Source organism: Cryobacterium soli (genome assembly GCF_003611035.1).
GTDB lineage: Bacteria > Actinomycetota > Actinomycetes > Actinomycetales > Microbacteriaceae > Cryobacterium > Cryobacterium soli.
The window spans coordinates 3,875,578-3,986,089 of the sequence record NZ_CP030033.1; the positions used below are offsets into that span (position 1 = coordinate 3,875,578).

At 69.9% G+C, this 110,512-nt stretch carries 106 protein-coding genes and 1 pseudogene (2 of these 107 running past the window's edge); 55 read left to right on the forward strand and 52 right to left on the reverse strand.

Annotation, left to right across the window (positions count from 1 at the left end; genetic code table 11):
- The 3 genes from DOE79_RS18010 to DOE79_RS18020 all read left to right on the forward strand — a co-directional run.
- Nucleotides 1-293, forward strand: the final stretch of a protein-coding gene (locus DOE79_RS18010; protein ID WP_120339670.1) for an NADPH:quinone reductase. It extends 742 nt beyond the left edge of the window; only the last 293 of its 1,035 coding nucleotides appear in the window; its start codon lies beyond the left edge, outside the window; its stop codon occupies nt 291-293.
- Nucleotides 294-592: 299 nt separating this feature from the next.
- Nucleotides 593-2,788: a hypothetical protein gene (locus DOE79_RS18015; RefSeq protein ID WP_220094259.1), complete on the forward strand. Its 2,196-nt coding sequence runs from the start codon at nt 593-595 to the stop codon at nt 2,786-2,788.
- A gap of 242 nt (nt 2,789-3,030) precedes the next feature.
- The gene (locus DOE79_RS18020; protein ID WP_120339671.1) at nt 3,031-3,441 is read left to right on the forward strand and encodes a DUF2256 and DUF3253 domain-containing protein; all 411 of its coding nucleotides are present in this window, start codon (nt 3,031-3,033) and stop codon (nt 3,439-3,441) included.
- A 214-nt stretch (nt 3,442-3,655) separates the two neighbouring features.
- Here DOE79_RS18020 and DOE79_RS18025 read toward each other — a convergent pair whose 3' ends face one another.
- On the reverse strand, nt 3,656-4,957 hold the full coding sequence (locus DOE79_RS18025; RefSeq protein WP_120339672.1) for a DUF6880 family protein: 1,302 nt from the start codon (nt 4,955-4,957) through the stop codon (nt 3,656-3,658).
- 60 nt (nt 4,958-5,017) lie between these two features.
- Here DOE79_RS18025 and DOE79_RS18030 point away from each other — a divergent pair, with 60 nt between their 5' ends.
- The 4 genes from DOE79_RS18030 to DOE79_RS18045 all read left to right on the forward strand — a co-directional run bounded on the left by DOE79_RS18030 (nt 5,018) and on the right by DOE79_RS18045 (nt 8,977).
- Nucleotides 5,018-5,470, forward strand: a complete 453-nt coding sequence (locus tag DOE79_RS18030) for a helix-turn-helix domain-containing protein (RefSeq protein WP_120339673.1) — start codon at nt 5,018-5,020, stop codon at nt 5,468-5,470.
- Between the two features lie 28 nt (nt 5,471-5,498).
- Nucleotides 5,499-5,837, forward strand: coding sequence for a HepT-like ribonuclease domain-containing protein (locus DOE79_RS18035; protein WP_120339674.1), 339 nt, complete (start codon nt 5,499-5,501; stop codon nt 5,835-5,837).
- A gap of 125 nt (nt 5,838-5,962) precedes the next feature.
- Nucleotides 5,963-7,435 carry a peptide MFS transporter gene (locus DOE79_RS18040; protein WP_120339675.1) on the forward strand — a complete coding sequence of 491 codons (1,473 nt, stop codon included), beginning with the start codon at nt 5,963-5,965 and terminating at the stop codon, nt 7,433-7,435.
- Nucleotides 7,436-7,504: 69 nt separating this feature from the next.
- Nucleotides 7,505-8,977 carry a peptide MFS transporter gene (locus DOE79_RS18045; protein ID WP_120339676.1) on the forward strand — a complete coding sequence of 491 codons (1,473 nt, stop codon included), beginning with the start codon at nt 7,505-7,507 and terminating at the stop codon, nt 8,975-8,977.
- 12 nt (nt 8,978-8,989) lie between these two features.
- On the opposite strand, the pseudogene DOE79_RS20975 reads toward DOE79_RS18045, so the two are convergent.
- A pseudogene (locus DOE79_RS20975) lies at nt 8,990-9,118 on the reverse strand (IS110 family transposase); the annotation flags it as partial.
- Nucleotides 9,119-9,649: 531 nt separating this feature from the next.
- On the opposite strand from DOE79_RS20975, the gene putP reads away from it, so the two are divergent.
- Entirely contained in the window at nt 9,650-11,155 is a 1,506-nt protein-coding gene (gene putP, locus DOE79_RS18050; RefSeq protein ID WP_120339677.1) for a sodium/proline symporter PutP, read from the forward strand.
- Nucleotides 11,156-11,308: 153 nt separating this feature from the next.
- On the opposite strand, the gene DOE79_RS18055 is transcribed toward putP, so the two are convergent.
- Nucleotides 11,309-11,893, reverse strand: coding sequence for an NADPH-dependent FMN reductase (locus DOE79_RS18055; RefSeq protein WP_120339678.1), 585 nt, complete (start codon nt 11,891-11,893; stop codon nt 11,309-11,311).
- A gap of 135 nt (nt 11,894-12,028) precedes the next feature.
- Between DOE79_RS18055 and DOE79_RS18060 the strand changes: the two genes are divergently transcribed.
- Nucleotides 12,029-12,430, forward strand: coding sequence for a winged helix-turn-helix transcriptional regulator (locus DOE79_RS18060; protein WP_120339679.1), 402 nt, complete (start codon nt 12,029-12,031; stop codon nt 12,428-12,430).
- Nucleotides 12,431-12,512: 82 nt separating this feature from the next.
- Entirely contained in the window at nt 12,513-12,662 is a 150-nt protein-coding gene (locus tag DOE79_RS20680) for a hypothetical protein (protein WP_162942833.1), read from the forward strand.
- 43 nt (nt 12,663-12,705) lie between these two features.
- Here the strand turns inward: DOE79_RS20680 and DOE79_RS18065 are convergent, their stop codons facing one another.
- Together DOE79_RS18065 and DOE79_RS18070 are read right to left on the reverse strand one after the other, a co-directional pair.
- Nucleotides 12,706-13,179 (reverse strand): DUF1294 domain-containing protein, encoded by a 474-nt coding sequence (locus DOE79_RS18065; protein WP_120339680.1) that lies wholly within the window; start codon nt 13,177-13,179, stop codon nt 12,706-12,708.
- A 32-nt stretch (nt 13,180-13,211) separates the two neighbouring features.
- On the reverse strand, nt 13,212-16,439 hold the full coding sequence (locus DOE79_RS18070) for an EAL domain-containing protein (RefSeq protein ID WP_162942834.1): 3,228 nt from the start codon (nt 16,437-16,439) through the stop codon (nt 13,212-13,214).
- A 256-nt stretch (nt 16,440-16,695) separates the two neighbouring features.
- On the opposite strand from DOE79_RS18070, the gene DOE79_RS18075 reads away from it, so the two are divergent.
- Together DOE79_RS18075 and DOE79_RS18080 are read left to right on the forward strand one after the other, a co-directional pair.
- The gene (locus DOE79_RS18075) at nt 16,696-18,876 is read left to right on the forward strand and encodes an elongation factor G-like protein EF-G2 (protein ID WP_120339682.1); all 2,181 of its coding nucleotides are present in this window, start codon (nt 16,696-16,698) and stop codon (nt 18,874-18,876) included.
- Between the two features lie 392 nt (nt 18,877-19,268).
- Nucleotides 19,269-19,835 (forward strand): SOUL family heme-binding protein, encoded by a 567-nt coding sequence (locus DOE79_RS18080; RefSeq protein ID WP_120339683.1) that lies wholly within the window; start codon nt 19,269-19,271, stop codon nt 19,833-19,835.
- 15 nt (nt 19,836-19,850) lie between these two features.
- On the opposite strand, the gene DOE79_RS18085 is transcribed toward DOE79_RS18080, so the two are convergent.
- Together DOE79_RS18085 and map are read right to left on the reverse strand one after the other, a co-directional pair.
- Complete coding sequence (locus tag DOE79_RS18085; protein WP_120339684.1) at nt 19,851-20,039, reverse strand: hypothetical protein; 189 nt, start codon at nt 20,037-20,039, stop codon at nt 19,851-19,853.
- A gap of 167 nt (nt 20,040-20,206) precedes the next feature.
- Nucleotides 20,207-20,977: a type I methionyl aminopeptidase gene (gene map / locus DOE79_RS18090; protein WP_120339685.1), complete on the reverse strand. Its 771-nt coding sequence runs from the start codon at nt 20,975-20,977 to the stop codon at nt 20,207-20,209.
- A gap of 64 nt (nt 20,978-21,041) precedes the next feature.
- Between map and DOE79_RS18095 the strand changes: the two genes are divergently transcribed.
- Nucleotides 21,042-21,341 (forward strand): helix-turn-helix transcriptional regulator, encoded by a 300-nt coding sequence (locus DOE79_RS18095; protein WP_120339686.1) that lies wholly within the window; start codon nt 21,042-21,044, stop codon nt 21,339-21,341.
- A 47-nt stretch (nt 21,342-21,388) separates the two neighbouring features.
- Here DOE79_RS18095 and DOE79_RS18100 read toward each other — a convergent pair whose 3' ends face one another.
- From DOE79_RS18100 to DOE79_RS18115, 4 genes are all read right to left on the reverse strand, one after another.
- Nucleotides 21,389-22,150: an ABC transporter permease gene (locus tag DOE79_RS18100; RefSeq protein WP_120339687.1), complete on the reverse strand. Its 762-nt coding sequence runs from the start codon at nt 22,148-22,150 to the stop codon at nt 21,389-21,391.
- Complete coding sequence (locus DOE79_RS18105) at nt 22,147-22,941, reverse strand: ABC transporter ATP-binding protein (RefSeq protein ID WP_120339688.1); 795 nt, start codon at nt 22,939-22,941, stop codon at nt 22,147-22,149. Before DOE79_RS18105 ends, DOE79_RS18100 begins: the two co-directional genes overlap by 4 nt.
- Before the next feature lie 65 nt (nt 22,942-23,006).
- On the reverse strand, nt 23,007-23,852 hold the full coding sequence (locus DOE79_RS18110; RefSeq protein WP_120339689.1) for a DUF4097 family beta strand repeat-containing protein: 846 nt from the start codon (nt 23,850-23,852) through the stop codon (nt 23,007-23,009).
- A gap of 86 nt (nt 23,853-23,938) precedes the next feature.
- The gene (locus DOE79_RS18115) at nt 23,939-24,427 is read right to left on the reverse strand and encodes a type II toxin-antitoxin system HicB family antitoxin (protein ID WP_120339690.1); all 489 of its coding nucleotides are present in this window, start codon (nt 24,425-24,427) and stop codon (nt 23,939-23,941) included.
- Nucleotides 24,428-24,708: 281 nt separating this feature from the next.
- On the opposite strand from DOE79_RS18115, the gene DOE79_RS18120 reads away from it, so the two are divergent.
- Both DOE79_RS18120 and DOE79_RS18125 read left to right on the forward strand, forming a co-directional pair.
- Nucleotides 24,709-25,086 (forward strand): VOC family protein, encoded by a 378-nt coding sequence (locus DOE79_RS18120; RefSeq protein ID WP_120339691.1) that lies wholly within the window; start codon nt 24,709-24,711, stop codon nt 25,084-25,086.
- Nucleotides 25,087-25,313: 227 nt separating this feature from the next.
- The gene (locus tag DOE79_RS18125) at nt 25,314-25,781 is read left to right on the forward strand and encodes an NUDIX hydrolase (RefSeq protein ID WP_120339692.1); all 468 of its coding nucleotides are present in this window, start codon (nt 25,314-25,316) and stop codon (nt 25,779-25,781) included.
- Nucleotides 25,782-25,887: 106 nt separating this feature from the next.
- Here DOE79_RS18125 and DOE79_RS18130 read toward each other — a convergent pair whose 3' ends face one another.
- The 7 genes from DOE79_RS18130 to DOE79_RS18160 all read right to left on the reverse strand — a co-directional run bounded on the left by DOE79_RS18130 (nt 25,888) and on the right by DOE79_RS18160 (nt 32,478).
- A complete protein-coding gene (locus DOE79_RS18130) occupies nt 25,888-26,175 on the reverse strand; it encodes a hypothetical protein (RefSeq protein WP_120339693.1) in 288 nt (95 codons plus the stop codon).
- 59 nt (nt 26,176-26,234) lie between these two features.
- A complete protein-coding gene (locus tag DOE79_RS18135; protein ID WP_120339694.1) occupies nt 26,235-26,441 on the reverse strand; it encodes a hypothetical protein in 207 nt (68 codons plus the stop codon).
- Between the two features lie 214 nt (nt 26,442-26,655).
- Complete coding sequence (locus DOE79_RS18140; protein WP_120339695.1) at nt 26,656-26,850, reverse strand: hypothetical protein; 195 nt, start codon at nt 26,848-26,850, stop codon at nt 26,656-26,658.
- Nucleotides 26,851-27,069: 219 nt separating this feature from the next.
- Nucleotides 27,070-29,148 carry a glycogen debranching N-terminal domain-containing protein gene (locus DOE79_RS18145; protein ID WP_120339696.1) on the reverse strand — a complete coding sequence of 693 codons (2,079 nt, stop codon included), beginning with the start codon at nt 29,146-29,148 and terminating at the stop codon, nt 27,070-27,072.
- Between the two features lie 64 nt (nt 29,149-29,212).
- Nucleotides 29,213-30,121, reverse strand: a complete 909-nt coding sequence (locus DOE79_RS18150) for a carbohydrate ABC transporter permease (protein WP_120339697.1) — start codon at nt 30,119-30,121, stop codon at nt 29,213-29,215.
- Complete coding sequence (locus DOE79_RS18155) at nt 30,118-31,212, reverse strand: carbohydrate ABC transporter permease (protein WP_120339698.1); 1,095 nt, start codon at nt 31,210-31,212, stop codon at nt 30,118-30,120. The genes DOE79_RS18150 and DOE79_RS18155 overlap by 4 nt, the downstream gene beginning before the upstream one ends.
- A 6-nt stretch (nt 31,213-31,218) precedes the next feature.
- Complete coding sequence (locus DOE79_RS18160; RefSeq protein WP_120339699.1) at nt 31,219-32,478, reverse strand: sugar ABC transporter substrate-binding protein; 1,260 nt, start codon at nt 32,476-32,478, stop codon at nt 31,219-31,221.
- A 215-nt stretch (nt 32,479-32,693) separates the two neighbouring features.
- Between DOE79_RS18160 and DOE79_RS18165 the strand changes: the two genes are divergently transcribed.
- Nucleotides 32,694-33,749 carry a LacI family DNA-binding transcriptional regulator gene (locus DOE79_RS18165; protein ID WP_120339700.1) on the forward strand — a complete coding sequence of 352 codons (1,056 nt, stop codon included), beginning with the start codon at nt 32,694-32,696 and terminating at the stop codon, nt 33,747-33,749.
- A 193-nt stretch (nt 33,750-33,942) separates the two neighbouring features.
- On the opposite strand, the gene DOE79_RS18170 is transcribed toward DOE79_RS18165, so the two are convergent.
- Nucleotides 33,943-34,806 (reverse strand): NAD(P)H-binding protein, encoded by an 864-nt coding sequence (locus DOE79_RS18170; protein WP_120339701.1) that lies wholly within the window; start codon nt 34,804-34,806, stop codon nt 33,943-33,945.
- 87 nt (nt 34,807-34,893) lie between these two features.
- Between DOE79_RS18170 and DOE79_RS18175 the strand changes: the two genes are divergently transcribed.
- Nucleotides 34,894-35,613 carry a TetR/AcrR family transcriptional regulator gene (locus DOE79_RS18175; RefSeq protein ID WP_120339702.1) on the forward strand — a complete coding sequence of 240 codons (720 nt, stop codon included), beginning with the start codon at nt 34,894-34,896 and terminating at the stop codon, nt 35,611-35,613.
- Here DOE79_RS18175 and DOE79_RS18180 read toward each other — a convergent pair.
- Nucleotides 35,610-36,569, reverse strand: a complete 960-nt coding sequence (locus DOE79_RS18180; protein WP_120339703.1) for a proline dehydrogenase family protein — start codon at nt 36,567-36,569, stop codon at nt 35,610-35,612. The two genes, DOE79_RS18175 and DOE79_RS18180, sit on opposite strands and share 4 nt — an antisense overlap.
- A gap of 113 nt (nt 36,570-36,682) precedes the next feature.
- Between DOE79_RS18180 and DOE79_RS18185 the strand changes: the two genes are divergently transcribed.
- On the forward strand, nt 36,683-37,372 hold the full coding sequence (locus tag DOE79_RS18185) for an alpha/beta hydrolase (RefSeq protein ID WP_162942835.1): 690 nt from the start codon (nt 36,683-36,685) through the stop codon (nt 37,370-37,372).
- Nucleotides 37,373-37,405: 33 nt separating this feature from the next.
- On the opposite strand, the gene DOE79_RS20685 is transcribed toward DOE79_RS18185, so the two are convergent.
- From DOE79_RS20685 to DOE79_RS18195, 3 genes are all read right to left on the reverse strand, one after another.
- On the reverse strand, nt 37,406-37,579 hold the full coding sequence (locus DOE79_RS20685) for a hypothetical protein (protein ID WP_162942836.1): 174 nt from the start codon (nt 37,577-37,579) through the stop codon (nt 37,406-37,408).
- A 242-nt stretch (nt 37,580-37,821) separates the two neighbouring features.
- Complete coding sequence (locus tag DOE79_RS18190; protein ID WP_120339704.1) at nt 37,822-38,574, reverse strand: TetR/AcrR family transcriptional regulator; 753 nt, start codon at nt 38,572-38,574, stop codon at nt 37,822-37,824.
- Nucleotides 38,571-39,836, reverse strand: a complete 1,266-nt coding sequence (locus DOE79_RS18195; RefSeq protein WP_120339705.1) for a metal-dependent hydrolase family protein — start codon at nt 39,834-39,836, stop codon at nt 38,571-38,573. Before DOE79_RS18195 ends, DOE79_RS18190 begins: the two co-directional genes overlap by 4 nt.
- A 148-nt stretch (nt 39,837-39,984) precedes the next feature.
- Here DOE79_RS18195 and DOE79_RS18200 point away from each other — a divergent pair, with 148 nt between their 5' ends.
- From DOE79_RS18200 to DOE79_RS18240, 9 genes are all read left to right on the forward strand, one after another.
- Nucleotides 39,985-41,601 (forward strand): ABC transporter substrate-binding protein, encoded by a 1,617-nt coding sequence (locus DOE79_RS18200; protein ID WP_120339706.1) that lies wholly within the window; start codon nt 39,985-39,987, stop codon nt 41,599-41,601.
- A 79-nt stretch (nt 41,602-41,680) separates the two neighbouring features.
- Nucleotides 41,681-43,465 (forward strand): ATP-binding cassette domain-containing protein, encoded by a 1,785-nt coding sequence (locus DOE79_RS18205; protein ID WP_181445833.1) that lies wholly within the window; start codon nt 41,681-41,683, stop codon nt 43,463-43,465.
- Nucleotides 43,462-44,343 (forward strand): ABC transporter permease, encoded by an 882-nt coding sequence (locus DOE79_RS18210; protein ID WP_120339708.1) that lies wholly within the window; start codon nt 43,462-43,464, stop codon nt 44,341-44,343. Before DOE79_RS18205 ends, DOE79_RS18210 begins: the two co-directional genes overlap by 4 nt.
- 52 nt (nt 44,344-44,395) lie before the next feature.
- Nucleotides 44,396-45,394 (forward strand): ABC transporter permease, encoded by a 999-nt coding sequence (locus tag DOE79_RS18215; protein WP_120339709.1) that lies wholly within the window; start codon nt 44,396-44,398, stop codon nt 45,392-45,394.
- 121 nt (nt 45,395-45,515) lie between these two features.
- A complete protein-coding gene (locus DOE79_RS18220) occupies nt 45,516-46,172 on the forward strand; it encodes a cysteine hydrolase family protein (RefSeq protein WP_120339710.1) in 657 nt (218 codons plus the stop codon).
- Nucleotides 46,169-47,047 carry an urea amidolyase associated protein UAAP1 gene (locus DOE79_RS18225; RefSeq protein WP_245977006.1) on the forward strand — a complete coding sequence of 293 codons (879 nt, stop codon included), beginning with the start codon at nt 46,169-46,171 and terminating at the stop codon, nt 47,045-47,047. The genes DOE79_RS18220 and DOE79_RS18225 overlap by 4 nt, the downstream gene beginning before the upstream one ends.
- Nucleotides 47,047-47,754, forward strand: coding sequence for an urea amidolyase associated protein UAAP2 (locus DOE79_RS18230; protein ID WP_120339711.1), 708 nt, complete (start codon nt 47,047-47,049; stop codon nt 47,752-47,754). The genes DOE79_RS18225 and DOE79_RS18230 overlap by 1 nt, the downstream gene beginning before the upstream one ends.
- Nucleotides 47,751-49,676, forward strand: a complete 1,926-nt coding sequence (locus DOE79_RS18235; protein ID WP_120339712.1) for an allophanate hydrolase — start codon at nt 47,751-47,753, stop codon at nt 49,674-49,676. The genes DOE79_RS18230 and DOE79_RS18235 overlap by 4 nt, the downstream gene beginning before the upstream one ends.
- A complete protein-coding gene (locus tag DOE79_RS18240; RefSeq protein WP_162942838.1) occupies nt 49,669-50,952 on the forward strand; it encodes an MFS transporter in 1,284 nt (427 codons plus the stop codon). The genes DOE79_RS18235 and DOE79_RS18240 overlap by 8 nt, the downstream gene beginning before the upstream one ends.
- A 79-nt stretch (nt 50,953-51,031) precedes the next feature.
- Here the strand turns inward: DOE79_RS18240 and DOE79_RS20690 are convergent, their stop codons facing one another.
- Nucleotides 51,032-51,613, reverse strand: a complete 582-nt coding sequence (locus DOE79_RS20690; RefSeq protein ID WP_162942839.1) for a hypothetical protein — start codon at nt 51,611-51,613, stop codon at nt 51,032-51,034.
- A 73-nt stretch (nt 51,614-51,686) separates the two neighbouring features.
- Nucleotides 51,687-55,016 (reverse strand): sensor domain-containing protein, encoded by a 3,330-nt coding sequence (locus tag DOE79_RS18250; RefSeq protein ID WP_120339715.1) that lies wholly within the window; start codon nt 55,014-55,016, stop codon nt 51,687-51,689.
- A gap of 319 nt (nt 55,017-55,335) precedes the next feature.
- On the opposite strand from DOE79_RS18250, the gene DOE79_RS18255 reads away from it, so the two are divergent.
- The gene (locus tag DOE79_RS18255) at nt 55,336-56,040 is read left to right on the forward strand and encodes a hemerythrin domain-containing protein (RefSeq protein ID WP_120339716.1); all 705 of its coding nucleotides are present in this window, start codon (nt 55,336-55,338) and stop codon (nt 56,038-56,040) included.
- 48 nt (nt 56,041-56,088) lie between these two features.
- On the opposite strand, the gene DOE79_RS18260 is transcribed toward DOE79_RS18255, so the two are convergent.
- Nucleotides 56,089-56,328, reverse strand: a complete 240-nt coding sequence (locus DOE79_RS18260) for a hypothetical protein (protein ID WP_120339717.1) — start codon at nt 56,326-56,328, stop codon at nt 56,089-56,091.
- A gap of 324 nt (nt 56,329-56,652) precedes the next feature.
- On the opposite strand from DOE79_RS18260, the gene DOE79_RS18265 reads away from it, so the two are divergent.
- The 3 genes from DOE79_RS18265 to DOE79_RS18275 all read left to right on the forward strand — a co-directional run bounded on the left by DOE79_RS18265 (nt 56,653) and on the right by DOE79_RS18275 (nt 59,461).
- Nucleotides 56,653-57,126, forward strand: a complete 474-nt coding sequence (locus tag DOE79_RS18265) for a hypothetical protein (RefSeq protein WP_120339718.1) — start codon at nt 56,653-56,655, stop codon at nt 57,124-57,126.
- A gap of 15 nt (nt 57,127-57,141) precedes the next feature.
- Nucleotides 57,142-58,491: a wax ester/triacylglycerol synthase domain-containing protein gene (locus DOE79_RS18270; protein WP_120339719.1), complete on the forward strand. Its 1,350-nt coding sequence runs from the start codon at nt 57,142-57,144 to the stop codon at nt 58,489-58,491.
- 184 nt (nt 58,492-58,675) lie between these two features.
- The gene (locus tag DOE79_RS18275) at nt 58,676-59,461 is read left to right on the forward strand and encodes an acetoin reductase (RefSeq protein ID WP_120339720.1); all 786 of its coding nucleotides are present in this window, start codon (nt 58,676-58,678) and stop codon (nt 59,459-59,461) included.
- Nucleotides 59,462-59,513: 52 nt separating this feature from the next.
- On the opposite strand, the gene DOE79_RS18280 is transcribed toward DOE79_RS18275, so the two are convergent.
- Complete coding sequence (locus DOE79_RS18280; protein WP_120339721.1) at nt 59,514-59,786, reverse strand: glutaredoxin domain-containing protein; 273 nt, start codon at nt 59,784-59,786, stop codon at nt 59,514-59,516.
- A gap of 111 nt (nt 59,787-59,897) precedes the next feature.
- The gene (locus tag DOE79_RS18285; protein ID WP_120339722.1) at nt 59,898-61,160 is read right to left on the reverse strand and encodes an MFS transporter; all 1,263 of its coding nucleotides are present in this window, start codon (nt 61,158-61,160) and stop codon (nt 59,898-59,900) included.
- A 202-nt stretch (nt 61,161-61,362) separates the two neighbouring features.
- Here DOE79_RS18285 and DOE79_RS18290 point away from each other — a divergent pair, with 202 nt between their 5' ends.
- Nucleotides 61,363-62,016, forward strand: a complete 654-nt coding sequence (locus DOE79_RS18290; RefSeq protein WP_245977007.1) for a hypothetical protein — start codon at nt 61,363-61,365, stop codon at nt 62,014-62,016.
- Nucleotides 62,013-63,617: an FAD-dependent monooxygenase gene (locus DOE79_RS18295; RefSeq protein ID WP_162942840.1), complete on the forward strand. Its 1,605-nt coding sequence runs from the start codon at nt 62,013-62,015 to the stop codon at nt 63,615-63,617. Before DOE79_RS18290 ends, DOE79_RS18295 begins: the two co-directional genes overlap by 4 nt.
- A 13-nt stretch (nt 63,618-63,630) precedes the next feature.
- On the opposite strand, the gene DOE79_RS18300 is transcribed toward DOE79_RS18295, so the two are convergent.
- Both DOE79_RS18300 and DOE79_RS18305 read right to left on the reverse strand, forming a co-directional pair.
- A complete protein-coding gene (locus DOE79_RS18300; protein ID WP_162942841.1) occupies nt 63,631-64,068 on the reverse strand; it encodes a nitroreductase/quinone reductase family protein in 438 nt (145 codons plus the stop codon).
- A 375-nt stretch (nt 64,069-64,443) separates the two neighbouring features.
- Nucleotides 64,444-64,944 carry a nuclear transport factor 2 family protein gene (locus DOE79_RS18305; protein ID WP_120339725.1) on the reverse strand — a complete coding sequence of 167 codons (501 nt, stop codon included), beginning with the start codon at nt 64,942-64,944 and terminating at the stop codon, nt 64,444-64,446.
- A gap of 117 nt (nt 64,945-65,061) precedes the next feature.
- On the opposite strand from DOE79_RS18305, the gene DOE79_RS18310 reads away from it, so the two are divergent.
- Nucleotides 65,062-65,571, forward strand: a complete 510-nt coding sequence (locus tag DOE79_RS18310) for a MarR family winged helix-turn-helix transcriptional regulator (protein ID WP_220094260.1) — start codon at nt 65,062-65,064, stop codon at nt 65,569-65,571.
- 467 nt (nt 65,572-66,038) lie between these two features.
- Here the strand turns inward: DOE79_RS18310 and DOE79_RS18315 are convergent, their stop codons facing one another.
- A complete protein-coding gene (locus DOE79_RS18315; protein WP_120339727.1) occupies nt 66,039-66,581 on the reverse strand; it encodes a winged helix-turn-helix transcriptional regulator in 543 nt (180 codons plus the stop codon).
- Between the two features lie 175 nt (nt 66,582-66,756).
- Here DOE79_RS18315 and DOE79_RS18320 point away from each other — a divergent pair, with 175 nt between their 5' ends.
- The gene (locus DOE79_RS18320) at nt 66,757-67,530 is read left to right on the forward strand and encodes a phosphatase PAP2 family protein (protein WP_120339728.1); all 774 of its coding nucleotides are present in this window, start codon (nt 66,757-66,759) and stop codon (nt 67,528-67,530) included.
- A 99-nt stretch (nt 67,531-67,629) separates the two neighbouring features.
- On the opposite strand, the gene DOE79_RS18325 is transcribed toward DOE79_RS18320, so the two are convergent.
- The gene (locus DOE79_RS18325) at nt 67,630-68,034 is read right to left on the reverse strand and encodes a DUF1801 domain-containing protein (protein WP_162942843.1); all 405 of its coding nucleotides are present in this window, start codon (nt 68,032-68,034) and stop codon (nt 67,630-67,632) included.
- Nucleotides 68,035-68,167: 133 nt separating this feature from the next.
- On the opposite strand from DOE79_RS18325, the gene DOE79_RS18330 reads away from it, so the two are divergent.
- The 4 genes from DOE79_RS18330 to DOE79_RS20700 all read left to right on the forward strand — a co-directional run bounded on the left by DOE79_RS18330 (nt 68,168) and on the right by DOE79_RS20700 (nt 71,978).
- The gene (locus DOE79_RS18330; RefSeq protein ID WP_120339730.1) at nt 68,168-68,371 is read left to right on the forward strand and encodes a hypothetical protein; all 204 of its coding nucleotides are present in this window, start codon (nt 68,168-68,170) and stop codon (nt 68,369-68,371) included.
- A gap of 31 nt (nt 68,372-68,402) precedes the next feature.
- Nucleotides 68,403-69,380 carry an aldo/keto reductase gene (locus DOE79_RS18335; protein WP_120339731.1) on the forward strand — a complete coding sequence of 326 codons (978 nt, stop codon included), beginning with the start codon at nt 68,403-68,405 and terminating at the stop codon, nt 69,378-69,380.
- 97 nt (nt 69,381-69,477) lie between these two features.
- Nucleotides 69,478-69,882: a DUF7715 family protein gene (locus DOE79_RS20695; protein WP_162942844.1), complete on the forward strand. Its 405-nt coding sequence runs from the start codon at nt 69,478-69,480 to the stop codon at nt 69,880-69,882.
- Nucleotides 69,879-71,978 carry a DUF2207 family protein gene (locus tag DOE79_RS20700; RefSeq protein ID WP_162942845.1) on the forward strand — a complete coding sequence of 700 codons (2,100 nt, stop codon included), beginning with the start codon at nt 69,879-69,881 and terminating at the stop codon, nt 71,976-71,978. The genes DOE79_RS20695 and DOE79_RS20700 overlap by 4 nt, the downstream gene beginning before the upstream one ends.
- Here DOE79_RS20700 and DOE79_RS18345 read toward each other — a convergent pair.
- Together DOE79_RS18345 and DOE79_RS18350 are read right to left on the reverse strand one after the other, a co-directional pair.
- Nucleotides 71,975-72,484 (reverse strand): GNAT family N-acetyltransferase, encoded by a 510-nt coding sequence (locus tag DOE79_RS18345; protein ID WP_120339732.1) that lies wholly within the window; start codon nt 72,482-72,484, stop codon nt 71,975-71,977. The genes DOE79_RS20700 and DOE79_RS18345 overlap by 4 nt on opposite strands.
- 57 nt (nt 72,485-72,541) lie before the next feature.
- The gene (locus tag DOE79_RS18350) at nt 72,542-73,276 is read right to left on the reverse strand and encodes an HAD family hydrolase (RefSeq protein WP_162942846.1); all 735 of its coding nucleotides are present in this window, start codon (nt 73,274-73,276) and stop codon (nt 72,542-72,544) included.
- Between the two features lie 356 nt (nt 73,277-73,632).
- Here DOE79_RS18350 and DOE79_RS18360 point away from each other — a divergent pair, with 356 nt between their 5' ends.
- Together DOE79_RS18360 and DOE79_RS18365 are read left to right on the forward strand one after the other, a co-directional pair.
- Complete coding sequence (locus tag DOE79_RS18360) at nt 73,633-74,046, forward strand: DUF7715 family protein (protein WP_120339735.1); 414 nt, start codon at nt 73,633-73,635, stop codon at nt 74,044-74,046.
- A gap of 517 nt (nt 74,047-74,563) precedes the next feature.
- Nucleotides 74,564-75,583 (forward strand): LLM class flavin-dependent oxidoreductase, encoded by a 1,020-nt coding sequence (locus DOE79_RS18365; RefSeq protein ID WP_120339736.1) that lies wholly within the window; start codon nt 74,564-74,566, stop codon nt 75,581-75,583.
- Nucleotides 75,584-75,628: 45 nt separating this feature from the next.
- On the opposite strand, the gene DOE79_RS18370 is transcribed toward DOE79_RS18365, so the two are convergent.
- Nucleotides 75,629-75,925, reverse strand: a complete 297-nt coding sequence (locus tag DOE79_RS18370) for a hypothetical protein (protein WP_120339737.1) — start codon at nt 75,923-75,925, stop codon at nt 75,629-75,631.
- A gap of 413 nt (nt 75,926-76,338) precedes the next feature.
- On the opposite strand from DOE79_RS18370, the gene DOE79_RS18375 reads away from it, so the two are divergent.
- Nucleotides 76,339-78,165, forward strand: coding sequence for a GGDEF domain-containing protein (locus tag DOE79_RS18375; RefSeq protein WP_120339738.1), 1,827 nt, complete (start codon nt 76,339-76,341; stop codon nt 78,163-78,165).
- 9 nt (nt 78,166-78,174) lie between these two features.
- Here DOE79_RS18375 and DOE79_RS18380 read toward each other — a convergent pair whose 3' ends face one another.
- Complete coding sequence (locus DOE79_RS18380) at nt 78,175-79,152, reverse strand: NAD(P)H-quinone oxidoreductase (RefSeq protein ID WP_120339739.1); 978 nt, start codon at nt 79,150-79,152, stop codon at nt 78,175-78,177.
- Nucleotides 79,153-79,258: 106 nt separating this feature from the next.
- Complete coding sequence (locus DOE79_RS18385; protein ID WP_120339740.1) at nt 79,259-79,507, reverse strand: hypothetical protein; 249 nt, start codon at nt 79,505-79,507, stop codon at nt 79,259-79,261.
- 296 nt (nt 79,508-79,803) lie between these two features.
- On the opposite strand from DOE79_RS18385, the gene DOE79_RS18390 reads away from it, so the two are divergent.
- On the forward strand, nt 79,804-80,661 hold the full coding sequence (locus tag DOE79_RS18390) for an aggregation-promoting factor C-terminal-like domain-containing protein (RefSeq protein WP_245977008.1): 858 nt from the start codon (nt 79,804-79,806) through the stop codon (nt 80,659-80,661).
- A 28-nt stretch (nt 80,662-80,689) separates the two neighbouring features.
- Here DOE79_RS18390 and DOE79_RS18395 read toward each other — a convergent pair whose 3' ends face one another.
- On the reverse strand, nt 80,690-81,022 hold the full coding sequence (locus DOE79_RS18395) for a DUF4190 domain-containing protein (RefSeq protein WP_120339741.1): 333 nt from the start codon (nt 81,020-81,022) through the stop codon (nt 80,690-80,692).
- A gap of 39 nt (nt 81,023-81,061) precedes the next feature.
- Nucleotides 81,062-81,805, reverse strand: coding sequence for an META domain-containing protein (locus DOE79_RS18400; protein ID WP_120339742.1), 744 nt, complete (start codon nt 81,803-81,805; stop codon nt 81,062-81,064).
- A gap of 191 nt (nt 81,806-81,996) precedes the next feature.
- On the opposite strand from DOE79_RS18400, the gene cls reads away from it, so the two are divergent.
- The 3 genes from cls (at nt 81,997) to DOE79_RS18415 (ending at nt 84,748) form a co-directional block, all read left to right on the forward strand.
- Nucleotides 81,997-83,451, forward strand: coding sequence for a cardiolipin synthase (gene cls, locus DOE79_RS18405; protein WP_120339743.1), 1,455 nt, complete (start codon nt 81,997-81,999; stop codon nt 83,449-83,451).
- Between the two features lie 19 nt (nt 83,452-83,470).
- Entirely contained in the window at nt 83,471-84,157 is a 687-nt protein-coding gene (locus tag DOE79_RS18410; protein WP_120339744.1) for a GAP family protein, read from the forward strand.
- A gap of 87 nt (nt 84,158-84,244) precedes the next feature.
- Nucleotides 84,245-84,748 (forward strand): cupin domain-containing protein, encoded by a 504-nt coding sequence (locus tag DOE79_RS18415; protein WP_120339745.1) that lies wholly within the window; start codon nt 84,245-84,247, stop codon nt 84,746-84,748.
- Between the two features lie 25 nt (nt 84,749-84,773).
- Here DOE79_RS18415 and DOE79_RS18420 read toward each other — a convergent pair whose 3' ends face one another.
- Complete coding sequence (locus DOE79_RS18420; RefSeq protein WP_120339746.1) at nt 84,774-85,229, reverse strand: cytochrome c oxidase subunit 4; 456 nt, start codon at nt 85,227-85,229, stop codon at nt 84,774-84,776.
- 338 nt (nt 85,230-85,567) lie between these two features.
- On the opposite strand from DOE79_RS18420, the gene DOE79_RS18425 reads away from it, so the two are divergent.
- On the forward strand, nt 85,568-86,344 hold the full coding sequence (locus DOE79_RS18425; protein WP_162942847.1) for a DarT ssDNA thymidine ADP-ribosyltransferase family protein: 777 nt from the start codon (nt 85,568-85,570) through the stop codon (nt 86,342-86,344).
- Between the two features lie 106 nt (nt 86,345-86,450).
- Here DOE79_RS18425 and DOE79_RS18430 read toward each other — a convergent pair whose 3' ends face one another.
- The 3 genes from DOE79_RS18430 to DOE79_RS18440 form a co-directional block, all read right to left on the reverse strand.
- Nucleotides 86,451-87,005: an MOSC domain-containing protein gene (locus DOE79_RS18430; protein ID WP_120339748.1), complete on the reverse strand. Its 555-nt coding sequence runs from the start codon at nt 87,003-87,005 to the stop codon at nt 86,451-86,453.
- A 43-nt stretch (nt 87,006-87,048) separates the two neighbouring features.
- Nucleotides 87,049-87,849: a DUF4097 family beta strand repeat-containing protein gene (locus DOE79_RS18435; protein ID WP_120339749.1), complete on the reverse strand. Its 801-nt coding sequence runs from the start codon at nt 87,847-87,849 to the stop codon at nt 87,049-87,051.
- 146 nt (nt 87,850-87,995) lie between these two features.
- On the reverse strand, nt 87,996-88,220 hold the full coding sequence (locus tag DOE79_RS18440) for a hypothetical protein (protein ID WP_120339750.1): 225 nt from the start codon (nt 88,218-88,220) through the stop codon (nt 87,996-87,998).
- 194 nt (nt 88,221-88,414) lie between these two features.
- On the opposite strand from DOE79_RS18440, the gene DOE79_RS18445 reads away from it, so the two are divergent.
- Nucleotides 88,415-89,155 carry an endonuclease/exonuclease/phosphatase family protein gene (locus DOE79_RS18445; RefSeq protein ID WP_120339751.1) on the forward strand — a complete coding sequence of 247 codons (741 nt, stop codon included), beginning with the start codon at nt 88,415-88,417 and terminating at the stop codon, nt 89,153-89,155.
- An 8-nt stretch (nt 89,156-89,163) separates the two neighbouring features.
- Here the strand turns inward: DOE79_RS18445 and DOE79_RS18450 are convergent, their stop codons facing one another.
- Nucleotides 89,164-89,454: a GNAT family N-acetyltransferase gene (locus tag DOE79_RS18450; protein WP_120339752.1), complete on the reverse strand. Its 291-nt coding sequence runs from the start codon at nt 89,452-89,454 to the stop codon at nt 89,164-89,166.
- A 106-nt stretch (nt 89,455-89,560) separates the two neighbouring features.
- Here DOE79_RS18450 and DOE79_RS18455 point away from each other — a divergent pair, with 106 nt between their 5' ends.
- Complete coding sequence (locus tag DOE79_RS18455; protein ID WP_120339753.1) at nt 89,561-93,013, forward strand: TM0106 family RecB-like putative nuclease; 3,453 nt, start codon at nt 89,561-89,563, stop codon at nt 93,011-93,013.
- An 18-nt stretch (nt 93,014-93,031) separates the two neighbouring features.
- Here DOE79_RS18455 and DOE79_RS18460 read toward each other — a convergent pair whose 3' ends face one another.
- Nucleotides 93,032-93,391: an A1S_2505 family phage non-structural protein gene (locus tag DOE79_RS18460; protein ID WP_120339754.1), complete on the reverse strand. Its 360-nt coding sequence runs from the start codon at nt 93,389-93,391 to the stop codon at nt 93,032-93,034.
- A gap of 2 nt (nt 93,392-93,393) precedes the next feature.
- On the reverse strand, nt 93,394-93,900 hold the full coding sequence (locus DOE79_RS18465; RefSeq protein WP_120339755.1) for a MarR family winged helix-turn-helix transcriptional regulator: 507 nt from the start codon (nt 93,898-93,900) through the stop codon (nt 93,394-93,396).
- 111 nt (nt 93,901-94,011) lie between these two features.
- Between DOE79_RS18465 and DOE79_RS18470 the strand changes: the two genes are divergently transcribed.
- Nucleotides 94,012-94,644 (forward strand): NADPH-dependent F420 reductase, encoded by a 633-nt coding sequence (locus DOE79_RS18470; RefSeq protein WP_120339756.1) that lies wholly within the window; start codon nt 94,012-94,014, stop codon nt 94,642-94,644.
- A 34-nt stretch (nt 94,645-94,678) separates the two neighbouring features.
- On the opposite strand, the gene DOE79_RS18475 is transcribed toward DOE79_RS18470, so the two are convergent.
- From DOE79_RS18475 to DOE79_RS18490, 4 genes are all read right to left on the reverse strand, one after another.
- Nucleotides 94,679-97,723 (reverse strand): DEAD/DEAH box helicase, encoded by a 3,045-nt coding sequence (locus DOE79_RS18475; RefSeq protein WP_120339757.1) that lies wholly within the window; start codon nt 97,721-97,723, stop codon nt 94,679-94,681.
- A gap of 79 nt (nt 97,724-97,802) precedes the next feature.
- Complete coding sequence (locus DOE79_RS18480) at nt 97,803-98,258, reverse strand: GyrI-like domain-containing protein (protein ID WP_120339758.1); 456 nt, start codon at nt 98,256-98,258, stop codon at nt 97,803-97,805.
- A 58-nt stretch (nt 98,259-98,316) separates the two neighbouring features.
- Nucleotides 98,317-100,611, reverse strand: a complete 2,295-nt coding sequence (locus DOE79_RS18485; RefSeq protein ID WP_120339759.1) for a putative bifunctional diguanylate cyclase/phosphodiesterase — start codon at nt 100,609-100,611, stop codon at nt 98,317-98,319.
- Between the two features lie 158 nt (nt 100,612-100,769).
- A complete protein-coding gene (locus DOE79_RS18490; protein WP_120339760.1) occupies nt 100,770-102,959 on the reverse strand; it encodes a S9 family peptidase in 2,190 nt (729 codons plus the stop codon).
- A 159-nt stretch (nt 102,960-103,118) separates the two neighbouring features.
- Here DOE79_RS18490 and DOE79_RS18495 point away from each other — a divergent pair, with 159 nt between their 5' ends.
- From DOE79_RS18495 to DOE79_RS18505, 3 genes are all read left to right on the forward strand, one after another.
- Nucleotides 103,119-104,303 (forward strand): hypothetical protein, encoded by a 1,185-nt coding sequence (locus DOE79_RS18495; protein WP_162942848.1) that lies wholly within the window; start codon nt 103,119-103,121, stop codon nt 104,301-104,303.
- A gap of 184 nt (nt 104,304-104,487) precedes the next feature.
- Nucleotides 104,488-106,236, forward strand: coding sequence for an HNH endonuclease signature motif containing protein (locus tag DOE79_RS18500; protein WP_120339762.1), 1,749 nt, complete (start codon nt 104,488-104,490; stop codon nt 106,234-106,236).
- Nucleotides 106,237-106,398: 162 nt separating this feature from the next.
- Nucleotides 106,399-107,196, forward strand: a complete 798-nt coding sequence (locus DOE79_RS18505) for an HAD-IA family hydrolase (protein ID WP_220094261.1) — start codon at nt 106,399-106,401, stop codon at nt 107,194-107,196.
- A gap of 1 nt (nt 107,197) precedes the next feature.
- Here DOE79_RS18505 and DOE79_RS18510 read toward each other — a convergent pair whose 3' ends face one another.
- Entirely contained in the window at nt 107,198-107,779 is a 582-nt protein-coding gene (locus DOE79_RS18510; protein WP_120339763.1) for a DUF2510 domain-containing protein, read from the reverse strand.
- Between the two features lie 72 nt (nt 107,780-107,851).
- Between DOE79_RS18510 and DOE79_RS18515 the strand changes: the two genes are divergently transcribed.
- The gene (locus DOE79_RS18515; RefSeq protein WP_120339764.1) at nt 107,852-109,528 is read left to right on the forward strand and encodes a CYTH and CHAD domain-containing protein; all 1,677 of its coding nucleotides are present in this window, start codon (nt 107,852-107,854) and stop codon (nt 109,526-109,528) included.
- Between the two features lie 10 nt (nt 109,529-109,538).
- Here the strand turns inward: DOE79_RS18515 and DOE79_RS18520 are convergent, their stop codons facing one another.
- The gene (locus DOE79_RS18520) at nt 109,539-109,997 is read right to left on the reverse strand and encodes a MarR family winged helix-turn-helix transcriptional regulator (protein ID WP_245977009.1); all 459 of its coding nucleotides are present in this window, start codon (nt 109,995-109,997) and stop codon (nt 109,539-109,541) included.
- Nucleotides 109,998-110,086: 89 nt separating this feature from the next.
- On the opposite strand from DOE79_RS18520, the gene DOE79_RS18525 reads away from it, so the two are divergent.
- A protein-coding gene (locus DOE79_RS18525) for a tryptophan-rich sensory protein (RefSeq protein ID WP_120339765.1) crosses the window boundary here: on the forward strand, nt 110,087-110,512 show its 5' portion. 384 nt of this gene lie beyond the right edge of the window; only the first 426 of its 810 coding nucleotides appear in the window; its start codon is at nt 110,087-110,089; its stop codon lies beyond the right edge, outside the window.

The following is a 110,512-nucleotide window of genomic DNA, read 5'->3' on the forward strand; positions in this document are numbered from 1 at the left end:
CGATCGCGGTCTACGCCAACAACGGCGGCGACGAGATGACCCTCGACGTGCGCAAACACTTCAGTCTCAACGTGCGCTACCAGTTCGTGCTGCTCTACACCGTGGGTATCGACGAGATCCGGGCCGCGGCCGAGGACATCAACGCGGCCCTGGCCGATGGTGCGCTCGCCGTGGGGGAGTCGGCCGGGCTGCCGCTGCATCGCACCGACCTCGAGCACACGGCGGATGCGCATGCTCTGGTGGAGAGCGGTGTGGTGGGCAAGGTGCTGATCGACGTGTCGTCCGCCCAGTAGGGCCACCAACGCCGGCCGTGTGCGCCGTCACTGCAGCTCGAGTGGGCGACCGCTACCGCTAGAGCGGGCGCGGTCGCCGCTACGAGGTGCGGTGAGCTGCTGCGGAGAGTCCTGCGCGCCCTCACCGCACCTTGTCTGGCTGGATGAGCCACCTATACGGGGCTCATCCAGCCGCCCGGGGTGCAGTGAGTGCGTCCGGGCACGCTGAGCGCATCGGCGACGGCTGTACCCCGCCAGAACCCGGTCCAAGAATGAGCATTCCTCTTGACTCCCCGAACCTTAACCGGTTTAGTTGAGGCATGACGAACAACGATGTCCGATCAAGTCCCTGTCCATCCACTCACTCGCGGGCGGGGCGGCTCGCCCTGGCCGCGACCCTGTCGGTCGCCCTGGTGGGCACCGGCGCGCTGGGGTTGGCCCCCGCGTCGGCGGTCACCAGCACCGCGAGCACGCCCGCGTCGGCGGTGCCGGCGGCCGACGCATCCGCCCCGCTCACCAATCTCAGCCACCTCAATTTTCTGCTCGATGAGGTACCGCTGCCGGTGCTCGACGGGCACACTACCTACCAGGCCGCGGAGAAGCCGGTGGTGGAAGCGCCCTGGACCTACGCGGACAAGAACGATGACGGCTCGTACACGCCGATCGGTGGCGGCGACCTCGACCCGGCCACCGGGTACTACACGCAGGGCGCGTTCAATGCCGACGACACCTCCCGTGCGGCGGTGGTCTATCTGCGGCACTGGCAGCAGACCGGTGATACCTCGAGCCGCGACCACGCGTTCCAGACGCTGCGCTCACTCGCCTACCTGCAGACCACCGACGGACCCAACGCCGGCAACGTGGTGCTCTGGCAGCAGGTCGACGGCACGCTCAACCCGAGCGCCGAGCCGGTGGAACTGCCCGACCCGAGCGACTCGGACGAGTCCTACTGGCTGGCCCGCACGGTGTGGGCGCTCGGTGAGGGCTACGCCGCGTTCGCCGACGAAGACCCGGAATTCGCCGCGTTCCTCGAGGAGCGCCTGAACCTCAGCTTGGCCGCCGTGAACCGCGGCTCGCTCGGCGACTACCCCGCCTACGACATCGCCGACGGCGATGAGGTGCCGGCCTGGCTGATCGCCGACGGGGCGGATGCGTCCGCCGAGGCCGTGCTCGGCCTCGCCGCGTACCTGCAGGCCGGCCCGACAGGACCCACCGCTGACACGGCTAGCACCGCGCTGGCTCAGCTCAGCGAGGGCATCTCGGCGATGTCCACGGTCGAGGGTGCCAGCGGCGACTGGCCGTTCGGCGCGATCATGCCCTGGACGCACTCGCCCAGCCTGTGGCACGCCTGGGGCGGGATGGCCCCGGCGGCTGTCGCCGTCGCATCCGAGGTTCTCGACGACCCGGCCCTGCTCACGGCCGCGGTGCAGGACACCGCCCAGTTCACCCCGCAGCTGCTCGCCGCGGGTGGGCCGGACAACGCGTGGTCGCCGACTCCGGGTGAGGCGCAGATCGCCTATGGCGTCGACTCCCGGCTGCAGAGCCTGGTGGCCACCGCCGACGCGGCCGACGCCCCCGGGCTGCTCAACGTGGCGGCGATCACCGCCGGCTGGTACTTCGGCGCCAACCGCAGCGGCCTGCCCGCCTACGACCCGGCCACCGGTACGGCGATCGACGGCATCGAACGCGACGGCCGGGTGAACACCAACTCCGGCGCCGAGTCGACCATCCACGCGCTGTTGTCGATGATCACCCTCGACGCGCACCCCGACCTCAAGGCAGCGGCCCTGGGCGTCACCAGCACCGTGGCCACCCACGGCCTGAGCGTGGTCGAGGCTGAGTCCGGCGCTCTGACCGGTGGAACGGTCGTCACGCCGGAGTCCTCGTGGACCGGCGAGGCCAACTGGTCCGGCGGTGCGTACGTCGACCTGGCCGCGGGTGGCACGCTCCGCATCACTGTGCCGGCCGATGACCAGGCTCGCCGGGTGCATCCGATTGTGAACCAGGTCGTCGACCCGTCCGGGACCACCACTTGGACCAGCGACACCGGCAAGCCGGGCAAGGGCCCGGGCAAGCACGACACCGGTAAGCCCGGCCATGGCACGCTCACGCTCGGCGCCACCGCCAACGGCGGCGCCGGCGAGCAGGGCGTCACCGAGGCGCCCGGCCAGCTGCTGCCGCTGCCGCTGACGAACACCCTGCCGGGCAAGGCGACCCAGGTCGTCGGCACGACGGATGCCGCGGCGCAGGTCGACGCGCTGCTCATCCAGCCCCTGATCTCCACGGTGGCGGTGACCGGGCCCGCCGGTGACTCGACGCTCTTCGTGAGCGCCGATACGGCCGACGCGCAGCGCCGCATCGACGTGCCGCGCGGGCAGCAGCTCGTGCAGCAGGCGTTCGACGCCACCGGCCAGCCGGTCGCGGATTCGCACAAGGGCAAGGGCGATGCCCGCAGCGGCAAGGTGTTCATCGCCGCTGGCGGGTTCACCCAGGTGTGGTTCGAGGCCAAGAAGTAGTAACGCCACGACGAGGTGCCCCGGTCGCGCGGTTCGCGCATCCGGGGCATTTCCGTGGTCTCGGCACTCCGGCGCGGCGCTCGGGCTTGGCATGGCGATGCGCGGGTCAGGCGCCGCTTCGCCGGTGGCGCGCCGCCGGCGAAGGGGCGCCTTGCCCGCGGAACGCCCGAAACGTTCGGTTGGAGCTCCCTCTGCGGAACGACAACCCCACGACGTCGGCCCAGTCACGCAAGATAGAAGGCATGGCTCACCGTCAACACGCATCCGCCTCATCTGGCCCCGACGGCGACCGGGCCGATAAGACCTGCGCCTCGTGCGGCCGGCGCATCGAGTGGCGCGCCAAATGGGCCAAGAACTGGGCGGCCGTGAAGTACTGCTCCGACACTTGCCGCGCCCACCGGGTGGACGACACCGACCGGCGGCTCGAAGAGACCATCACGACCCTGCTCGACAAGCGGGCAGCGGATGCCACGATCTGCCCGTCCGACGCCGCCCGAGCGATCGGCGGAGAGGAGTGGCGCGACCTGATGGAGCCGGCCCGCCGCGCCGCCCGCCGAATGGTCGCCCGAGGTGACCTGCAGATCACCCAGGGCGGCTCGGTCGTCGACCCCTCGACAGCCAAGGGCCCGATCCGGTTGCGCCGGCCACGCTAGGGCGCATCCGGCTACGGCCACGTGGGCCTGACCAAACTTGACGGGCTGCGGTTGCGACGCGCGGGTCAGGCGCCCCTGCGCGCGTGGCGTGCCAGGCGCGCAGGGGCGCGTTGCCCGCGCACCGCTGGAACCGGGTGCCGTGCCCGCGCACCGCGTGAACCGCGAGCTCTGACCGCGCGCCGCTAGAACAGCGCGCCGCTAGAACAGCGCGCGGCTAGAACCCTGCGCGGTCGAACGCCTGGAGCAGCGTCGGCCGGCGACTGTTCTCGTCGCGCAGCTCCACCATGAGCAACGCGAACCGGTGCGCGTCATTCGTCGCCTTGAGGGCTCGGCGCAGTTGCCGCAACCGGCCGACCGCGGACTTGTAGTTCTGGGGTTTGGACACAGCGAGGTCGGACTGAATGAGTTGGATCAGTACCGGAACGACGGCGGCCGGGTCGGCTTTCTCCCGCGCGGCCACCAACTCGGTCCAGAGCCCCACATCGGTGGTGAGCCGCTCGCCCGCCTCCCAGGCGCGCTCGGTGAGGTCCAGCTCTAGCAGGGTGCCGATCAATTCGCGCGGATGCTGCGTCTCAAGCCGCTCGAACACGGCCTCGGCGAACGAGTCCCAGGTTACGGCGCTGTTCGGGGCGCCCGCGGCCTGGGCGAGAGCCAGGGCGTTCTTCGCGGACGGCCGACGATCAAAGAGCATTTGTCGGGCAGCCAGTTCTGCGTCGTGCGCGCGGTACTCGTGCAGAAGCTCGGCCCAATAGTGGCCGGCACGCTCGGCCTGCCAGCTCTCCTCGAGCAGGGCGGCGCGTTCGGCGTATGCGATCGCCTGGTCGATGGCGCCGATTTCCATCAGAGCTTGGGCCAGATCATGCAGGAGATACGACCGGGTGAGGTCGCCGAAGCTGGCGATGACTTTCTCGGGATCACCGCTCGCCACGGCCACCCGTTGCCGGTAGCTGGCGATCAACCGGCGCTTCGAGTCGTAGGCGTCGGTGGGTGGCGGGAGCTCCGCTTCCAGCGCGTCCAGGCGTTCGCTGAGCACGGCGAGGCCGGGCTCACCCAGCGCGTCCCGGTACTGGGCGATATCGGGTTCAAAGAAGCCCTGGGCGCCGCCGAAGCGGAAATCGATGAGCCATTCGGCGAGCACCGCGGGCTTGGGCGGTGTCGCCTTGCACAGCTCGGCGTGGAGGTGAAGAAGAGCGCCGACCACACCCTGGATCTCACCGTTGGAGTCATCGGCGTGGAGCAGCAACTTCACGACAATGGCGATGGCCTTCTCCGTCGTGGGGATGAGCGCGGCGCTACCGAAGTTCCCTGCTGCGGCGCGGAGTTCGTGCACCCCAGCGTAGGCGTCGTCGACGTACTCCGAGACGGCGTTCCACCGGATGAGTTCCCGCCGGGTGCGAAACATCGCCAGGATGCGGGTGCGGGCCTTGGCGAGGGTCTCGGCGGATGCGTCGGTGCGGGAGCCGTTGGATGGCACCGGGGGCGCATCCGCGAACCGGTCGCTGTCTGGTGGGCACATGGCGACAAGTCTTGCAGCTAGCCCCGCCCCGCGCTCATAGCCCGGAGCTATAATCTCGTCATGAGTTCGTCAGGCAGCATTCTCGACGCGCGGGCGCGAGCCGGTCTCTCGCAGAGTCAGCTGGCTCGGCGTGCCGGTGTTCCGCAGCCCAATCTCTCCGCCTACGAGACGGGTCGGGTGCAGCCACGGCCCGAGACCCTCGCCCGCATTCTCGCCGCGACCGCAGAGCGACCGTCGGTCGTGCTGGGGCGCAAGCGGGATCGTGTGCTTGAGCTGGCCCGCCACCGCAAGGCGGTCACGGTGCGAGTCTTCGGCAGCATCGCCCGCGGAACGGATGCGGTCGGCAGCGACGTCGACCTACTTGTCACCTTTGCCCCCGATGCCTCCCTCCTCGATGCGGCGGGGCTTGTGCTCGACCTCGAGAACCTTCTGGGAGTGCACGTCGACGTCATGAGCGACCGGGCAGAGGGCGCCATCCGGGACCGGGCCGTGGCCGAGGCCGTGCCGTTGTGAGCGTCCGGAGGCAGGGGAGCGACACCGAATGACTCACGAATTCGACCGTACGGATGCGCTGCTGGCGGACATTCGGGATCTTATCCGCCACGCCAACCTGATCACCGCTCGGGGCCGGGACGCGTTCTTCGACCGCGGCGACCGCACCCAACAGCTGGCCGCAAAGGCAATTGTGATCGATCTGCAGACCGCCGTCGACCGGTTGCCAGAGGGGTACCGGGACTTGCACCCCGAGGTGGCCTGGACCGAGTTGCGCGCCATGCGCAACTACCTTGCGCATGACTACGCGAACACGGATTACCAGATCGTGTGGAACGCCCTCGTCGCGGACTTTCCCAGGCTGCTGGTGCAACTGGGCATCGCGTAAAGAAGCGGCTCTGGGCCCCCTCGGGACGTGCGTGCATGTCGCGCCCCGACCGGCGAGATGGTTGGGCTTTCGAGAGCGAGGAGATAGAGGTCGTGCTCCGCACGCCTCAGGCGTACCGTGGAGACATGGCTAAGATCGCCGAGCCTGGGGTAGAGATCGCACAGGACGACCACCGATTCTTCGGTCAGCCGCGGGCGCTGGCCAGCATCTTCGGTGTCGAGATGTGGGAGCGCTTCTCCTTCTACGGGATGCAGGGCATCCTGCTGCTCTACCTGTACTACTCGGCCGAAGAGGGCGGCCTGGGTATCCCGCAGGCCACGGCGGCGGGCATCGTGGGCGCGTACGGGGGAGCGGTATACCTCTCCACGATTCTGGGCGCGTGGATCGCCGACCGGCTGGCCGGGTCCGAGCGGGTGCTCTTCTATAGCGCGGTGGTCATCATGTGCGGGCACATCGCCCTGGCACTGATCCCGGATGTCGCGGGCGTCGTGGTGGGCCTCATCCTGGTGGCGTTCGGCAGCGGCGGTCTCAAGGCCAATGCCACCTCCGTGGTGGGCACGCTGTACCGGAAGGAAGATCCGCGGCGCGACGCCGGGTTCTCGCTGTTCTACCTCGGCATCAACCTCGGCGCGTTCTTCGGCCCGCTGCTCACCGGGCTGCTGCAGACCACCCTCGGCTTCCACTACGGCTTCGGCCTGGCCGCCGTCGGCATGGCGATCGGCCTCACCCAGTACTCCTTCGGCCGCAAACGGCTGCCCGCCGTGGCCCGCGAGGTGCCCGACCCGCTGCCGCGCCGCCGGTACCTGCCCTACTCCGCCATCGCGGCCGGCGGCATCCTGCTCATCGTGGTGCTCGTGGCCACCGGGGTGATCACCGCGTCGAACCTGGTGACCATAGTGATCGGGGTGACGATCGTGGCCTCCGTCACGTACTTCGTCGTGATCCTAAGCAACCGCCACATCTCCACAGTGGAGCGGCACCGGGTGTACGCGTTCATCCCGCTGTTCATCGCGAGTGCGGCGTTCTGGTCGCTGTACCAGCAGCAGTTCACCGTGGTAACGATCTACTCGGACGAGCGGCTGAACCGCAACCTGTTCGGCTGGGAGATGCCGGTGCCGTGGGTGCAGTCGATCAACCCCGTCTTCATCATCGTGCTGTCGGGCGTGTTCGCCGCGCTCTGGACCCGTTGGGGTGCGAAGCAGCCGTCCACACCGGTGAAGTTCGCGTTCGGCACGGGCATCATGGGCGTGGCGTTCCTCCTGTTCCTCCCGTTCGCCGGGGGAGCGGCCAATTCCACCCCGTTGCTCGCGCTGATCGGCATCCTGCTGGTCTTCACGATCGCCGAGCTGCTGCTCTCACCCGTGGGGCTGTCCGTGTCGACCAAGCTCGCGCCCGAGCTGTTCAAGACGCAGATGGTGGCGTTGTTCTTCCTCTCCGTGGCCCTCGGCACCGCGGTCTCCGGGGTGCTGGCCGAGTGGTACGCCACCGCACCCGAGCAGCTGTACTTCGGGGTTCTGGGCGGCATCGCCATCGTGCTGGGCGTCATCCTGGCCCTGTTCACCCGGCCGATCCTGCGACTGATGAGCGGGGTTCGGTAGACGCGATCGGGCGTCTCGGCGGTGGGCGAGTGCAATTCGAAGGGAGCCCAGCGGAGTAACGTCGAAACAATGACAAAGATCGCGGTGCCTGATCCGGGCAAAATCCAGGACGACCACCGCTTCTTCGGACAACCTCGGGCGTTGGCCAGCATCTTCGGCGTGGAGATGTGGGAGCGCTTCTCCTTCTACGGGATGCAGGGCATCCTGCTGTTGTACTTGTACTACTCGGCAGCGGATGGCGGCCTGGACATCCCGCAGACCACCGCGGCGGGCATCGTCGGCGCGTACGGCGGCGCGGTGTACCTCTCCACCATCCTGGGCGCCTGGGTCGCCGACCGCCTGGCCGGCTCCGAGCGGGTGCTCTACGCCAGCGCGGTGATCATCATGATCGGGCACATCGCCCTCGCGCTGATCCCCGGCGTCGCCGGGGTTGTGGTCGGCCTGATCCTCATCGCGCTCGGCAGCGGTGGCCTCAAGGCCAACGCCACCTCCGTGGTCGGCTCGCTGTACCGCAAGGACGATCCCCGGCGCGACGCCGGCTTCTCGCTGTTCTACCTCGGTATCAACCTGGGCGCTTTCTTCGGCCCGATCCTCACCGGGCTGCTGCAGTCCACCATCGGCTTCCACTTCGGATTCGGCCTCGCCGCCGTCGGCATGGCCATCGGCCTCGTGCAGTACTCGTTCGGGCGCAAGGGGTTGCCCGACTCGTCCCGCGAGGTGCCCGACCCGCTGCCGCGCAGCGAGTACCGGCGTTACCTGCTGATCGCCGCCGCGGCCATCGTGCTCATCGTGGTGCTGGTACTCACCGGGGTCATCACCGCATCGAACCTGGTGACCATCGTCATCGGCGTGACGATCGTGGCATCCGTGGCCTACTTCATCGTGATTCTCCGCAACCGGCAGATCTCCACGGTGGAACGCAAGCGCGTCTACGCGTTCATCCCCCTGTTCATCGCCAGTGTGGCGTTCTGGTCGCTCTACCAGCAGCAGTTCACGGTTGTGACGATCTACTCCGACGTGCGCCTGGACCGGGGACTCTTCGGCTGGGAGATGCCGGTGTCCTGGGTGCAGTCGATCAACCCGATCTTCATCATCGTGCTGTCGGGCGTGTTCGCCATGCTCTGGACCAAGTGGGGCGCCAAGCAGCCCTCCACCCCGGTGAAGTTCGCGTTCGGCACCGCGATCATGGGCCTCGCCTTCCTGGCGTTCCTGCCGTTCGCCGGGGGAGCGGCGAACTCGACGCCGCTGCTGGCGATGGTGGCGATTCTGCTGGTCTTCACCGTGGCCGAGCTGCTGCTCTCGCCGGTGGGGCTGTCGGTGTCCACCAAGCTGGCGCCCGAGCTCTTCAAGACCCAGATGGTGGCGCTGTTCTTCCTCTCCGTGGCCCTCGGCAGCGCCATCTCCGGCCTCCTGGCCCAGTGGTATGCCGTCGCCCCAGAGCAGCTGTACTTCGGCGTGCTCGGCGGCATCGCCATCGTGCTCGGGCTGGTCCTGGCGGTCTTCGCCAAGCCGATCCTGCGGCTGATGGACGGGGTGCGGTAGCGCGCATAAATTCGTTGTGGACCCCCACGTTGTCACCGTGGTGGTGAACCGTCCCGGCCTGCCCTCCGGCACTCGAACACAGACCTTCGCGTCGCGCTTGGACACATCGATTCCCGCGGCCCGGTCGTGAACAACATCCATGATTCAACTCCTCACCGTTCAACCCAATATTCGGATCTGTCACGGGGAGGACAGGGGCAAAAAACGGAATCTAACACTCGTGCTCGTAGCAACAATCCACGGTTCCCGTGGGAGTCCTCCACACCACGCTCCTGCGCAGGCTCACAAAACAGCACCAAGTTAAGATCGGCGTCGCCGTGACAGACACCGACATCATCCGCCACATCGCCCCCGCAAGCCAGACTCACAAACGCGACCACAGACGTATTTTCTGTACCCACAGTGCCCCAAGGGGGTCCACCGCTCCTGCATTTTGCAGGCCGGGCCGGGCGGATGCCGCGCGATTCCGGGCATCCGCTGCTCGCGATCTGAAAATTGCAAGAGTTATGCCCTGACCGGGGCTGTGAGCGGGATCGGCCGGGTGCCGGAGGCCGTCGGCGGGGCTGTGAGACTTCACAGGAAACCCCAACTGTGCCAGACTGGGCGACCTCTCGTCCCCCATTTGGGGGCATAGCTGTGCCCGAGTGCCGGGAATCCGACCTTAAGGACTCAATGACTGATCAGACTTTTCAGCTTGCCGCGATTGTTTTGTACTTCGCCGGGATGCTCGCCATCGGCTACTTCGCCTTCCGGCAGACCAAGGATCTCGACGACTACATGCTCGCCGGCCGCGGCCTCAAACCCGGCACCGCGGCGCTGAGCGCCGGCGCCTCCGACATGTCCGGCTGGCTCCTGCTGGGGCTGCCCGGCGCCATCTACGTGTCCGGCCTCGTGGAGGCCTGGATCGCCATCGGCCTGACCATCGGCGCCTGGCTGAACTGGAAGTTCGTGGCCCCGCGCCTGCGCTCGTACACCCACGTGTCGAACAACTCCATCACCCTGCCCAGCTTCTTCGAGAACCGGCTCAAGGACTCGTCGCGGCTGCTGCGCGTGGTCTCCGGCCTGATCATCCTGGTGTTCTTCACGTTCTACGTCTCCTCCGGCATGGTCGCCGGTGGGGTGTTCTTCGAGAACTCCTTCGGCTCCACCTTCCTCGTCGGCATGCTCATCGTCGCCGGCGTCACCCTGCTCTACACACTCTTCGGCGGCTTCCTCGGCGCCACCCTCACCGATGTCGCCCAGGGCCTGCTCATGCTCGCCGCGCTCATCGTGGTGCCCGTGGTCGCCCTCACCAAGACCGGCGGCCTCGGCGCCACCATCGACTCGATCCGCGAGGTCAACCCCGACCTGCTCTCACTCACCGCCGGCGGCTCCGTACTCGGTGTCATCTCCGCCGCCGCGTGGGGCCTGGGCTACGTGGGCCAGCCGCACATCCTCGTGCGCTTCATGGCGCTGCGCAGCCCGCAGGACGCCAAGGCCGGCCGCCGCATCGGCATCGGCTGGATGATCCTCACCGCGCTCGGCGCCGTCGCCACCGCGCTGATCGGCATCGCGTACTTCCAGCAGAACCCCGACGTCACCCTGAACAACCCGGAGACCGTCTTCCTGCTGCTCTCGCAGATCCTCTTCCACCCGTTCGTTGCCGGACTGGTGCTCGCCGCGGTGCTCGCCGCGATCATGAGCACCATCTCGTCGCAGCTGATCGTCTGCTCTTCGGCGCTGGTGGAGGACCTCTACAAGATCGTGGGTAAGAAGGATGCGAGCCCCAAGCAGATGGTGATGCTCGGCCGCCTCGGCGTGCTGCTCGTGGCCCTCGTCGCCGGGCTGATCGCGCTCAACCGCGACGCGACCATCCTCGAGCTCGTCGGCTTCGCCTGGGCTGGCTTCGGCGCGGCCTTCGGCCCCGTCGTACTGCTCTCGCTGTACTGGAAGAAGCTCTCCACCTGGGGCGCACTGGCCGGCATGGTCACCGGTGCGGTCGTCGTGTTCATCTGGGGCAACTCGCCGCTCAGCGCCACAATGTACGAGATCGTGCCCGGCTTCGCCGCCAGCCTGCTCGTGGCCGTGGTGGTCTCGCTGTTCACCTACAAGCCGTCCACGGAGATCGAGACCGAGTTCGACGCCGCCGCGGCGCAGGCCCGGCAGGACTACACCGAGCCCGAGAAGGCCGCCGTCTAGTCCGGCTCGTGCGGGCGTACCCCGGCCCGGCCGGGGTCCGCGCTGCACGCACGGGTCGGGGCCCGTGGGCGGGATACGCGGGCAGGCCGCCGCTGCGCCGGTGGCACGCCACCTGCTCAGCGGCGCCCGACCCGCGCGCCCTGGAAACGCGGGCTACGCGGCAGCCTGATCCTGGTCATCCGTGGCGCGCAGCGGCTCGAGCGCCTTCGACCAGGCGACGACCTGGTCGAGCATGGTGTCGACCTGGGGAAGCAGGTAGTCGCTCGGCTTGAAGACCGAGTAGTTCTCGAACTCCGTGGCCAGGGAAATGGCGACCTGGCCGCGCACGGTGGCCAGCTGCAGCTCGGAGGCGACGAGCCGCAGGTGCTCGACGGCCCGGGCCCCGCCGACGCCACCGTAGCTCACGAACGCGGCAGCCTTGTTGTTCCACTCGGTGTAGAGGTAGTCGAGCGCGTTCTTCAGCACTCCGGAGGTGGAGTGGTTGTACTCGGGAGTGACGAAGACGTAACCGTCGAACTCGGCGATCTTGGCCGACCAGGCCTTGGTGTGGTCGTTCGAGTAGACGCCCATCGCCGGCGACCCCGGTTCGTCGAAGTGCGGCAGCGGGAAATCGGCGAGGTCGACGAGCTCGAATTTGGCGTCGCTGCGGCGTGCAGCGATGCCCTGCACCCACTTGGCGACGGCCTCACCGTTGCGTCCGGGGCGAGTGCTGCCGAGAATGATGGCGATCTTGGTCACGGGTTCTTCTCCTTGGGAACTAATTGTGCGTAATGCACGTTGGCAGTACTGGGAAGCGGTTCCGACGCCGTTTTAGTCCCGCACCTGGTCGCGCACTTTGAGGTGCGTGACGCACACGAAGGGAAGAAACCCGGGATGACAGCGCTGCCCGCTGAAACCGATTTCACGCTCGACCCTGATTCGGATGCCCTGTGCCGGGAACCGAGTTCCCGCGCCCTGGTGCGCGATGTCTTCTCCCTGACCAGCGACAAGTGGTCGATGAGCGTCATCCGCGCCCTCAACGCGGGGCCGGTGCGGTTCACCCATCTCATGGTCGACATTCCGGGCATCTCCCATCGGATGCTCACGCGTACGCTGCGCGCGCTGGAACGCGACGGTCTGGTCTCGCGGACGAGCTATCCCGAGTCTCCGCCGCGGGTGGAGTACGAGCTCACCACGCTGGGTACCACCCTGAGCGAACCCGTGCGGGCGTTCATCGACTGGACGCAGCGGCACCGGTCCGAGATCGAAGCGAGCCGCGCCCGGTTCGACAGCTGAGCGCATCCGGCCGGCTCGTACCGGGCCGGTCTTCGGCGCGCCGGAATTTCGGCTTCGGCCGCTCCAACGGTAGATTTGCGCGATGACCAGCGCATTGGGACTTCTTATCTACCTGCTCATCGTCGCGCTCGCCGCGTTCGCCTTGTTCTGGGTGATCAGGCTCGGTGTGCGCTACGGTCTGCGGGATCACGCCAAGTGGATGCAAACCGGGGCAGCCCGCCCGCCCGAGTAACCACGACGCAGCCGGCGATCGCCGGGCGCCGAGGCCGCCGAGGTCAGAGCACCGAGCGCTTGGTCCACTCCACGAACAGGGCGAACGCCGGCGTCGCGAACACCGCGAACACCATGAGGTTCACGACCACGCTGCCCCAGAACGCCCGCCGGAAGCTGACCTTCTGGGTCTTGTGGCGCAGGGTCTGCTGGGCGACGATGGCGCCCGGCCAGCCGCCCACGATGCCCAAGCCGAGCAACGTCCGCTCCGGCACCCGCCGCCGGTCGGCCCGGGCGGCGGATTTGTCGGCCGCATACACGACGAAGCAGACGACGCTGGTGACGAGGTACAGCCCGGCCACCCAGAGCGGGATCGGCCAGAGCGCGTTGACCACGAGGTAGCCGATCACGAAGAGCAGGATCGGCAGGTAGGGGGTGACGCCCGCTCTGCGGCGTGGCACCGGCCGGCGACCCGGGGTGGGCATCCGCCCAGAGGGGTGCGCCCGAGCGGAGTGGTCGCGCTGGGTCCGGGAAGGCATGGCTCGATCGTAACCGTTGCCGGCCGCGGTACTCAGCCGGGCCAGGGGGCTGGGCGGCCGAAGAGATATCCCTGCCCATGCTGCCAACCCTGGCGAGTAAGGGCAGCCGCCTGAATCTCGGTTTCCACGCCCTCTGCGACACCGGTGAGCCCGAGATGGGTGACCAGGCCCGCCAGCCCGGTGGCGAGGGTGTCGGCGCTGTCCTCACTGCCGTCGAGACCGGAGACGAAGCTGGCGTCGAGTTTGAGGCCCGTCACCGGAAGGTCGCGCAAGAGCGCAATCGAGGAGAACCCGGTGCCGAAGTCGTCCACATGCAGCCCAGCGCCGAGGTCGCGGAGGGCGATGAGACTGTCGACGGTGTGCGCCCCCAGGGAGAGCACGGCTGTCTCGGTGATCTCCACGATGAGCCGGGAAGGTTCCACCGTGTGCCGGGTGAGGGTCGCCAGGAATCGCTCGGCCCAGTCGTCGCAGACCAGTTCCACCGCCGACACGTTGATGCTCACGGGAGGTGCTTCCGGGTGGCGGGCCAGCATCCCACACACCTGTTCGAGAACGGATGCGCCGATGCCCACGATCAGGCCGCTGTCCTCGGCGGTCGGCATGAACGCGGCGGGGGAGAGCAGGTCGCGTTGTGGATGCTGCCAGCGCACGAGGGCCTCGTACCCCACGACGCTGCGGTCCGCCAGCGCCACGATCGGTTGGTAGTGCACCACGAACTCGCCGTGCAGAAGTCCGGTTCGGATCTCATCCTCCACGGTCAGCCGGGTCATGGCCTGCGAGTGCATGGTGGCGTCGAACAACCGCCACCGGGCCCGGCCCTCGCGCTTGGCGTGGAACAGGGCGGAGTCGGTGTCGCGCAGCAGACTGGCGGAGCTGGACTCCGCGGTCGACAGGGCGATGCCGATCGACACGGTCGGGATGATGCGGTGCCCGTGCACGCGCAGTTCGGTGCCGACTGCGGCGGCGATGCGCTGGGCCATCCGCTCGATCTCGGCGGTGTCGTTCACCGAGGGAACCACGACCACGAACTCGTCGCCGCCGAACCGGGCGACCCTGTCGGTGGGGCGCATAGCGGTTTGCAGGCGCCGGGCGATCTCGGCGAGCACCTCGTCGCCGGCCTCGTGGCCGAGGGAATCGTTGACGAGCTTGAAGTTGTCGAGGTCGATGAAGAGCACTCCGACCGTGCCCGGGTCGAGCCGGGCGGCCGCGAGGTCGGCTTCCAGCTGGGAGAGAATCCACTCCCGGTTGCGCATGCCGGTGAGCCGGTCGTTGAACGCCAGGAACAGCAGCTCCTCGCGCGCCAGATGCTCCGCCGTGACATCCTCCAGTTGCACCACCAGGAGCGTCGGCGGGGCATCCGTGCTGCGGATCAGGGAGGCCGTGCGCCTGGCCCAGATGATGGCGCCGTCAGCCCGCACCAGCCGTACTTCCAGGACCTGTCCTGGCGTATCTGAGATCGTCACCGAGCGCGCCTGGATCAAGGATGCTTCGTCGTCGGGGTGCACCAGGTCGTGGGTGAACCGGCCCAGCAGCCACGCCTCGTCACGCTGCACCATCCGGCACATCGCCTCGTTGACCAGTTGGATGCGCCCACTGAAGTCGCAGATGATGACACCGTTGGCCGCCGACACGAGCACGCTGCGGAACATCTGTTCGGACCGTTCGAGGGCCTGCGCCGCGAGGGTCTCCTCATGGACATCGCGCACCGCAATGACCCGGCCGGTGAGGGTGCCGTCGTCGTCCAGGACGTCGCGGGTGCGGGCCGAGATCCAGCGGTACTGCCCATTGCGGTGCTGAACGCGAAACGGGGGCAGCCTCTGCACGCCCCGACCGGGGGCGTCGTGACCATCCGGAGTGCCCATGGCGTCCAACTCGATCAGGTCGTCAGGATGCACGAACTCGCTCGCGGCTCGCATCACCACCTGCTCGGGAGTCCAGCCCAGTGCTTCCTCCAGCGACGGCGACGCCCAGATCTGCTGATCGTGCGGGTCGACCATGATCACGATGTCGGACGCGTTCTCGGCTAGCAGCCGATAGCGCTGCTCGGAATCGCGCACCGCCCGATCGGCGAGGTGCCGGCTGGTCACGTCCCGCCAGACCATTGAGACTCCGTCGCCCAGCGGGGCCCCACGGAAGTCGTACCAGCGGTCGGCCCCGCCCTCCCGCGGCGACGCGTAGTGGAACCCGTCGATGGTGCGCGGCTCGCCTGTGTCCAGCACCCCGGTGCACAGCTCGGCGAGGGAACGCGAGATCGCCGCCGGCATGGGATTGAGCAGTGACCCGCCCAGAATCTGCTCCCGTGACATCCGGTGGAACCGGCAGGCAGCCGGATTGGCTTCCGTGATGATGAAGTCCAGGATGCCGCCCTGCGCGTCCCGCAGGGCCTCGACGAGAACGTACGGATCGGCCAGGCTGTCCAGCGACGCGCGCAGCCGGGCGCGTTCGGCCTCGGCGGTGCGCTCAGCGTCGACGAGCGAGTCGATGCTGGTGAAGCCGTGCACGCCCCCGGTCACGGCACCGGAGTGCGTCAGCAGCGGCCGGGAGGAATGGAAGAACCACCGGTAGGAGCCCTCGTGTGAACGGAACCGGCAGCGGCCCGCGGAGCCCTTCCCTGCCGCCAGGAGGGCGGTGGCGGCCAGGCCCTGCCAGGGTTCGGCCGGATCGGAGAACTCGGCCCCTGGCCGCCCGATCAGGGACTCGGGTGTCCAGCCGGTCGCCGCAATCACCGAAGCTGAGGCCCACAGCACGGTTCCGTCGGGGGAAGTGCGAAGCACGAAGTCGGTGACGCTGTCGGACAGGGCACGGTAGCCGGCGAAGACGAGCCGGGTTGCTGCACGCCCCCGGTCGGTTTCGGTGACATCAGCGAACACGGCGATCACTGCGAGGGCGGCGCCGGGGGCGTCGATGGCAAGGCGCGCCGACACGTTGAGCCACATGAGATATTCGGGCCCGTCCCCCTCGCCGGGCAGCGAGATGCCCAGCAAGGTGTCGGTCGTCGGCCGCCCGGAGGCCAGGGTCAGTAGCGCCGGTTCTCGCTCGGGCGACATGGGCACACCCCATTCGTCGATCGGCGCCCACCGCTGGTCGCCGGGCAGACGCCCGAGCAACTGGTCCCAACTCAGGTGCAGCAGCCGGGCCGCATCCGCGTTGGACCCGATGACTGCGCCGTCGGACGCGCGGTGCACCGCGATCGCGGTGCCGACCGGCACCGTAGGCAGCTGGGCGAGCAGCGCGTCAGGGACCGTGCCGAGCCATCGCATGTGGTTGCCCTGGTCCGGCGAAGCCGCGGTCCCCGTTGTCATCACGCCCTCTCGCGCGAACCCAACGTTTCGCTGATTTGAGGTCAATACTGGCACAATCTTCCCGGCTCGCGTGCCGTGTATGGGGGGCATTGCGCCGCTCGTTCGGAAGCCGAGGCGCGGCCTGGGCCGCTGCCCTTGCCGACTGGGCCGGACTGGGTATCAATCGGTTGTGACGGTGCGGTTGGCGCCGGGACGACGAGGTCGGGAGCTGCACATGGTGGGAAAAGGCACACAGGATGCGTCGAAGGGTCGCGGCGGCGCGGAACAACGCCGGGCCTCCGCGTCGGGTGCACCCGCGAGCGACCCGGCGAAGATCCGCAACGTGGCCCTGGTGGGCCGGTCGGGGGCCGGCAAGACCCTGCTCACCGAAGCGCTGCTCATGGCCACGGGCGCCATCACCCGGCTGGGCTCGATCGAAGCCGGCAGCACGGTGAGCGACTCGGACCCGTCCGAGGTGCACCAGCAACGCTCGGTGGCCCTGTCGGTCGTGCCGCTGACGGTGGGCGACGTGAAGGTGAACCTGCTCGACACCCCGGGTTACGCCGACTTCATCGGCGAGATGCGGGCGGGGTTGCGGGCGGCGGATGCGGCGCTGTTCGTGGTCTCCGCCGTGGACGGTGTCGACGCGGCCACCACGGCGCTCTGGTTGGAGTGTGAGCGGATCGGGATGCCGCGGGCCGTCGTGATAAGCCGGGTCGACCATCCGCGGGCCGGGTACGATGCGGTGCTCGCGGCCTGCCGGGAGAGCTTCGGCGCCGGGGTGCTGCCCGTGTATGTGCCGGTGTGGCGCGGCGGCGCCATCACCGGGCTGCTGGGGTTGCTGACCGGCACGGTGTCGGAGGCCGGGGCCGCCCTGCGCCCGGCGACGGAGGCTGAACTCCTCGACTCGGAACCGGCGCGGTCGACCCTGATCGAGGGCATCATTGCCGAGAGCGAAGACGAGACCTTGCTCGACCGGTACCTCGGCGGCGCCGAAATCGCCCTGGACACCCTCACCGCCGACCTGGAGATCGCGGTGGCCCGCGGCTCGTTCTATCCGGTGTTGGCGACCTCCGCCGAGACCGGGATGGGCTTGGCCGAACTGCTGGACCTGCTCACCGGCGCGTTCCCCTCGCCGCTCGAGCGGGCGCTGCCGTCGGTGACCGACCTGGCCGGTCGGCCGGTGACGACGCTCAGCTGCGACCCCGCCGGGCCGCTGGTGGGCGAGGTGGTGCGCACCACCATCGACTCGTTCCTCGGCCGGGTCTGCCTCGTGCGGCTCTTCTCCGGCACCCTGCGGGAGGACAGCATCGTGCACATCGGCGGGCACGGGCTCGCCGACCGGGGCCATCAGGACCACGACAGCGACGAACGCGTCACCCACCTGCAGTCCCCGCTTGGCGCGACCCTGCGGCCGGTGCCGTTTAGCGTGGCGGGGGACATCTGCGCGCTGACCCGGCTCGCCGACGCCGAGACCGGAGACACCGTCTCCGACCGGGACAACCCCCTGCTGGTGGCAGCGTGGGAGATGCCGGAGCCGCTGATGCCCGTGGCCGTGCAAGGTGAGGCGCACAGCGACGACGATGCGCTGGCCAAGAATCTCGGCAAGGTCGCCGCCGTCGACCCCACCCTGCGCGTGGAGCGGAACGCCGAAACCCATCAGCTGGTGCTCTGGTGCATGGGCGAGGCACACGCAGAGGTGGTGCTCGACCGGCTGCGTGCGCAGGGCGTGCACGTGCAGACCGTGGACGTGATCACGCCGCTGCGCGAGACCTTCGCCACGCCGGTCGCCGCCCGCGGCCGGTACGTGAAGCAGTCCGGCGGACACGGTCAGTTCGGCATCTGCGACATCGAGGTGGAGCCGCTCGAGCGCGGCGCCGGCTTCGAGTTCGTGAACAGGGTGGTCGGCGGGGTGGTGCCTGGCCACTACATCGAGTCGGTGGAGAAGGGCGTGCGCGCGCAGATGGCCCGGGGCGTCGCGGCGGGGTTCCCCGTGGTCGACATCCGGGTGAACCTGGTGGGCGGCAAGGCGCACAGCGTGGACTCGTCGGATGCGGCGTTCCAGTCCGCCGGCGCCCTCGCGTTGCGGGAGGCTGCCGCGGCGGGCCGGATCCAGCTGTTGGAGCCCGTCTCGATGGTCACGATCACCGTGCCTGACGCCTTCGTGGGCCCGGTGATGACCGACCTCTCCACGCGCCGCGGTCACATGACCGGCACCACCTCGGTGGCCGAGGAACGCACGAACACGGGCGCCGACGAGCGCACCGAGATCAACGCCGAGATCCCGGATGCTGAACTGCTCCGCTACGCCATCGAGCTGCGGGCCCTCACCGCGGGAAGCGGCACCTTCCGGCGCCGCTACCTGCGCCACGAACCGGTGCCGGCCAAGGTGGCGTCGGCGGCGGTACACGCCTGACCGGGCATCCGCGCCGGGGGAGAGCGCAGGCATCCGCGCCGGAGCCGGCAGGCCCTCGCGCCGGGTTGCGCGGGAGCGGCGCCGCTGCGCGGGTGGCGTGCCCGGGGCGGAGCGGCGCGTGGCCCGCGCGTCGGGTTGCGCGGGAGCGGCGCCGCTGCGCGGGTGGCGTGCCCGGGGCGGAGCGGCGCGTGGCCCGCATGTCGGTTTGCGCGGGAGCCGCGCCGTTACGCGGGTGTGGCGCCGTTGCGCGGGTGAGTTGGCCGGGCCGCGCGTTGCGCTGGGGTGGCGCCGCTGCGCGGGTGGCGTGCCCGGGGCGGAGCGGCGCGTTGCCCGCGCAACGCGCGCGGGACCCTCTCGGGCAGGATTCACGCCGCGCGGAGTACCGTTGAGAGATGACCGAGCAGCAGCCCTATGACGTGGTGCGGAGCTACGACGACTTTGAGGTGCGCCGCTACCCCGAGCACGTTCTGGCCGAAGTCGTAGTGGACGGCGCGTTCGAGGATGCCGGCAACCGCGCCTTCCGGTACCTGTTCAACTACATCAGCGGCGAGAACGTCTTCCGGGCCAAGGTCGCGATGACCGCCCCGGTGGTGCAAGATGCGGCGTCGACGAAGATCGCGATGACGGCTCCCGTCGTGCAACAGCCCGGCGGCACCGCCGATGGCAGCCACCGGGTCGCGTTCGTGCTGCCCGCCGGGCTCACCGAGGCCACCGCCCCGCGCCCGACCAGCCCGCAGGTGCACCTGCGCACCGTGCCCGAGAGTCTCGTGGCCGCCATCCGCTACCGGGGGCGCTGGACCGAAGACGGCTATCGCACGCACCTGGAGGAGCTGCGAACTGCCGTCGGCGCCGCCGGGCTCACCGCGACGGGCACGCCGCGGTTCGCCCGGTTCGACCCGCCCTTCAAGCCTGCGTTCCTGCGGCGCAACGAGGTGCTGCTCGACGTCGTCGCCGGCTAAACACCCGCACGGGTCTCAGCGGAGCGGGGCGGAATCCGGTCTGGCCCAGACGACGACGAGCGCCGTGGCGAGCGGGCCGAGCAGGAGTCCGAGCACGAACCAGATCCAGCGCCTGCGTCCCTTCATCTCGGCCAGGCCGGCGGTGACGATCGCGAGAGCGAGCCACCAGCCACTGTTCTCGTATACGACGGTTGTGTTGTCCATCCCGGCAGGTTAGTGGCACCCCATCCGGCACCCCAGCGGGCGCGCCGCGAGCACAGCTCCTGCAGAATCCGCCCCGAACCCGGTCAGCCGGCAATTCCGGCGGCCAGTTCCGACGAAATGCAGGAGCTATGAAAGGGGACGGCGGCGGGGGAGTGCTGCCGGGAAGGTCAGCGGGCCAGGGTGAGGATCTCGGCGCCGTCGTCGGTGATCGCGATGGTGTGCTCGCTGTGGGCCGTGCGGCAGCCGGTGGCGCTGCGGAGGGTCCAGCCGTCGGCATCCGTCACGAGCTTGTCGGTGTCGACCATCACCCAGGGCTCGAGGGCCAGCAGCAGCCCGGGGCGCAACGTGTAGCCGCGGCCGGGGCGGCCGGTGTTGGACACGTGCGGGTCCTGGTGCATCGTTGAGCCGATGCCGTGACCGCCGAACTCGACGTTGACGGGGTAGCCGGCGGCGTCGAGCACCGTGCCGATGGCGTGCGAGATGTCGCCGATGCGGGCGCCGGGCCCGGCGGCGGCGATGCCGGCCTGCAGGGCGCGCTCGGTTGCGTCGATCAGTGCGACGCTCTCCGGCGGCCGGGTGTCACCCACGATGAAGCTGATGGCCGAGTCGGCGGCGATGCCACCCAGCAGCACGGCGAGGTCGAGCGACACCAGGTCGCCGTCGGCCAGGGCGTAGTCGTGCGGCAGGCCGTGCAGCACGGCCTCGTTGACGGAGGTGCAGATGTAGTGGCCGAACGGCCCACGGCCGAACGACGGCGCGTAGTCGACGTAGCAGGACTCGGCACCGGCCTCGAGGATCATGGCCTGAGCCCACCGGTCGATGTCGAGCAGGTTGGTGCCCACGGCGCTGCGGCTCTTCATGGTCTGCAGGATGGTGGCGACCAGCGCGCCGGTTTCGCGCGCTCGGGCCACCTCGGTGGGGTTCAGGATCTCGATCATGCCGCGCCTCTCGTCTGGAACCAATAACTATACCGGTCTAAGTATCCCGGTTAGACTGGGCGGCATGGTCAGGTTGCCGCTCACAGTCGCTGAAGTCGAGCGTGGAGCGCGCCTCGGCGCCCTGCTGCGCCGGGCCAGGGGAGCGCGCTCGATGCTCGACATCGCCCTGGATGCCGGCGTCTCGCCGGAGACCTTGCGCAAGATCGAGTCGGGCCGCGTCGCCACCCCCGCGTTCCCGACCATCGCGGCGATCGCCCAGGTCGTGGGCCTCTCCCTCGACGCCGTGTGGGCCGAGATCTCCGAGCCCGAGCGCGATAATGAGCCTGTCGGAGGCCGCGCGCCCCGGGAGCGCCTGGCCTCGTAGGCTTCGGCGCGAGCCGCACCCCCGGATGCCCGCGGTCGCCGGGTCGCTCAGCTCACCTTGCGCCGGTAGACCCGCATCGCGAACCCGTACGCAAGCACCAGGATGCCCACGCACCAGGCCAGCGCCACCCAGATGTCGCTGCCGACCGGCTCCCCGGCGAACAGCTGCTGGATCGTGTTGACGATCGCCGTGACCGGCTGATTCTCGGCGAACACCCGCACCGGCCCCGGCATGGTGTCGGTGGGTACGAACGCCGAACTGATGAACGGCAGGAAGATCAGCGGGTAGGAGAACCCGGCCGCGCCATCCACTGTTTTAGCGGAGAGGCCCGCGATGACCGCGACCCAGGTGAGCGCCAGGGTGAACAAGGCCAGGATGCCGGCCACGGCGAGCCAGGCCAGCGGGCCCGCCGAGGTGCGGAAACCCATGGCCAGGCCGACCGCCACGATGATGACGACCGAGATCCCGTTGGCCACCAGCGAGGTGAGCACATGTGCCCACAGCACCGAGGACCGGTTGATCGGCATGGAGTGGAAGCGTTCGAAGATGCCGCTCTGCAGATCGGTGAACAGCCGTACGGCCGTGTAGGCGATGCCGGACGCGATCGCGATCAGCATGATCCCGGGCAGCAGGTAGGTGACGTAGTTGCCGGTGCCCGTGTTGATGGCGCCGCCGAGCACGTAGACGAAGAGCAACAGGATGGCGATCGGTGTGATCGCCGTCGTGATGATCGTGTCGGCGCTGCGGGTAATGTGGCGGAGCGACCGGCCCAGCAGGCTGCTCGTGTCGGCGATGAAGTGGGTGCTCATGATGGGTCCTTTCCGGGCTCGTGGGGAGTGGTGCCCACCAGCGCGAAGAAGATCTCCTCGAGGGTGGGCTGTCGTTCGATGTACTCGACCTTCGCGGGCGGCAGCAGCCGCTTGAGCTCGGCGAGGGTGCCGTTCGCGATGATGCGCCCCTCGTGCAGGATCGCGATGCGGTCGGCGAGTTGTTCGGCCTCTTCGAGGTGCTGCGTGGTGAGCAGCACCGTGGTGCCCTGCGCCGCGAGGTCTCGCACCACCTGCCACACCTCTTGGCGGGCCTCCGGGTCGAGTCCGGTGGTCGGTTCGTCGAGGAAGATCACCTCGGGGTGCCCGATCAGGCTCATGGCGATGTCCAGCCGCCGGCGCATACCGCCCGAGTAGGCCGACACCCGGCGGGTGGCCGCGTCGGCGAGGTCGAAACGCGCCAGCAGCGCATCCGCCACCTGGCCGGGGTTCGCGAGGTGGCGCAGCTTGGCCATCAGTACGAGGTTCTCCTTGCCAGAGAGGATCTCGTCGACCGCGGCGAATTGCCCGGTGAGACTGATCGACTCGCGAACCTTCAGTGGCGCGGAGGCGACGTCGAACCCGTTCACGGCGGCGGTGCCGGCATCGAACCGGAGCAGGGTCGACAGGATGCGCAACAGGGTGGTCTTGCCGGCGCCGTTGGAGCCGAGCAGGGCGAAGATGCTGCCCGGGGCGACGTCGAAGCTGACGCCGCGCAGCACGTGCAGCTCCTTGTAGGACTTCTCGATGTCCTGCACCCGGATCGCCGGGTGCCGGGTGAGAGTGTCGCTCATGATGTTGTTCCCTTCTGTGGGTGGTGGTGGTGGTCTTCTCGAGGTGCCGGATCGGTGGGCGGCCGTCAGTGGGCGTGCCGCACGGTGATGTCGCCGTACTGGGTGCGTGCCCGCACCGCGACGGTGGGCTCGGACTCCGCGGGCGCGCGGTCGGCCTCGAGCTGGTTGCGCACCCGGCCGTCCTTCGACGCGAGATCGAGCCAGGCGGCCACGCCGGGCCGCACACCGATGGTGACCTGGCCGTAGCCGCTCTCCACCTGGACGGATCCGCCCGAGACCTCGTTCAGCCGGATGCTGCCGTAGGCGGTCTTCGCGGTCACCGAGGCCAGCGCCCGGGCGATCTCGAGGTCACCGTAGGAGAGCTTGGCGTCCAGGTCGCCGCCGGACTGGCCGATCTCGATGCTGCCGTGCGAGGCCTTGAGGAGCGCGTCGCCGGCCACGCTGCCGACCCGGATCTGCCCGTGATCGGCCGTGATCTCCGCGCCGCCCCCGATGCCGTTGACGGTGATGGTGCCGTGCCCGGCGCGCAGCCAGAGGTCGCCCGTGCCGTCGACGTCCACCGCGCCCATCGAGCACTTGATGCGGGTGGCGCCGAGCCGGCCGGTGGTGTGCACGCCGCCCACCGCGATTTCCGCGGTGAGCCGTGACCCCGACGGCAGCTCCACTCGCACGTCGACGGACTCGGTGGGGCCGATCCAGCTGAGCCGGGGCCGCGGGCCGGTCACGGTGAGCCTTTGCCCGTCGAAGTCGACCCGGGTCTCGTCGGCGCCGCGACGGTCGACGGCCTTGGCCGGGTTGCTCGGCGACACGGTCACGACGGTCTCGGTGCGGTCGCCGGCGACGATCTCGAGGTCGCCGACCTGCAGGTTGACGGCCAGGTCGATCGGGCTAGTGGTGGGGAAGCTGGGCATGCTGACGCCTGCCTTTCGTGGGCATTGTGGGTATGACGGACCGGCCCCGCGGGTGCGCGGAGCTGGTGGTACGGCGGGGCCTGGGCTTAGCGCGCCCAGCCTGCGAAGTTGTCGCCGGTGCGCAGGGTGCGCTGCGCGGAGCGTCGTTGTTTGGGCTGCACCGCCGCCGCGATGGCGCGCACCAACCAGGTGTTGACCGACAGGCCGTCGGCCAGGGCCGCCTCGTCGACCCGCGCCTTGAGGGCGTCGGGCAGGCGCAGCGTCGTGCGTGAGGTGCTCACATCGTCCAGGTCGACGGATGCGGCGGAGCCGTCGTCACCCTCCGGCTCGGCCGTGGGCGCTGTCACAACGAATTCCACCTCGCGCCCGCGCAGCCGCAGGTCCACCGACCCGGGGGCGAGGTCACGGGTGATCTCGCCGGCCGCGGCCGACAGCACGTCGAGCAGCACCAGCCGAGCGGCCGCGTCGAGCCCCGCGGCAAGCCGTTCGGCCGCCGCGCGGGTGTCGTCGCTGCCGGTCTCCGCGACCTCGAGAAGCTGCCGCTGAAGGTCGGTGACGTACGGTGCGAGTTCCATGACTTCAGTGTGACACCACTGTGGTGTCACCGCAAGGATTTATGGTGTCAATTTCGGAGAGAGTGGTGTCAGTATGCCCATGGGGCGTTGCAGACATCCGCGGTCCGACCCCAGATGTGCGGCCCACGGGTGGACGTCGCACGATAAAAAGGACTTCGCGAGGTTGTGAGGACGAAATGGCCGCGGGCATCCTTTTAATCTCACTTTTGCCTTTTTGGCTTAGCGCACGGGTGCTCGGGGCTAACCGGTCGGGTGTCTGAGCTGCCTGTTAGCGTCGGGGCATGACGACCCATCGGATCAGCCTCGGTGCCATCAACCTGGAAGCCGACGACCCGGCCCTGCTCGCCGGATTCTGGGCATCCGTGACCGGGGCTACGCCGTCGCCGGGAGGCGCGAGCTCGTACCTGCCGCAGGCCGGGCCGGACGGGTTCGCGATGTTCTTCCAGCCGCGCACCGCACCGCGGCCGCCGCACCAGACGACCCACCTCGACCTCACGGTGCCGTGGGGGTCCCGGGCACGCGAGGTCGAGCGCCTCATCGGCCTCGGGGCCGCCTTCAAGTGGGATGTGCTCAAGGAGTTCGCCCACGTGCAGTGGACCACGCTCGCCGACCCCGAGGGCAACCTCTTCTGCGTGGCCGAGCACCCGCCGCAGGCCTGATCGCTCTCCGCGGCCGCGCTGATGCACGGTTAGAAGGACTTCGCGAGTTTCTGAGGACCTTCCGGCCGCGGGGGTCCTCTTGAACTCACTATTGCCTCTCTTTAGGCACCGCCAGGGCCTGTGCCGCGAACGCGTGGAGCGCGGGGTGACACTAGGAGTATGGACGTAGCGAAGCGCTGGAGTGCGCGGGCAGGCACGGTGGCGGCCCTGGTACGGGGAGGAGCGCAATGACCGTGTTCAGTGCGGGCATCCTGTTGTATCGGGTGACGGATGCCGGGGAGCTGCAAGTGTGGATCGCGCACATGGGTGGCCCATTCTGGGCGCGCAAGGATGCCGCAGCGTGGTCGATCCCCAAGGGGGAGTACGAGCCGGGGGAAGATCCGTTCACGGTGGCCAGGCGTGAGTTCGAGGAGGAGATCGGCGTTCCCGCTCCGGCCGCGGACTACGCGCAGCTGGGGGTGTTCCGGCAGCCCTCGGGGAAGGTGGTGACGGTGTTCGCCGCCCGTACCGACCTCGCCGTGGAGAAGGTGACGAGCAACACCTTCGACCTCGAGTGGCCCAGGGGATCGGGCACGATCAAGCAGTTCCCCGAGATCGACGATGCCCGCTGGGTGAGTATTCCGCAGGCGCGGGAGAAGCTGGTGAAGGGGCAGGTGGCGGTGCTCGGGGCGCTCGCCGAGTTGCTCGGACACTGAGCGCACACCGAACCTGAGCGCACAGAAAAACCGGGTGGCAGCATCCGTGTGTAGTGAATGAGGCCACCCGGTTCGGTGACGGGCCGTGGTGGCGGCCCTGGGCCGGCTAGCGGCGGCGCGAGACGATCGTGCCGACGATCGCGAGGGCGACCGACGCGATGGTGAGCACCAGGGCCGGGTTGCGCTTGTAGGCCGCGGTGATCTTGTCGAGCGTCTCGTGCGCCGTCGCGATGACGGTGTCGGCGGTCTTGTCGAGGTCGAGGTCGCTGACGGCCGACTTGACGGTGGAGACGGTGTCGTCGATGGCGTGGCGGGCCTGCTCGGCGAGGTCGGTGGCCTTGTCGGCGGCGTCCTCGGCGAGGTGCTGGGCCTGCTGGGCGGTGTTGTCAGTCATGGGTGTCCTTTCGGGCGAGGGGTCGGGATCGGGCGGTTCAGGGCGACGCGGCGAACGGCTTAGCGGTGAACGGCCTTGGTGATCTTCTTCGCGTTGCGGCTGGCCAGCTTGTGGGTGCGGGCGCGAGCCTTCTTCACGGTCGGGTCGTTCCATGCCTTCTTGGCGTTCCGACGGATCTGCTTGTAGCGGCCGCGGCCTGCCTTGGCTCCGATGAAGTACGCGGCGAAGGCGATGGCGGCGGTGAAGAGGAGGCGTAGAGCGGTCATGGTGGCCTGCTTTCTGGGTGCGGTGGACGCGGACGTGTCAACGCAAGCGTGTGGCGAGGACGGGCGTGATCGCCGCAGTGCCGCAGTGATTGGCCCGCCCTCACTACTGAGAGGGGCGCAGCGGCCGAATCGTCACGGAATTGCCTGACATTCGGTGCACACGCGCAGGTACGGGCGTCGTGGGCACCGTCGGGACGCTTAGTGCGGTGCAGACCTAGGTGTGCGAGCGCTTTCGGACGACCACCATGATGCTCGTAACCAGCCCGACCAGGATGAGGGCGAGGCTCAGGAGCCAGAACAAGGCCGCGACACCCGAGAACACCGGGATCTGACCGAGGAGCAGAACGGCCGACGCGAGAAGTGCGGCGATGGCGGGCACGGTGCGCAATGTCAGGTGGACCCGGTTCATGTGGCTCCTCTGCTGTTGAGAGTCACCTTACAGCCCGGCTGGCGGGCGCGTGGCCGGTTCAGAGGAGGTGTCCGTGGCGGTGTGCGCACAACCCCTGCAATTCTGCCGGCGCCACGGTCGCGGGCCCGGAATTCCGGGTCACCGCAGCGCATCCGTTGCCGGGCTCTGGAGAATTGCAGGAGTTATGCATCGCCTCCCCGTGGAGGACGGTGGCGGGGGCTAGCCGACCCGCACAGTGGCGTCGGGGCGGTGCAGGGTGACCTCGCCGACCACGGCCGGGGTGATCGGGGTGGAGAGCACCTCGCCGGTGGCCGGGTCGGGGGCCAGGCCGAGCACGGTGCCGAGCACCGCCACCGCGGCGGCGGCGGACCAGGCCTGCGGGCGGCAGGCGGCCGGATAAGCCCCAGCGGCGGTGACAGCGGATGCGGCGTCGCCGGAGTGCAGCTCGGGCATCCGGTAGTCGAAGGACTCGGCGGCGGCGAGGAGCCCGCTGATCAGCGCGCCCGCCTCGGCGCCGAAGCCGTCGCGGCCGAGGCCGGCGATCGCGATGGCGGTGTCGTGGGTCCACACCGAGCCGCCGTGGTAGCTCACCGGCCAGTAGCCGGCCGAGTCGGTGGACATGGTGCGCAGGCCGTACCCGGAGTTGAGCTCGGGGGAGACCAGCCGGGCGGCGACGAGGGCGGCTTCCTCGGCGGAGAGCAGGCCGGTGCCGAGCAGGTGGCCGATATTGCTGGTCACGGTGTCGACCGGGCGCTTGAACGCATCCAGTGCCACGGCCGGGTAGCGGCCCTCGGCCGAGTCGATCCAGAAGGATTCCCGGAACCGGGCCTTGAGGTTCTCCGCCCACGCGCGCCAGGTGTCGCCGCCGGGCCGGCCGAACGCGTCGAGCAGGGCGGCGCCGCCGATCGCGGCCTGGTAGGCGTAGGCCTGCACCTCGCAGAGCGCGATGGGGCCGTCGGCGAGGCTGCCGTCACGCCACTGGATCGAGTCGCCGGAGTCCTTCCAGCCCTGGTTGGCCAGGCCGTGGCCGGTGCTGTCGACGTACTCCAGGAACCCGTCGCCGTCGCTGTCGCCGAAGTCACGCATCCAGGCCAGGGCCGCCTCGAGGTGCGGCAGCAGGGCCTCGACCTCGGCGTCGGCCATGCCCCAACGGTGGGCGTCGGCGAGCAGGCAGATCCACAGCGGGGTGGCGTCGACGGTGCCGTAGTACAGCGGCGGCAGTGAGACGTCTTCGCCGGGGATGGTGAACGCGGCCGGGCGCAGTTCGTGCATGATCTTGCCGGGCTGCTCGGCGGTCTCGTCGTTGACCTCGGTGCCCTGCAGCTCGGCGAGGATGCGCAGCGTGGAGGCGGCCAGCTCGGTGCCCAGCGGCAGCAGGAACCGGGCGGCCCAGATCGAGTCGCGGCCGAACAGGGTGAAGAACCACGGGGCGCCGGCGGCCAGGAACGGTTCCTCCGGGCGGGCGGTGGTGGCCATCCGCAGGCCGGAGAGGTCCTCCAACGCCTTCTGCACCCAGCGGCCCAGCCGGGCGTCGCCGGACTGCACCGACACGCCCGCCCACTCGGGCAGCCCGGGGGCCGCCTGCACGACGGTGGCGGAGTGGTCGATGTCGACGGTCCAGGTGACGGTGACGCTGCCGCGAGCCGGCACGGTGACCGCCCAGTTGGCGCCGAGTTCGGTGGGCCCGGGGGCGCCGACCGGGTCGGCCGAGTGCCGGCCGAGCGCCGCGGCATCCGTGCCCAGCACGCCGTCGCCGCTCACCTGCACGAGCGCCGCCACGGTGGGCGTGGTCAGGCGGAGGCCCGCATCCGTGGTCTGCACCTCGACCACCGGGGTCTCGGGCAGCTCGGCCGCCGGGAACGCGGCCCGGTCGGCCGCGCTGGCCAGACCGGCCTTGACGGTCTGCATATCGGCGAAGTCCGCCGACAGCCGCACGGCCACGGTGGTGTCGATCGGTTCGGCCAGCCCGGACTCGATGGTGACCTGCTCGGTGAGCCGGCCGGCGGTGACCGTGCGGGTGACGTGCAGTCGCAGCCGCGGGTCGGCGGTACGGTCGTCGAGGTGCCGGAGCAGCGCGGTGAACGTCATCTCACCGGCACCGCGGGCGGCCGAGCCGATCGGCTCACCGGCGGCGCCGCCGACCGACACGGTCCACCCGGAGAGGATGCGGGTGTCGGCGTGATAGAGGCCGTGGATCGGCAGGCTCGTGCGCCCGTCGGTGCCGGACCACGCCTGGGTGGGCGCGGCCAGAACGATGGCGGAATCGTGGAGCAGGGGCTGGACGGGGTGGGAAAGCATGAGTGAGGTACGACTCCAGTGGTGTTGTGGTGCGGATCCGGGGAAACGAAGTGGGGAGGAGCGGCTACTCCTTCACGGCCCCGTCGGTGGTGTTCATGATGCGTTTCTGGAAGATGAAGAACATCACCGCCACCGGGATGGTCATGATCGCCGCCGCGGCCAGCTTGAGCGGGTACTGCGTGCCCTGGCTCAGCTGCCCGGAGGCCAGCGACGCGACGCCCTTGGTGAGCGTGGTGAGTTCGGGCGATTGGGTGGCCACGATGAAGTGCGACAGCTCGTTCCAGGAGCCCTGGAACGACAGGATGATGATGGTCACCAGCGCCGGCCGGGCCATCGGCAGCACGATCGACCAGAACACCCGGAAGGTGCCGGCGCCGTCGATGCGGGCCTGCTCCTCGACGCTGGCGGGGATGGACTCAAAGAAGTTCTTCATGATGAACACGCCCGCGGCATCGGTGAGCAGCGGCACGATCATGGCCACGTAGGTGTCGTAGATGCCCAGCTGGTTGATCACCAGGAACTTGGGGATCAGCAGCACCACACCGGGCACGCTCATCACGGCGATGAGCAGCGCGAAGATCACGTTGCGGCCCCGGAAGTGCAGCCGGGCCAACGCATACCCGGCCAGGGAGTTGAAGAACACCCGGCCGAGGGTGACGAAGACCGTGACGATGGCGGAGTTCTGGAACCAGACCGGGAAGTCCGAGTTGAGGAACAACTTCTCGTACGCGGCCGACGACCAGGTGGCCGGAATCAGCGACATCGGATTGCTCGCGGCTTCGGCATCCGTCTTGAACGACGTGGCGACCTGCACCAGGAACGGGGCGATGTAGATGATCGCGAGCACGATCAGGATGGCGTAGAGCAGCGACCGGCCGGCGACGGCGGAGGTGGGCAGCTGCGGCCGGCTCAGGGTGCGCAGCCGCTGGGAGGGGGAGCTGGGCTTCACTCGGGCGCGTGCGGTGGTGCTCATTTGGAACCTCCGTCAGTGGGGGTCTGCACGTACAGGCGCATCCGGCGGGCGGAGACGGCGCGTTCGGCCAGCAGCCAGCGCTGGAAGAGGGTGAAGACCACGATGATCACGAACAGGATGAACGCGATGGCGGCGCCCTGGCCCCACGCCTGGTTGGTGAACGCGGTTTGGTAGGAGAGGTAGGCCGGGGTGAGCGTGGTCTTGCCCGGACCACCCTGGGTGCCCGTGTAGATCTGGTCGAACACCTGCCAGGCGCCGATCAGGCCCAGGGTGAGCACGGTGAACAGCGTCGGACGCAACTGGGGGAGGGTGACCCGCCAGAAGCGCTGCCAGCCGTTGGCACCGTCCATCATGGCCGCTTCCACGACGTCGCCGCTGAGGTTCTGCAGCGCCGCGATGAAGAGCAGCATGAACGTGCCGCTGGTGGTGAACACGGCCATCAGGATGAACGCGCTCATGGCCACGGATGGCCCGGCGAGCCACTCCCAGAAGGAGATGCCGAGAAAGGAGTTGCCGGTGAGAGCCGCCGGGCCCGTCTGCACGCCGAAGACCCGGAGGATGTTGTGCAGCACGCCGCTGGGGTCGTTGAACCAGTTAGGCCCGTTCACGCCGATGAAGGAGAGCAGCTTGTTCACCGCGCCGGTGGAGCTGAACAGGAACAGCCAGAGCACGGTGATGGCGACCGAGCTGGTGACCGACGGGAAATAGAACGCGGTGCGGAAGAACCCGCGACCGCGCAGGATCGCCCGGTTCACCAGCACGGCCAGGAACAACGAGAGCATGGTCTGGATCGGCACGACCAGGAGCACGTACCAGGCGTTGTTACGCAGGGCCGTGCCGAAGTCCTGCTCGGCCAGACCGCCGCCGCCCAGCAGGGCGGAGTAGTTGTCCATGCCCACGAACGACACCGTGCCGGCGAAGGGGCTGCCGCGGCCGTTCCAGTCGGAGAAGCTCACCCAGAGGGCCATCAGCACCGGGATGACCAGGAACATGCCGAGGAGGATGATCATCGGGGCGGTGAACAGCCACCCCGAGGCGGCCTCGCCGCCCCGGATTCCGGAGCGGCGAGACGTGCGAGCAGGTGTCGTCATGGCGAACTACTTCAGCAGTGCTTCGAGGTTCTTCTGCGTGGAGTCGAGGATGGTCTGCGCATCCCCGGTCTTGAGCGACTCGAGCTGTGCGTTGAGGTCACTCACGACATCCGCTGAACCCTGCAGGTTGGGCACGCCCTTGGCGTAGTCGGCCCCGGCAAGGAAGGGCACCAGGGTGGGGTTGGCGCTCTTCCACTCCTCGGCGGCGGACTGGATGGACGGCATCGGGCCGAACTCCTCGGAGAAGGTCAGCTGGGCGTCCTTGCTGGTGAGCTGTTCGACGAGGTCGAGCGCGGCGGCCTGGTTGGGGCTGTCGGCGGCGATGCCCCAGCAGTTGGTGAACTGCAGGGTGCCCTTGCCCTCCGGGCCCGCGGGGAGCTCGGCGACCGTGTAGTTCACGTCGGGGAAGTCGTTCGTCATGGCCCCGGTGATCCAATTGCCCTCGATGGTCATGGCGGACAGCTGCTTACCGAACGCCTCGCCGCCCCAGCCCGCGCCGAGCTCGGTGGCGTACTTCATCACGCCGTCTTTGAGCAGGGTCTGCGCGTACTCGAGTCCTTCGACGCTCTCCGGGCTGTTCGCGGTGGCCTCGGTGCTGTCCTCGTTCATCAGGTTGCCGCCGGCCTGGGCCATGAAGGCGCCGAGACGGGCGTATTCGCCGCCGATGCCCAGGCCCACCTGGGTGTCGGTGGTGAGGGTCTTGGCCACGGTGGCGAGTTCATCCCAGGTGGTGGGGATGTCGGCATCCGTGAGGCCGGCCGCCGCCCAGAGGTCGGTGTTGATGATCAGCTGCAGGGTGGAGAAGTCCTTCGGGGCGCAGTAGAACTCGCCGTCGTAGGTGAAGGAGCTGACCAGGCTCGGATAGAAGTCGTCCTTGTTGGCCAGGTCGTCGCCGTAGGGGAGCAGCGAGCCGTTCGACGCGTAGCCGGCGAGGGCATCCGTGGAAAGGTAGAAGACGTCGGCCGGCTTCTGCGCGGCGAAGCCCTGGGCGAGCTGCTGGTTGAGGTCGCTGGCGACACTGACCTTCGCCTCGGTGCCCGAGTCCTTGGACCAGGCGGCGACGGCCTCGTTGACTGCGGCGGTCTCGGCGTCGCCGCTCGAGCCGATCAAAACCGTGAGGCCCTTCGAGGAATCGCTGGTGAGTTCGCCGTCGGTGGAGCCGGCGCTGTCGCCGAAACCCGACCCGGAACCACATGCGCTGAGAGTGAGGGCGCCGACCACGGTGAGGCCTGCGCCGATCAACCAGCGGGAGTTGCGTCGTTGCATCTTGATGCTCCTTCTGTCGCGCTACGGTGCGCGCTTGCTTGTGTAGTGGTCACAGTAGCTGAATTAATTTGATCGATCAAATGTTTTCTTGGATCGATCAAATAATGGGTATTTTGTGGGAGCAAACGCGGTACTCTGTGGGAGATCGGTGTTGGATCGATCCATTGGCGGGCACCTAAGTGCCGGCCGATGCGGGACTCGGGGGAGGAGCGGCCATGACTACGTTTCCGACCGTGACGGATGTCGCGCTGGCCGCCGGCGTCTCCCGCCAGACCGTCTCGAACGTGATGAACTCGCCCGACATCGTGCGCGCCGACACCCGGGAGCGGGTGCAGGCCGCGATCGCCGAGCTGGGCTACCGCCCGCACGCGTCGGCGAGGCGGCTCCGCACCCGGCGGAGCTCCACCATCGGCATCCGGCTCGACCCCATGATCGACGGCATCTCCGGCTCGGTGCTCGACAGCTTCCTGCACGCCCTCACCGAGCAGGCGGACCGGCAGGGCCTGCGGGTGCTGTTGTTCACCGCGACCGGCCCCGAGGACGAGATCACCCAGCTCAAACGCCTCAACGACGGCGCTGATGTGGACGGCTTCGTGCTCACCTCGACGTTCGCCGGCGACCCCCGCACGACCTGGCTGCTCGAGAACGGGATCTCGTTCGTGACCTTCGGCCGCCCGTGGGGCGTGGACGACATGGACGACCCGCAGCATCTCTGGGTGGACGTGGACGGCTGGACCGGCCTGCACGAGGCCACCCGCGCGCAGCAGGATGCCGGTGCCCGCCGCATCGGGTACATCGGCTGGCCGAGCCCGTCCGGCACGGGCGACGACCGCCGGCGCGGCTGGCGCGACGCGATGCTCGAGCGCGGCGACGTCACCGAGGACGAACTGGCCCAGCTCGAGGTGGTCACCGTGGACGGCGTGGCCGAGGGAACCGCGGCCATGCAGGAGTTGCGCCGCACCGCCGGGCGGCTCGACGCGGTGCTCTGCGCGAGCGACTCCCTCGCCCTGGGTGCCATGATCGCCAACCCCGAGCGGGTTCCGGTCACCGGCTACGACAACACACCCGTCGCCGCGGCGATCGGGCTCTCCAGCGTCGATCAGTCCGTGGACGAGGTGGCCGCCGGGGTGCTCGAGTTGCTGACGGGCGAGTTCGGCGGCAAGGTGCACGGCGCCCCGGAGTCGGTGGAGCCTCGGCACCGCATGGTGAAGCCTCGGCTGGTGGTGCGCGAGTTCGCCGCCATCCCCATGGAGGCCCCGGCGCCGGCCTGAGCGGCGTGAGTTGCCCGAGCGCGGGTGCGGCGCCGCTTCGCGGGTGGCGCGCATCAAGCGCAGCGGCGCCTGGCCCGCGCGTGTCCGAGGGTGGATGTGGTGCGCGGGTGCGGCGCCGCTTCGCGGTGGCGCGCCCCGCGGCCCTTGCGAGCGGCCCGATGTGTGCCGTCCCCCGGCGGAGCGGCGAGCAGCCTCAGCGGTCGGCGAGGAGCTGCCGCAGCGTGTGCTCGACCGGGGTTGTGGCGTGCCCGATGACGGTCTCCAAGGTGGGGTCGGTGACGGCGAACTCACCGCGCCGGGCGGCCTGGAACATGCCCAGGGAGAAGTCCGCCACCATGGGCGGCAGCCCGCGCTCAATCGCCGAGGCCCGCCACTCGTCGTCGCTCACGGTGACACGGGTGACGGTCTGACCGGTGAGGGTGCTCAGGATGCCCGCCACCTGCCCGAGGTCGAGGGCGACCGACGCGGTGAGCGGGGCGGAGATGCCGTCAAGAGTGCCGCCGTCGGTGAGCGCGATCGCGGCCGCCTCGGCGAGGTCCTGGTGGGCGGTCCACGACACCGGACCGTCTTCGGGCACCACGATGCGGCCCGTGCTCAGCGCGCTGTCCAGGTGGATGCCGAGCGCAGTGGCGTAGAACCCGTTGCGCAGCGCGGTGAACGGCACGCCCTGCCCGGCCAGATGGGTCTGGGTGGCGGCGTGCACGAGCTGCGGAGGAAAAAGCGAGTCGGGCGCGGCTGCCTGGTGGCTCGTGTAGAGCACCCGCCCCGCCCCGGCCGCCTTCGCCGCGTCGATGGCGACCCGGTTGGCGTCGAACGCGCCGCCGCCGCGGATGGCCGCCGAGATCACGAGCACCTGGTCCGCGCCCTCGAAGGCGTGCGCGAGCGACCCGGGGTCGGTGAAGTCCCCGGCACGCACCCGCACGCCGCGGTCGGACAGCCCGCGGGCCTTGGCCGGGTCCCGCACGCTGACCCCAACGGAGGCGGCCGGCACCCGCTCCAGGAGGCGGTCGACGATTTGGGCTCCGAGGTGCCCGGTGGCACCGGTGACGATTATCATTGATTCGCTCCATTCGTTTCCAGTGATTCTCGCTCGAGGTTAGCACCGAAGTTCCGTTGGAAACAATTACGCGATATCGTTGACCTCATGACCGAACTTGCCGCAGCATCCGTCAGCGACGATCAGCGCACCCGCATCGTCGAGGTGGCCGCCCGGCTGCTGCGCGAACGGGGTGCCGCCGGGCTCACCACCCGCGGGGTGGCGGATGCCGCGGATGTGCAGCCGCCGGCCATCTACAGGCTGTTCGGCGACAAGGACGGCCTGATCGAGGCGGTCGCCGAGCACGTCATGGCCGAACACGTCGCCGCGAAGTCGACGGTGGGCGACCCCGGCGATCCTGTGGCCGCCCTGCGGTCGGGCTGGCAGCTGCAGATCGACTTCGGGCTGGCGAACCCCGATCTGGGCGCCCTGCTGACCGCGCCGGGGCGGGCGGGGCGATCACCCGCCATCGAGGCCGGCATCAAGGTGCTGCGCGCGCGAGTGCGGGCGCTCGCCGAAGCCGGGCTGCTCCGGGTGAGCGAGCGGCGCGCGGTCGATCTGATTCACGCTGCCGGCGCCGGGGTCGTTCTGGCGCTCCTGGAGGCTGCGCCGGAGGAGCGCGATCCCGGGCTGTCCGATGCTCTGCTCGACGCCGTGTTGCAGCAGATCCTCGAGCTCCACTCGGACGGGAGCCAGGGCGTCAGCTCCAGCGCGGCGATCGCCGTCACCTTCGCCGCGCACATTCCCGCCCTGCCGGCGCTCACCTCGGCCGAGCGGAGTCTGCTCACGGAGTGGGTGGGCCGGTCGATCGACGCCGCGGAGCGCTAAGGAACGATCGGCGCCCGAAGGTCGGCGAGCGCCGTGATCGCCCGCTCGGGGTGTTCAGCGATTCGGTTGAGGACGTAGAGCCACCACTCGCCACCGAAAATCGCGTACTCCCGCGTCCGGTACCCCTCGTCGTGCAGGGTGTCCAAGAGGGCGGGCGCAAGGCCGCGCAGCATCTCGAACTCGACGCCGGCACGCAGCAGCCGGCTGCCGTAACGCTCTTTCAGCAGGTCGATCAGCTCGGGATCATGGGTGGCGAACGACACCGCATGATCGGCATCGAGGATGCGCCCGGCCAGGGTCAGATAGCTCTCGAGGAGCGCGGCCTGCCCGCGCCGGATGGCGACCTCGTCGCTTTCGAGAAAAGCGCCCTTGACCAGACGGATGGGACCGGGGTGGCGGAGGAGCCGGTCGAGGTCGTGGGGACTGCGGTGCAGGCGCGCCTGGAGGGTGATGCCGACGTGGGGGAAGTACGACGCCACCGCGTCGTACAGATCGAGCACCAGATCGGTGCGGTCCGAGCCCTCGGCGGAGATCATGAGCGCCGAGCCCGACGCCCGGGTGGCCGCGGCCAGCTCCCGCGCGTGGGCGAGGCCCAGGTCGTAACTCACGGTCGAGCCGATGTGGGAGAGGTCGAAGGACACCGTGGTCGGAACCGGAAAATCGGTCAGCGCGGCCGCGAGGTTCAGGAAGACGTCAGTCTCCGCTCGGGCGATGTCGGCATCTCGCACGCTCTCGCCCGCGTATTCGATGCTGCCCAGATGACCGCGGGCGGCCGCCCCGGTGACCGCGGCGAGCGCCTCGTCGATGGTCTCGCCGGCGGTGTACCGACTCGCGACCTGGCGGGCGAGTGGGGACAGCGCGGGGTTCGCCATGACGCGTGCCTTCAGGTCTTCGTCCAGTGCCCACGCCCGGAGGGTGTCGGCGGCTCGTTCGTACTCGGTTTCGTTCGTGGGCATGGGACAGAACTGTATTGCATCCAGGCCCCTCACATCACGTCCGGGGCGGGACCGGCCGTCCATTACTATCGACGATAGATATTTGCGCCCATCGGGCCGGTTGGGAGCACCACGTGTCAGGTACCGTTCTTCTCGTCCACGGGGCAAACCACCGGGGTTCAAGCTGGCGTGCGCTGCAGGGCGCACTGGCCGGGCGCGGCATCCACTCGGTGACGGTCGACCTGCCCAGCGCGTCGCCCGCGCTGGCTGATCTGCATGCCGATGCTCAGGTCATCCGCGGGGCGGTGGCCCGGCACAGCGCCACCGTCGTGGTCTGTCACTCCTACGGCGGGATGCCCACCACCGAGGCGTTGGTGGGCAACACCAGCGTGGAGCGCATCGTGTACCTCACGGCCTGGATGCCGCGCCCGGGCATGTCGCTGCTCGACCTCTCCGGCAACGGGGGCGACGACCCTGAGGGCGAGGATCTCTGGCAGGTGTCGGCCGACGGCGCCACCATCGGCGCGCCGGACCCGACGACCCTGTTCTACAACCGCTGCACGCCGGATGTGGCGGAGGCCGCCATGCGTGATCTCACCCCGCAGTCGTTCGCCTCGTTCACGCAGGGGGTGACTGGCGCGGCGTGGCACACCATCCCCGCCACCTACATAGTCTGCGAAGACGACAACGCCATCGCGCCGGACCTGCAGCGGGCGATGGCCGCGCAGGCCGACGAGGTGTTCGTGCTCGACAGCGACCACTCGCCGTTCCTGTCGTACCCGGAGCGCACGGCAGCGCTGGTCGCCACTCTCGTCGATCACTGAGCCGAGCCCCTCGGCGGCCGCCGAGCCCAGTGGTTACCCGGCAAGCTTGAGCCGGCGGATGCGTCGCACCTGGCCGGCGGGAGGTGGTGCGCGGGTGCGGCGCCGCTTGGCGGGTGGCGCGCCGAGGGCGCAGCGGCGTGTGACCAGCGCTTCGCCGACCGCGGGCGTGGCGCCGTTTCGCGGGTGGGGCGTGCGGTTGGCGGGCATCCCGCGTGGCGGCCTGCGGCCCGCGCTTCGCCGTTCGCGGGGGCGGCGCCCATTCGCGGGTGGCGCGCCGAGAGCGCAGCGGCGTGTGACCAGCGCGTCGCCGTGAGTCAGGCGTGCACGGGGCCGTGCCGGGGCCGAGAACGGGTATGGAGCTCCCGCCGGGTCAGGCCGGCTCCCGCCGGGTCAGGCCGACTCCCGCCGGGTCAGGCCGACTCCCGCCGGGTCAGGCCGGCTCCCCTCGGTCACGCCGGGTAGGCCGCGATGGCGCGCTGGGCGATGTCGAAGATGGTCGGGAAGGACGATTCGGGCACTCGCACCAGGCGCAGGCAGCCGCGGGCGATCGAGTCCGCGTAGGCGTGTCGGGCCGCGCCGCCGCCCCAGTCGCGCTGCACGAGGATGCTCTCGACCAGGCCGAAGACCAGGTGCAGGTCGTCGGTCACGGCCTGCGGGTCGGTGCCGGCAGCCGCGGCGGCCGTGGCGAAGCGGAGGTAGTGCTCCTGCAGGGCGGCCTGCATGGTGTCGCCGCGCTCGGCCTTGGCGTCGGGCAGACGGTAGAGCACGTGCAGGTTCCAGCGGTCCTGCAGGATCACGTCGAGGTCGTACTTCGCCAGCGCGTAGAGCTTGGTGGGCGCGTCGAGCGGCTGGGTGTCGAGCCACTCGGCGAAGTGCACCGCCGGCTCGACGGTTCCGGTGAGCAGGGCGCCCAGGATGCTGCCCTTGTCGGCGAAGTGGTAGTACAGCGAGGCCTGGCGGATGCCCACCACCGACGCGATCTGCCGGGTGGTGGTGTCGGTGTAGCCCTGCTCGGTGAACAGCGTGGCGGCGGCCTCGAGGATCTCGTCGCGGGTGCTCAGGCCCGCGCGCTGCTTGCCCTCGGCGCGGGGGCGGCCGGCGGTGCGCTTGGGCGTGGTCGGCGCATCCGTCTGGGCATCCGTCGGGGAGGTCGCCGTGGTGCCAGAGGTGCCACTCGCGTCGGTGTCGGGTGTCGAGGTCATGCGCTCTGGGGCTCCGTGCTCTCGAGGGGGAGGGTGGACGAGTGGATGCGGCCGGACTGCACGATCAGCCGCATCGCGCCGGGTTCGGCCAGGGCGTTGAGCTGGGCAAGCGGATCGACCAGAGTTGCCACCAGATCGGCCCTTTTACCCGGCTCGATGGTGCCGACTTCGTCCAGTATGCCGCTCATGCGGGCGGCGGACGACGTGCCGGCCAGGATCGCCTGCATCGGGGTGAGGCCGAACTCCACGAGCAGGGCTAGTTCGCGCAGATTGGCGCCGTGCTCCACGATGCCGGCGTCGGTGCCGAGCGCCACATTCACGCCGGCACGGATGGCGGCGCCGACCCGTTCACGGGCGTTCTGCACCGTGCGGCGACGTTTGGCCACGGTCCAAGGGGCTGCGGTGGGGGAGACCGGGCGGGTGAGCGTGGACAGGGTGGGTACCAGGAAGGTGCCCTGCTCGCCCATCAGCTCGATGGTGGCGTCGTCGATGAGGTAGCCGTGCTCGATGCTGCGCACGCCCGCGCGCACGGCCGCGGCGATGCCCGCGGTGCCGATGGAGTGCGCGGCGACGCCGATGTGGCCGTGCCGGGCGGCCTCCTCCACGACGGCACGGAGCTCGGCCTCGCTCAGGCCGCCGCCCTCCGGGTTGCTGCGTGGGCTGCCCATGCCGCCCGTGGCGGCCACCTTGATCCAGTCGGCGCCCTCGCGGATCACCTCGCGGGTGAGCCGCACGAAGTCGGCGGGGGAGTCGCCCACCACTCCGGCGCCGGGGCCGGTGTCCAGCGGGGTGCCGCCCACCGTGCGCCAGTCGCCGTGCCCGCCGCTGACGCTGAGGATGCGGATGGCCAGTTGCAGCGCCGGCCCGACGATGACGCCGTCGGCGAGGGCATCGCGAAAGCCGGAGTCCGCGCCGGCCAGGTCTCGGGCGCTGGTGACTCCGGCGTCGAGCGTGGCGCGCAGGGCCGGCACCGCCCGCAGGGTCTTGGCGCTCTCCGGTTCGGTGATGCTCGTGAGGGTGTCGGTGGCGGGGGAGGTGCTCACGTGCACGTGGCAGTCGAAGAAGCCCGGCAGCACGGTGTGGCCGGTGCCGTCGAGAACCGTGAGGGCATCCCGGTTGATCACCTGAGGCAGCGGCAGGGAGCCGGTGGGGGAGATCGACGCGAAGACCCCGTCGGTGACGAGCACATCGAGGGCGGGCCGCGGGGCGCCGCCGAGGCCGTCGATCACGGTGACATTGCGCAGCAGCAGGCTCGGGGTCATGGCCCCAGTCTACCGAATACCTATCGCTGATCGAATTTACGTGATCGAAACATGCGGCAATCAGGCCGAAACAGGGTCGGGATAGTTTTTGTCAGCGATAGATATTTAGGTTCCCCCTGGCCCACCCTGTTCCGAGAGGTTCGACCCGATGTCCCCAACTCCCCTCCACCGCCCCGTGCGGTCCGCCTTCTCCCGCCCCCGCACATCCGTTCTGCTCACCGGCCTCGCCGCCGTCACCGCGATCGCGCTCGCCGGCTGCTCCAGCTCCAGCTCGACCGACAGCTTCGGCTCCGACGCATCCGACAGCCTCACCGTCGTGATCACCCAGACCTACACCACCCCGCCCGACCCCGACACGAACTACGACGGCCCGGGCCTGAACATCATCGAGAGCACCTACGAGGGGCTCGTCGCCTACCAGGACGGCTCGGACACCGCCGAGATCGTGCCCGAACTCGCCACCGACTGGACTCTCTCCGACGACGGCCTCACCTACACCTTCACCCTGCGCGAGGGCGTCACCTTCCACGACGGCACCGAATTCACCGCCGAGGCCGTGGTGGCTTCGTTCGAGCGTCGCACCGCCGTCGACGGCGGCCCGGCCTACATGGTCGGCGACGTCACGGCCGTCACCCCGGTCGACGACTACACGGTCGACGTGACCCTCGCCGCACCGAACTCGGCGTTCGTGGACTACCTCGCCTCGCCGTTCGGCCTCAAGATGGTCAGCCCCACCGTGCTCACCGAGGAGGCCGGCGACGACTTCGCGCAGACCTACCTCACCACGCACGACGCCGGCACCGGCCCCTACGAACTGACGGATGTCGAAACCGGCGTCTCATACACGCTCACCGCCGCCGACGACTATTGGGGCGACACCCCCGAGTTCAGCACCGTGAACATCGAGATCAGCGACAACGCCTCGGCCGCCCAGCTGCGCCTGGAGCGCGGCGAGATCGACGCGATCCTCGGCAACCTGAACAAGACCACCTTCGCGTCGCTGGCGAGCAACGACGAGCTCGACGCGTCGACGTTCCCCAACTTCACCACCCAGATGGTCTACGTGAACCCGGCCTCCGCCATCTTCACCACGCTGGAGGACCGCACCGCACTGTTCGCGGGCCTCGACACCGAGACCATCATCGACGCGTCGATGGGCGAGCTCGAGGTGCCCACCAGTCAGCTGTTCCCGGCCGGCATGCTCGACGCCGCAGCGGATGACCAGGGTGTCACCTATGACCCCGCGGCCCTGCAGGGCATCGTGGATTCCGGGATCGCCGCAGGAAAGACCATCCGCATCGGCTACCCGGCGTCGAGCTCCGACGCCGCGGCCGTGGCCCAGGAGATGGGCGCCACGCTCAGCTCCGCCGGCCTGCCCGCCGAGGCCGTGTCGCTCGGCAGCGGATCGGTGTACTCCCTGACCGACGACCTGGCCGCAGCCCCCGACCTGGTGATCATGGCCGCGTTCCCCGACGCCGGCCACGTGGACGCCTGGGCCCGCATCATCTACACGCCCACCGGTGGCCTCGACGTGCTGGGCGCCGAGGTGCCCGGCCTGAACGACGACCTCGACGCGGCCCTGGCCACGGAGGGCAACGACGCGTACGCCGCCATCGCCCAGAAGATCATCGCGGCCAAGTACTGGTTCTCGATCGGCTCGCTGCAGACCACGACCATCGCCCGCACCGGTCTGACCGGCCTGGACGACGCCCGCAACCTGCTCGAGTACAACGTGCTGCACTTCGCAGCGCTCGGCAACGAGTAGTAGCACCCACCCGGCCGGCGGCGGCTCTCCCGAGCCCCGCCGGCCACCCCTCTCCAGCCCCCGAACCCCCGAGGCGAACATGACCTTCCCCACTGCACAGACCGGAGCGGCCCAGCCCGGCACAGCACAGCCCGGCTCCGGCGCCGACGCGTCCGACGCATCCTCCCCCGTCGCCCGCGTTCGCGACCTGCGCATCACCCTGCACCGTGAGGGCGCGGCCATCGAGGCCGTGCGCGGCGTGAGCTTCGACGTGATGCCCGGCGAGATCCTCGGCCTGGTCGGCGAATCCGGCTCCGGCAAGAGCGTGCTGGGCCTGAGCATGATGGGGCTGCTGCCCGACTACGCCAAGCCGAAGGTCACCGGCTCGATCCAGATTCAGGGCACCGACATCGTGGGCACCACCGCCGAAGCCGACCGGCTCGTGCGCAAGGAACACATCGGCGCCGTCTTCCAGGACCCGATGACGTCCCTGGATCCCACCATGACCATCGGGCACCAGCTCGCCGAGGTCGCCCGCGACAAGGCCCATGTGCTCGCGCTGCTGGCGGATGTGGGCATCCCCGACCCGGCCACCCGGCTCGGCGCCTACCCGCACCAGCTCAGTGGGGGCCTCCGCCAACGGGTGATGATCGCCCTCGCCCTGGCCCGCAACCCGTCGCTGATCATCGCCGACGAACCCACCACGGCGCTCGACGTGACGGTGCAGGCGCAGATCCTCGACCTGCTGCTCACCCTGCGCGACGAACACGGCTGCAGCGTCATCTTCGTCACCCACGACCTCGGCGTGGCCGCGCAGATCAGCGACCGCATCGCCGTGATGTACCGCGGCGAGATCGTCGAATCCGGCACGGTCACCAGCGTGCTCGGCACGCCCCAGCACGACTACACCAAGGGTCTGTTGGCCTCCCGCATCGACCTGAACACCCCCACCGACCGGCCCATCGTGAGCGCCCACGGCGCCGGCGCGGCCGACCACCTGCCCGATCGCTGGCCCGCCGTGATCCCCGGCGGCCCGGCCGTGACCATCACGGATGTGCGCCGCAGCTTCGTCAGCGGCCCGCTCTGGAAGCGCCGCAGCCTCGACGCCGTCCGAGGCGTCAGCCTCACCATCGCGCAGGGTGAGTCGGTCGCACTCGTGGGGGAGAGCGGCTGCGGCAAGTCCACCCTGCTGCGCATGGTCGCAGGCCTCGACACCCCCACCTCCGGCACCGTCACCGTAGCCGGCACGACCCGCCCGCAGATGGTGTTCCAGGACGCAGGGTCCTCGCTCACCCCGTGGCTGAGCGTGGGCGAACTGCTCCGCGAACGCCTCACCGCCACCACCCCGGGCCTCACCCGCACCCAGGTGCGCGACCGCATCGAGGAGGCCCTTGAGCGCGTGGGCCTGCCCGCCGACGTGGCCCGGGTGCGCGGCGACAGCCTCTCCGGCGGCCAGCGCCAGCGCGTGGCCATCGCCCGCGCCGTGATCGTGCCGCCCGCCGTGCTGCTCTGCGACGAACCCACCAGCGCCCTGGACGTGTCCCTGGCCGCCACCGTGCTCAACCTGCTCGGTCGGCTGCGCCGGGAACTGAACATGTCGCTGCTCTTCGTCACCCACGACCTCGCCGCCGCCCGCGTCATCTCCGACCGCATCGCCGTGATGAACCGCGGCGAGATCGTGGAGCTCGGCGCCGCGTCCGAGGTGTGCGCCAACCCGATCAAGCCGTACACCCGGTCGCTGCTCGCGGCGATTCCCGGCCAGCACCTGCGAGTGGCGCCGCAACGGCCGCCCACCAGCACCATCCCCACGGTCACGACTGCCGACACCTTCGACATCGACCTGGATCTCGACCTCGACCTCGACCTCGGAGAGGCCCGCGCATGAGCGTTTTCGCCCCCACGCCCACCCGAGCCCTGCCCGGCCGTGGCGCCCGCAAGTTCCAGCGGGTCACCGCGCTGCGGCACCGCTCCACGATCGTGAACCTCATCGGCCTCACCGGCCTGGTGCTGCTGGTGCTCCTGGCCCTGCTCGCCCCGGTGCTCGCGCCCTACAGCCCGATCCTGCGCGCCGGTACCCCATTCCAGCCGCCGCTCAGCCCCGGCTTCCTGCTCGGCACGGATGCCCTCGGCTACGACATCTTCTCCCGTCTGCTCTTCGGCCTGCGCGCCAGCATCACCGCCGCGGCCATCGTGATCGCCTCCGGCGTGATCATCGGCGGCCTCGTCGGTGTCGTCGCCGGCGCCCTCGGCGGCTGGGCGGACGGCCTGCTCATGCGGGTCACCGACCTGTTCCTCGCCCTGCCGGGCATCCTCATCGCCATGGTCGTGGCTGCGGCCCTCGGCGCCAGCTTCACCAGCTCGCTGATCGGCGTGGCCGTGGTGTGGTGGCCGATGTACGCCCGGCTGGTGCGCGGCGAGGTGCGCTCCTGGGCGGCCCGGCCGCACCTGGAGGCCGCGACCCTGGCCGGCGTGGGCTGGAGCCGCCGAGTGGCCCGGCACCTGCTGCCCGGCGTCACCTCCACAGTGGTGATCGCGGCGAGCCTGGACGTGGGCGGCCTCGTGGTGGCCATGTCGGGCCTGTCCTTCATCGGCCTCTCCTCGCCGGCCCCGGCGCCCGAGCTCGGCGCCATGGCCGCCCAGGGCATGCAGTACCTGCTGCAGTTCTGGTGGGTGCCCGTGGTGCCGGGACTTGCCGTGATGCTGCTGGCCCTCTGCGCCAACCTCGCCGGCGACGGCATCCGCGACCTGCTGGCCCGCCGATGACCCCCGCATCCGCCCCCGCCCTTCACTCACCAACTTCAGAACGGATGCCGACATGCTGATGTTCATCCTTAAGCGCATCGTCGCCATGGCCGGCGTGCTCCTGGCCCTCACCGTGGCCCTGTTCACCCTGCAGGAGCTCAGCGGGGTCGACCCGGCCAAGGCCTACGTGGGCGCCAACGCCTCGGCCGAGGCCCTCGAACGGGCCCGCGAACGCCTGGGCCTCGACCAGAGCGCCATCGTGCGGTACTTCGACTACCTCGGCGGCCTGCTGCACGGCGACCTGCAGAACTCGCTGCGCACCCGCACCCCGGTCGCCGACGGCCTGGCCGCGGCGTTCCCGGCCACGCTCGAACTGGCGCTGTGGACCCTGGGCTTCGCGCTCATTCTCGGCGCGTTCTTCGCCCTGCTCACCGTGGTGCGCTGGAAGGGCGCCGCCGTGGTGCGGTTCGTGCTGCTCTCCGGAGCCGCAGCGCCCACCTTCCTGCTCGCCATGGTGGGGCTGCTCGTGTTCTACGGGTCGCTCGGCCTTATCCCCGCCGGCGGCCGGTCCAGCTTCAGCGGCGGCTCATCCAGCCCCACCGGCCTGCTCGTGCTCGACGCGCTGCTGGCCGGGCGCATGGACGTGGCCGGCGACGCAGTGTGGCATCTGCTCTTGCCCGCCGCCTGCGCTGCGATCAGCCCGGCGGTGGCCATCGGCCGGGTGCTCGTGGACGGCCTCAAGGTCAACCTCGGCTCCGACCACGCCCGCACCGCCCGCTCGGCCGGCATGAAGGAGTCCGCCGTGCTCGTACGGCACGCGCTGCGCAACTCCCTCGGCGCCACCCTCTCGATGATCGGCATCCAGACCGGGCTGCTGCTCGGCGGGCTCGTGGTGGTGGAGAAGATCACCGGCTGGCCGGGCCTCGGCAGCTACCTGGAGAAGTCGGTCAACGTGAGCGACTTCCCCGGCATCGCCGGCGTCGCCCTGCTGCTCGGCATCACCTACGTGCTGCTGAACACCATCGTCGACGTGCTGCAGGTCGTGGCCGACCGGCGTATCTCCCTCACCTGACCCGCGGATGCGGCCGGCCGGGTCGCATCCGCCCCCAACCTTCACCCCCGACCGGCGCTGCTGCCGGCTTGTTCGAACTGCCCCGGCGGGCCCTGCGCCCGCCACCACGAAAGGAACCACCATGACTGCCGCCGAGACTCTAGACATCGTCGGAAACACCGTGCTCATCGTCGTCGACATCCAGGGCGGCGAGATTCCCCGCGAGGACTCCCGCACCGAGATCCCCTACATGGGCGGCCGCACCGAACGGGCCCCGCGGGTGCGTGAAGTGATCCGGCACTGCCGGGAGAAGGGCATCCCGGTGGTGTTCATCCAGGAGGTGCACAAGCCGTCGCTCGTCGACATCGGCCGTGAGCTCGACGGCTCCGAGGGCCCGCACTGCCTCGAGGGCTGGGAAGAGACCGAGCTGGCCCCGGGCATCGACCCGCGCCCCGAGGAATTCCTGATCAAGAAGCGCCGCTACTCCGCGTTCTTCGGCACCGAGCTGGAGATCGTGCTCAAGGGCTACAAGGCCGAGACCCTGCTGCTCGTCGGCGGCCTCACCGACGTCTGCGTGCACTACACCGCGGTGGATGCGCACCAGCACGACTACCGCTTCCGGGTGCTCACCGACTGCGTCGGCGGCTCCACCCAGCAGGCGCACGACAACGCCCTGCAGGCCATGCACTACCTGCAGCGCGACGCCCTTGTCACCGCCGCGCAGACCAACGCCTGGCTGGCCACCCTGCCCACCCCGGAGCCGGTGAACCCCGTGCACGAACTGGTGCGCAACGCGTGAGCGAGACCACTGAGCTGACCTCTGCTACCGCGGCAACGGCAGTCTCGGCGTCGACGGCCTCACCCGCCGGCGCCCGGGCGCACGCCCGAGCGCAGGGCGGCACGCGGGTCACGACCATGCCCACCGTTCCGGCCGCCACGGCCGGCGGCTGGCCCGCCGGGCTCGCCGAGGACGACCGCTTCGTCGCCGAGACGGTTGCGGGCGGCAACTACACGACCCTCGCCGTGCAACGCGGCACGATCGTGGAGTTCACCGACCTCGACGGCGACGCCTGCGCGCACCTGGCGATCTTCAACCAGGCGCAACTCGACGAACGCCTCAACGTCGCCGACACCGTGAAGATCCAGTGGCAGGCCTACCTCGGCGAGGGTGCCATGCTGCTCTCCGACCGCGGCCGGGTGCTCGCCACCATCGTGTCGGACAACTCCGGCACCCACGACACCTTCGCGGGCACCTCCACCCGCGCGGTGAACGAGGCCCGCTACGGCGACGGCTCCGCGCACAGCGGCACCCCCGCCGGCCGCGAACTGTTGATCCTCGGCGCCGCCAAGCACGGCCTCACCCCGCGCGACCTGCCGCCTACCGTCGCCCTGTTCCAGGGCGTGCGGGTGGCGGAGGACGGCGCGCTGGTGTTCACCGGCTCCACCGGCCCCGGCGCCGTCGTGCGGCTGCGATTCGAGCTGCCCGCCGTGCTGCTCGTGGCCAATGTGCCCTCCCCGGTGGACCCGCGACCGGAGTACACCAGCACGCCGGTGCGCATCCGGGCCTGGCGTGGCGAGGCCGCGAACCTCCAGTCGCCCGAGGCCACCGCAACCCCCGAGGCCGCCCGCGCCTTCGGCAACACCATTGACTACGCCAGAACGAGAGGACTGTGATGGGCCGCACCGACAGCACGCAGACCGGCAGCGACAGCAGCACCGGCCCGGTCGCCGGCACGACGCCGGCCGCCGTGCCCGAGCGGCTCGCCGGCCGCGAGATCGTGCTCGACGAGGTCGTGGGCCGCCGCGGCCCGTGGTCCCACGTCGTGGCCGCCGGCGACGAGCTCACCATCGTCGACCTCGAGGGCAACCAGGCCGTCGACTTCCTGCTCTACGACTCCGCAGACACCGCCGTGCGTTACAGCGCGCCCGACACCATCAGCGCCCAGGGCAACGTCTACCTCAGCCAGGGGTCGGTGCTGCGCGCCAACACCGGCGACGCCCTGATGACCCTCGTGCACGACGAGGTCGGCCGGCACGACACCATCGGCGGCGCCTGCAGCAAGGAGTCCAACTCCCTGCGGTACGGCCACCACACCGTGCACCAGCACGCCTGCGTCGAGAACTTCCTCGCCGAGGGCGCCCTGTGGGGACTGGGCAAACGCGACCTGGTCAGCAACATCAACTTCTACATGAACGTGCCCGTCGAGGCGGATGGCGCGCTCGGCATCGTCGACGGCCTCTCGGCCCCCGGGCTCTCGCTCACACTTCGCGCCGAACGTGACGTGCTCGTGCTGGTGTCGAACTGCCCGCAGATCAACAACCCCTGCAACGGGTTCAACCCCACCCCGGTGCGGATGCTCGTGACCCGGGCCGCCCGATGACCCCGGCCGACCTCCCCACGCCCGGCACGCCGACCGGTCGCGTCGCCGAGGTCTACGCGGCGATCGCCGCCGCGGACCGGCCCGAGGTGTGGATCACCCTTCGCGCCGAGGCCGAGGTGCAGGCCGAGGTCGACGAGGTGCTCGCCCGGGCCGCCATCGCGTGGGAACCGCTGCCCCTGGCCGGGCTGCTGTTCGCCGTGAAGGACAACATCGACGTGGCGGGCCTGCCCACCACAGCGGCCTGCCCCGGCTTCGCCTACCCCGCCAAAGAGGACGCCACGGCCGTGGCCCGGCTGCGCGCCGCCGGCGCCGTGGTGCTCGGCAAGACCAACCTCGACCAGTTCGCCACCGGCCTGGTCGGCACCCGCAGCCCCTACGGCGCGGTGCGGAGCGTCCTGCGGCCCGACCGTATCTCCGGCGGCTCGTCCTCCGGGTCGGCTGTGGCCGTGGCCCTCGGCCTGGTGGACTTCGCCCTCGGCACCGACACCGCCGGCTCTGGCCGGGTGCCCGCCGCCCTGCAGGGGCTCGTCGGGGTCAAGGGCACCGTGGGTCTGGTGCCCACCACGGGCGTCGTACCGGCCTGCCGCAGCCTCGACTGCGTCACCGCGTTCGCCCGCGACCTCGACACCGCCGAGTCGGTGCTGAGGGTGATGGCCGGACCGGATGGCCGTGACGCCCTCGCGGCCCTGCCGCCGGAATCCGCCCCGCTCGCCGCCCCGGCGGCCCCCGTGATCGCCGTGCCCCGCCCCGACGACCTCACCGCGCTCGCGCCGCTCTGGCGGAGCGCCTTCGACGCCCACCTGGCCCGGTTGCGTGACGCCGGCGTCACCCTGGTAGAGATGGACATCTCCCCGTTCCTCGAGGCCGCCGCGTTGCTGTACAACGGCGCCTTCGTGGCCGAGCGTTACGCCGCCGTCGGTGCGGCGATCGATTCAGCACCTGCGGGGCTCGACCCTGTCGTTGCCGGCATCGTCACCGCCGCCGGGCACCTGCCCGCGCACCGGTACGCGGCCGACCTGGTGCGCTTGGCCGAGCTGAAGCTCGCCGGGGAACTCGCCTTCGCCGGCGCCGACGCCATGCTGCTGCCCACCACCACGCACCACCCCACCCTGGCCGAGGTGGCGGCGGAGCCCATCGCCGTGAACTCCCGGCTAGGCACCTTCACCAACTTCGCCAATCTGTTCGGCTACCCCGCGTACGCGGTGCCGATCGATGCGGGCGCGGCAGACGAGAACGTGGGCGTGCAGGTGCTCGCCCGCCCCTTCGCCGACGCCGTCGCCCGTGACGTGGCCGCCCTGCTGCTGCGTGTCGAATCGCGAGACGTCGTTTCGCGAGAGCGGTCAAACGGTCACCTGGGCACTCGCGAAGCAACCATTTCACCGCTTTCGCGGGATGGGGTTTTGCGAGAGCGGTCTAACGGTCACCTGGGTGCTCGCGAAGCAACCATTTCACCGCTTTCGCGGGAGGTGATCTCGCGGGAGGACGTGGGGGAGCGGAGGGTCGCGGGAAGCCAGCTGCGCTTGGACCTCGATGGGGGAGTGCACCTGCTCGTGGTGGGTGCGCACCTGTCCGGGCTGCCGCTGCACGACCGGATGCGTCGGCACGGCGCACTGTTCGCCGACGACGTGCGCACCGCGCCCGGCTACACCCTCGTGGCCCTCGGCGACCCGCTGAACCGGCCCGGCATGATCCGCACGCCCGACTCCGACTCCAGCGTGCTCGGCGAACTGTGGCGGGTACCCGAGACCGCCCTCTCGGCACTGCTGCTCGAGGCCGCGGCCCCGCTCGGCCTCGGCCGGGTCACCCTGGCCGACGGCCGCGAGGTGGTGGGCTACCTCTGTGAGGCCACCGCCGCTGCGGGCAAGCCCGTGGTCGCGGACGGCGACTGGCGTGCACACGTGAACGGAGCCGATCGTGCCTGACGTCGGGCGGGTGGGGTCACCCCGCACCGACGCGCTGCCGGTGCCCGGACTCGAGCCCGTGTCGTCCACCGTCTCGGCGGCAGCCGGCGGCGCGTCCGTGCCGCGGCTCAGCCCTCGCACCAGGCCCCGGCTCTGGCCGCTGGCGCTGGGCACGTTCGCGATCGGGTTCGGCTCGAACATCGTGACGGGGCTGCTGCCCACCATGTCCGCCGACCTGGGCGTGACCGTGCCGGAGATCGGCCGGCTCGTGAGCGTGTACGGCTTCACCTACGCCGTGACCACGCCACTCGTGGCGCTGGCCGGCAACAGGCTGCCCCGGCGGCTGCTGATGCTCACCGCACTGGCGCTGTTCGCGTTGGCCTGCGTGGGCACCGCGTTCGCCGAGGACTACGACACCGTGGCGCTGCTGCGAGGCCTGGCCGCGTTCGCCGCCGGCGGCTTCACGCCCACGGCCACGGTGCTGGCGTCCCGGCTAGCGGCTCCGGGGGAGCGCGGCCGGGCCCTGGCGACGGTGTTCGGTGGTCTCACCACGGCGACCGTCGTGGCCGCACCGGTGGGCAATCTGCTCGGCCCAACGCTCGGATACCGCGGCGTCTACGCGCTCACCGCGGGCCTGGCGGTGCTGGCCTTCGTGGCGGTGCTCACCCTCGTGCCGAGGCCGTCGCGCGAGTCGCTCGAGGCCGCGGTCGTTGCCCGGCCCGGCCGGGGCTGGCCGTCACCGATCGTGCTCGTGGTGCTGCTGGTCTCGATGCTCGAGACCGCTGCCGCGCTCATGGTGCAGACCTACGCATCCCCGTTGCTCACGGCGATGTCGGGCGTGGACGGCATCGGCCTCAGCGTGCTGCTGCTCTGCTACGGTGCGGCCGGGGTGCTCGGCAACATCGTGGGTGGCCGGCTGGCCGACCGTTGGGGTGCCTCGCGCACCCTCTGGCTGAGCTTCGCCGTGTGCGGGGCTGCGCTGGTCCTGCTCCCGATTGCGAGCCGGTCGATCGTGGGCGCCGGCCTGGTGTTCGCTGTGTGGGGGTTCGCCGCCTGGGCGGCAAACTCGCCGCTGCAGGGGATCCTACTCGGCCTGGCCGGACGCCACGGGCAGCTCGTCGTGGCGCTGAACTCCTCGGTGATCGCGCTGGGCACGGGCCTGGGCGCCCTGGCCGGTGGCGCCATCATCGCCGGCGGCGGCATGCTCGTGATCGCATATTGGGGCGCGGGAGTCATGGCCGTGGTGGTAGCCCTGGTGCTCGCGGTGTCGGCGCGCGGGCGGGTGGCCGCGTTCTGAAACCGCCCGAGCCGCGCACCGTCCCGGCGGCGCCCGGCCCGCGTGTGCCCCGCCCATAGCCCGCCCGGCGCCTGGGGGCTCAGTCCCGAAGCGCCGTCACCGAGCCCAAGAACTCGGGGTAGCTCGCGTAGTAGGTGATGCCGTCGCTGTGGGCCACCACGGGCAGGTAGTTCGGGTCGTGGTCGGACGGCGCCTGCAACACGCCCTCGACGGGAACATCCGTGTGAGTCCAGCCATCGTCGATCAGTCGTTGTTCCTCACTGGCCCAGGTGTCGTCATTCTGGCTGGCTTGGGCGTACCAGACGCGCACATCGCCGCCGCTTCGCGTCCAGTAGCAGCCGAATCCCGCGTCCAGAACCGACTGCATTGTGTCGTCCAACACATAGATGTCCGGGTTCAGGGCGAGACCGTCCTCCTCCAACGACGCGTATTCCTCGTCGGTCAGCACGGTGTCGCAGCTGTCTGTGACAGCGGATGCCTCCGGCTCCGGCTCCGGCGAAGACGCGGTCGCGGTCGCGGTCGGCGTCGGCGTCCGCATGGCGGTGGGCACCGGGGTCGCGGTTGAGCTTGCCGTCGGCGACGGTTGAGCACCGTTTCCGGCCGCGCATCCGGTCAGCACGACGACAAGGGCCACACACGCGGGGACTACGGATCGTCTCATGCCACCAACCTAACGACTGGCGAGGCCGCCGACGCGCTCTTGCCTCGCGCATCGCACAGCCCGAGCGGGCGGCCTACCCCGCCGGAGAGGTCCAGGGGGCAGGCCCACCGAAGAGGTAACCCTGACCGTGTTGCCAGCCCTGGTCGCGCAGCGTCGCGGCCTCTTCTTCGGTTTCGATGCCCTCCGCCACCCCGGTGAGACCGAGGTGCGCCACCAGACCGGCCAGCCCCGCGGCGAGGGCCTCGGCACCGCCGCCCTGGCTGCCGGAGCTGAGGGCGTCTTCAGCCGCATGTCCGGCGCCGAGGCCGTGGCCGAGACCGGCGACAAAGCTGGCGTCGAGCTTGAGCCCGGTCACCGGCAGGTCGCGCAGCAGCGAGATCGACGAGAAGCCGGTGCCGAAGTCGTCGACGTGCAGGCCCACGCCGAGCGCCCGTACGGCGCTCAGCCCGCCGACGGTGTGGGCACCGAGCGAGAGCACCGCGGTTTCGGTGACCTCCACGATGAGCCGCCCCGGGTCCACGCCGTGCAGGGTCATCGCCGCGACGAAGGTCTCGGCCCAGTCGTCACGGCTCAGTTCGACGGCCGAGACATTGACGCTGATCGTGCCGGTGGCATCCGGCTGGGCCGCGAGCACGGCACAGGCCTGGTCGAGCACGGCCCGACCGATTCCCACGATCAGGCCGGACTCCTCGGCGACGGCGAGGAAGTCCACCGGCCCCAGGAGCCCCCGATGCGGATGCTGCCAGCGCACGAGAGCTTCGTGCCCCACCACGCTGCCGTCGGACAGGTCCACGACGGGCTGGTAGTGCACGACGAAGTCCCCGGCCTGCAGGGAGCTCCGGATCTCGTCTTCGATGGTGAGCCGGGTCATGGCCTGGGAGTGCATGGTCTCGTCGAAGAACTGCCAGCGCGCCCGCCCCTTGCGCTTGGCGCGGAACAGAGCGGAATCGGTGTCCCGCAGCAGGCTCGCGGCGGTCGAGTCCGGTGTGGACAGGGCGATGCCCATCGACACGGTCGGCACGATCCGGTGCCCGTGGATGGTCAGTTCGGTACCGAGGGCGTCCGCGATGCGCTCGGCCACCTGCTCGATCTCCGCCGCGTCAGTCACCTGAGGCACGACGACCACGAACTCGTCGCCGCCGAAACGCCCCACCCGGTCCTGGGCGCGCAGGGCCCCCATGATGCGCTCGGCGATCACGGTGAGCACCTCGTCTCCGGCCACATGGCCGAGCGAGTCGTTGACGAGCTTGAAGTTGTCCAGGTCGATGAACAGCACCCCGACGACGCCGGCAGACCGGTGGGCGTCTGCGAGGTCGAGCTCGAGGGTGTTGAGGATCCAGGCCCGGTTGTGCATGCCGGTCAGCCTGTCGTTGAAGGCCTGGAACAGCAGCTCCTGCCGGGCGTCGTGCTCCGCCGTGACATCCTCCAGCTGGATGAGCAGCCGCTCGGCCGCACCCGCCGCCGTGCGGATCAGCGACGACGACCGGCGTGCCCAGATAGTCACCCCGTCCGCGCGGGTGAGGCGCACCTCCATCACCGACGGCCCGTGTCCGGCCAGCGTGTCCTGTCGCGCCTGCTGTAGGACGGCCCGGTCCTCCGGGTGCACCAGATCGCCCGTGGACAGCCCGTGCAGCGACGCCTCGTCGCGTTGCAGCATCCGGCACAGTGCGGCATTGACCACCTGGATGCGCCCGCTCGAGTCGCAGAGGACCATGCCCGTCGACGACGAGGTGAGCACCGCGCGGAACAGCTCCTCGGACGCCTCCAGCGCACGCAGCGCCACGGTCTCCCGGTGTACGTCGCGCACCGACACGATGCGGCCGATCATCTCGCCGCTGTCGTCGAAGACGTCACGGATGCCCGCGGAGACCCAGCGGTAGTCGCCGCTCTTGTGCCGGATCCGGAAGGGCGCAAGCACCAGGGAACCGTCACCGGGTTGGTCCCGTCCCACGAGAACGTCGGCACTGTCATCGGGGTGCACATGTTCCATCGAGGGATGCAGCACGAGTTCGGCCGAATGCCAGCCCCAGGCATCCTCGGAGGACGGCGACACCCAGGCGATCCGGTCGTCGGGGCTGACCATCAGCACCACATCGGAGGCGTTCTCGGCGAGCATCCGATACCGCTGCTCGGAGTCCAGCACCGACTGGTTGTCCAGGTGACGACTGGTCACGTCGCGGAGCAGGATCGAGACTCCGGCACCCACCGGGGAGATCCTGAAGTCGTACCACCGTCTCTGCCCGGAGCCCTCGGAGGGCGCGTCATCAAGGTCTTGCGGCACCCCGCTGTCGAGTACCTCGGCGCAGATGCGGGCCAGGCGCTGGGAGATTCCGCGCAGGGAAGGGTCGAACAGGGCGTGGCCGATGACGAGGTCCCGAGGCTCGTTGAGGAACGAGCAGGCGGCAGGGTTGACCTCGGTGACCGTGAAGTGCAGCACGGCACCCCGCTCATCGCGGACGGCCTCCAGAACCACGTACGGGTCGGCCAGACTGTCCAGCGCAGCCCGCAGAAGACCCCGCTCGGCATTCGCGAGGGTTTCCGCTTCGACAAGGGAGTCGATGCTGGTGAAGCCGTGCACGCCGCCGCTGACCGTTCCGTCGTGCGCCAGGATGGGGCCGGACGATCTGAAGAACCACCGGTAGGCGCCATCCGCGCAACGAACCCGGCAGCGGGCGGAGTACCGCTCACCGGACCGGAGCTGCCGGGCTGTCTCGCCGACCATGGGCAGGTCGTCCGGGTGCCAGAAATCCAGCGCCGACTGCCCGGCCACGGCGTCCAGCAGCCACCCCGTTGCCGCGGTGACCGACGGCGACGCCCACTGCACGATGCCGTCGACGGTGGTTCGCAGGACGAAGTCGGTGACGTTGTTGGCCAGGTCCCGATAACCGGCCAGAACCCGCACGGTCGCGGCGCGAGCCCGGGGGCTGTCGGTCTGGTCGTCGAACAGGGAGATCGCGGCCATCGGCTCGCCCGCCTCGTCGTGGATCGGGTAGGAGCTCAGGCTCACCCAGGCGAGGCTGGCGGATGTGCCGCCGACGGCCGGCAGGGACAGGCCGACAAGCAATCCGTCAGTGCACCGGCCCGTGCGGAGGGTCGCGGCCGTCGGCTGGTTCTCCGCGGAGATCGGCGTGCCCCACTCGTCGATGGGGTTCCAGCGCGGGTCGCCCGGCTTGTTCGCGATGAGCTCGGCCCAGGACGCGCGCAGGATCCGGCACGCCTCGAGGTTGCCACCGATGATCTGTCCGTCAACGTCCCGCACGACCACGCCGACGCCGGGGTCGCGAGGTGGGAGCCGGTCGGCGAGGCCGTCGGGAGCGGTGCCGACCCAGCGGATGTCGGTGAGCGGGGTGGCGTCGTCCGGATTCTCGCCGGATGAACCATCCGCGGCCACTGCCAGTGTCATGCTGCCCCCGCCTGTGAGCCGGACGGGCCGCTCTATTGCGCTAATTCTGGCATAAAACCGCACTCGAGGGCACCCGTTGTGGGGGCAGTGCGAGTGCCGTCGCCGCCCCGGCGTTCGGGGATGACGCAGACTTCTGCACTGGAATTGCCGAGGGCGCGCCTGCTCGCCCGTGCGGCCCTGGCCAGCTGGGCCTGACTCCCGACATGCGGGGAGCGCGCACCCCGCGGCTCTCCGGCGTTCTCGGCGGCACCTGACCCCTTGATGAGTGACAGGCGCGCGGATACGGTTTCAGCGTGCACGTCCGACGAAGGAGGTTCCCATGCCCGCCACAGCGCTGCCGTCCAGCGGTGATACTCCCGACAACGAGGCCGGCGCCGGCGCCGTGAAGACGTGCGACGCCCGCGGCATGGCGGAGATCCACCGACTGTTCCGGGCCGGCTTCGGTGAGTCGCCCGGGCTCGTCGGCGGCGTCGCCGACGGCGATTCCGGCCGGGCCGACACCGTCGGCGACTACCTGGCGATGCTCTCGACCGCGCTGCACGCCCATCACGAGGGCGAAGACACCATGCTCTGGGGCCGCCTTGAACGTCGTGCGCCGTCGTGCGCGGCTCACGTCGCACGGATGAAGCAGCAGCACGCCGAGATGCTCGTGCACCTCGGTGAGCTCGACGCACGCCTGCCGGCCTGGCGGGGGAGCGGCAGCGCGACGGATGCCGCATCTGTCACGGCCGCCCTCGCCGGAATCAACGCCGCCCTGGCCGTGCACCTGCCCGACGAGGAGACGAACATCGTGCCCGTGATGGAGACCGTCATCACGCCGCGCGAGGTCGACGCGCTCGCCGAGCACGGGCGCAAAGCCACGCCCAAGGGCAAGATGTTCATCCAGTTGGGCACGATCCTCGCCGCGCAACCGGATGGCGGAACCGACTGGCAGCACGAGCACCTGCCCGCTCCGGTGCGGCTGCTCTGGCGGCTGATCGGCCGGCCGCGGTACGAGCGGTATCGCGCGGAACTGGTGCGCTGACCCAGGCGCCGGGCTGCGCGCTGAGCCGCCGCGGCAGCCCAGCGCGGGCTACGGCAGGGGCATGTTCTGCACGGCCGGCCAAAGCAGCGACACGAACAGTACGACCACCACCACTACGAGCACCGCGAGGCCGAGGATCACGGCATAGGTGAGCACCACCGCCAGCAACTGCAACCCCATCACGCCGGCGGGTGGACTGGCCACGTCGTGCTCATTGTCGAAGATCGCCAGGCCGTCGACGAGGCCGGCCTCCTCCGCCGCGGTCGTGCTCTGCTCTGGTGTGCTCATCTGTACCCCCGGGGGAAGACTACCGGTGCCTGATCATGGCGGGCCGGCCGGCCGGGCTCACGCGGCCGGGTGGTCGTCGAGAGCGGCGCGGGTGTTGGTGCGCGAGGACTGGGTGACGGTGGTCATGGCGCATACGGTACCCCGGCCGCAGGTGCGGTTCAACGGGCATCCGTGGTGCGGCGGAGGTGAGCTGGCCGGCAGGGTCGGGGTGAGCGATGACGGCGCACGGGGCTTTCGGGCAGCGGATGCGCGGGCGTACCGTGGATGGCACAGGCGGTGGCGGTTACACCCAGCGTCGGGGGCCGTCACCGATCGGGAGCTCAGATGGCCGTCAGGGATGCGTTCAGCACAGCGGAGTGGCGCACGGTCGGCGCCGCGCCGTTCCTGGTCGGCCTGTACCTGGTCGGGGCGTCGCAAAGCTCTCCGATGGGGATCGTCACCGAGATGCTGGCCGCGGAGAAGGCGGTCACCCTCGAGGCGTCCCAGCCCGACGGGCTGCCCATCGTGAAGGAGATCGAGGCCGACCTCGTGGCGGAGGTGCTGACGAGGGATTTCGGCCTGATCGACGGCGCCGAGGAGACCCAGGCCCGGGTGCTCGGCGAGCTGACCCTGGCGCTGGCACTCGTGAAGACCCAGGCACCGGGCCTGGATTCCGCGTTCCGGGCCTGGCTCTTCCGGGTCGCCGAGCATGTGGCGCGGGCGTCGGCCGAGGGACAGCCGGGTGGCCGGCGGCTCATCGGAGACCACGAACTCGACGCGCTGCACACCCTGGCCGGCCTGCTCGGGGTGCCCCGGTAGGTATACCGTCGAGGCGTGCGCACGCCGCCATCGATCGACCGGGTGAGCGCCGACGACCTCATGTCGCTGGTCGCCGAACACGGATCCACGCCTATGCAGGTCGGCGCGGTGCTGCTGCTCGACACGACGCCCGGCCTGGACCCCACCCGGCTGGTCACTGAGCTGGGCCGCCGGGTCGCCGGCATACCGCGGCTGCGCCAACGGCTCGAGACGGTGCCGGTGGGATGCGGCCGGCCGATCTGGGTGGACGACCCCGGTTTCGACATGTCCCGGCACGTGCGGGTGAGAGTGCTGGGCGACCCGCTGGCCGAGCAGGAGGTGCTCGACATTGCCGCGACCCTGCTGGGCACGCCCCTGCCGCGCAGCCGGCCGCTCTGGACGGCCACCCTGGTGGTCACCCCGGCCGGCACCGAGGCCGCCCTCATCGTGGTGTTCCATCACGTGCTCGCTGACGGCATCGGCGGCCTCGCGGTGCTGGCCGGCCTGGTCGACGGCGCCCCCGGGCCGACGGTGCCGACCGCACCATTTCCCCGGCCGCGTCCGTCGCCCCGGCAGATCGCCGCGGACATGCTGCGGCTGCGCCTGCGCGCTCTCCGCCGGTTGCCGCAGGACCTGCTGCGCCTGGCGGCGGCGGCCGGCCAGCTGCGGCTCGTGGGCGGCAGCCGCCTGCCGAGCACCTCCCTCAACGTGCCGACGGGACCCCGTCGCCGGTTCCTCGAGATCAGGGTCGACCTGCCGCAGATTCTGAGTGCGGCCCGGGCCCGCCAGGCCACCGTGAACGATGTGTTGCTCGTGGCTATCGCCGGCGCCCTGCACACCCTTCTCCTGAGCCGCGGCGAACGCGTCGACGAGGTCGTGGTGTCGGTGCCGTTCTCGGCCCGGCTGCAGGCCAGCGCCGGGCAGCTCGGCAACGCGAGCGGCGTCATCCCGCTGCGCATCCCCGCCGTGGGCGACCCCGATGAGCGGCTGCGCCGGGTGGCGGCGCTCACCCGCACCGCCAAGCGCACCGCGCGCGGCGCATCCACAGCCCTGATCGGCCCGCTCTTCCGGCTGCTGGCCCGGCTGGGGCTCTACCGACGGTTCATCGACGGCCAACGGCTCATCCACACCTTCACGAGCAACGTGCGCGGGCCGGCCGAGCCGCTCACCCTCGTGGGCTGCCCGATCACCGCACTGCTGCCGCTGAGCGCGGCGACGGGCAATGTCACCGTCGCGTTCGCTGCGCTCTCCTACGCGGGCACTCTGGTGATCACGATTGTCGCCGACCCGGATGCCTGCCCCGACCTGCAGGCGCTCCGGGAGGCGCTCGTGACCGAACTCGCCGCACTGGGCCTCACCGCCATAGGAGGGGTCAGACCGGCCTGACTCGATGGGTATCACACCGGCCTGACCGGCTGCTCACTGCGATACGCCCCTAGCGAAATCCCTGTTGATAGCGTGTTTATCTCGGGACAACGCAGGCGAGGGCCACAAGCTCACACGCCTCGCACCCGCCAAGGAGGACACCCATCACGGTGTCCACCGCACTGACAGGAATAGGGGAATCACCATGACCGTCACCAACAAAGTCGCACTCGTCACCGGAGCCGGCCAGGGCATCGGACGCGGCATCGCTCTGAGGCTCGCCCAGGACGGCTTCGATATCGCCGTGGCCGACCTCGCGGTGCAGGCCGAGAAGGCCGCGGGCGTCATCACAGAGATCGAGGCGTTGGGCCGCGCTGCGGTGTTCGTCAGCGTGGATGTCTCCCAGCGCGACGACGTCTTCGCCGCCGTCGACGCCGCGGCACAGCGCCTGGGCGGGTTCGACGTGATCGTCAACAACGCCGGCATCGCCCAAGTCACTCCGTTGTCGGAGATCACCGAAGACGAGCTCGACTCGATCTTCCGGATCAACGTGAACAGCGTGATCTGGGGCATCCAGGCCGCCGTGGCCAAGTTCGACGAGCTGGGACACCCCGGCAAGATCATCAACGCGGCGTCGATCGCGTCCATCCAGGGATTCCCGATCCTCGGTGCGTACTCGGCGTCCAAGTTCGCCGTGCGCGGCATCACCCAGGTCGCCGCACAAGAGCTGGCGCCGAAGAAGATCACCGTCAACGCCTACGCGCCCGGAATCGTCGGTACGGGGATGTGGGACCTCATCGATGAGAAGCTCAGCGCGATCAATGGCAAGCCCCGTGGACAGAACCTCAAGGAGAACGTCGACGGCATCGCCCTCGGGCGTATCGAAACCCCGGAAGACGTGGCCAAGGTGGTGTCATTCTTCGCCGGGCCCGACTCCGATTACGTCACCGGGCAGGTGCTGCTGGTCGACGGCGGCATGCTCTATAACTGAGTCGCGTCTCTTCAGCCGGGCGGTTCCCTTCGCGGGAGCCGCCCGCTTGTGCCTAGATCGTGCCGAGCGCGAGGAGTTTGGCGCGCACATCCGCGTCGCTGGGCTCGACCATGTGGCTGTTGTCGGCGAACACGAGCACAGGAATCTGGGTGCGGCCGCTGATGGCGCGGGCCCGGTCGGCGCCGTCCTCGACGGTCTCCAGGTCCACGTAGTCGTAGGCCACGCCCAGGCCGTCGAGTAGCTTCTTGGAGCGGCGGCAGTCCTTGCACCACTCGGCGCCGAACATGGTCAAGTCAGCGGCGGCGGGCGTTGCGGGTGTGGTCATGGGTCGAGCTTACGGGCGGGCCGGCTTAGAGAACCCTGGGCACCCCGGACTGCGCCGGCCGTCGCCGGCCGGGCGCTCCCGGCGATCAACCGGAGCGAAAGTGCGAAACGCTCAGCTCGCTGAGGTGAGTTCCGGTTCGTCGGAGGGCGTCACATCCGCCGCGCCCGGCCGCACGCGGGTGGCCAGCACCGGTGCGAACAACACCACGAGAAGCCCCGCCAGCGGAACCACGAGGAGCCCGTAGCGCAGCGTGGTGAGGTCGGCGATGGCGCCCACGATGGGCGGCGACACCAGGAAGCCGAGCCGCAGCAGCCACGCGACGATGGTGAGCCCGGTGCCGGCGCGGAAGCCGGGCAACTCGTCGGCCGCGTGCATGGCCGCGGGGATCAGCGTGGCCACGCCCAGCCCGGCGAGGCCGAAGCCCACGATGGTGCCCGGGATGGACGGGAACGCGAGGGCGCTGCCCATGCCGAGAAAGACGATGGCGCCGCCGGCGCGGGCCACGGCGCGCTGGCCGAACCTGTCGACCAGAGAGTCGCCGAGCATCCGGCCGATGAACTGCATGCCCTGCAGTGCGATGAAGCCCAGTCCGGCCACCAGAGCGGATGTCTCGAGCGTGTCGGTGAGGTAGATGGCCGACCACGAGGCCCCGGCGTCTTCCACGACGGCGCCCGACGCGGCGATCACCACGAGGGCCCCGAGCACCAGCCACTTGCCCAACCGGGCGGGGGAGCGGGTGGGTACCGTGGTGGCGATCGGCGCGGCGGCCTCGGGTTCAAGCGGCTCTGGGCCGGCCAGCAGGAACCGGTAGGTGTAGAGCGCGAACAGGCTGAACGTGACCGCCGAGACCACGAGGTGGGTGCCGCGCGGAACGTCGAGCTGGGCCGCCGCGGCGCCGAGCAGACCGCCCGTGACGGCGCCGATGCTCCACACCGCGTGGAAGGAGTTGAGGATGCTCCTCTTGTACAGCCGCTGCACGCGCAGTCCGTGCGAGTTCTGGGCCACGTCGGTGATGGAGTCCATGGCGCCGGCGAGGAAGATGCCGGCCGCCAGCGCGATCCAGCTCGGCGCGATACCCGCCACGATCAGCCCTACCGAGGTGAGGATGGTGGAGGCGATGGCCACCCGGGACGAGCGGAACCGGCGGATGAGCATGCCCGCGGCGAGTCCGGCGATGAGGGCTCCCAGCGGGAACGCCGCGACGGCCAGCCCGAACTCGGCGTTGCTCAGGCCCAGCTCCGACTTGATCGCGGGATACCGGGGGATCAGGTTCGCGAACAGCGCGCCGTTGGTGAAGAACAAAACAGCGACGGCTACGCGCGCACGGCGCACCTCCACGGCGGGGCGGATGCTGGAGCGAGCGGGAGGCGTCATTGCGTCAGGGGTCTTTCCGGTGGAGGTCGCGAATCCGGTGCGGGGCACAGGGTTCAAGCTTGGCACGGATGCCGGCGCCGGTGGGTGCGCCACCGGCCCGGGCGGCCCTTTCCGGCGACCGGGTGGCTGCCTATGCTGGCAGGGTCGCGCGCAGGCCGGCGGTGCTTCCGCGGTCCGCCTGCCCGGAGCCAGGGAGGAACCCATGACGTTCACCGATCTCGACGGGCGCCCCGAGAAACCACCGCTCAAGGTGGGCCCGGCGGTGCGGGCGCTGGCCGGCTGCGTGGCCCGCACCGCCCTGCTGCTGGCCGAGCGGCGCATCCACCTGCCCCGGGAGAACACCGGCCGGCTGCTGAGTTTCGGCGACGGCAGCCGGGCGGTGGTGTACCGCGAGACCGTAGTGGACCGCGGGGTCACCCACGACCCGGCGGTGCTCGTGGTGGGGTTCCGGTTACGGGTGCTGCGGGGCCGGGCGCACCGCTGGTTCCGGGTGCAGAGCATCCTCAACACGCCACTCTTCGTCGGGTTTCCCGGCTACGTGTCCAAGCTCTGGATGACCCACGACGAACACGGCGTGTACCGAGGCATCTATGAGTGGGACGGCCCCGACCGCGCCGAGACGTACGCGCGCACCCTGTGGCGGGTGCTTGCGCTGGGCAGTGTGCCCGGGTCGATCCACTACCGGGTGCTGACCGGGGTGCACCGGGACGAGTTACTCGCCGATCCGGCGGCCTACCTGCCGGGGACCGGGCCGGCAGTGGACGGGCCGCCGGCCGTGACGGTGATCGGTCCTGCGGGGTGGTGGCGTCCGGCCAGGCCGATGCAGCCCAAAGCCCGGCTGCGCGAACCGGTATGACCGGTTTCGACACGGATGTGCTCGTGGTGGGCGCCGGCACCACGGGGCTCACCCTGGCGTTGCAGGCGCACGACCACGGTGCCCGGGTGCGAATCGTGGAGCGCCGCCCGGAGCCGTTCCGGCCGTCACGGGCGATGGTGATGCATCCGCGCACGCTGGAGCTGCTGCGTCCGCTGGGGGTGACGGATGCCCTGCTCGGCCGCGGCGACACGTCCCCGTCCGTGCGGCTGCACCTGGGCTCGCGCGAGGTCCTGGTGTCGGTGGACCGGTTCGACCTGCCGGGCACGGCCTTCCCGCACCTGCTGCTGATCCGGCAGGCGGATGTGGAGGCGGTGCTGGCCGCGGCGCTCGCCGAGCGGGGCGTACTCGTGGAGCGCGGCACCGAGGTGGTGCGGGTGGCCCGGTTGGGCGGCGGCGGTGCGCGGGCCGTGCTGCGCGGGGATGACCGGCCCGAGCAGGAGGTGCGCTGCCGGTACCTGGCCGGCTGCGACGGACCGGCCAGTCTGGTGCGCCGGTCGGTGGGCGGTTGGCTGGGCGGCGACTACGCACAGGAGGTGGTGCTGGCCGACCTGGAACTGGAAGCATCCGCGTCGCTCGAGCCGGGGGTGGCGCAGGTGGTCGTTGGGCGGCGCGGCCTGGTCTTCCTGTTCAACATCGGGGAGCGGGCCGGCTGGCGCATGCTCGCCACCCGCCCCGCCGGCGCGGACCGGCAGCCGTTCGGCCAGCCGGGACCGACGGTGCCGGCCACGGCCCTGCAGAGCCTGCTCGACGCGGCCGGACTGCCGGCACGGATCGCGTCCGTGGCCTGGTCCGCCCAGGTGCGGCTGCAACACCGCCTCGCCAGCCGGTTCAGCCGCGGGCCTCTGTTCCTGGCCGGCGACGCCGCTCACGCGCACTCGCCGGCGGGAGCGCAGGGCATGAACGCGGGCATCCACGACGCCGTCAACCTCGGCTGGAAACTGGCGCTCGCCTCCAGTGCCGGCTCGGCCGGATCCCTGGCCGGCCTGCCCGGCTCCGCGCTGCTGGATTCGTACGCCGCGGAGCGCCGCCGCGCGGATGCCGCTGTGCTGCGCCTGACACACGCCATCTATTGGGCGGAGGCGAGCCTCAATCCGGTGGCCCAGCTGGCCCGCGGAGTGCTCGTGCCGCTGGCTGCACCGCTGGTGCCCTGGCTGCTTCGGCGCCGCCGGCTCACCGCTGCGGTGGTGCGCACGCTGGCCCAGTTCCGGCTGCGGTACCGGCACAGTCCGCTGTCGGTGGAGGTGCAGGCCTCGCTGGTGCCGGTGCGCGGCGGGCTGGCCCGGCGCGGGCTGCGGCCCGGGTCACGCGTGGCCGACACCCTGGTGCGCTGCGAGGGCCGCCGCGTGCGGTTACACGAGCTGCTTGCGGGGCCGGGGGTGCATATTCTGCTGCAGGCGGATGCCCGCCCGGTGCCGGAGCGTCTGCTCGGTGCGCTGACGCACGCCTACCGGCTCGACGACCGGCCGGGCACCGGCATGCTCGTCGTGCGACCTGACGGATACGTGGCGCTGCGTGCGCCCGTTGTCGACGAGCCGAACCTGGCCGCGTGGTTGCGGATGGTGGGCCTGCTCGTCGGCTGAGTCGGCTGCGAGCTCAGTGCTCGGCCGGTGCGAAGACCAGGGCGCACGGGTCGAGCCGGAAGATCGGATGGTCCGCCACGTCCGGCAGCTCGGCGAGGAAGGCGTCGGCCCGCCGGCCGAGCCGCTTGAGGTATGCAGCCGCGATCCGGGCATGTTCGTCGCCGCGCAGTTCCGTGGCCCGGTACGGGTACCGGCGCCAGCGGATACGCAGCTCGCAGCGTCCGGCGACACGGAGGTTGCGCACCCACTGGGTTTCCCCGCGGCCGGCGATCACGTAGCGGTCGCCCTCGATGTCGAACGGGGCGACGGGGGTGCCGATCTCGCGTCCGCTGGTGCGGCCGCGCACGATGAGCGTGGGTGCGCCGAGGGTGCGCGCGACAGGGTTGACGACGTGCTGCAGGAACGGGCTGGGCGGTAGGTAGCCGCCCTGACGAACGTGGGTGGTGCTCACTGGAGGCTCCTTTCTCAAAGCGAGGCGCGCATCCGCCCCTCGCCGCACACGGTACTGCCGGCGCCGCGGCCGCGGAAGTGCTGCCCGAGGCGGCCTGTCTGAGAACTCTCGAATCATCCGCTGTGTTGGCGTGACCCGGCCCAACCGACGCCGGCAGGAAGACCGATCGCCTTTCCGCAGATTAAGACGCTGCCCGTCTGCCTGTCATTGACCCAGAGTACGTACGCACAGCACCGTGCGCGAGAGGCTGCGGCAGCCGAGCGTTTCCAGGAAGAGCGTGGTCGCATGAGCGATCGAGGTGTCTCGGCACCGAGGTGCCCGAACAGGGCGGGACCGCGCCGACGCGACGGACCCGCCTGCTCCTGGCTGACCCGCTCAGGAGATCCGTGCCTGTGCACGTTCCATCGCTTGGGCGGGTGCGTCTGTGTTGCCGTCGAGCCAGCTGACGTGCTGCACGAGGCGCTCGATCTTCCAGCCGTGCTCGGTGCGGACCATGTGGTTGTCGTACGAGCCGCGCATGAGGTAGAACTCCCCGCCCTCCGCGCCCTCGAGGTAGTGCTGGGCGTACATGTACGACGAGCAGACGGCGCGGTCTGAGTCGTTCTCGTCGAAGGTGATGACGTGATTCGGGCTGATGTGCTGGCGAGCCGTGAACCCGCCCAGACCCACGGCCGCGAATCCCACAAACTGGTCGCGGTCGAAGTCAGCGGCAGGCATGCCGCCTTCGGAGAAGTCGATGTGCACGGGGTTGGTGAAGCAGTCCGCGTACGCGTCCCAGTCGCCTCGGTCGATCGAGGTCGCGTAGGTGATGACGCGTTCGCTGATCGCGGTGCGGTCTTCGAGCTTCTGGATGCGGGCGGCAATATCGGTGGTCATGGTGACCCTCTCATTCATCGGGGCGGATGCCTCGCTCTGACCGTAGACGGTAAGACCGTCTCATGCAAGACGATCTCCGACTGGATCAAAACGTCGATCATGCTGTACTGTCGGGGAGTGCCTGTGACTCCCACCCGTGACGCCCTACCCGACGGGGTATGCGAGATCGTCGCGTCGCCGGAAACCGCCGACCTGACCTGGCTGACTCTCCAGGCTGCAACGGCCTTGGGGAGTGCGTTCGATGCTGTCGCGCGCGAACACGGACTGGTCGACCTCCGCGATTGGCTTGTGCTGACCCTCACGGGCGACGGCAAGCTGCGCACCCAGCTCGAAATCGCGTCCCAGTTGAAGATCGACAAGAGCACCATGGTGCTCATCCTCGACCGCCTGCAGCGTGACGAACTCATCGTCCGCACGACCTCGGCCGCAGACCGCCGCGTGAAGATTCCGGAGTCGACGCCACGAGGTCGAGCGGTCCAGGCGGCTGTGGATACGGCACGCAACCGGTCCGTCGACGCCATGCTCGGCGACACGACCCCGCACGACCGCGAGCTCCTCCGTTCGACGCTGTGGCGCATCGCGATGACCGCGACCCCGGCGACAGCGTCAACGCCGCGAGTCAGCTGAGATCGTCTCCGCCCGCTCTGTGTCCAGGCCCGTGCGTGACCATGTCTTCGCCGCGCTCGGCCGACCAGGTGAGACTGCTCCGGGAGTCAATTTCGCGTACGTCGCCGGTCAGTACCTTGCACTGCCGCTAGACCCACGCGGGTCCGCACGGGTGCGGGTTGTTGTCGATTCGGGCCAGTGGCGTTACCGAGGAGGGGACGTTCAGGATTCGGCTTGACCTTGTGCTCTGCGGAGAGGACGAGAACCAGGCCCGCCATCGCCAGCCACACGATTGCGAAGGCCACTGTGCAGATGATCATGAACATGGTCTGAATCTAACCCTGAATCTCAGCGGGGTGTGCCTCACCCATCGATCGAGATCGACCGGCATGCCACTTCGGCCCAACCAACCAGATGGTGCCGCAACATTGCTCGGGGTGGTCTGGGGCGACGCCGGTGGCCCGCGCGGGTCAGCGCAGCCGCCGCGGTCAGTGCAATCCGCCGACGGGGCGGATAGCGAAGATCTCGGGGTCGTTCTCACCCGGGCCCGGCACGATGGCGATGTCCTCCGGCGCGATCACGCTGCCCGCGGCGGTGACGAAGGCGATCGAGACCGCCTCGCCGGTATCGGCGTACTGGTACAGGCGGCTCGGGCCGTGCCCCGAGGGCCGGTACACGTTGCCCCACTGGGCGAGCGCACCGAGCACGGGCAGCAGCGCGTCGCCGGCCGAGGTCAGGTGGTAGTCGAAGCGTTCCCGGGCGCCTGGCTCCCGGTAGCCGCGCCGCTCAAGCACACCAGCATCCACGAGGCCGCACAGCCGCGACGTGAGGATGTCGGTGGGGATGCCGAGGATCCGGCGAAAGTCGCTGAACCGGCTGTGGCCGCGAAACGCTTCCCGCACGATCAGCACGGTCCACTTGTCTCCGAGCACCTGCATGGTGCGGGCAATGGAGCAGCGAGAGTCGATGCCGGGGCGGTGGGTCGGGCCGGGGGACAGTGCGTGGGGAGCATCGGAACGATCCGTTGTCATGCCCTCATCTTGGCACCACCGCTCCTGGGCGAGTCGAGTGGATTTCATCTTTGCCGCTGTGTAACGTCGATCTCCGGCCAACCACGATCCGCACCACGACCGAACGGCGGCCGGCACCCGCACCTGAAAGGCTCCACATGCACCGACGCATCCGCATCTCGTTCGGCTCAGCCCGGTGAGCGAATCATCGCTCGGCAAGCGGGAGCGCCTGCGGGCGTTGCACGACAAGTTCATCGTGGAGGACCGGTGGCGCACGGCCGACGAACGCACCCGGCTCTACCTGCTGTCGGCGGCCCTGGTGGTTATCGGGGTGGCCGTATTCCTGATCATCCTCGCCGACATCGTGCAGCGGGACGACGTGGCCGGCATCGACATCCCGATGAACGCCTGGCTCATGCAGACCCGCACCGGTGCCATGACCGCGATCATGATCGGCCTGGCCATCGGGTTCGGACCGGTGGCGCTGCCCGTGATCATCCTCGGCACCATCGTTGTCTGGGGCGTGCTCGCCAAACACCTGTGGCGGCCGGTGCTGCTGGCCCTGGGCACCCTCACCGGCCTGGTCCTGGTGCAGGTGATCACCAGGCTCGTCGAGCGGCACCGCCCGCCGGTGGAACTCATGCTCTTCGGCGTCGACACCACCTACTCATTCCCCTCCGGGCATGTGTCGGGTGCCACGAATTTCCTGCTGCTGCTCACCTACCTCATCTACTCCCGGCGCGCAGCGAACCGACGAGCGGTCATCGTCGTGCAAGTGCTGCTAGTGATTGCCGTGGGCCTGGCCGCCATCAGCAGGGTCTACCTCGGGTATCACTGGCCAACGGATGCGCTGGCCTCCATCGCCCTTGCCCTTGCGATCCTCGGCGGCATCATCGCTCTCGACACCTGGCGCACCGTGCGGGTGCGGGCGGGCGGGCGGCTGGGCGCAGACGCATCCGCAGATAGATAGGCAATAGTGAGGTTATGAGGACGCCCTGCGCCAAAAGGTCCTCATAAGCTTCCGAAGTCCTTTTCGTGCGACCTAGTCACCCTGGCCGGATGACCGGGGTCAGCTCGCGATGCCCGCCGGCGCGAGCCAGGCCCGCACGACCTCCACGGCCGCGGCGCGTTTCGCCGCGAAGTCGGCCGGATCCGTCACGAGCAGGCTCGCCCGAATGTCGGAGTGCCAGGTGAGCAGGCCCTGCGGGTCGCCGGTGAAGGCGGATGCGGCTTCCGTGTTCTCGGCCGTCGTCGCGCCCCTGTGCAGCACCAGGCGCACACCGTCCTTGCCCTGAGCGCTGATCGTGGCCTGGTCGACACCGTCGATCACGTAGCTGGGGGAGTTCCACTTGATGTGTTCCCGCGCGGCCGGGTTCGCCTCGTGCACGAGCGTCCGCAGCGCCTCGATCACCGGGAGGCGGGCCGCGGTCTGGGCGGCGAGGAACTGCTGAACCGAGCCGTAGCGATCAACCATGCGGCAGATTGTAGCGCGAGGGCTGCAGGGTGCGCGTAATTGACGGCACCGCGAGTAAGCGGTAGACACGATGGAAGGCCCGGCCGGCCCGTGTGACCCGTCCGTCGGCCGGATCGCAACCTTTGGAGGACTCATGTCCGACACGCTCACCCTCATCCTCGGTACCGCACTTGTGCTGGGAGCCATCGCCGTTGCGGTGTTCCTCTACGTGTCTTCCCGCCGCCCGCGTTCGGCGCCGCTCTCTGCCCGGGAGCAGGCCGAACGCGACGCCCGCACCCAACTCGAAGACGCCCAGGGCACCAAGATTCGTAACATCGGCAGGGGCGCCGGTCTCTAGCCGACCGGCTGCCGCACCCGAAAGGAACACCATGAAATACACCCGCTTGGGCACCACCGGCCTCGAGGTATCGGCGATCACGCTGGGCTGTATGAGCTTCGGCAACCCGATGCGCGGCAACCACGCCTGGACCCTGCCCGAGGAACAGAGCCGCCCGCTGATCCGGCAGGCGCTGGAGGCCGGCGTCACCACATTCGACACCGCCAATGTGTATTCCGACGGCAGCAGCGAGGAGATCCTCGGCCGGGCGCTGCGGGACTTCAGCAGCCGCGACGACTACGTGCTGGCCACCAAGGTGCACGGGCGGATGCGGCCGGGCCCGAACGGTGCCGGGCTCTCGCGCCGCGCCATCCTGGCCGAGATCGACCATAGTCTCACCCGGCTCGGCACCGATCACGTCGATCTGTACCAGATCCACCGCTGGGACCCGCTGACGCCCATCGCGGAGACCATGGAGGCCCTGCACGACGTGGTCAAGGCCGGGAAGGCCCGCTACATCGGAGCGTCGTCGATGTACGCCTGGCAGTTCGCGAAGGCGCAGTACACCGCCGACCTGGGCGGGTTCACCCGTTTCGTGTCGATGCAGGACCAGTACAACCTGATCAACCGGGAGGAGGAGCGGGAGATGCATCCGTTCTGCCTCGACCAGGGCGTGGGCGTGCTGCCCTGGAGTCCGTTGGCGCGGGGCAAGCTCACCCGCGACTGGGATGCCTCGACCAGCCGCTCCGAGACCGACACCTTCGGCCAGACCCTCTACAAACAGCAGGAGTCGGACGACCGCGAGATCGCCGAGACCGTCGCCCAGGTGGCGGCTGAACGCGGGGTGCCGCGGGCGCAGGTGGCCCTGGCGTGGGTGCGGCAGCAGCCCGCCGTGACCTCGCCGATAGTGGGCGCCACGCAGGCCCACCACCTCACGGATGCTGTCGCCTCGGTCGACCTCACCCTCACCGATGACGAGCTGGCGCGGTTGGCCGCCCCGTACCGTCCGCATGCCCCCGAGGGGTTCTAGCCGCCTTTCCGTCGAGCGCCTCGCCGGATGTCGGTGGTGCCGTCTAGCCTGAGGCCACCTACTCACTCACCCTCGTGCCGAGATAACGGAGCAGATCATGAGGGTATTCGTGGCGACATCGGCGACCCAAGGCACCAGGGCCAGCGATTCGACACAGTGTGTCGACGGTGAGCTGGTCTGGCTGCGGGATGTCTGTCCGGCCAGTCGGCGGCGACCCGACGGCCCCTGCGAGTGCGGGCGTTCGTTCTCCGGACTGAGTTCGGACAAGTACACGACAACGGCAGCCGTCCGGGATATCCCCGGGCTCACCCGCACCGAGTACGAGGCGGCTTTGACGGCGAGCTTCGACGAACAGGAATGGTGTCCGTGCTGCACCAGTCGGCCAGTTGCGGCGATCATCGACGAGCTCATCGCCTGGGCCGGGGTGTTCCCAGCGGGGGCAGTGGTGGAACGGCGCATCGACGCCTTGAATCTGAGGGGGTCGCTAGGCTCGGAGGCGTGACTCGTCTTCTGAAGGTCCTGTCCTCCCTTGCCGTAACCGCCGTGCTCGCTCTCGGTGGGCCGCTGGCGGCGAGCGCCGTTGCGCCGGCTCCCGTCGAGGCCGGATGGTCGGCCTCGACGGCGCCGAATGGTGTGTCCAGCCTGGTCGGGAGCGCGCGTGCCGCCGTGCCCGCCGACACCTCGGACTTCAGCTTCGCGCTCTATGCGGGGGAGTACTACCTCGACCGGGATGCGGCCGGTCACTCCACGCTGCGCACCGTCGAGACCTTCGTGGCCGAGTTCCCCGACTTCGACCAGAACCGGGGCATCATCCGGGCCATCCCCAACGACTACGACGGTGTGCCACTGAACACCACGGTCGAGTCCGTCACCGACGCCGAGGGAGCGCCGGTCTACTTCGAGTCCACGGACACCGGCGGATTCACCGAGCTCGCCCTCGGCACCGACGAGTTCGTGCGCGGTACCCAGACCTATGTCATCAGCTACACCCAACAGAACGTCGTGCGCGCCTTCGCCGACACGAACGACGACGAGCTCTACTGGGATACCAACGGCACCGGTTTCGACCAATCGTTCGGCTCCGTCGCCGCCCGGGTGCACGTGGCCCCGGCTATCGCCGGGTTCCTCACGGGCAACAACGCCTGCTACACCGGTGCGCAGGGCGAGAGCGACGCCTGCACCATCCTGCAGGAGGACGATCCGGATGCGCCGGCCACCGCGGCCGGCGACCCCGCCGCTGCCGAACCCGCCCCGACCGACCCCGCCGTGACCGACCCATCCGGTGCTCTCCCGGCCGGCCAGATGTTCACCGCCGAGGCCACCGACCTGGGCCCGGGCGAGAACCTCACGGTAGCCATCGGATTCACGGCAGGAACCTTCGTGCAGGTGCCCGCCGATTACCAGTCGGGGTCCGGCTACCAGCCCGGGTTCAGCGCTCCGATCGACGCCAGCGGCATCCCGTTCGGCCTGCTCGGCCTGGCCCTGCTCGGCGGAGTCTTCGTGCTCGCCCGCGTCTTCGTGTACCCCCGCGAGCCGAGGGGCCGGGGCACGATCATCGCCCAGTACAGCGTGCCCGCCGGCTACAACCTGCTCGAGGCGGCCGACCTCATCGGGCGTACCCGCGCAGCCGTCGCCGCGGAGATCGTGAGTCTGGCGGTGCGCGGCAAGGTGCGCATCCTGGACTACCCGGTCAGCGCCTCTGGCGGCGACTTCACCCTGCAACTGTTGCGTACCGACGGCGTCGACGACCAGGAGCTGACCCTGCTGGCCACGTTCTTCCCCGGGCTCGCCGAGGGCGCCGTGTGTGCGCTCGGAGTGACCAACGACCCGCTGGCGCGGGGCCTGGCCGCCGCGACCGCGGATGCGCGACGACGCAACACTGCACGCGGCTGGCGCACGCGGCCCACCATGTCGCCCGCTCGCAAGCGTCTGGTCATCGGCCTTGGCGCCTTCGCACTGCTCAGCCTGGGAGCGTTGGGAATCCTCCAGCCGCCCGCCGGCTGGTGGTTCTCGGTACTCATTCTCGCCGTTGCCGCGGCGATCGTGGCTGTCGTCGCGGCCCAGCGGCCTGTGCAGCTCAGCGCAGCGGGGGTGGAGCAGCGCGACTACCTCACCGGCATGAAGGTCTACCTCGACCTGGCCGAGGCCGACCGGTTCCGCATGCTGCAGAGCCCGGATGGCGCGTTGCGGGTCACCGTTCCCAGGGTGGTTCCCGCCTCCGCCCCTAACGCCGCGAACGGCTCGGCGGCTGCGGGCAGCGCCGACGGTGTCGACACCGTGGAGCTCGTGAAGCTCTACGAGAAGCTATTGCCCTATGCGGTGCTCTGGGGCGTCGAACGGGAGTGGGCGGCCGAGCTGGCGGTCTACTACGAGCAGGACGCCGCAGCGCCGGGCTGGTTCGTCTCCCACAACAGTTTCAACGCCATCTACCTCGCCTCGGCTCTGAACGGCATCGTCAATTCGGTGCACACCACCGAGACGCCCACGCCCCCGCCGTCGTCCTGGACGGGCAGCAGCGGCGGAAGCTTCTCCGGCGGCTCTTTCGGCGGCGGTTTCTCCGGCGGCGGCGGCGGCGGCGGTGGCGGAGGCGGACGCTAGAGCCGCTTGACCATCTCGATTTCCTCCGACGCGGCATCCAGCACGTACCGCACCCGATGCCCGGTTTCGGTGAACCCGCGACGCAGGTAGGCGGCGCGAGCGCGAGCATTGTCCTCGTGCACGTGCAGGGTCAGCACCTCGCCCTCGCCGCGCGCCCACTCCTCGATCGCGCCGAGCAGGCTGTCGAAGACCCCGACCTCACGGCCGCGGTGCTCCGGCGTGACGTACACGCCCACGAGTAGCGCGCCCGCGCCGGGATCCGGCACGTAGCCGCCCATCGTGCCCACCCAGTTACCGGCCGGGTCGATCGCGACCAGCACGGTCCCGTGCTCGGCGGTGCCGCGCGCGGCGCGCATCCGCCACTCGCTCTCGGTGTGGGTCAGGGCGTCCTGCAGGGTCTCACCGAAGGCGATCGGGGTGTCGCGCAGCATCTCCAGGCGGAGGGAGCGCACCTCGCGCCAATCGCTCGCGACCGTGCGGCGAATGCGGTACCCCTCTGTAACCATTCGCCGAGCATACCGACTCCTCGCGCCCCGGTGCCGCCGGACGAGGTCGAGCAGAAGTTATGCCACGCCGCGGGTGCTGACGGGGCGGGTGCTCGGGTAACGGAACGAGAGCAGGTCGGGCAGGTCGAGCACGGAGGCGACCCGGCGGGTCTCCGGAACGCCGTCCCGCGGGTCGGCGGCCACCAGCACGGCTTCCATGCCGTGCGCGCGTGGGCCGTCGAAGTCGGCGTCCCAGGTATCGCCGACGAAGATCACCCGGGCCGGGTCGGCTTCTGCCCGGTCGAGGGCCGCCTGGTAGATCGCGGTGTGCGGCTTGCGATAGCCCACCTCGAGCGACGTCACGATGTGCGCGATGTGGTCGGTCGCGCCCATCGCCGCGAGTTGGCGCGGCACGACGGATGCGCTGTGCGTGTTGGACACGATGGTGAGGGTGAACGTCTGTCCCAGTTCCTGCAGCGTCTCGGCCATGCCGGGAATGAGCACCACGCCCCGCTCCCAGTCCGCCATGTTGCTCTCGGCGCCGTCGGCGATCTCCGCGGCATCGGGTTCGCGGCCGAGCAGCTGCACGATCGCGCGGCGGGACAACTCCTCCATGGTGAACTCGCGGTGGTCCACATCAGACTCCGTGTTCAGCTGGTGGAAGGCATCCAGCCACGCCGTTGCGGTTTCCGCCTCGGTTCCGCGGGCGCCCAGTGCGAGCATGCTCGCGTGGGTGGCGGCGTAGCCCTGCCCGGCGCGGGAGTCCGCGTAGTTGACGAGGGTGCCGAAGAAGTCGAGGAACAGATGACGCATGCCCCCAGCTTGGCAGCACCCGGACCATGTGCCCCGCAACGACCCGACTAGCCGCATCCGCCGCATCCGCCGCATCCGCCGCATCCGCCGCATCCGCCGCATCCGCCGCATCTGCGGCCGGCCGAGCGCGTGTGCGGTCCCGACCGCCGCAGCGCGCGCCACGCGCCATCGAAATTCGGATGCGCGGGTGGCGCGCCGCACCGCGGGTGGCGCGCCATCTGCGCAGCGGCGCCCACCCCGCGTTCTGGGCATTCACCGTGCCGGTTGGTCGCGCGGCGGATGCGCTCGCCTGGGGCGGTGTCAGGGGTGGCAGTTACCGTGGCGGAATCTCCTCGTGCCGAGAGATGGAGTTACCCATGCAGGTATTCGTGGCAACGGAGGCGACCCAGGGCGCCCATGCGCACGATCGAATGAACGGCATCGGCGGTGAGCTGGTGTGGTTGCTGGAACCGTGCCGGGCATGCTGGTGTTATCCCGACGGTCGATGCACGTGTGGCCGCATGTTCTCGGGTCTGAGCTCGTTCCGGGAAACATCCACCGCGGTCGTCTCGGAGGTTCCCGGCCTGACTCGGGAGGATCTCGAACGAGCGATGCGGGGCTTCGTCCGGGCCAGGCGCGACCTGTTCTGCTGCGATGAGCACTCGTACACCACCGCGATCGACAACCTCATCGGGCAGGCCGCGCTCTGGCCCGTCGGCACCGTGCTTGGACGCCGGGGGCACGTGCTGTTGCCGAGGGGCATCGTCCCGGCGGATTCGGCGAGGCTGTGAAACGCGATCCCGCAGGTGCGCGGGTCACGCGCCCGTCCGCGGGCGGCGCGCCACCCGCGAAACGGCGCCTACCCCGCGCCACCGCGTTACGCGGGGTATGCGCCGTTTCGCGGCACTGCCGCGCGGGTGGCGGCACTGCCGCGCGGGTGGCGGCCCACCCGCGCAGCGGCGCGGTGCCCGCGCTCACCCTCGTCGCCGTTGAGCGCGGGTCACGCGCCGCTTCGCCCGGGGCGCGCCGCCCGCGTAGTGGCGCCGCTCCCGCGCAGCGCGGCCCGACGAGGTGCGCGGGTCACGCGCCGCTTCGCCCGGGGCGCGCCGCCCGCGTAGTGGCGCCGCTCCCGCGTAGCGCGGTCCCGACGAGGTGCGCGGGTCACGCGCCGTTTCGCGGGGGTTGTGCCATCGGGGCATGCCACCCGCGCAGCGGCGCCGATCCCGCGCGGCACCCGGCAACCCGCAGCGCACCAGAACCGCGGATGCGGGCGGGAATAGCTGGGCGTCGGGAAACGCTAGCCCGGGTATGAAACACATCGGGTTCCTCTCCTTCGGCCACTACCAGGCGGTGCCGGGGTCGCTGGTGCGCACCGCACAAGACGCCCTCCTGCAGACCGTGGAGCTCGCGGTGGCCGCCGAGGAACTCGGCGTCGACAGCGCCTCCGTGCGCGTGCACCACTTCGCCCGGCAGCTGGCGTCGCCGTTCCCGCTTCTGGCAGCCATGGCCGCTCGCACCAGCCGCATCGAGCTGGGCACCGGCGTCATCGACATGCGCTACGAGAACCCGCTCTACATGGCCGAAGAGGCCGCGATCACCGACCTGATCAGCAACGGCCGGTTGCAGCTCGGCCTGAGCCGCGGCTCACCCGAGACCGCGCTGCGCGGCGCGGAGGCGTTCGGCCACGTGCCGGCACCGGGGCAGACCGACGCGGATGACGCCCGCGAGCGCACCGCGCGCTTCCGCCTGGCCATCGCCGGGGCCGGTATGGCGAACGCCAACCCCCAGTTCACCGGACACAGCGGTCCGCTGGCCATCGAGCCGCAGTCGCCCGGACTCTCCGAGCGCATCTGGTGGGGCTCCGGCACCCGTGCCACCGCGAAGTGGACCGGCGAGCAGGGCATGCACCTAATGAGTTCCACTCTGCTCACCGAAGACACCGGAGCGGACTTCGGCGACCTGCAGGCCGAGCAGATCGCCATCTTCCGCACAGCGTGGGCGGAGGCCGGGCACCCCGGCACCCCGCGAGTGGCGGTGAGCCGCAGCATCCTGCCCCTGGTCACCGATGAGGACCGCCGCTACTTCGGGCTGCGCGCCCAGGCCGACAACCGCGACCAGGTGGGTCATCTCGACGGCGGCCTGGCCCGCTTCGGCAAGAGCTACATCGGCGAACCGGATGCGCTCGTCGAGCAACTGGCCCAGGATGCCGCGGTACAGGCCGCCGACACCGTGCACATCACCGTGCCCAATCAGCTCGGCGTCGACTACAACGCCCGGTTGCTCGATTCGGTGCTGCGATTCGTGGCGCCCGGCCTGGGGTGGCGCTGACCGCCCTCCACCCATCGCCGCCCCACCCCTCGCTGCCCGACCGGCTCAAGCGCCGAAGTGCCACTGGCTGAGTGACCGGAGGTCTGTGGCGTGCACCCAGCTGCCGTCCTCCGGCCGGGGGCGGTCTGCGTGAGGTGCAGGCGCCTGCTGGGCGATTCGCCGCACCCACGGCGTCTTCTCCAACGTCTTCGGGTGCGCGGGGGCGAGCGAGCGTACCCGTGCGGCGAGTCCGCCGTCGATGGTGTCCCGGACGGCCTGTCGCAGCCCCTGCCAGTCGGCGAGCTTGTCGCGGGCGGCCGTGTCGTTCGTGACGGGGATGGACCAGGGATCGGCGGGACTCATGGAGGGGAATGCGAGTCGAGCTTCCCAGACCGCAGAGTCGAGTCATCCCACCGCTTCGCGCCGCGCACGCGCTGTGGGTACGCTGTGGGGATGCCATGAGAGCGCGATCATTCCAGGTGAGAATTACCCGCTAACGGGGTGTAGCCGGATCGGCCGAAGCCCCGTGGCGGCCAGCCGGACGCTGCTAGGTTCGAAGGCAACGAGCAGTTTGGGGACTGAGCCGTGATCGCATTTGGCGCACCATCACTTCGCTTCCCGCCGAGACGAGCGGGCGGTGCGCTCAGCCTGTCCTCATCTGCCCCCTCCCGCTCGAGGACGCACCGGCGTCCGCCGCGGATCGACCCCGACGCCCCACCGGCCGTCCGATGACGCCCCCGAGCGGTTCCGTCGCCCCTCTTCCGTCTGGAACGACAGTGGCCGCCGAGGCCTCCACGCCCGATGCGGCGTTGGCCGCGGCCGACGCGCTCGCCGACGGCATCGCCGACCTGGTGCCGGCCGACGGGGGCCGGAACGTGGACCTGCCCGGCGGCTTCGTCGAGCTGGCCGACCTGCCGCTCCCGGCCGATCCCACCGCCCAACCGGCCGCGGTGCCGCCGGCTCCCGGGCTCGCCACGGCGCCGGCCCGCCGCCTGGCGATCGATCGGCTGTTGGACGAGAGCGCAACGGCCAACCGGGACGGCCAGCACATCGTGGGTGCCGCCCAGGCCGAAGAGGTTCTCACCGACCCCTTCATCACTCCCGCGCAGGAGGCCAAAGCCCGGCAACTGCTCTCCGGACACCGGTTGCGGCTGGGCGAGTTCGAGGCATCCGTACGTCACGGTCTGCTGGCCCTGGACTACCTCACGGCCAGCGCGGACCTGCTGGGCCAGTCGAACGTGCACTGCACCCTGGCGCTGGCCTTCCACGAGACCGCTCTGGAGGAGCCGGCGCTCGGCCATGTTCTCGGCGCGCTCGAGGCCGCGCGCGCCTGTGGCAGCCGAACGGCGGAGTTCTGGGCGCTCTCGCGATCGTCGATGGTGCACCAGGCGCTCGGCGACGCTGAGCGCAGTCTCGAGCTCGGCCGGCAGGCCATCGAGCTGGCCGACACCCTGGACGACCCCGAGGCCGGCTTCGCGTCGCGCAACAACCTCGGCGACGCCTGCCTAGAGATCGCCCGGGTGCAGCGGACCAAGGGCGAGGACACGACGGTGGCCCTGCAGGACGGCCTTGCCCTCACCCTCGCCGCCGTGGCCCTGGCCGTCGAGCAGCGCCACGCGTTCTACGAGACCATCGCGCGCACCAACCTCGTGGGCATCCTGATCGAACTCGGTGAGTACGCCGATGCGCGCCGGCAGGCCGTGCGGTCCAAGACGATCGCCACCACCAACGGCTACCGCAATCTCGCGGTCAACAACGACGTGCAGCTGGCCGAGGTCGCCCGCGCCGAGGGGCGACTCGACCTCGCCTGCGACATGATGAACGCCCAGCTCGCCGACCCGTCGATAGCCGAGGATGCCGCCCTCAACGTTCGGCTACACCGGGAGCTCTACGAGATGCACCGCAATGCCGGCCGGTTCCAGGAGGCACTGCAGCATCACGAGGAGCTGCACGTGCTGATGCTGGGCCTCACCCGGCAGACCGCCGGGCTGCAGTCGCGCATGCTGATCAACTCCCTCGAGATCGAACAGGCCCGCCACGAGGCGCAACGCTCGCAGCTCGAGGCCGACATGCAACGAATCCGCGCCGAAGAACTCGACGAACAGGCCAACACCGACCCCCTCACCCGGCTGCCCAACCGCCGGGCGCTCGACCGGCAGCTGCCCGCCATGATGCACAGCGCTCTCGAGCAGGCGGAGCCGCTCTGCGCGGTCATGATCGACATGGACCACTTCAAGGAGGTCAACGACGAGTACGGTCATGCGGCCGGCGACCGGGTGCTCACGACCATGGCCGGGATCCTCGGTGCAGCCACCCGGGAAACCGACCTGGCTGTGCGGGTGGGCGGCGAGGAGTTCCTGCTCGTGCTCGGCAACACCTCGATCGAGCAGGCCGTACAGATCTGCGAGCGGCTCCTCGGCGAGGTGCGCAGTCACCCGTGGGGCGTCGTAACCAGCGGGCTGCGCTGCACCGCCAGCGTGGGCGTCGCCCTGCTCAAGCGCGGCGAGAGCGTGTCCCGCTGGCTCGGCCGCGCCGACGCCGCCCTCTACGAGGCCAAGGCCGCCGGCCGCAACCGGGTGGAACTGGCCGCGACCGTCGCTTGACCGGTCGCTCTACGGCACCAGCACGATCTTGCCCACGTGGGCGGATGCCTCGAGTCGCCGGTGCGCATCCGCCGCGTCGGCGAAGGAGTACCGGCTGTCGACCACCGGGCGCAGCCCGCCGGACTCGAGCCACGGCCACACCAGGGCCTGCAGCTCGGCCATGATGGCCGCCTTCTCCACCGCGGGGCGAGCCCGCAGCGTCGTGCCCCAGTACCGACCGCGCTTCTGCATGAGGTGGAACGGATTGAACACCGCATCTTCGCCGCTCTGGTTCGCGATCACCATGATGGTGCCGCCCAGAGCCAATGCGGCCACATTGCGGGCGGCGTAGGAGCCGCCCATGATGTCCAGGATCACGTCGGCGCCGTGCCCGCCGGTGGCCGCGAGCACCTCGGTCACAAAATCCTGCTCCCGGTAGTTGATCAGTACCTCCGCGCCCAGGTCGCCGCACACCGCGAGCTTCTCCGCCGAACCCGCTGTGACCAGCACCCGGGCTCCGGCCAGTCGGGCCAGCTGGATGGCCGTGGTGCCGATGCCGCTTGCGCCACCGTGCACGAGGAGCGTCTGCCCCGCCGTGAGGCCGGCACTCATGAAGACGTTCGACCACACCGTGGCCAGCGCCTCGGGCAGAGCTGCGGCATCGACCAGGTCGAGACCGTCCGGAACCGGCAGGGCCAGGTCCTGGTGCACCACGGCCTCTGAGGCGTATCCGCCGCCGGCCAGCAGCGCACAGACCCGGTCGCCCACGGCGAAACGCGTCACGGCCGCCCCGATCTCGCTGACGATGCCCGACACCTCCAGGCCGGGCCAGGCGGGAGCGCCCGCCGGGGAGGGGTAGAGCCCCAGACGCTGTTGCACGTCGGCCCGGTTCACCCCCGCCGCGGCAACCTCGATCCGGATATCCCCGGCGCCGACGGTGAGGTCGGGAACGGTGTGCAGGGTGAGGGCCTCCGGGCCCCCGGGAACGGTGACGACAAGTGCGCGCATCCCGCCATCCTATGCACGTCCCCTGCACGCCTCCCCACCCGCGACCTGTGACTTGCGCACCAGAAACGACGAGATTCTGGGGCCTTCTCACCGTTCGCGGAGGGGGTTAGGGGGTGGTGGCGCGCATGCGCTCCAGGAGCAGGGCGAACAGCATGTTGGAGCGCTGGTCGTCGGTGGTGACCTCGAGCAGCTGCAGCAACGCCGACTGGTCGTCGACGGGGGAGTTCACGACCTCGATCGCGTTGATGCTCTCGATGGCGGCCATCAGGCGCGCCACGCTGGTGGATGCCTCGGCCTGGGCCGCCTGGTCGGCGGGCTGGTGGTCGGTCGGGGTGGTCTCATCTGAAGTGGGCATCTTTTAACGCTACTCCAGGAGCGCAACCCGCGCACGCACCACGGGCCCCCTCAGATCGCCAGCTGACCAGGCATTCGATGCTCTTCGTTGGCCGTTGGGCGGCCCTGGCGAGCCGATGCGTTCACATGGGTTTGCCAGAACTATATGAGGATTCATGCAGAAACTTTGTGCAAGCTAGGCGACTTGCCTGCGCCGACCCGCGCGCGTGGGCCCCACCTCTCCGTGATTCTGCCGCCCATCCGGCGCGCACTCACCCGACCCGGAAGCTTATGCGCCCCACAAATTCAGCGAACTCCATGCCCGAAAACAGCACACCCGAGAACACCAGCACCTCCGCGAACCTCGCTACACTGCCCACCCGCGCCGCCCGGAAGACCCGCCGGCTGCGCTCCAAGCGCCTCACTCTCCTCGCCGGCGGGCTTGTGCTCGCCGGGGTTGTCGCCGGCACCGGTTTCACCGTGCAGTCGGCGGTGGCCGAGCAGGAACAGCAGGCCCAGCAGGTGCGCGACGAACGCGCCGCCGCCCAGGCCGCAGAGGTCAGCAAGACCCACCTCGCTGCATCCGTCGCCCTCTACGAAGCCGACAGCACGCTCGAGGCGGCCGCGGACAAGGTGGATGCGTCTGCCCTGTCCAGCACATCGGCCTCCCTGGCTGAGTACATCTCGCTGCCGCTCGATGACGTCTCCCAGCTCACGTCCCAGGTCAAGGAGCAGGCCGCCGCCGTGCAGGCCGCCACCGCCGAGGCCGACCGGGCCGCCGTGGAAGCCGCAGCCGCCCAGGCTGCCGCCGAGGCACAGGCCGCTGCGGAAGCCCAGGCCGCCGCCGAGGCTCTCGCCGCCGGCAACACGCCCTCGGGCGCCAAGGCGACCGCCGCCAGCCTCGCGGCCTCCCGCTACGGCTGGGGTGACGCCCAGTTCTCCTGCCTGAGCCAGCTCTGGCAGAAGGAATCCGGCTGGTCGTACACGGCCTACAACAACAGCGGCGGTGCCACCGGTATCCCGCAGGCGCTGCCCGGTAGCAAGATGGCCTCGGCCGGTTCCGACTGGGCCACCAACGCCACCACCCAGATCTCCTGGGGCCTGGACTACATCAATTCCACCTACGGCACGCCGTGCTCCGCCTGGTCGCACTCGCAGGCCGTGAACTGGTACTGATCCGGTTCCGCCCAGGCCGACGCATCCGCTACTGCCAGTAGTTGCTCTGGTATGCCCAGATGATGACCGCCAGTTCGAGGGCGATCAGCACGTAGCCCACCCACAGGGCCGCGTAGGCGAACGCCCGGCCGCTGGCCCGGCCCTCGGCGATGCGCGCGAGCGTGACGTGCGCCAGGATCACCCCGATCACCGGCAAGATCAGAGCCAAGATAAAGCTCAGCACTGACAGCGCGCCGGTGGCGTCGGGGTCGGGGTCGACCGCCGCCGCCGCGGCGTTCTGCCGGATGCCCAGCCTCAGCAGGAAGACCATGCCGATGGCACCGGCGAGGATGACGATGATGGTGATCGGGTACACGCCCATCGTTCGTTCCTTTCCTCAGTGACCGGGGCCGCCCGCGCCTCACCGGGCGGTCAGCTGCCCGATCGTGGTGCCGTCGGCGGATTGCAAGGTCATCACCCCGGCCTGCACCCGGCCCTGGGCGGCTTGGCTCAGCCACTGGTCCACACCCTCGCAGGCCCGCAGCGTCTGCGCGCCTCCGGTGAAGCGGATGGCGTCGTCGTCGGCCTGCTCCCAGCTGCCGGTGAGTGCGTTGCAGCCGTCGTTGCCCGAGTAGGTGCCGTCGGCCTGAATCGACAGGAACGGCGCCGTGGGGGTGTTGGATTCGACCCAGTAACCGATCGGCAGCCCCTGCGGGCCCACGGTCGAATCGGTTGATCGCACCAGCGTGGTCTCGGTCGAGTCGAACGAGCTGTGGATGACGAGGGTGTCGCCGTCCACCTCCACCCGGGTGCCGCGGCTGACCGCCAACGGCAGCTGGGCTCCATCGCAGGCCATCATCGTCTGTGGACCCGACGTCGTGCTGAGGCTCCCGTCGGCTGCGAGCGTCCAGGTACCCTGCACCCGATTGCAGCCGTCAGAGGCGCTCCAGGTGTTGTCCTGCACGAACGACACGTAGGGCTGCTCAGGGCTGTCGAACGTGCGGTCGAGCACCCAGGTGCCCACGAGGGCGCCGGGCTGCACCGAGCCGGACTGTCCTGGGCTGGGTGACGACGACGGGCTGGGCGTGAGCACGGTGCATCCGGCCAGAACCAGGAGCACGGCCGCCGCGGTCAGCAGCTGTCGCACGGGGGAGTGCATGGCCATGGGATCACCTCTTCGACGTATGTGGACGGGCACAGCTCTCCGCCGCGGGTGCTGCCGAGGGCGGCGCTCGCCGCACAACGCAATCTAGTGCGACCCGCACGCCCAGGCAACGCACGTCGCCCGCGCGCGGGCCGAGGAGGTGTACGTTCACGTCGAGTCACCCTGATGCGTCACGGCCACGGAGGGAGCGGATGGTGGATGTCGAGGCCGGAGCACTGATCCTCGTGGCACTGCACGCCGTGATCGTGTTCATCGCCACGGTCTATCTCTCCGCCAACCGGCGGCCCTCCGCGGCCATCGCCTGGGTGCTGGCGATCATCTTCATCCCGTATCTGGGCGCTCTGGTCTTCCTGCTGATCGGGGTGGGCCGGTTGCCGCGCTCCCGGCGCCAAAAGCAGCGTGAAGTCAACGAGTTGATCCTGGCGCGCACCGATGGCCTCGACCAGGTCAGCCATCGCGATCAGTGGCCGGAGTGGCTGGGCTCCGCGGCCCGTCTCAACCGCAACCTCGGCGCCCTGCCGATGGTGGGCGGCAACCGCATCGAGCTGCTGCCCGACTACGAAGGGTCGATCGCCCGCATGGTGGCGGCCGTCGACGAGGCGACCGAGTTCGTGCACGTGCAGTTCTACATCCTGGTGCTCGACACCGTCACTCAGCCGTTCTTCGACGCCTTGGCCCGGGCTATCCAGCGCGGCGTCGCGGTGCACGTGCTCTCCGACTACCTGGCCTGCCTGATGCTGCCGCGCCGCAAGGAGACCATCGCCGCGTTCGCGGAGATGGGCGCCGAGTGGCGGGCACTGCTGCCGCTGCGGTTCTGGCGCGGCCAGTGGCGCCGCCCCGACATGCGCAACCACCGCAAGCTGCTCGTGGTGGACGGCCGGGTGGGCTTCACGGGCTCGCAGAACATGATCGACTCCACCTACCTCAAGCCCGGCAACCTCAAGCGCGGGCTGCACTGGCACGAGCTGATGATGCGGCTGGAGGGGCCGGCCGTGCGGGAGCTCAACGCGGTCTTCCTCGCCGACTGGTACAGCGAGACCGACGAGATGCTGCCCATCGACACCAGCCCGGTGGTGCTGCCCGCCGCCACCGACCTGCTCGACGCCCAGATGTTGCCGAGCGGACCGAGCTTCGACAATGACAACAACCTCAAGCTGTACGCCATGCTCATCCATAAGGCCGAACGCCGGGTGAGCATCACCAGCCCCTACTTCGTGCCCGAGGAGTCCACCATGTTGGCCATCGTCACGGCAGCGGCACGCGGGGTGCAGGTCGAGCTGTTCGCGTCGGCCATCGGCGATCAGGCGCTGGTGTACCACGCCCAGCGCTCCTACTACGAGGAGCTGCTGCGGGCGGGCGTGGCGATCTACCTGTACCGGGAGCCGACGGTGCTGCACGCCAAGCACTTCACCATCGACGACGACGTGTCGGTGGTGGGGTCGAGCAATATGGACATCCGCTCGTTCAGCTTGAACATGGAGGTGTCTGTGCTCGTGCACGGCGCCGAATTCGTGCAGCGGATGCGGGCGGTGCAGGATGAATACCGGGCCAACAGCCGCCGGGTCGAGCTGGCCGACTGGCTCGACCGGCCCACCGGCGCCAAGGTTTTCGACAACCTGGCCCGGCTGACCTCGTCGCTGCAATAAAGGCCGGTGAGGAGTGCGCATGACCGAGTGGGGGCAGCTGCTGCCGCTGGCGTTGACCATCGCGCTCAGCCCGCTGCCGCTGGCCGCCCTGCTCTTGATGCTGCTCGCGCCGGACGGGTTCAAGGCCGCGGCGGGGTTCAGTATCGGCTGGTTCCTCGGTGTGCTCTTCTCGGCCACTCTGTTGGCGCTGCTGTCGTCGCTGCTGCCGCACGACAGGTCGGCCGGAACCCGGTTGCTGCAGGTGGTGGTGCCGCTGCTGCTCGGCATCGCCCTGATCGTGCTGGGCATCGTGCAGTGGCACGACCGGCCCGAACGCGGCGCGGAGGTGCCGCTGCCGCGTTGGCTGATGGCGCTCGACCGGCTGAGCCCGGCCCGGGCCACCCTCATCGGCGTGGGTTATGCCGCGTTCCGGCCGAAGAATCTGGTGATGGCGGCGGCGGCCGGTGTGGTGATCCTCGGGGCGCATACCGATCCCACCGGGATCCTGCTCTCGGTGGGAGTGTTCACCGCGCTGGCCTCCATCACCATGCTCGGGCCCGTGCTCGCCTATGCGTTCGGCGGCGCCGCAGTGCGGGGCCGGCTGGTGCGGCTGCGCGAATGGCTGGTGCGCAACATGCCCGTGATCACGGTGTTCACGGTGCTGGTGCTGGGCGTGTTCCTGGTGCTCGCCGGCGCGGGCACGCTGCTCACTCAGATCCTGTCCTGAACACACCGCGCTCTGCTCCGAGAGAATGAGCGCCGCCGCGCTATCTGGGCTTTAGTCTGGCAAGGACCAGATGAGAAGAGAGATTCAATGACGTCAGCCGAGCAAAACAGCCGCCTCGCTACTCGCCGCACGGCCTCCGGCGAGTTCATCGAACGGTTGGAGCGCCCGGCGCTCGCCGTGGAGCTCGGTCTCGAACCGCATCCGGAGGGCGGCTGGTACCGGCGCACCTGGACGTCACCGGTTCCGGTGACGCTGACGGATGCCGACGGCTCCGAGCGCACCCGCCCGGCGGCCACGCTCATCCACTTCCTGCTGCCGGCGGGGGAGTCCTCCGCGTGGCACCGGGTCGCCTCCAGCGAGATCTGGATCTGGAACGGCCAGGGCGCCGTGGAGCTCGAATTGGGCGGCGACGGCGACGAGCCGGAAACGGACGAGACCGCCATCCTGGGTGGCCGACTGCTGCGCGGCGAACGCAGCCAGGTGATCATCCCCGAGAACGTCTGGCAGCGCACGATGCCGAGCGACGAGGACGCCCTGGTGAGCTGCGTCGTGTCGCCCGGCTTCGACTTCGCCGATTTCTCGATGGAGTGATCGCCAGGGATGCTGACCGGGCAGGTCAGCGCCCGAAGAGCCCCCGGTAGTACTCGTAGGTCCAGCCGACCAGCGCGATGACGGCGACGCCCGCGCCGATGAAGCAGAGCCAGAAGCCGACGGCGAGTCCGAGGAAGACCGTGGCGATGGAGGCGGCGAGGATGATCGGCCACCAGCTGAACGGGCTGAAGAACCCCATCTCCGGGTCGTCATCGTCGATGTTCGCCGTCATGATGTCCTGTGGCAGCTCACCGCCCTGGGCCTTGTGCACCCGACCGAGGTAGAACGCTATGAAAGCGGCCAGCACGCAGGTGAGTCCGAGCACGACCGTTCCCACCCACTCGACCGGTGCCCCGGGCGGCGCGATGGTTCCCGCGGAGACATGCTGCGCGTTGACGATGAGGTTCCACACCGTGTACGCGATGTCCGCCACCAGGAAGAAGCCCGCGAGTACCCAGAACAGCCTGATGTTGGCTCCCATGACCGTGAACTCCCTTCCGTCGGCGCGCGCCGCGGCCGATTGAGCGGCTCGCAGCGGGAGGCATTCCCGTCGCCGTCTGCAGGCAAAGTACACCGAGATGCCCGATTGGGTCCGGATTGTCACCTGTTGGCCCTCGGATAGTCCCGGTTCGGTCACCGGTGGGACGCAAATGACCGTAACTTAGATAGGTAGGCACGCTTCCGTCGAACCCGACGCGCAGCGAGCCCGCGCACACGAGAGGTTGAGTTGTGAACGAGGAATGCATCCACGGACTGGACGGGGAGCTCTGCGCCCTGTGTTTTCCACCCGCCGCCCCCGTCGCATCGACAGTTCCCGCCGTGCGTGCCCCGCGCGCCAGCCGCGCTCGCACGCCTGAGGCGCCCACGGCACTGCGCACCGTGGTCGCACCGATCACGACAGGCACCGCCAAGACCAAGCGCCACGACGACAACGTGGGCGAGCAGCGGATCTACCACCTCACCCACATCCGCAACCTGCCCGGCATCCTCGCCACCGGCCGGCTGCTGGCCGACGACAGTGAAGCCTGGGAAGAGCGCCCGGTCGTCGACATCTCGTCGCCCGAGAACCGCCAGGCCCGCCGCGAGGCCCTGGTCGCCGGACCAGACAGCCCCGCCGTCGCCGGTCACGTGCCGTTCTTCCTGTCGCCGAACGCCCTGGTCTGGGAGAACATCCGGGCCCAGTCGCTCGACCCCCGCCTCTCCGACGACGCGCACGACGCCGCGGCCTTCGACTTCGTGATCCTGGTCTCCACGGTCAAGAAGGTGCTCGACCAGCAGGTCGCCCTGGCGGCCGACCCCACGGTCACCCACTTCGCGGTGACGGATGGCGATGCCGCCTTCGCGAGCACCCGCTTCGGCGCCACAGCCGACAGCGCCGACCGCCTGCTGCGCACCCTCCGTGCCGACCTGGATTCCGACGCGATCCTCAAGGCGGAGCTGCTGGTTCCCGGCGAAGTGCCCTTCGGGCTGATCACCCTGATCGGTGTCGCCAACGACCGGGTGCGGGATGCGGTCAAGCCGATCCTCGCCGCGGCCAGCCACAAGCCCAAGGTCGCCGTCTACCCGCCGTGGTTCCACCCCACCGAAGAGCTCTAAGCCGAATCCTCGACCGCCCCCGCCGGGTTTCGACAGGCTCAACCACCGGTGCGGGGCCCCTGGCGCCGGTCGAGTTCGTCGAGACCCGGGTGAGTCGCCTGCGGGGCTAGACCACGCCGAGAGGCCGGTGCTCGCCGGCGGGCAGTTCCACGCGCAGCTCGTCGCCCGGTGCCACCGTGCCGTCCACGACGACGATGCCCATGATGCCGGCCTTGCGCAGGATCCGGCCCGACGCATCCGTGGTCTTCAGGGTCTTCTTGAGGCCCTGCTGAAACTTGTCGATCATCGAGCACGGGTCGCGCATGCCGGTGACCTCGACGACAGCGTCGGCGCCCAGGTGCAGACGTGTGCCGACCGGCAGGGCGAGCAGGTCGATGCCCGCCGTGGTGATGTTCTCGCCGAGTTGCCCGGCCGACACCGTGAAACCCGCGGCGAGAAGCTCGTCGAACAGTTCGGAGCGCACCAGGTGCACCTGGGTGAGGTTCGCCCTGGTCGGGTCGGTGCGAATCAGGTAGCGGTGCTGGGTGGTGGCTCCGGCATGCGAATCGCCCTCGATGCCGTACCCGGCCAGCAGGGTGATGCTCGGCACGACGGGCTTACTGAACCGGTGCTTGTCGTCCCGGCTCACGGCCACGACGGTTCCGGTCTGCTGCGCGCTCATGCCGCCATCCTGCCAGATCTGCTCTGCCCGGTCGGAGCGGACGCTAGTCCAGGGCTTCTACGGTGACGGCGCCGTTGGTGGTCTCCGCGGTGATCGACCGGCGGGACGTGCTGTCGGAGGGCACCGCATCGGTGTTCACAGCGCCGTTGGTGGTGCGGGCGGAGACCAGGTAGCTCACACCGTCCACAGGCACCCGCACGGTGACCGCACCGTTCGTGCTGGACGCATCCACCGAGTACGGCGCGTCGGCGAACTCCAGGGTGACCGATCCGTTGGTGGTGACGGCCGCCACGATCTTCGAGGTGGCGCCGCTCTGCCGGATGTCGCCGTTCGTGGTCTGCATGGTGACCCGGCCCACGGTGCCGTCGGTCTCGATGGCGCCGTTCGTGGTGCTGAGGTCCACACGTCCGGTCAGGGCGGATGCGGTGATGCGGCCATTCTGCCCCGTCACGGTCACCGGCAGCGACCGGGGAAGCTGCACGGCCACGGTGATGGCGCAGCGCGAGAAGATCTGCGGCCGGCAGCCGCCCCGCACCTCGGTCACGCCTCCGGTGGTCGTGACATCCAAGGTGGGCTTGTTGCCGAAGAAGGAGCCCGCCATGCGCACGTGAACCTGGTCGTCCGAACTGGGTTCGAGGCTGATCGCCGCGTTGGGCACCTGCACGCTCAGGCTCGTGCCCGCGTCCAGGTCGGCCCTGAGGTTGACCGGCCCGCTGCGTCCGGAGAGCGCGAAGACGAACGCTGCGACGAGTAGGCCCAGGCCCACAATGGGCAGCAGGATGTACAGCAGCGTGCGCCAGAGGGGAGTGGGTCGTTTGCCGCCCGGCGGCTCGGTGTCGGACATGGCGTGTCTCCCCAGGGTGACGGGCCGCCGCGACCGCCCGTCTGCAGGCCGGGGCGCGCGACGGACCTGATGCCGGGCACGGTAGCAGGCTTGCCGGTTGCCCGATACGCCGGGCCACCGTTGGGCTGCGTCAGTGGGGCAGCGGCTCAGCGCTTGGTGTTGTCCCGCTTGGTGATGTCGCGGGAGCGGTAGCGCAGTACGCGGGCGCGCACCGAGAAGATCCCGCCCAGAACGAGAGCGCCGATGGCCACGGGCAGCAGCGTCGACAGCATCGAGTTGGCCGTTGCGGCGTTGAAGATCAAGAGAGCCACGGCCAGACCGCTGCAGGCGAACGCCGCAACCGTGTAGGTGGTGAACGTCCAGGGTTTCACGGGGCAAGCATCCAATCTGGCAGTCGGCGTTCGGGCGCCGGGTGACTGTGGCGTTCGGGCGCCGAGGTGACTACACGGTACCAGCGCGCTCCCCGCCGGCGCGTCTGACTCGCTCGGCGGCTTTCCGGATGTGCGTGTTCGGCCCCGGCGAACGTAGGCTTATTGTCTAGTCACCATTCAGAGATAGGTCTGACGTGAAGGTCATCAGCTACAACCTCCGCAAGAACCGTGCCAGCGGGGAGCTCATCGCCCTGGTCGAACAGTACGACCCCGACCTGCTGTGTCTGCAGGAATGCGACACCCTCGACCTGCCGGCCGAGGTCGGCCTGCTGCACCTGGCGGACTCCACCACCCGCAACCGGCTCGGCCTGGCCGTCTACTACCGGCGGGACCGGTTCACCGCGCGGAAGACGCAGACTTTCGCGCTGAAGAAGTCGCTGCACGACAGGGTGCTCACCCCGGCGCACGAACGCCTGATCGGCACGCTCCTGTATGACATGGCTGCGGAACGCGAATTGGTCGTGGCGTCGTTCCACGCCGCCCCGCTCACCGCGCTCAACTCCCTGCGACGCAATCAGATCCGGTCGGCGCACGCCGAGCTCAATGTGCTCGGGCCCAACCTGCCGACCCTGATGGTGGGGGATTACAACTACCCCATCTTCAAGAAGCACCTCAGCAATGAGGTCAAGGAGTCCGGGTACGACCTCACCCTGAGCGACAGCCGCACCTACACGCGGTACAAGTTCTTCCGCGGCCACTTCGACCTCGCCACGTCGGTGGGCCTCACCATCGACAACGTCGAGACCCTGCCTCGCGGCACGTCCGACCACATGCCGATCATGGTCACGTCCTCCTACGGTGACGCGTCCGACGGCGACGCGATCCTACGTCCGGCTCAGACGGCCGGTTCCGATCTGGGCGAGTTCTCGATCTGACCGAATGGTCAGCGGCGTGCCCGCAGCAGGCCGGCGCGCTCGGGATGCTTGTCGAACCATTTGGCCACGTACCAGCAATCCGGTGAGACCGCCCGGTTGCTCGTGTTTTCGACGTCGTCCATGGCGAACGTCACGACCTGGCCGGCCAAGCCCTGGCCGCGTCGGGCCGGGTCGGTGAAGGTGTGGTTGAACGAGAGGATCTCGCCCTGGGCCACGTAGTCCGCCACTGCGGCCAGCTCGCCGTCGAGGTAGAGCGCGTAGCGGGAGGCATCCGGTTCGTGGGCGAGGACTGTGGTCACCGGTCAATCGTAAACCCGCCCGGCGCCCGCAACCGGCGGCCAGCGCGCGCTGCGGTGTCGGTGCCGTCGGGTAACCTGACCCCATCCAAGCAGCCGGAGGCTCAGCGTGTTCTTGCTCGATTCCACAGTGATCTTCAGCGCCAGTGACCTCGGCGCCGCCGCGGGTTGCGAGTGGGCCGTGATGCGCACCCTCGACGCCAAGCTCGGCCGGGTGGAGGCCGTGCCCGACGCGGGTGACGCCATGCTGCGCCGGGCCGGTTCCCTCGGCGACGAGCACGAGCTGCGCTACCTCGAGAAGCTGCGCGGCACCCGCCAGGTCGTCGAGTTCGCCCGGCCGTCGATGCGCGAGCTGCCACAGGCCGCCGCCCTCACCGCCGACGCGTTCCGGGCCGGCGCGGATGTGCTCTTCCAGGCCACCTTCTTCGACGGCCGGTTCGTGGGGTTCGCCGACTTCATCATGCGCACCGAGTCCGGCTCCTACGAGGTCTTCGACACCAAGCTGGCGCGCTCGGCCAAGATCACGGCGTTGCTGCAGGTGGCCGCGTACAGCGACCAGCTCGACAGGCTCGGCATCCCGACCGGGGAGAATGTGCACCTGCTCCTCGGCGACGGGCGCACGAGCACTCACCGGCTGCGTGACATCTTGCCGGTCTACCGCAAGCGCCGCGCCCGGCTCGAACGCGTCATCGACGAGAGGGTCGCCGACCCCGAGCCCACGGCGTGGGGCGACCCGCGCTATGCCGCCTGCGGGCGTTGTGCGGCGTGCGCCCTCGAGGTCGAGGCCCATCGCGATGTGCTCCTCGTCGCCGGGATGCGGCTCACCCAGCGGCGACACCTGCTCGAAGCCGGCATCGATACCGTCGAGCAGCTCGCCGCGAGCCGCGGCCCGGTCGACGGGCTCGTCGAGGCCACGGTCGACGCGCTCCGGGCGCAGGCGCGGCTGCAGCTGGTCTCCCGGCAACTCGCCAGCGGCGCGGCCGGTCACGCCGACGCCCCGGCCTTCGAGGTGTACAACCCGGTGGCGCTCGGCGCGCTGCCCCAACCGGATGCCGGCGACATCTTCTTCGACTTCGAGGGCGACCCGCTCTACAGCGAGGCGGCCGTCGGCGACGACACCGTGGAGTGGGGCCTTGACTACCTGTTCGGACTCATCGAGCAGGACGGCACCTTCCGGGCGTTCTGGGCGCACGACTACGCCGAGGAACGCCAGGCCCTGATCGACTTCCTCGCCTACGTGGCCGCGCGCCGTGCCGCGCATCCGAACCTGCACATCTACCACTACGCCGCCTACGAACGCACCCACCTGCTGTCCCTCGCTGCCCGGCACGGCGTGGGTGAAGACGCGGTCGACGACCTGCTGCGCGCCAACGTGCTCGTGGATCTCTACCCGGTCGTCAAGAAGAGCCTGCGGGTGGGCTCGCACAGCTACTCGATCAAGAAGCTCGAGCCGCTGTACATGGGCGACGACCACCGCGCGGGCGTCGACAACGCTGCGGACTCGATCACTGAATACGCCGACTCCCGCGCCCTGTTCCGCGACGGCGACCTCGCCGCGGCCCAGGCCAAACTCGATGCCATCGCCGACTACAACGAGTACGACTGCCTCTCCACCCTGCGGCTGCGCGACTGGCTTCTGGCCCGGGCCGACGAGGCGGGAGTGCCCCGCGCGGCGTCCCGCGACCTCGAGCTCGACATCCCGGTGCGGGAGCCCAGCCCGGTCTACCTGGCGTTGGCGGCGCAGGTGGCGGATGCGCCGCCCGGCGACCGCACGCCCGACCAGACCGCGATCGCCCTGGCCGGCGCCGCCATCGACTATCACCGCCGCGAGGGCAAGAAGTTCTGGCAGGAGCACTTCGACAGGCTGCGGAACCCCGCCGACGAGTGGTCGGCCACCCGCGACGTGCTGATCGTGCAGCACGCCACAGTCGACCGCGACTGGGCCCTGGTGGGCCGGGACCGCAACCTCTCCCGGGTGCTGCGCATCGAGGGCGAGGCCGCGCCGGGCAGCTCGCTCAAGCTCGGCCAGCGGCCGTTCCTGCTCTACGACGCGCCCTACCCGCCGCTCGCACAGACCGGCGAGCCCGGCTCCCGGGTGGCCCACGAACGAACCGAGATCACCGGCCTCGTCGACGAGGCCACCGGTGAGGAGGTGCTCTACGTCACCGAGAAGCTCGGCCGCGGCGGAGAGCCCTACGACCAGCTGCCCATGGCGCTCGCGCCGGCCACGCCGCCGCCGCCGGGCACGCAGGTACCTGCGATCGCCGAATGGGGCCGGCAGGTGCTCGACGCGTTGCCGGCGATGCTGCCGGATGCGGCGCTGGACATCCTGCGTCGGGTTCCGCCGCGGCGCCGTGCCGGTGAGGCGCTTCCCGACGCGGGCGGGGATATCACCGCGGCCATCCGTGACAGCCTGCTCAGCATCGACCGCTCCTACCTGGCGGTGCAGGGCCCGCCCGGCACCGGCAAGACCTACACAGGCTCCCGGGTCATCGCAGAACTCGTGCGCGACCACGGCTGGAAGATCGGCGTGGTGGCTCAGTCGCACGCGACCGTGGAGAACATGCTCTCCGCCGTCCTCAAGGCGGGCCTGGCGGCCGGGCACGTGGGCAAGAAGGCCAAGTCAGGGGAGGAAGCCCGGGACACCGGGTGGACGGCCCTGTCGCCCAGCCGGTTCGCCGAGTTCACCGGGCAGGCCGGCGGGTTCGTGCTCGGGGGCACGGCCTGGGACTTCAGCAACGCCCAGCGCATCGAACCGGGCTCGCTCGACCTCCTCGTGATCGACGAGGCCGGCCAGTTCTCGCTCGCCAGCACCATCGCCTCCGCCGTCGCGGCCCGGCGCCTGCTGCTGCTCGGCGACCCGCAGCAGCTGCCGCAGGTGAGCCAGGGCTCGCACCCCGAACCTGTCGACGTCTCGGCGCTCGGCTGGCTCACCGACGGCCACGACGTGCTGCCGAGCGAGTTCGGCTACTTCCTCGCCAAGAGCTGGCGTATGCATCCGGCCGTGTGCGCGCCGGTGTCGCGACTCTCCTACGAGGGCAAACTGGAATCCCGGGCCGCCGACCGGCACCTCGACGGCGTCCCGCCCGGCCTGCATCCGCTGCCCGTGCCGCACACCCTCAACTCCACCTCGTCGCCGGAGGAGGCCGACGCCGTGGTCGAACTCATCCGCTCGCTGCTGGGTCGCGCCTGGACCGTCGGCGGGGTGAGCACCCCGCTCGGGCAGGGGGATCTCATCGTGGTGGCGCCCTACAACGCCCAGGTCGAGGTGATCCGCGAACGGCTCGCCCTTGCCGGATGCCACGACGTCAGCGTGGGCACGGTCGACAAGTTCCAGGGCCGCGAGGCCGCGGTGGCGATAGTGTCGCTCGCCGCGTCCAGCGCCGAAGAGGTGCCGCGGGGGCTGGAGTTCCTGCTCCTGGCCAACCGGCTCAACGTGGCCATCTCGCGGGCCCAGTGGGCGGCGTACCTGCTCTACTCGCCCGCGCTCACGGACGCCCTGCCGCACAACGCCGGCACGCTGGCGCAGCTGAGTGCCTTCATCGAGCTTGTCGAGGGCTGATATCCCCGCCGGAGCACCTCAGCGCCCCAGCTCCTGGGCGAAACGGGGCGGCAACACCACGTTGTCGCTCGCGCCGGCGAAGAATGGTGCGACCTCGGCGGGAGTGTAGCCGGCGATGCCGCAGCCGATCTCGGTCACGAGAAACCTGAACTCCGGATGCTGCGCGGCGAAGTCCACGAATCCGGCCACCTCGGCCTGCAGAATGGCCAACCCGCTCATCGAGTTGATGGCGTAGGACTGTCCGTGCAGGCCGTGGCCCTGACCCCAGACCGCACCGAATCGTTCGTGCGCCATCGCGGCCGCCCCGGCGGCGTGCATCCCCGCCGCGTTCGACCCGAAGACGAAGACCTCGCCGGGCGCCAGCTGGGTGATGCGCACGATCAGGCTCCTTCGGGTGCCCCGGAGTTGAGGCGGTTGGTGGGGTCGAGCTTCTGCAGTAACTGGTTGGAGATGGCGTTGAGCTGGGCCACCTGTTCGTCGGTGAGCGGGTCGATGACGTTCTCGCGCACCGTGCGGATGTGCCCGGGTGCGGCCTCCTGCACGACGGCCCAGCCGTCAGCGGTGAGTGAGGCATTCGTGGCCCGGCGGTCGGTCGGGCAGGGGCTACGCTGCACCAGGCCGCGCTCTTCGAGGCGGCGCACCACGTGGGAGAGCCGGGGGAGGCTGGAGTTGGTCATCGACGAGAGCCCGGTCATCCTCAGTGTGCGGTTGGGCGCCTCGGAGAGCATGGCGAGCACGTAGTACTCGAAGTGGCTGAGGTCGGAGTCGCGCTGCAACTGGGAGTCCAGCAGGCCGGGGACGAGTTCCACTACGGCCACAAAACGCATCCAGGCCTGCAATTGAGCCTGGTTGAGTCCCTGCACGGTGTCTGTCTCGTTCGTGTCCATGACTCCAGCTTAGCCAATGTCCGCACTGTTTGGTTGACGCGACAAGTAATCTGCGGTACATTACTTGTATCAACAACTAATGAATCGCCGGAAGGCGAGAAGGAGTACGTCATGACGAGCGTCAGCATCATCGGAGCAGGCAACATGGGCACGGCCATCGCAGCGATCGCGGCCACGGGAGGCGCAACCGTGCAGCTTCTCGCTCAGGACGCCGAGAAGACCGCCGCAGCCGCGGCGACCGCCGGGTCCACCGTCGTGTCGGGCGTGGCGGGCGACACCCTCACCGGCGACATCGTCGTTCTCGCACTGCCCTACCCGGCCGTGGCCGGGGTGCTCGCCCAGTACGCGGGCCAGCTCGACGGCAAGATCGTCGTGGACATCACCAACCCGCTCGACTTCGCCACCTTCGACTCGCTCGTCGTGCCGGCCGACGGCTCGGCCGCCCAGGTGATCGCCGAGACCATTCCCGGCGCCCGCGTGCTCAAGGCGTTCAACACAACCTTCGCCGCGACCCTGGCCACCGGCTCCGTCGGCGGTGCCGTGCCCACCACGGTTCTGATCGCCGGCGACGACGCATCCGCCAAGGAAGCCCTGATCGGCGTGATCACCGCCGGTGGCGTGGCCGCGGTCGACGCCGGAGCCCTCAAGCGCGCCCGTGAGCTCGAGGCCCTCGGCTTCCTGCAACTCACCCTCGCCGCCGGAGGCGCCATCAACTGGACCGGCGGCTTCGCCCTGGTCAAGTAACCCTCCGCACCTTCGCGAACTCCTCGAGGGGGGATTAGGGCTCGAGGAGGCCCCGGATGTCGTCGGCCGTGAGCGACTGCGCGAAGACGGCGTCGTCGTCGAGCACGGCCTGCACGAGCTTGGCCTTGCTGTCTTTGAGCGCCATCACCTTCTCCTCGATGGTGTCGGCGGCCACGAGCCGGTACACCATGACGCTCTTGGTCTGGCCGATCCGGTGGGTGCGGTCGATGGCCTGGGACTCGCTGGCCGGGTTCCACCAGGGGTCGAGCAGGAACACGTAGTCTGCCTCGGTGAGGTTGAGGCCGAACCCGCCGGCCTTGAGGCTGATCAGGAACACCGGGGCATCCCCGGTCTTGAACTCCTCGATGACGGCGGGTCGGTCCGTGGTGCCGCCGTCGAGATAGCTGTAGCGGATGCCGCGCTTCTCCAGCCGCGCCGCGGCCAGGGTCAGGTATGAGGTGAACTGGCTGAAGATGAGCGCCCGGTGGCCCTCGGCGACCACCTCGTCGAGTTGCTCGAACAGCGCGTCGAGCTTGCTCGATGGCACGTCGGCGTACTCGTCGTCGACCAGCGACGCATCCAGGCTCAGCATGCGAAGCAGTGTGATCGACCTGAAGACGATGAACCGGTTGGCCTCCAGGTCCTCCATCAGCCCGAGCAGCTTCTGGCGTTCCCGCTGCAGGAAGGTGTCGTAGATTTCCCGGTGGCGCGGGTCGAGCTCCACCCGCAGCACCTGCTCCTGCTTGGCTGGCAGGTCGCGGGCGACGACATCCTTGGTGCGCCGCAGCATGAGCGGGCGGATGCGGCGCCGCAGCCGCTCGATCAGCTCGCCCTGGGAGCGCACCTTGCGCTCGGCCGGGCGCAGGTACTCCTCGGTGAACCGGCGGGCCGAGGGGAACAGGCCAGGGGCGACGATGGAGAACAGCGCCCAGAGCTCGAGCAGGTTGTTCTCCATGGGTGTGCCCGTCACGGCCAGCTTGAACGGCACGTCGAGGTCGCGGGCAGCGCGGTGCAGCTGGGAGGTGCGGTTCTTCACGAACTGCGCCTCGTCGAGGATCAGCCCCGCCCAGCCGTGCGCCTGGTACGCCCGGGCATCGAGCCGGAACAGGGCGTACGAGGTGACGAGCACGTCCAGGCCCTCGGCTTGCTCGGCCAGGGGGAGCCCGCTGGTGGCCTGGGTGCTCGACACCGACCCGACCCGCAGGTTCGGGGTGAACCGGGCGGCCTCGGTGAGCCAGTTGGACACGACCGAGGTGGGCGCCACGATGAGGAACGGGCGCTGCGGCGCGGAGTGTGCGGTTACTGGGGCACCCGCCTCGGGGCCCACCGAATGCTGCACGGCATGACTGAGCAGCGCGAGGGCCTGCAGGGTCTTGCCGAGTCCCATGTCGTCGGCCAGGATGCCGCCGAGGCCGTGCTCCCAGAGGAACGCGAGCCACTCGAATCCGGCCACCTGGTAGGGGCGCAGGGTGGCGTTCAACCCGGCGGGCAGGGGAATGGCGCCGGGTAGCGCCGCCGCACCCTCCGCATCCGTGTCGGCGCGCTCGAGGCTCAGTAGCCCGCCAACGGCGGCTCGCCAGGAGACGGCCTGTTCGGTCTCGTCGGCGAGATCCTCGAAGTCCGACCACAGACTGGCCTGGTGCCGGTTGATCCGGAGGCCCGTCTCCCACTCCTGCAGTGCCCTGGCCTCGTCGATGAGGTCGCGCAAGCGGTCGAACACGGGCTGGGTGAGCGAGAGGTAGCTGTTGTCGACCAGCAGCAGTTTCTTGCGGCCCGTGGCCAGGGCCCGGAAGATGGGGTCGAACGGGATGCTGCGGCCGTCGATCTTCACGAGCACGCCGAGGTCGAACCAGTCGCGTTTCTCGGTCTCCACAGTGGTCACTATCAGCTGCGGGGTGGCGGTGAGCTCGCGGTAGTCCGGCTTGGCGCCGACCAGGTCCACGCGCAGCCCGGCCACCTCGCCGAGTCGGGGGAGCGCTTTGTCGGTGTACTCCGCGGCGGGCAGGCCGGTCAGCGTCACGGTGGGGGCGTCCGGGTCGGCCGGCACCGGCAGGCCGGGAACGGCGTCGGCCACACGGCCCAGCAGTTCGGTCTCGGCTTCTTCGTCACGGTCGCCCTGCCACTGCCAGTCCAGCCGCACGGCCTGCTTGGGCTCGAAACTCACGGTGTGCACGAGCACGGGCGGCGGCGGGGGCGGGAACTCGATGGAGGCATCCGTGCTCGTCACCGGCACGCCGCGGCGGAGCGTCGGGTAGTACTCGCGCAGGAACTCGTCGATCTCGCCCGCCGGCACGACCAGGTCCAAGGCCCCGGCGCTTCCCAGCAGGGTGCGCTGTTCTGCATTGAGCGGGGCCGCGCTGGGTGCCAGCACGATGGCCGGGTCGGTGCCGAGCGAGAACGCGTAGACGCCGTGGTCGCCGATGCTGCCCGCGTCGCCCAAGGGATACGCCCCGCCGTCGATGGTGAGCACGGGGGAGAGGGTCAGGGCCGCGGGGGTCAGCGCGGCGTCGAGGTGCACCGTCGCCGTAGTGCCCACGGTGACCTGGGCGTCTTTGTGGCTGCCGGCCAGAGCGATGCCCAGCCGCGCCGCCTCCGCGAGCAGGTGCCAGAGCAGCGGGCTCTCGAACTCGTCGAGGTAGAGCCACTCGGTGTCCTGGCCGTTGTAGACCGGCTTGTCGACCCGGTGCAGCGGCACGAACTGGCAGAACCAGCGGTGCTGCTCCACGTTGAGGTTGAGCCGATTGAGCTGGTAGCCCACGTTGCTCCACGTGATGGTGGACTTGACCCATTTGCCCGAGTCGCTGCGCAGCACCGGACGCACGCCGAGCCGGTAGGCGCCGGCCCGGCGGCGGGTGGCGGAGGCGCGCACTGCGGTGGCGCCGCGCCAGCGGTCGGCGCTGCGGGGAGTCTGTTCCCGCAGCTCAAAGAGCAGGCCCATGGTCGTGCGGGCGTCGGGGGAGTCAGCGACCGTGTCGGGCGTCGGCGCGTCCGCGGGCAGCCCGCCGCTGAGGGCCGCGACGGCCGCCTTCCAATCGGATGCGTCGGCCGCCCGGCGGGTGGGATCGAGAGGCGGCGGCATGGCTCCATGTTCTCACGCAGCCGCCGACATCCCGGGCGCTGCCCTGCCGGGCCCGGCCCGTCGGGGCCGTAACGTCCGCTCAGGCGAGGGGCAGGACGATCCGGGTCTGCCAGGTGGCGGGATCCGGGTCGACATCGGGTCCGGTGAGGTATTCCTCCCACATGTCGGCTCCCGTCTTCAGGTCGTGCTCGCGCAGCCAGACGGCGATCTCGTCGTAGGTGCGAGTCATCCCGTCGTAGGGTCCGGTGTAGATGCTCGTCACGGCCTCGCCGACCGGCAGCTCCGTGACCACGACGTTGCCGGTGCCGTGAGCGGCACCGGCCACCGGAAACCCGGCGGTCACATCGACGGTGTCGGTGGGCATGCCGTGATACAGCGCGAGCGGCGGGCCTGCCGGGGCGAGGCCCTGCTCGGCGAGCTCGGCGGCGGAGGTCTCGAAGGCTCGCATGAAATAGTCGGTGAGGTCGGCCATCTTGACCCTCTCGTGCAGCCCCAGCATGGTGCGCGGTTCAAGTTCGACGCGGTCGATCTGCATGATCTGCTCCTCTGCTTGGCGCTCACTCTATTCCGCCCGGCCCGGGCGGGATAGGAGGTCAGCGGCCGGCGGGAACGTCGATCGCGAGCACCGCGCGGTCATCGAGCCAGCGCTCCAGGTGGCTGGCGGAGACCGGGCGCGACACGAAGTAGCCCTGTGCCATGTCGCAGTCGAAGTGCGCCAACTGGTCGAGTACCTCCGCGCTCTCCACGCCCTCGGCCACGATGCGCATGCCGAGGCTGTGGCCCAGGTGGATGGAGGACGCCACTAGCGCGGAGGCCCGATCATCATCGAGCATCGGGATGACGAAGGACTGGTCGAGCTTGAGCTCGTCGATGGGCAGGTCGCGCAGATAGGCCAGCGAACTGTAGCCGGTGCCGAAGTCGTCAACCGCGATGAGCACGCCCGCGCTGCGCAGCCGCATCAGGATGTTCCGCGCCCGGTCACGGTCCACCAACAGGAATTCCTCGGTCACCTCGAGCATGAGCGCTGAGCCGGGCAGTCCCCTGGCCGCGAGCATCCGGGTGACCACCCCGACGAGTTGGTAGTCGGCGAGGGAGCGGGAGGACAGGTTCACCGCCACGGTCAGCTCGCGTCCCTGTGCCTGCCAGATCGCGGCCTGGTCGAGCGCGAGCTCGAGGACCACCCGGGTGAGGGTGCGCATGAGGCCGCCGTTCTCGGCGACGTCGAGGAAATCGGCGGGATAGAGAAGGCCGCGGGTGGGGTGGTTCCAGCGCACGAGCGCCTCGACGCCGGGCACGGTGTCGCTGGCCAGGTCCACCTTGGGCTGGTAGTGCAGCACTAACTGGTCGTCGGTCAGGGCCATGCGCAGCTCGTGCAGTGTGCGCAGCCGGGCCCCGTCGTGGCTGTCGTCACCGGCGGAGTAGATGCGCTGGCCCATCCGCGCGGCCTTGGCCGAGTACATGGCCATGTCTGCCTTGCGCAGCAGTCCGCTGAGGTCGGATCCGTGCTCGGGGGAGAGCGCGATGCCGATGCTCAGGCCGAGCTCAAGGCTGAGACCGTCGATCACGATGGGGCGGGCGGTGACCGCCCGCAGGCGGCGGGCCATCGCCGTGGCGCGCATCTGGTCTGCATGGTGCAGGTGCACGGCGAATTCGTCGCCGCCGAGCCGCGCGAGCAGGTCGCCGGCCTGCAGGGCTCCCGTGAGACGGGCGCTGATGCGTTCGATCAGGCGGTCGCCGGCTTCGTGGCCGAGGCTGTCGTTGACCTCCTTGAACCTGTCCAGGTCGAGCACCAGGAGGGCGCTGGGGCGTGCGTCGACGGCGCGGAGGCGGGTGGCGACATCCATGGCCAGAGCCCGGCGGTTGGGCAGGCCGGTGAGCTCGTCGGTGCGGGAAAGGGAGTGCAGGAGACGTTGCCGGGAGGCCAGCGGGACGGCGGCGAGGGCCAGTGCGCTGCCGGCCAGGCTCACGGCCAGGACGGAGACGTCGGTCTGGCTGGCGACGAGGAGCACGGCCAGACCGGCGGCGGTGGCCACGAGCGGAGCCGCGATGGCGGTGGCGGCGTAGGCCGATCCATCGGATGCGGCGGTGACCGTTGTCCGGTCTGGGCGGGTGCGGGTGGTCACCAGCACCCAGATCGTGATGAGGGCGAAGCCGACGGCCCAGGCGCCGTTCAGAGCGGTGCCGATCAGAACGGGGTCGAACTGCACTCGCCGGGCGTAGAACACATCGGCGGTGGCGAAGAGCAGCAGCCCGGCCACCAGGAGCAGACCCGACCTGCCCAGCACCCGCACCGGTGTGGCCGCGATGCCGGCCAGTGCGGCGATGAGCAGAAGGTCCAGAATCGGGAAGGCGATGCTGAGCAGGATGGGCGCCGAGAGCGGCCTGCCGCTCGCGGCATCCAGGGCTGGACTGAGCAGGACGGCCAGCACCGAGGCGGCCCCCAGGGCGCCCACGGCACTGGTCAGCAGCACCGGCCACGCCTGTTTCCGCAGCGACCGGTGCGCGAGTACCGCGACGACGCCCAGCATCAGGAGGTAGAAGCCTAGGTAGGCGCTGTCGGCGAGCGTCGGCAACACGTCACCGGCGGACGCCTCGGGGAGCAGACGGTAGGCGGTGTCGCCCGCGGCCAGTGCCGTCACCGCTGCGGCGGCGAGAACGACGTCTGGGCGCCTGGCTGTGCCGCGGTACACGGCCAGCCAGACGAGGGTGACGGCTGCCCAGTCGCTGAGCAGCGCCATCCAGCCGTCGACGACGACGTTGAAACCGTCACCGTGCAGTGCCAGGCCGATGAGGTTGGCAATGAGCACCAGGGCGATACCGTGCAGCACGACCAGGTCGATGCGCGACAGGGCGGGGCGCCGTCCGGCGGTCAGCAACGCGAGCTTCACACCAACGCTCCCCTCGGCACAGTCTCCGTCGCGTCAGGTGAGCTGCTGGAAGCCCCCGCCAATCCAGCTGCGCTGGGCGATCAGCTCACCTTACTGGCAAGCTGACCGCCCTCAACCAGGGTCGATAGGCCCGGCGTGAACACGAATGCGCCGGTTGCTTAGGCCTCGGTGATCCCGTCGGCACTGAGAGAGGCCAGCTCGCCCTCCCCGGACGGGTGCGCGCCTGCCGCATCGACGATCCAGGCGTAGTCGAACGCCCGCTCACGCCAGCCGGCGTAGCGGCCGGACACTCCACCGTGGCCGGCCGACATCTCGGTCTTGAGCAGGGCGTCCGCCCCCACTTCACGCAGCCGGGCGACCCACTTGGCCGGTTCGACGTAGAGCACCCGGGTGTCGTTGAGGCTGGTGACGGCGAGGATGCGCGGATAGTGCGTCTGGTGCACGTTCTCCAGCGGAGAGTACGACTTCATATAGGAGTACACCTCGGCGTCGTGCAGGGGGTCGCCCCATTCGTCCCACTCGATCACGGTGAGCGGCAGGCTGGGGTCGAGGATCGAGGTCAACGGGTCGACGAACGGCACGCCGGCCAGGATGCCGGAGAAGAGGGCAGGGGCCAGGTTGGCCACGGCGCCCATCAGCAGGCCGCCGGCGCTGCGTCCCTCGGCGACGAGCCGGTCGGGCGAGGTGTACCCGCAATCGATGAGGTGCTCGGCGCAGGCGATGAAGTCGGTGAACGAGTTGCGCTTTCGGTGGGTCTTGCCGCTCTCGTACCAGGCGCGGCCGAGCTCGCCGCCGCCGCGCACGTGGGCGACGGCGAAGACCATGCCACGGTCGAGCAGGCTGAGCCTGGCGATGCTGAACGACGGGTCGATGCTGATCTCGTAGGAGCCGTAGCCGTAGAGCAGGGTGGGCGCCGGGGTGCCGGGGGCCACGAGGTCGGTGCGGTAGACGATCGAGATGGGCACCCGGGTGCCGTCGGCGGCCACGGCCCATTCGCGCCGCTGCTCGAACAGGCTGGGGTCGTAGTGGCCGAGCACCGGCTGCTGCTTGAGCAGGCGCAGCTCGCCCGTGGCGACGACGTAGTCATACACCGTGGACGGGGTGACGAAGCTTGTGTAGCCCAGCCGGATGGTGGGCTGGTTCCACTCCGGGTTGCTGCCGATGCCCACCGAATAGAGTGCCTCGTCGAAGGTCAGCTCGGTGAGTCCGCCCCCGCGCTTGGTGGCGTAGGCAACCTGGGTGAGGCCGTCCTTGCGGTACTCCACGACCACGAAGTCCCGGAAAGCGTCGACGCTCTCGAGGCGGATACGGTCGTTGTGCGCCAGCACCACGCGCTTGTCGCCCCGGGGGTCGCCGGCGGCCACGCTGACGAGCTCGAAGTTCACGGCGTTGTCGTTGTGCACGATCAGGAGCCGGTCCTCGCCGTCGATGACGGCGTGCTCCACGTCGTACTCGACGTCGTCGCGGCGCGGCCACACCACGGTGAACTCTCCGGTGGGGTCAGCGGCGTCGAGCAGGTGGGTCTCGCTGGTGACGCTGGACCCCGCCTCGATCATGAGATAGCGGTTGCTGCGGGAGCGGCCCACGCCCACCCAGAAGCGCTCGTCGGGCTCGGTGAAGACCGTCACATCGGTGTCGGCCGGGGTGCCGACCTCGTGCCGCCAGACGGTGTCGGGGCGCCAGGCGTCGTCGACCGTGGTGTAAAAGACGTAGCGGCCGGTGGGGTCGAAGAGTGCGCCGGAGCTGGTGTTGGGGATCTCGTCGGCGAGGTTCTCCCCGGTGGCGATGGTGCGGATGCGCACGGTGTAGCGCTCGTCACCCTCGACATCGACCGCGTAGAGCAGCGCGGTGCCGTCGTCGCTCACGTCGAATGAGCCCAGCGAGTAGAACTCGTGGTCGGCGGCCTCGGCGTTGTCGTCGAGCAACACCTGCTCGCCGGGCAGACCGGGGGTCTGGGCCGCCTGGTCGGTCGCTGCGCCGGCACCGGCGGGGCCGGCGACAGGCCCGATCACCGGGGGAGTCCAGTCGTCAGGGCCGCTGATGGGCGCGCGGCAATGGATGCCGTACTCCATGCCCTCGACCGAGCGGGTGTAGTGCCACCACTGCCCGCGGCGCACGGGCACGCTGAGATCGGTCTCCTGGGTGCGGTCCTTGATCTCCTCGAAGATCTGCTCCTGCAGCAGCTCCAGGTGGGCGGTGCGGGCATCCGTGTAGGCGTTCTCCGCCTCGAGGTGGGCGATCACCTCGGGGGCCTCCTTGTCGCGCAGCCACTCATAGTTGTCGACGTACACATCGTTGTGGTGGATGCGCCGGGTTGGCTTCTGGGCGGCGAGGGGAGGAAGGTTCATTCCTTCAGCGTAGCCATCCGGTGTGGGCATGTCCCGTGTGCCGCGGTAGGTCGTGTGCTCTGAGGTGGTGGCCCCCTTCGGGGGGTACGTGTGGTCGGCCTGTGCTGCGGGGTGAGCCGTAGGGTGAAGCTGAGGCAACACCGGCAAGGGGGCAACGGGATGGATGCAGTGACGGGATACGCGCGGTGCCGGGATGCGGGCAGCGCCGGGGTGCGGGCAGCGATGCGGGGGCGACGGCTGCCGGCTCGAGCGACCGGGGTCGCGGCGCTGCTACTGCTGCTGGCCGGCTGTGCGGCCGGCCCGGTGGCTGCCCCCAGCGCGGCGTCGACTCCGATGCCGGAGAACACGGTGGCGGCGGGAGTGGACGACGAGACCGTGCTGATGGACTGCGCCACATCCGTTCCGCTCGACGCCGCGGCCGCGGTTCTGGGCCTTCCGGTGGCCGAGGTGCTCGATCAACAGGATCCCCCCGCGGACATCACCGCTTTTGCCAGGGCCGTGACGTTGGCCATGTCAGAACCCGCCCTGCAGATCGCGGGCGAGCAGCACTGCCGGTACATCGGGCCCTCCGGCCAGGGGCGGGCGCCGGAGGTACGCGTGTCGGTGCTGCCGAACGGAGCCGCAGAGTTCAGCCTGGTCGAGCCCGACGTGAACGACGGCCTGCGGAACATGCTTCCCGTGTACCTCGGTGACCAGGGGTACTCCGAGTGCCGGGATGGCGAGTGGGAGGGCTGCCGCGCCGAGGTGCTCATCGGTTCCACCTGGATCTCCATTTCCGTCGGCATTTCCGGCCTGGACCCTGAGTCCTTCCTGGCCTATGCCGGCGGGGTCGTTGACTCGATCGGTGCGCTGAAGTTCGCCCAGCCGGCCGAGCCGTCACGCCCCGAGTGCGGCGCGCTCCTCAGCCCTCACGACCTCAACGACTCCGGCGGCCTCGTTGACGCGACCGGCGGTGATCTGCTGTCGCTTGACGAGCGGGCGTCCCAGAACCGCGCGGCCCAGGTGCGCGGTGGGCTGGTGCAGTGCGGGTGGTCGGACGAGTCCTCGCCGGGTGGGGTTGAGCTCACGATTCTTCCCGGTGCGGGCGGACTGTGGGCTCAGACTCCACCTACCGGAATCCCGTCCACGATTCCGCTGCAGTCCATCGACCTGACGGTGGAGACGGGCGCCGAGTGGCCGGCCTCCGGCGTCGAGGCGTGGGCGGGCTGCGCCGACGACGAGTGCCAAGTCACCCTGATGGCGGACGGCATCTGGCTCACCGTCGCCTCGCCGGCCGAAGGAGGCCTGACCGGGGCTTCGGCGCTCGCCGCGGCCGCCTACCAGCGCTACGCAGAGGCCACCTAGTTCTCGCGCGCCCCGCCGCCCCCAGCTGACGATTGAGCCCGCTCCGTCGCTGATCGAGCTTGTCGAGGTCCCTTGGATGTCCCTATGAACCTGCAATGACTCGGTCGCAAGTATTCTCGAGATTCCCTTGTGGATAACGTGACATTTCCTCACAATATTCTTTGATTCGTGGGAGAATGAGGGTATGGACGAAGAGCTCGTACACGGCTCCACCGCACCGCTGGGAGACACTCCCAGCGGCGGTACTCCGCAGGACTGGAACACCAGCCTGGCCGGTCCGGCACCAGTTCCCGCAGCCTTCGACGTCCCCGCTGACTCGAGCGTAAACGCAGCCACCGACACTCCCATCGACGGCGAGCGGTCGGTGCCCGCGCCGCCTCGCGCGGGTCGCCGGGCTGCCCCGCAGCCGATCTGGCGGGACCCCGCAGACCTCCCCTCCGTGCAACAGGCGCATACCGGTGTGTTCGGACAGAAACTGCAGCTCCTGGCCGAGGCCGCCGCGGTGGTGCAGGAGGTGATGGGCTCGATCGATGTCGACGGGCTCAACGATGCGGAACTGGTCGCGCTGACTCAGATGACCGAGAAGGTCGGCCGGCCCGCGGATCTGGCCCGGGTGACCACCGCCACGGTGGTGGAGTACCGGGCCCGGACGGGTTTGGGTCGGGACTCGTTGGCGTGGCGGTTGGGCGCCTCACACCACACCGATTTGTTGACCCGGTTGACCGGGGCGTCGGGGCAGGAGATGAAACGCCGGGTGCGGTTGGGGGAGAAGATCGCCCCACGCATGATGGGCGGCACCGTCCTCGACCCCGTCTTCCCCACCGTCGCCGCCGCCCTGGCTGCCGGGGAACTCGGGCTGGACGCGGCGGAGGAGATCGTGAAGGGCCTGGCCGACTACAAGGTCCACGGCCGGTTCGATGCGAACCCCGCCGACGTTGACGCGGCCGAGGCGGGCTTGGTCGAATCGGCCACCGGCTCCGTCTACGGCCGCAGCACCGACGGCGACCCGATCACCCGGCTGGGCGACTCAGACGGGTTCAGTTACCCGGCTGACGCGCTCCGGGACATGGCTCTGCAGTGGCAGGCGGCGTTGAACCCGGACGGCCTTGCCCCCAACGAGGAGGTCCTCGAGGCGAAGTCCACGTTCTCCTTCGGCGGGATCCGCAACGGCCTCTACCCGCTCCGCGGCGGCGTCACGCCGGAGCTCAAAGGCATCATCCAAACCCTGTTCAACACCTACCAGTCCGCCCGCACCGCACCCCGGTTCCCCTCCGCCGAGGAACAGGAACGCATCGACGCCGGCGAACTCGTGCCCGGAGAGATCCTCGACGACCGCAGCGGCGGCGAGAAACGAGCCGACATCCTCCGCGGCATCCTCACCCAGATCGCCCAAGACCCCCGCACCCCCACCATGGGCGGGATGCCACCGACGGTGATGGTGCACGTCAGCGCCGCAGACCTCCTCGCCGGCATCGGCGTCGGCTGGATCGACGGCGTCGACGCACCCTTGTCGATGAAAACGATCAACCAGATGGTCGACAACGGCGGCATCCGCCCCGTGTTCTTCGGCGGCAACGGCGCCGTCCTCGCCCTGGGCAACAAAGCCCGCTGCTTCAGCCCCCTCCAACGCCGCGCCATCACCGCCCGAGACGGCGGCTGCATCGTCCCGAACTGCACCAGCCCGGCCCAATGGACCGAACTCCACCACGTCATCCCCTGGCAGAACGGCGGCCCGACCGACATCGACAACGGGGTACTGCTCTGCTGGTACCACCACCACACCATCGACACCGCCGGGTGGAAGATCCGAATGGTCAACGGCATGCCGCAAGTGAAGGCACCGCACTGGCTCGACCCCACCGGCACATGGCGACGACCCAACCAACACCGCGCCCACGACCCCAACACCCGAAAACCACTCAACACGGAATGACCCACCGGGACGCAGGCTGCTCGACCAGCGGGTCTCAGGCTGCTTGAGCAGCGCGTCCCGCGTCGATTACCGACTCGCGAATGGCTTCGTTAGGGTCGAATGAGGGGCATGTGCGCATCCGCGGGGTGCTGACCACAACCGTGCTCCGGAATCAGGATCACCATGTCGACCCCCGAGAGCGCACCAGCCACCAGTACTGAGACTCAGGGTGAAGCCGACATCGAGTCCGTTCTCCGGTCGGTGCTCAAGGCCGTCCCAGAGGCCGACCCCGACGCAGATCTCGACGCCATCGCAGACCCCCGCACCGTTCTGGGCCGTGTCTTCCAGGGCGTGCTGTTCGACATGGACGGCACCCTGGTCGACTCGACCAAGGCGGTGAACCGTTCGTGGCAGCGGTGGGCCGACGAGATGGGTTTCGGCGCCCTCTTCTCCGGCGTGCAGCACGGTCGTCCGGCCCGGGAGATGGTGGCCGACCTCGTGTCCGCCGACAAGGTGGAGTCGTCCATCCGGCGGGTGACCGAGCTCGAGCTCAGCGACACCGATGACATCACCATTCTGCCCGGCGCCGCCGAACTGATGGCGAGCATCCCGGAAGGCCGACGCGCCATCGTCACCTCCTGCAGTCGCGACCTCTGCCACGTGCGTCTGAACGCCACGGGATTCGACACACCCGCGACCGTGGTCACGATCGATGACACCGTCAAGGGCAAGCCCGCGCCCGACCCGTTCCTGGAAGCGGCCGACCGGCTCGGCCTCGATGCCCGCCAGTGCGTGGTCATCGAAGACGCGCCGGCGGGCCTGGCCGCGGGCCGAGCCGCCGGATGCGCCACCATCGGAGTCGTCGGAACCCACTCGGCCGAGGAGCTCGACGCCGACCTCGTCGTGCCGAGCCTCGACCGCCTGCGCATCGAGCTGCACGACCACGGGGTCGTCTTCTCGCTCGCCCCACTACAGGGTTAGGTCACCGCAAGACGGATGTGAAGAGCTCTGCAGTGCGGCTGAGGACGGCCACGAGCCCGATAACAGCCACACCAAGCCAGACCCAGATGGGCGTGAGTCCGCGTCCGATGCGCCTCTGAACGATGATCGACCGCCCGACGATGTAGACGGGCGGAGACAGGAACGCCCAGGCCCAGTGGAACGGGCGCACGTATCCGGCACGCTCCAACACGCGCCGGTCGGCGAAAGCCAACGCCACCGACGCGGCGTAGATGGCCACGCTCAGAACATTCCGTACGAGGCCCGACATGTCCACCGGCGGCACGAAGGGTTCTGCTGTGGGGTCGAAGTCGGTCGGGAACAGCCTGAACGGCAAAGACAGGAACGCTGCTGTCGTCAACAGGGGCAGAAGGACGATCGCCCAGAGACTGGCGGTATACACCGGGGTCTCCGCAGGCAACGGCTGTTGCACCGGGGGACCCAGCTCGGCCGGGCCCATCACGGCCGCCGTCCACTGCGTTCCGTCCCACCAGCGCAGGCCCGGTCCGCCCTCCGGATCGGCATGCCAGCGCGGCTCGCCGATCTCTGGTTCTGTCGCCGTCATCGTGTCCCCCAATACGTGTCTGACACGGCGGTGTTGTTCCGCCGTCTGCACCCAAGGTAGTAGACAGGAAGCATGACTGGGCGCGAACAGACCGAGATCGAACGCAAGTATGACGTCACCGACGGCAGCCAGGTGCCGTCACTCGCGCGTCTCCGCGGCGTAACGGCCGTCGAGACGCACGACCCGTTCACCCTGACGGCGGTGTACTACGACACCGATACCCGTGACCTCGCACGCCACCGCATCGTGCTGCGCCGACGGGAGGGCGGCGGCGATGCCGGGTGGCACCTGAAGACACCGGCCGTGGAAGGACGCACCGAGGTGCACTGGCCCCTCGACGTCGGAGAGACCTTGGACGCCGGTGCGGTGCCCGACGAGGTGCTCGAGCCCGTGCGTGCCATCGTGCGCGACCGGCCCCTAACGCCCCTGGCCCGTATCACCACCGTGCGCACCACGACACACCTGCTGGGCCCCGACGCCGAACCTCTCGCCGAGGTCGCCGACGACGAGGTGGCGGCCTCTGACGCCCGCGGCGGCACCTACCGCAAATGGCGGGAGTGGGAGGTTGAGCTGCTGGCCGGCGCTCCCGACACCCGCAAGGAGCGCACCCGCCTGCTCGACGCCGTCGAGGCGACCCTGGCGGCGGCGGGCGCGCATCCGTCGGCCAGCGTGGCCAAGATCGCCCGTGCGGTGGGCGTCGACTCGCTCACCGACCTCGCCGTGAGCCCGGTCCTGCCGGGCCTGCTGCCCTCGCCCGCGCTGCTCGACCCGGAGTCCGCCGCCGTGATCGTCGTGGGAGCGCTGCGCGACCTCACCGCCATCCTGATCGCCAAGGATCCACTGGCGCGGGCGGATGCGCCCGACGCCGTGCACAAGATGCGCACGACGGTCCGCCGGCTGCGCAGCGTCCTCGCGGTCTACGGCCGCCTGTTCGAGAAGACCGCCGTCAGCGAACTGCGCTTCGAACTCAAGAACCTCGGAAACGAACTGGGCCGCGTGCGTGACGCCGAGGTGCGCGGCAGTCGGCTGGCCGCCGAGCTCGCAGCAGCCGCCCCTCGCTCAACCGCGGATGCCGACGTTCGCCTCGTCGGGGGAGCGCAGCGGGAACACGCGGAGGCCCTCGACCGCGTGCGCGGTTACCTGCTGAGCACCCGGTACTACCGAACGTTGGACGCCCTGGACGCGTTCGCGGAGTGGCCGCCGTTCGGGCCGAAGGCCGGCCGGCCGGCCGCGGCAGAGATCCGGCGCGACCTCGCCGCGGCAGTGCGCACGCTCGCGAAGCGCACCGATGCCGTCACCGGCGCGGATGCGCCCGAACCGGCCCTGCACGAGGTGCGTAAGGCCGCGCGCCGCCTGCGCTACGCCGCCGAGGCCGTTGCCCAGGCCGCGCCGGTGCGGCTCGAGCCGGACACCACGGCGAAGAAGAAAGCGGCGAAGAAGGCCGCCAGGAAGAGCGCCAGGGCGTTCGACAGGGCCGCCGCCAGGTTCGACGAACTCCGCGGCCGGTACGACGACGTCGCCGGCGTCGCCAAGCCCCTCGTAAAGCGGCTCGGCGACAGGCACGACAGGCGACTGTTCCTCGACATCGTTGAGGGTGCCGGCCAGGCCGCCCACGAATCCGGCGAGAACACCCTGGTCTACGGGCTGCTGTTGGCCCGGGCTGAGGAGCCCGGTGAAACCGTGGAGGTGGTGCTCGCCGACGCCCGCCAGACCCTGCACAGGCTGGAGAAGATGGTCAGGGCGCTCTAGCGCAGCCGGTCTACCAGCGCCGGGCCGACGAGGCCGCGATGATCTGCAGCAACGCCGCCCGCAGCTCGTCGGCGTTGTCGAGCGGGGGGAACACGTCGGCCTCGAGCGTGCGGGCCTGCCGCCAGGCCGCGGTCCCGGCGTCCGTGCGCGTCACCAGGTGACGACGTGCGTCGCGTTCGTCGCGGATGCGCGCGATGAGCCCCTCGCGCTCGAGCCTGTCGAGTGTGCGCGACATGGTCTGGGTCTGCACCCGCGCCTCCCGGGCCAGTTCGGTCTGACTGCGCGCGCCCGGGCCCAGCAGGTGCAGCACGATGAGGCCGGCGTGGGTGAGGCCGAGCGACGCGAGCGCCTCGACCCAGGCGTGCTCCACGAGCCGGGCCGCGGTGGAGAGCAGCCGGCCGTTGGGCCACTGCGCCATCGCCTCGCCGGCGGATGCGGCGTCGGGGGAATCGGATTCGGGAGTGGTCACCCCTTCACCGTACTGCTACCGTGGTTTAGTCAGCTAGCTGATCAATTGATCTGCACGCGTATGAAAGCGTCGGTACAAAGGAGATCCCCATGACAGTGTCCCGAGACCTGCTCCGCCAAGGCACCGTTCTACTCAGCGCCATCCTCGCGCTGGTGGGATCGTTCATCGGCTCAGGCGCCGCGGGCGGCACGCCCATCCAGAACGCCTCCGGCGGCGCGCTGGCCGCAGACGCCACGCCCATCGCACCCGGCGGACCTGCCTTCGCGATTTGGACGCCGATCTATGCCGGCCTTGTGCTCTACGCCATCTGGCAGTTCCTGCCGCGGCAGAAGACCGACCCGCGCCAGCGCCGGCTCGGCTACGCCGTCGCGGCGTCGCTGCTGCTCAACGCCGCCTGGATCCTCAGCGTGCAGTTCGACCTGCTCTGGCTCAGCGTCCCCGTGATCGTGTTGCTGCTGGCCGTGCTGGTCTGGATCTTCCTCATCGTGCTCGACACCCGGCCGGGCTCCCTCGTC

What these genes read in the sequence shown, in the direction of transcription:
- DOE79_RS18015 (WP_220094259.1), top strand. Translation starts at nt 593, where the DNA reads ATGACGAACAACGATGTCCGATCAAGTCCCTGTCCATCCACTCACTCG.
- DOE79_RS18020 (WP_120339671.1), top strand. Translation starts at nt 3,031, where the DNA reads ATGGCTCACCGTCAACACGCATCCGCCTCATCTGGCCCCGACGGCGAC.
- DOE79_RS18025 (WP_120339672.1), bottom strand. Translation starts at nt 4,957, where the DNA reads ATGTGCCCACCAGACAGCGACCGGTTCGCGGATGCGCCCCCGGTGCCA.
- DOE79_RS18030 (WP_120339673.1), top strand. Translation starts at nt 5,018, where the DNA reads ATGAGTTCGTCAGGCAGCATTCTCGACGCGCGGGCGCGAGCCGGTCTC.
- DOE79_RS18035 (WP_120339674.1), top strand. Translation starts at nt 5,499, where the DNA reads ATGACTCACGAATTCGACCGTACGGATGCGCTGCTGGCGGACATTCGG.
- DOE79_RS18040 (WP_120339675.1), top strand. Translation starts at nt 5,963, where the DNA reads ATGGCTAAGATCGCCGAGCCTGGGGTAGAGATCGCACAGGACGACCAC.
- DOE79_RS18045 (WP_120339676.1), top strand. Translation starts at nt 7,505, where the DNA reads ATGACAAAGATCGCGGTGCCTGATCCGGGCAAAATCCAGGACGACCAC.
- putP (WP_120339677.1), top strand. Translation starts at nt 9,650, where the DNA reads ATGACTGATCAGACTTTTCAGCTTGCCGCGATTGTTTTGTACTTCGCC.
- DOE79_RS18060 (WP_120339679.1), top strand. Translation starts at nt 12,029, where the DNA reads ATGACAGCGCTGCCCGCTGAAACCGATTTCACGCTCGACCCTGATTCG.
- DOE79_RS20680 (WP_162942833.1), top strand. Translation starts at nt 12,513, where the DNA reads ATGACCAGCGCATTGGGACTTCTTATCTACCTGCTCATCGTCGCGCTC.
- DOE79_RS18065 (WP_120339680.1), bottom strand. Translation starts at nt 13,179, where the DNA reads ATGCCTTCCCGGACCCAGCGCGACCACTCCGCTCGGGCGCACCCCTCT.
- DOE79_RS18070 (WP_162942834.1), bottom strand. Translation starts at nt 16,439, where the DNA reads ATGCGATGGCTCGGCACGGTCCCTGACGCGCTGCTCGCCCAGCTGCCT.
- DOE79_RS18075 (WP_120339682.1), top strand. Translation starts at nt 16,696, where the DNA reads ATGGTGGGAAAAGGCACACAGGATGCGTCGAAGGGTCGCGGCGGCGCG.
- DOE79_RS18080 (WP_120339683.1), top strand. Translation starts at nt 19,269, where the DNA reads ATGACCGAGCAGCAGCCCTATGACGTGGTGCGGAGCTACGACGACTTT.
- DOE79_RS18085 (WP_120339684.1), bottom strand. Translation starts at nt 20,039, where the DNA reads ATGGACAACACAACCGTCGTATACGAGAACAGTGGCTGGTGGCTCGCT.
- map (WP_120339685.1), bottom strand. Translation starts at nt 20,977, where the DNA reads ATGATCGAGATCCTGAACCCCACCGAGGTGGCCCGAGCGCGCGAAACC.
- DOE79_RS18095 (WP_120339686.1), top strand. Translation starts at nt 21,042, where the DNA reads ATGGTCAGGTTGCCGCTCACAGTCGCTGAAGTCGAGCGTGGAGCGCGC.
- DOE79_RS18100 (WP_120339687.1), bottom strand. Translation starts at nt 22,150, where the DNA reads ATGAGCACCCACTTCATCGCCGACACGAGCAGCCTGCTGGGCCGGTCG.
- DOE79_RS18105 (WP_120339688.1), bottom strand. Translation starts at nt 22,941, where the DNA reads ATGAGCGACACTCTCACCCGGCACCCGGCGATCCGGGTGCAGGACATC.
- DOE79_RS18110 (WP_120339689.1), bottom strand. Translation starts at nt 23,852, where the DNA reads ATGCCCAGCTTCCCCACCACTAGCCCGATCGACCTGGCCGTCAACCTG.
- DOE79_RS18115 (WP_120339690.1), bottom strand. Translation starts at nt 24,427, where the DNA reads ATGGAACTCGCACCGTACGTCACCGACCTTCAGCGGCAGCTTCTCGAG.
- DOE79_RS18120 (WP_120339691.1), top strand. Translation starts at nt 24,709, where the DNA reads ATGACGACCCATCGGATCAGCCTCGGTGCCATCAACCTGGAAGCCGAC.
- DOE79_RS18125 (WP_120339692.1), top strand. Translation starts at nt 25,314, where the DNA reads ATGACCGTGTTCAGTGCGGGCATCCTGTTGTATCGGGTGACGGATGCC.
- DOE79_RS18130 (WP_120339693.1), bottom strand. Translation starts at nt 26,175, where the DNA reads ATGACTGACAACACCGCCCAGCAGGCCCAGCACCTCGCCGAGGACGCC.
- DOE79_RS18135 (WP_120339694.1), bottom strand. Translation starts at nt 26,441, where the DNA reads ATGACCGCTCTACGCCTCCTCTTCACCGCCGCCATCGCCTTCGCCGCG.
- DOE79_RS18140 (WP_120339695.1), bottom strand. Translation starts at nt 26,850, where the DNA reads ATGAACCGGGTCCACCTGACATTGCGCACCGTGCCCGCCATCGCCGCA.
- DOE79_RS18145 (WP_120339696.1), bottom strand. Translation starts at nt 29,148, where the DNA reads ATGCTTTCCCACCCCGTCCAGCCCCTGCTCCACGATTCCGCCATCGTT.
- DOE79_RS18150 (WP_120339697.1), bottom strand. Translation starts at nt 30,121, where the DNA reads ATGAGCACCACCGCACGCGCCCGAGTGAAGCCCAGCTCCCCCTCCCAG.
- DOE79_RS18155 (WP_120339698.1), bottom strand. Translation starts at nt 31,212, where the DNA reads ATGACGACACCTGCTCGCACGTCTCGCCGCTCCGGAATCCGGGGCGGC.
- DOE79_RS18160 (WP_120339699.1), bottom strand. Translation starts at nt 32,478, where the DNA reads ATGCAACGACGCAACTCCCGCTGGTTGATCGGCGCAGGCCTCACCGTG.
- DOE79_RS18165 (WP_120339700.1), top strand. Translation starts at nt 32,694, where the DNA reads ATGACTACGTTTCCGACCGTGACGGATGTCGCGCTGGCCGCCGGCGTC.
- DOE79_RS18170 (WP_120339701.1), bottom strand. Translation starts at nt 34,806, where the DNA reads ATGATAATCGTCACCGGTGCCACCGGGCACCTCGGAGCCCAAATCGTC.
- DOE79_RS18175 (WP_120339702.1), top strand. Translation starts at nt 34,894, where the DNA reads ATGACCGAACTTGCCGCAGCATCCGTCAGCGACGATCAGCGCACCCGC.
- DOE79_RS18180 (WP_120339703.1), bottom strand. Translation starts at nt 36,569, where the DNA reads ATGCCCACGAACGAAACCGAGTACGAACGAGCCGCCGACACCCTCCGG.
- DOE79_RS20685 (WP_162942836.1), bottom strand. Translation starts at nt 37,579, where the DNA reads ATGCCCGCCAACCGCACGCCCCACCCGCGAAACGGCGCCACGCCCGCG.
- DOE79_RS18190 (WP_120339704.1), bottom strand. Translation starts at nt 38,574, where the DNA reads ATGACCTCGACACCCGACACCGACGCGAGTGGCACCTCTGGCACCACG.
- DOE79_RS18195 (WP_120339705.1), bottom strand. Translation starts at nt 39,836, where the DNA reads ATGACCCCGAGCCTGCTGCTGCGCAATGTCACCGTGATCGACGGCCTC.
- DOE79_RS18200 (WP_120339706.1), top strand. Translation starts at nt 39,985, where the DNA reads ATGTCCCCAACTCCCCTCCACCGCCCCGTGCGGTCCGCCTTCTCCCGC.
- DOE79_RS18205 (WP_181445833.1), top strand. Translation starts at nt 41,681, where the DNA reads ATGACCTTCCCCACTGCACAGACCGGAGCGGCCCAGCCCGGCACAGCA.
- DOE79_RS18210 (WP_120339708.1), top strand. Translation starts at nt 43,462, where the DNA reads ATGAGCGTTTTCGCCCCCACGCCCACCCGAGCCCTGCCCGGCCGTGGC.
- DOE79_RS18215 (WP_120339709.1), top strand. Translation starts at nt 44,396, where the DNA reads ATGCTGATGTTCATCCTTAAGCGCATCGTCGCCATGGCCGGCGTGCTC.
- DOE79_RS18220 (WP_120339710.1), top strand. Translation starts at nt 45,516, where the DNA reads ATGACTGCCGCCGAGACTCTAGACATCGTCGGAAACACCGTGCTCATC.
- DOE79_RS18230 (WP_120339711.1), top strand. Translation starts at nt 47,047, where the DNA reads ATGGGCCGCACCGACAGCACGCAGACCGGCAGCGACAGCAGCACCGGC.
- DOE79_RS18235 (WP_120339712.1), top strand. Translation starts at nt 47,751, where the DNA reads ATGACCCCGGCCGACCTCCCCACGCCCGGCACGCCGACCGGTCGCGTC.
- DOE79_RS20690 (WP_162942839.1), bottom strand. Translation starts at nt 51,613, where the DNA reads ATGAGACGATCCGTAGTCCCCGCGTGTGTGGCCCTTGTCGTCGTGCTG.
- DOE79_RS18250 (WP_120339715.1), bottom strand. Translation starts at nt 55,016, where the DNA reads ATGACACTGGCAGTGGCCGCGGATGGTTCATCCGGCGAGAATCCGGAC.
- DOE79_RS18255 (WP_120339716.1), top strand. Translation starts at nt 55,336, where the DNA reads ATGCCCGCCACAGCGCTGCCGTCCAGCGGTGATACTCCCGACAACGAG.
- DOE79_RS18260 (WP_120339717.1), bottom strand. Translation starts at nt 56,328, where the DNA reads ATGAGCACACCAGAGCAGAGCACGACCGCGGCGGAGGAGGCCGGCCTC.
- DOE79_RS18265 (WP_120339718.1), top strand. Translation starts at nt 56,653, where the DNA reads ATGGCCGTCAGGGATGCGTTCAGCACAGCGGAGTGGCGCACGGTCGGC.
- DOE79_RS18275 (WP_120339720.1), top strand. Translation starts at nt 58,676, where the DNA reads ATGACCGTCACCAACAAAGTCGCACTCGTCACCGGAGCCGGCCAGGGC.
- DOE79_RS18280 (WP_120339721.1), bottom strand. Translation starts at nt 59,786, where the DNA reads ATGACCACACCCGCAACGCCCGCCGCCGCTGACTTGACCATGTTCGGC.
- DOE79_RS18285 (WP_120339722.1), bottom strand. Translation starts at nt 61,160, where the DNA reads ATGACGCCTCCCGCTCGCTCCAGCATCCGCCCCGCCGTGGAGGTGCGC.
- DOE79_RS18290 (WP_245977007.1), top strand. Translation starts at nt 61,363, where the DNA reads ATGACGTTCACCGATCTCGACGGGCGCCCCGAGAAACCACCGCTCAAG.
- DOE79_RS18295 (WP_162942840.1), top strand. Translation starts at nt 62,013, where the DNA reads ATGACCGGTTTCGACACGGATGTGCTCGTGGTGGGCGCCGGCACCACG.
- DOE79_RS18305 (WP_120339725.1), bottom strand. Translation starts at nt 64,944, where the DNA reads ATGACCACCGATATTGCCGCCCGCATCCAGAAGCTCGAAGACCGCACC.
- DOE79_RS18315 (WP_120339727.1), bottom strand. Translation starts at nt 66,581, where the DNA reads ATGACAACGGATCGTTCCGATGCTCCCCACGCACTGTCCCCCGGCCCG.
- DOE79_RS18325 (WP_162942843.1), bottom strand. Translation starts at nt 68,034, where the DNA reads ATGGTTGATCGCTACGGCTCGGTTCAGCAGTTCCTCGCCGCCCAGACC.
- DOE79_RS18330 (WP_120339730.1), top strand. Translation starts at nt 68,168, where the DNA reads ATGTCCGACACGCTCACCCTCATCCTCGGTACCGCACTTGTGCTGGGA.
- DOE79_RS18335 (WP_120339731.1), top strand. Translation starts at nt 68,403, where the DNA reads ATGAAATACACCCGCTTGGGCACCACCGGCCTCGAGGTATCGGCGATC.
- DOE79_RS20695 (WP_162942844.1), top strand. Translation starts at nt 69,478, where the DNA reads ATGAGGGTATTCGTGGCGACATCGGCGACCCAAGGCACCAGGGCCAGC.
- DOE79_RS18345 (WP_120339732.1), bottom strand. Translation starts at nt 72,484, where the DNA reads ATGGTTACAGAGGGGTACCGCATTCGCCGCACGGTCGCGAGCGATTGG.
- DOE79_RS18350 (WP_162942846.1), bottom strand. Translation starts at nt 73,276, where the DNA reads ATGCGTCATCTGTTCCTCGACTTCTTCGGCACCCTCGTCAACTACGCG.
- DOE79_RS18360 (WP_120339735.1), top strand. Translation starts at nt 73,633, where the DNA reads ATGCAGGTATTCGTGGCAACGGAGGCGACCCAGGGCGCCCATGCGCAC.
- DOE79_RS18365 (WP_120339736.1), top strand. Translation starts at nt 74,564, where the DNA reads ATGAAACACATCGGGTTCCTCTCCTTCGGCCACTACCAGGCGGTGCCG.
- DOE79_RS18370 (WP_120339737.1), bottom strand. Translation starts at nt 75,925, where the DNA reads ATGAGTCCCGCCGATCCCTGGTCCATCCCCGTCACGAACGACACGGCC.
- DOE79_RS18380 (WP_120339739.1), bottom strand. Translation starts at nt 79,152, where the DNA reads ATGCGCGCACTTGTCGTCACCGTTCCCGGGGGCCCGGAGGCCCTCACC.
- DOE79_RS18385 (WP_120339740.1), bottom strand. Translation starts at nt 79,507, where the DNA reads ATGCCCACTTCAGATGAGACCACCCCGACCGACCACCAGCCCGCCGAC.
- DOE79_RS18390 (WP_245977008.1), top strand. Translation starts at nt 79,804, where the DNA reads ATGCCCGAAAACAGCACACCCGAGAACACCAGCACCTCCGCGAACCTC.
- DOE79_RS18395 (WP_120339741.1), bottom strand. Translation starts at nt 81,022, where the DNA reads ATGGGCGTGTACCCGATCACCATCATCGTCATCCTCGCCGGTGCCATC.
- DOE79_RS18400 (WP_120339742.1), bottom strand. Translation starts at nt 81,805, where the DNA reads ATGGCCATGCACTCCCCCGTGCGACAGCTGCTGACCGCGGCGGCCGTG.
- cls (WP_120339743.1), top strand. Translation starts at nt 81,997, where the DNA reads ATGGTGGATGTCGAGGCCGGAGCACTGATCCTCGTGGCACTGCACGCC.
- DOE79_RS18410 (WP_120339744.1), top strand. Translation starts at nt 83,471, where the DNA reads ATGACCGAGTGGGGGCAGCTGCTGCCGCTGGCGTTGACCATCGCGCTC.
- DOE79_RS18415 (WP_120339745.1), top strand. Translation starts at nt 84,245, where the DNA reads ATGACGTCAGCCGAGCAAAACAGCCGCCTCGCTACTCGCCGCACGGCC.
- DOE79_RS18420 (WP_120339746.1), bottom strand. Translation starts at nt 85,229, where the DNA reads ATGGGAGCCAACATCAGGCTGTTCTGGGTACTCGCGGGCTTCTTCCTG.
- DOE79_RS18430 (WP_120339748.1), bottom strand. Translation starts at nt 87,005, where the DNA reads ATGAGCGCGCAGCAGACCGGAACCGTCGTGGCCGTGAGCCGGGACGAC.
- DOE79_RS18435 (WP_120339749.1), bottom strand. Translation starts at nt 87,849, where the DNA reads ATGTCCGACACCGAGCCGCCGGGCGGCAAACGACCCACTCCCCTCTGG.
- DOE79_RS18465 (WP_120339755.1), bottom strand. Translation starts at nt 93,900, where the DNA reads ATGGACACGAACGAGACAGACACCGTGCAGGGACTCAACCAGGCTCAA.
- DOE79_RS18470 (WP_120339756.1), top strand. Translation starts at nt 94,012, where the DNA reads ATGACGAGCGTCAGCATCATCGGAGCAGGCAACATGGGCACGGCCATC.
- DOE79_RS18475 (WP_120339757.1), bottom strand. Translation starts at nt 97,723, where the DNA reads ATGCCGCCGCCTCTCGATCCCACCCGCCGGGCGGCCGACGCATCCGAT.
- DOE79_RS18480 (WP_120339758.1), bottom strand. Translation starts at nt 98,258, where the DNA reads ATGCAGATCGACCGCGTCGAACTTGAACCGCGCACCATGCTGGGGCTG.
- DOE79_RS18490 (WP_120339760.1), bottom strand. Translation starts at nt 102,959, where the DNA reads ATGAACCTTCCTCCCCTCGCCGCCCAGAAGCCAACCCGGCGCATCCAC.
- DOE79_RS18495 (WP_162942848.1), top strand. Translation starts at nt 103,119, where the DNA reads ATGGATGCAGTGACGGGATACGCGCGGTGCCGGGATGCGGGCAGCGCC.
- DOE79_RS18500 (WP_120339762.1), top strand. Translation starts at nt 104,488, where the DNA reads ATGGACGAAGAGCTCGTACACGGCTCCACCGCACCGCTGGGAGACACT.
- DOE79_RS18505 (WP_220094261.1), top strand. Translation starts at nt 106,399, where the DNA reads ATGTCGACCCCCGAGAGCGCACCAGCCACCAGTACTGAGACTCAGGGT.
- DOE79_RS18510 (WP_120339763.1), bottom strand. Translation starts at nt 107,779, where the DNA reads ATGACGGCGACAGAACCAGAGATCGGCGAGCCGCGCTGGCATGCCGAT.
- DOE79_RS18515 (WP_120339764.1), top strand. Translation starts at nt 107,852, where the DNA reads ATGACTGGGCGCGAACAGACCGAGATCGAACGCAAGTATGACGTCACC.